General features: G+C 34.8%; 115 protein-coding genes, 4 pseudogenes, 1 riboswitch and 4 other annotated features (1 of these 124 only partly in view). Of the genes and pseudogenes, 82 read left to right on the forward strand and 37 right to left on the reverse strand.

Annotated elements, in window-relative coordinates; all coding sequences use genetic code 11:
* The first annotated feature begins 27 nt into the window (after positions 1 to 27).
* Positions 28 to 198: a DUF3951 domain-containing protein gene (locus ACUN26_RS05100; protein ID WP_000602233.1), complete on the forward strand. Its 171-nt coding sequence runs from the start codon at positions 28 to 30 to the stop codon at positions 196 to 198.
* Positions 199 to 222: 24 nt separating this feature from the next.
* Here the strand turns inward: ACUN26_RS05100 and ACUN26_RS05105 are convergent, their stop codons facing one another.
* From ACUN26_RS05105 to ACUN26_RS05125, 5 genes are all read right to left on the reverse strand, one after another.
* On the reverse strand, positions 223 to 582 hold the full coding sequence (locus ACUN26_RS05105) for a hypothetical protein (RefSeq protein ID WP_001131597.1): 360 nt from the start codon (positions 580 to 582) through the stop codon (positions 223 to 225).
* An 11-nt stretch (positions 583 to 593) separates the two neighbouring features.
* A complete protein-coding gene (locus ACUN26_RS05110) occupies positions 594 to 1,187 on the reverse strand; it encodes a dienelactone hydrolase family protein (protein WP_033657381.1) in 594 nt (197 codons plus the stop codon).
* A 2-nt stretch (positions 1,188 to 1,189) separates the two neighbouring features.
* Positions 1,190 to 1,525 (reverse strand): antibiotic biosynthesis monooxygenase family protein, encoded by a 336-nt coding sequence (locus ACUN26_RS05115; protein WP_000834000.1) that lies wholly within the window; start codon positions 1,523 to 1,525, stop codon positions 1,190 to 1,192.
* 186 nt (positions 1,526 to 1,711) lie between these two features.
* Positions 1,712 to 1,891: an H-type small acid-soluble spore protein gene (locus ACUN26_RS05120; RefSeq protein ID WP_001025738.1), complete on the reverse strand. Its 180-nt coding sequence runs from the start codon at positions 1,889 to 1,891 to the stop codon at positions 1,712 to 1,714.
* 66 nt (positions 1,892 to 1,957) lie between these two features.
* Positions 1,958 to 3,172 carry a helix-turn-helix domain-containing protein gene (locus tag ACUN26_RS05125; protein ID WP_000212333.1) on the reverse strand — a complete coding sequence of 405 codons (1,215 nt, stop codon included), beginning with the start codon at positions 3,170 to 3,172 and terminating at the stop codon, positions 1,958 to 1,960.
* Positions 3,173 to 3,289: 117 nt separating this feature from the next.
* Between ACUN26_RS05125 and ACUN26_RS05130 the strand changes: the two genes are divergently transcribed.
* Together ACUN26_RS05130 and ACUN26_RS05135 are read left to right on the forward strand one after the other, a co-directional pair.
* Complete coding sequence (locus ACUN26_RS05130) at positions 3,290 to 4,558, forward strand: MFS transporter (RefSeq protein ID WP_000503120.1); 1,269 nt, start codon at positions 3,290 to 3,292, stop codon at positions 4,556 to 4,558.
* Positions 4,559 to 4,670: 112 nt separating this feature from the next.
* Positions 4,671 to 5,195, forward strand: coding sequence for a DUF4398 domain-containing protein (locus tag ACUN26_RS05135; RefSeq protein ID WP_000723951.1), 525 nt, complete (start codon positions 4,671 to 4,673; stop codon positions 5,193 to 5,195).
* 40 nt (positions 5,196 to 5,235) lie between these two features.
* On the opposite strand, the gene ACUN26_RS05140 is transcribed toward ACUN26_RS05135, so the two are convergent.
* On the reverse strand, positions 5,236 to 6,129 hold the full coding sequence (locus ACUN26_RS05140; RefSeq protein WP_001023487.1) for a LysR family transcriptional regulator: 894 nt from the start codon (positions 6,127 to 6,129) through the stop codon (positions 5,236 to 5,238).
* 163 nt (positions 6,130 to 6,292) lie between these two features.
* Between ACUN26_RS05140 and ACUN26_RS05145 the strand changes: the two genes are divergently transcribed.
* Genes ACUN26_RS05145 through ACUN26_RS05165 form a run of 5 tightly spaced genes read left to right on the forward strand, consistent with a single transcriptional unit; the run spans position 6,293 to position 12,084 of the window.
* Entirely contained in the window at positions 6,293 to 7,285 is a 993-nt protein-coding gene (locus tag ACUN26_RS05145; protein WP_000351785.1) for an ABC transporter ATP-binding protein, read from the forward strand.
* Positions 7,263 to 8,288 carry an ABC transporter substrate-binding protein gene (locus ACUN26_RS05150; protein WP_000714709.1) on the forward strand — a complete coding sequence of 342 codons (1,026 nt, stop codon included), beginning with the start codon at positions 7,263 to 7,265 and terminating at the stop codon, positions 8,286 to 8,288. The genes ACUN26_RS05145 and ACUN26_RS05150 overlap by 23 nt, the downstream gene beginning before the upstream one ends.
* A 12-nt stretch (positions 8,289 to 8,300) precedes the next feature.
* A complete protein-coding gene (locus ACUN26_RS05155; RefSeq protein ID WP_000248157.1) occupies positions 8,301 to 9,971 on the forward strand; it encodes an ABC transporter permease in 1,671 nt (556 codons plus the stop codon).
* Positions 9,968 to 11,230 carry an MBL fold metallo-hydrolase gene (locus tag ACUN26_RS05160; RefSeq protein WP_033657314.1) on the forward strand — a complete coding sequence of 421 codons (1,263 nt, stop codon included), beginning with the start codon at positions 9,968 to 9,970 and terminating at the stop codon, positions 11,228 to 11,230. Before ACUN26_RS05155 ends, ACUN26_RS05160 begins: the two co-directional genes overlap by 4 nt.
* Positions 11,231 to 11,250: 20 nt before the next feature.
* Entirely contained in the window at positions 11,251 to 12,084 is an 834-nt protein-coding gene (locus ACUN26_RS05165) for a hypothetical protein (RefSeq protein WP_000755332.1), read from the forward strand.
* Positions 12,085 to 12,137: 53 nt separating this feature from the next.
* Here the strand turns inward: ACUN26_RS05165 and ACUN26_RS05170 are convergent, their stop codons facing one another.
* Positions 12,138 to 12,560, reverse strand: coding sequence for a YfmQ family protein (locus tag ACUN26_RS05170; protein ID WP_000214566.1), 423 nt, complete (start codon positions 12,558 to 12,560; stop codon positions 12,138 to 12,140).
* 41 nt (positions 12,561 to 12,601) lie between these two features.
* On the opposite strand from ACUN26_RS05170, the gene ACUN26_RS05175 reads away from it, so the two are divergent.
* The 6 genes from ACUN26_RS05175 (at position 12,602) to ACUN26_RS05200 (ending at position 16,243) form a co-directional block, all read left to right on the forward strand.
* A complete protein-coding gene (locus tag ACUN26_RS05175) occupies positions 12,602 to 12,718 on the forward strand; it encodes a hypothetical protein (RefSeq protein ID WP_002011946.1) in 117 nt (38 codons plus the stop codon).
* A 65-nt stretch (positions 12,719 to 12,783) separates the two neighbouring features.
* Positions 12,784 to 12,945, forward strand: a complete 162-nt coding sequence (locus ACUN26_RS05180; RefSeq protein WP_000108701.1) for a hypothetical protein — start codon at positions 12,784 to 12,786, stop codon at positions 12,943 to 12,945.
* Positions 12,946 to 13,107: 162 nt separating this feature from the next.
* Positions 13,108 to 13,743 (forward strand): cupin domain-containing protein, encoded by a 636-nt coding sequence (locus ACUN26_RS05185; protein ID WP_000107763.1) that lies wholly within the window; start codon positions 13,108 to 13,110, stop codon positions 13,741 to 13,743.
* A 248-nt stretch (positions 13,744 to 13,991) separates the two neighbouring features.
* Positions 13,992 to 15,083 (forward strand): serine hydrolase, encoded by a 1,092-nt coding sequence (locus ACUN26_RS05190; protein ID WP_001019994.1) that lies wholly within the window; start codon positions 13,992 to 13,994, stop codon positions 15,081 to 15,083.
* Positions 15,084 to 15,206: 123 nt separating this feature from the next.
* The gene (locus tag ACUN26_RS05195; protein WP_000208274.1) at positions 15,207 to 15,782 is read left to right on the forward strand and encodes a histidine phosphatase family protein; all 576 of its coding nucleotides are present in this window, start codon (positions 15,207 to 15,209) and stop codon (positions 15,780 to 15,782) included.
* A gap of 89 nt (positions 15,783 to 15,871) precedes the next feature.
* A complete protein-coding gene (locus tag ACUN26_RS05200; RefSeq protein WP_000461765.1) occupies positions 15,872 to 16,243 on the forward strand; it encodes a hypothetical protein in 372 nt (123 codons plus the stop codon).
* Positions 16,244 to 16,261: 18 nt separating this feature from the next.
* Here ACUN26_RS05200 and ACUN26_RS05205 read toward each other — a convergent pair whose 3' ends face one another.
* The 3 genes from ACUN26_RS05205 to ACUN26_RS05215 are packed head-to-tail and all read right to left on the reverse strand — an operon-like array spanning position 16,262 to position 17,878.
* Entirely contained in the window at positions 16,262 to 17,194 is a 933-nt protein-coding gene (locus tag ACUN26_RS05205) for an alpha/beta fold hydrolase (protein WP_002093795.1), read from the reverse strand.
* A complete protein-coding gene (locus tag ACUN26_RS05210; protein ID WP_000545614.1) occupies positions 17,155 to 17,484 on the reverse strand; it encodes a DUF3147 family protein in 330 nt (109 codons plus the stop codon). The genes ACUN26_RS05205 and ACUN26_RS05210 overlap by 40 nt, the downstream gene beginning before the upstream one ends.
* Complete coding sequence (locus ACUN26_RS05215; RefSeq protein ID WP_000651923.1) at positions 17,468 to 17,878, reverse strand: MarR family winged helix-turn-helix transcriptional regulator; 411 nt, start codon at positions 17,876 to 17,878, stop codon at positions 17,468 to 17,470. The genes ACUN26_RS05210 and ACUN26_RS05215 overlap by 17 nt, the downstream gene beginning before the upstream one ends.
* 124 nt (positions 17,879 to 18,002) lie before the next feature.
* Here ACUN26_RS05215 and ACUN26_RS05220 point away from each other — a divergent pair, with 124 nt between their 5' ends.
* The gene (locus tag ACUN26_RS05220; RefSeq protein WP_002043012.1) at positions 18,003 to 18,833 is read left to right on the forward strand and encodes a protein phosphatase 2C domain-containing protein; all 831 of its coding nucleotides are present in this window, start codon (positions 18,003 to 18,005) and stop codon (positions 18,831 to 18,833) included.
* Positions 18,834 to 18,875: 42 nt separating this feature from the next.
* On the opposite strand, the gene asnB is transcribed toward ACUN26_RS05220, so the two are convergent.
* The gene (asnB, locus tag ACUN26_RS05225; RefSeq protein WP_445540871.1) at positions 18,876 to 20,699 is read right to left on the reverse strand and encodes an asparagine synthase (glutamine-hydrolyzing); all 1,824 of its coding nucleotides are present in this window, start codon (positions 20,697 to 20,699) and stop codon (positions 18,876 to 18,878) included.
* Between the two features lie 271 nt (positions 20,700 to 20,970).
* On the opposite strand from asnB, the gene ACUN26_RS05230 reads away from it, so the two are divergent.
* A complete protein-coding gene (locus tag ACUN26_RS05230) occupies positions 20,971 to 21,537 on the forward strand; it encodes a sigma-70 family RNA polymerase sigma factor (protein WP_000840025.1) in 567 nt (188 codons plus the stop codon).
* Positions 21,534 to 22,679 (forward strand): DUF4179 domain-containing protein, encoded by a 1,146-nt coding sequence (locus ACUN26_RS05235; protein ID WP_000653164.1) that lies wholly within the window; start codon positions 21,534 to 21,536, stop codon positions 22,677 to 22,679. The genes ACUN26_RS05230 and ACUN26_RS05235 overlap by 4 nt, the downstream gene beginning before the upstream one ends.
* 40 nt (positions 22,680 to 22,719) lie before the next feature.
* Here the strand turns inward: ACUN26_RS05235 and ACUN26_RS05240 are convergent, their stop codons facing one another.
* Complete coding sequence (locus tag ACUN26_RS05240) at positions 22,720 to 23,793, reverse strand: WD40/YVTN/BNR-like repeat-containing protein (protein WP_000825308.1); 1,074 nt, start codon at positions 23,791 to 23,793, stop codon at positions 22,720 to 22,722.
* A 211-nt stretch (positions 23,794 to 24,004) separates the two neighbouring features.
* On the opposite strand from ACUN26_RS05240, the gene ACUN26_RS05245 reads away from it, so the two are divergent.
* On the forward strand, positions 24,005 to 24,904 hold the full coding sequence (locus tag ACUN26_RS05245; RefSeq protein ID WP_000510055.1) for a cation diffusion facilitator family transporter: 900 nt from the start codon (positions 24,005 to 24,007) through the stop codon (positions 24,902 to 24,904).
* 193 nt (positions 24,905 to 25,097) lie between these two features.
* Positions 25,098 to 25,268, forward strand: a complete 171-nt coding sequence (fbpA, locus tag ACUN26_RS05250) for a Fur-regulated basic protein FbpA (RefSeq protein ID WP_000098300.1) — start codon at positions 25,098 to 25,100, stop codon at positions 25,266 to 25,268.
* Between the two features lie 52 nt (positions 25,269 to 25,320).
* Here the strand turns inward: fbpA and ACUN26_RS05255 are convergent, their stop codons facing one another.
* Positions 25,321 to 25,995: a GntR family transcriptional regulator gene (locus ACUN26_RS05255; RefSeq protein ID WP_001145066.1), complete on the reverse strand. Its 675-nt coding sequence runs from the start codon at positions 25,993 to 25,995 to the stop codon at positions 25,321 to 25,323.
* A gap of 16 nt (positions 25,996 to 26,011) precedes the next feature.
* Positions 26,012 to 26,977 (reverse strand): DMT family transporter, encoded by a 966-nt coding sequence (locus ACUN26_RS05260; RefSeq protein WP_000371443.1) that lies wholly within the window; start codon positions 26,975 to 26,977, stop codon positions 26,012 to 26,014.
* Positions 26,978 to 27,144: 167 nt separating this feature from the next.
* Between ACUN26_RS05260 and ACUN26_RS05265 the strand changes: the two genes are divergently transcribed.
* A complete protein-coding gene (locus ACUN26_RS05265; RefSeq protein ID WP_000879378.1) occupies positions 27,145 to 27,456 on the forward strand; it encodes a DUF3784 domain-containing protein in 312 nt (103 codons plus the stop codon).
* Between the two features lie 38 nt (positions 27,457 to 27,494).
* Here the strand turns inward: ACUN26_RS05265 and ACUN26_RS05270 are convergent, their stop codons facing one another.
* A complete protein-coding gene (locus ACUN26_RS05270) occupies positions 27,495 to 28,682 on the reverse strand; it encodes a GTP-binding protein (protein ID WP_000757683.1) in 1,188 nt (395 codons plus the stop codon).
* Positions 28,683 to 28,987: 305 nt separating this feature from the next.
* Here ACUN26_RS05270 and ACUN26_RS05275 point away from each other — a divergent pair, with 305 nt between their 5' ends.
* Together ACUN26_RS05275 and nhaC are read left to right on the forward strand one after the other, a co-directional pair.
* Positions 28,988 to 29,647 (forward strand): class I SAM-dependent methyltransferase, encoded by a 660-nt coding sequence (locus ACUN26_RS05275; RefSeq protein ID WP_001104663.1) that lies wholly within the window; start codon positions 28,988 to 28,990, stop codon positions 29,645 to 29,647.
* A gap of 333 nt (positions 29,648 to 29,980) precedes the next feature.
* Positions 29,981 to 31,384 carry a Na+/H+ antiporter NhaC gene (gene nhaC / locus ACUN26_RS05280; RefSeq protein WP_000843971.1) on the forward strand — a complete coding sequence of 468 codons (1,404 nt, stop codon included), beginning with the start codon at positions 29,981 to 29,983 and terminating at the stop codon, positions 31,382 to 31,384.
* Positions 31,385 to 31,424: 40 nt separating this feature from the next.
* Here the strand turns inward: nhaC and ACUN26_RS05285 are convergent, their stop codons facing one another.
* Both ACUN26_RS05285 and ACUN26_RS05290 read right to left on the reverse strand, forming a co-directional pair.
* The gene (locus ACUN26_RS05285) at positions 31,425 to 31,805 is read right to left on the reverse strand and encodes a MerR family transcriptional regulator (RefSeq protein ID WP_000291852.1); all 381 of its coding nucleotides are present in this window, start codon (positions 31,803 to 31,805) and stop codon (positions 31,425 to 31,427) included.
* A gap of 16 nt (positions 31,806 to 31,821) precedes the next feature.
* Positions 31,822 to 32,532, reverse strand: coding sequence for an SDR family NAD(P)-dependent oxidoreductase (locus ACUN26_RS05290; RefSeq protein WP_000759569.1), 711 nt, complete (start codon positions 32,530 to 32,532; stop codon positions 31,822 to 31,824).
* A 191-nt stretch (positions 32,533 to 32,723) separates the two neighbouring features.
* Between ACUN26_RS05290 and fumC the strand changes: the two genes are divergently transcribed.
* Entirely contained in the window at positions 32,724 to 34,112 is a 1,389-nt protein-coding gene (gene fumC, locus ACUN26_RS05295) for a class II fumarate hydratase (protein WP_000456622.1), read from the forward strand.
* A gap of 107 nt (positions 34,113 to 34,219) precedes the next feature.
* Here fumC and ACUN26_RS05300 read toward each other — a convergent pair whose 3' ends face one another.
* Positions 34,220 to 34,642: a PH domain-containing protein gene (locus tag ACUN26_RS05300; RefSeq protein WP_000669052.1), complete on the reverse strand. Its 423-nt coding sequence runs from the start codon at positions 34,640 to 34,642 to the stop codon at positions 34,220 to 34,222.
* Between the two features lie 633 nt (positions 34,643 to 35,275).
* Here ACUN26_RS05300 and ACUN26_RS05305 point away from each other — a divergent pair.
* Together ACUN26_RS05305 and ACUN26_RS05310 are read left to right on the forward strand one after the other, a co-directional pair.
* Positions 35,276 to 36,040 carry a DUF2087 domain-containing protein gene (locus tag ACUN26_RS05305; RefSeq protein ID WP_000997951.1) on the forward strand — a complete coding sequence of 255 codons (765 nt, stop codon included), beginning with the start codon at positions 35,276 to 35,278 and terminating at the stop codon, positions 36,038 to 36,040.
* 97 nt (positions 36,041 to 36,137) lie between these two features.
* On the forward strand, positions 36,138 to 37,547 hold the full coding sequence (locus tag ACUN26_RS05310) for an MATE family efflux transporter (RefSeq protein WP_000804166.1): 1,410 nt from the start codon (positions 36,138 to 36,140) through the stop codon (positions 37,545 to 37,547).
* Positions 37,548 to 37,681: 134 nt separating this feature from the next.
* Here the strand turns inward: ACUN26_RS05310 and ACUN26_RS05315 are convergent, their stop codons facing one another.
* Entirely contained in the window at positions 37,682 to 38,380 is a 699-nt protein-coding gene (locus tag ACUN26_RS05315) for a peptidase E (protein ID WP_000762103.1), read from the reverse strand.
* Between the two features lie 392 nt (positions 38,381 to 38,772).
* Between ACUN26_RS05315 and ACUN26_RS05320 the strand changes: the two genes are divergently transcribed.
* The 6 genes from ACUN26_RS05320 to ACUN26_RS05345 all read left to right on the forward strand — a co-directional run bounded on the left by ACUN26_RS05320 (position 38,773) and on the right by ACUN26_RS05345 (position 42,539).
* Entirely contained in the window at positions 38,773 to 39,171 is a 399-nt protein-coding gene (locus tag ACUN26_RS05320) for a DUF3942 family protein (RefSeq protein WP_000347531.1), read from the forward strand.
* Between the two features lie 97 nt (positions 39,172 to 39,268).
* Complete coding sequence (locus tag ACUN26_RS05325; protein WP_000495072.1) at positions 39,269 to 39,685, forward strand: BlaI/MecI/CopY family transcriptional regulator; 417 nt, start codon at positions 39,269 to 39,271, stop codon at positions 39,683 to 39,685.
* A gap of 1 nt (position 39,686) precedes the next feature.
* Positions 39,687 to 40,499 (forward strand): M56 family metallopeptidase, encoded by an 813-nt coding sequence (locus ACUN26_RS05330; protein WP_000871944.1) that lies wholly within the window; start codon positions 39,687 to 39,689, stop codon positions 40,497 to 40,499.
* 54 nt (positions 40,500 to 40,553) lie between these two features.
* Positions 40,554 to 41,267 (forward strand): cytochrome c-type biogenesis protein CcdA, encoded by a 714-nt coding sequence (ccdA, locus tag ACUN26_RS05335; RefSeq protein ID WP_000990446.1) that lies wholly within the window; start codon positions 40,554 to 40,556, stop codon positions 41,265 to 41,267.
* Between the two features lie 19 nt (positions 41,268 to 41,286).
* Positions 41,287 to 41,841, forward strand: coding sequence for a TlpA family protein disulfide reductase (locus tag ACUN26_RS05340; RefSeq protein ID WP_000733179.1), 555 nt, complete (start codon positions 41,287 to 41,289; stop codon positions 41,839 to 41,841).
* Between the two features lie 17 nt (positions 41,842 to 41,858).
* Positions 41,859 to 42,539, forward strand: coding sequence for a prolipoprotein diacylglyceryl transferase family protein (locus ACUN26_RS05345; protein ID WP_000454793.1), 681 nt, complete (start codon positions 41,859 to 41,861; stop codon positions 42,537 to 42,539).
* Between the two features lie 51 nt (positions 42,540 to 42,590).
* Here the strand turns inward: ACUN26_RS05345 and ACUN26_RS05350 are convergent, their stop codons facing one another.
* Positions 42,591 to 43,136: a helix-turn-helix domain-containing protein gene (locus tag ACUN26_RS05350; protein ID WP_000427659.1), complete on the reverse strand. Its 546-nt coding sequence runs from the start codon at positions 43,134 to 43,136 to the stop codon at positions 42,591 to 42,593.
* 149 nt (positions 43,137 to 43,285) lie between these two features.
* On the opposite strand from ACUN26_RS05350, the gene ACUN26_RS05355 reads away from it, so the two are divergent.
* Both ACUN26_RS05355 and ACUN26_RS05360 read left to right on the forward strand, forming a co-directional pair.
* The gene (locus ACUN26_RS05355) at positions 43,286 to 44,620 is read left to right on the forward strand and encodes a D-serine ammonia-lyase (protein WP_000658443.1); all 1,335 of its coding nucleotides are present in this window, start codon (positions 43,286 to 43,288) and stop codon (positions 44,618 to 44,620) included.
* A 158-nt stretch (positions 44,621 to 44,778) separates the two neighbouring features.
* The gene (locus ACUN26_RS05360; protein ID WP_000058290.1) at positions 44,779 to 46,026 is read left to right on the forward strand and encodes a DUF445 domain-containing protein; all 1,248 of its coding nucleotides are present in this window, start codon (positions 44,779 to 44,781) and stop codon (positions 46,024 to 46,026) included.
* 32 nt (positions 46,027 to 46,058) lie between these two features.
* Here ACUN26_RS05360 and exsE read toward each other — a convergent pair whose 3' ends face one another.
* From exsE to ACUN26_RS05380, 4 genes are read right to left on the reverse strand one after another with little or no spacing between them, the layout of a single operon-like run.
* Positions 46,059 to 47,015, reverse strand: coding sequence for an exosporium protein ExsE (exsE, locus tag ACUN26_RS05365; protein ID WP_001261438.1), 957 nt, complete (start codon positions 47,013 to 47,015; stop codon positions 46,059 to 46,061).
* Positions 47,012 to 48,082: a hypothetical protein gene (locus ACUN26_RS05370; protein WP_001039103.1), complete on the reverse strand. Its 1,071-nt coding sequence runs from the start codon at positions 48,080 to 48,082 to the stop codon at positions 47,012 to 47,014. Before ACUN26_RS05370 ends, exsE begins: the two co-directional genes overlap by 4 nt.
* Positions 48,075 to 48,518: a hypothetical protein gene (locus tag ACUN26_RS05375; protein ID WP_000972343.1), complete on the reverse strand. Its 444-nt coding sequence runs from the start codon at positions 48,516 to 48,518 to the stop codon at positions 48,075 to 48,077. The genes ACUN26_RS05370 and ACUN26_RS05375 overlap by 8 nt, the downstream gene beginning before the upstream one ends.
* Positions 48,515 to 49,060 (reverse strand): RNA polymerase sigma factor, encoded by a 546-nt coding sequence (locus ACUN26_RS05380; protein WP_255258374.1) that lies wholly within the window; start codon positions 49,058 to 49,060, stop codon positions 48,515 to 48,517. Before ACUN26_RS05380 ends, ACUN26_RS05375 begins: the two co-directional genes overlap by 4 nt.
* 219 nt (positions 49,061 to 49,279) lie before the next feature.
* Between ACUN26_RS05380 and ACUN26_RS05385 the strand changes: the two genes are divergently transcribed.
* From ACUN26_RS05385 to ACUN26_RS05410, 6 genes are all read left to right on the forward strand, one after another.
* Positions 49,280 to 49,918: a response regulator transcription factor gene (locus ACUN26_RS05385; RefSeq protein WP_000694089.1), complete on the forward strand. Its 639-nt coding sequence runs from the start codon at positions 49,280 to 49,282 to the stop codon at positions 49,916 to 49,918.
* 4 nt (positions 49,919 to 49,922) lie between these two features.
* Complete coding sequence (locus ACUN26_RS05390; protein ID WP_000397635.1) at positions 49,923 to 51,023, forward strand: sensor histidine kinase; 1,101 nt, start codon at positions 49,923 to 49,925, stop codon at positions 51,021 to 51,023.
* 137 nt (positions 51,024 to 51,160) lie between these two features.
* Positions 51,161 to 52,099: an ABC transporter ATP-binding protein gene (locus ACUN26_RS05395; protein WP_001093803.1), complete on the forward strand. Its 939-nt coding sequence runs from the start codon at positions 51,161 to 51,163 to the stop codon at positions 52,097 to 52,099.
* 37 nt (positions 52,100 to 52,136) lie between these two features.
* Complete coding sequence (locus tag ACUN26_RS05400) at positions 52,137 to 53,246, forward strand: ABC transporter permease (RefSeq protein WP_001020185.1); 1,110 nt, start codon at positions 52,137 to 52,139, stop codon at positions 53,244 to 53,246.
* Between the two features lies 1 nt (position 53,247).
* Positions 53,248 to 54,393, forward strand: a complete 1,146-nt coding sequence (locus ACUN26_RS05405) for an ABC transporter permease (RefSeq protein ID WP_000651854.1) — start codon at positions 53,248 to 53,250, stop codon at positions 54,391 to 54,393.
* 110 nt (positions 54,394 to 54,503) lie between these two features.
* Positions 54,504 to 55,715, forward strand: coding sequence for a phospholipase D-like domain-containing protein (locus ACUN26_RS05410; protein WP_000591925.1), 1,212 nt, complete (start codon positions 54,504 to 54,506; stop codon positions 55,713 to 55,715).
* Positions 55,716 to 55,768: 53 nt separating this feature from the next.
* Here ACUN26_RS05410 and pyrH read toward each other — a convergent pair whose 3' ends face one another.
* Positions 55,769 to 56,509 (reverse strand): UMP kinase, encoded by a 741-nt coding sequence (pyrH, locus tag ACUN26_RS05415; protein WP_001248057.1) that lies wholly within the window; start codon positions 56,507 to 56,509, stop codon positions 55,769 to 55,771.
* Positions 56,510 to 56,885: 376 nt separating this feature from the next.
* Here pyrH and ACUN26_RS05420 point away from each other — a divergent pair, with 376 nt between their 5' ends.
* From ACUN26_RS05420 to ACUN26_RS05455, 8 genes are all read left to right on the forward strand, one after another.
* Entirely contained in the window at positions 56,886 to 58,157 is a 1,272-nt protein-coding gene (locus ACUN26_RS05420) for a cation:dicarboxylate symporter family transporter (protein ID WP_000713298.1), read from the forward strand.
* Positions 58,158 to 58,181: 24 nt separating this feature from the next.
* Positions 58,182 to 59,621: an aspartate ammonia-lyase gene (gene aspA / locus ACUN26_RS05425; protein WP_000224192.1), complete on the forward strand. Its 1,440-nt coding sequence runs from the start codon at positions 58,182 to 58,184 to the stop codon at positions 59,619 to 59,621.
* A gap of 74 nt (positions 59,622 to 59,695) precedes the next feature.
* Positions 59,696 to 61,408, forward strand: a complete 1,713-nt coding sequence (gene malS, locus ACUN26_RS05430) for an oxaloacetate-decarboxylating malate dehydrogenase (protein WP_002093791.1) — start codon at positions 59,696 to 59,698, stop codon at positions 61,406 to 61,408.
* 63 nt (positions 61,409 to 61,471) lie between these two features.
* Positions 61,472 to 62,770, forward strand: coding sequence for a sensor histidine kinase (locus tag ACUN26_RS05435; RefSeq protein WP_002038412.1), 1,299 nt, complete (start codon positions 61,472 to 61,474; stop codon positions 62,768 to 62,770).
* A 2-nt stretch (positions 62,771 to 62,772) separates the two neighbouring features.
* Positions 62,773 to 63,705 (forward strand): response regulator, encoded by a 933-nt coding sequence (locus tag ACUN26_RS05440; protein WP_033657313.1) that lies wholly within the window; start codon positions 62,773 to 62,775, stop codon positions 63,703 to 63,705.
* A 161-nt stretch (positions 63,706 to 63,866) separates the two neighbouring features.
* The gene (locus ACUN26_RS05445) at positions 63,867 to 64,337 is read left to right on the forward strand and encodes a MarR family transcriptional regulator (protein WP_001030884.1); all 471 of its coding nucleotides are present in this window, start codon (positions 63,867 to 63,869) and stop codon (positions 64,335 to 64,337) included.
* 146 nt (positions 64,338 to 64,483) lie between these two features.
* On the forward strand, positions 64,484 to 65,719 hold the full coding sequence (locus ACUN26_RS05450; RefSeq protein ID WP_000033171.1) for an MFS transporter: 1,236 nt from the start codon (positions 64,484 to 64,486) through the stop codon (positions 65,717 to 65,719).
* Positions 65,720 to 66,104: 385 nt separating this feature from the next.
* A complete protein-coding gene (locus ACUN26_RS05455) occupies positions 66,105 to 69,311 on the forward strand; it encodes a DEAD/DEAH box helicase (protein ID WP_000011061.1) in 3,207 nt (1,068 codons plus the stop codon).
* Between the two features lie 101 nt (positions 69,312 to 69,412).
* On the opposite strand, the gene ACUN26_RS05460 is transcribed toward ACUN26_RS05455, so the two are convergent.
* Complete coding sequence (locus ACUN26_RS05460; RefSeq protein ID WP_000047591.1) at positions 69,413 to 69,547, reverse strand: DUF3934 domain-containing protein; 135 nt, start codon at positions 69,545 to 69,547, stop codon at positions 69,413 to 69,415.
* A gap of 101 nt (positions 69,548 to 69,648) precedes the next feature.
* Here ACUN26_RS05460 and ACUN26_RS05465 point away from each other — a divergent pair, with 101 nt between their 5' ends.
* From ACUN26_RS05465 to ACUN26_RS05475, 3 genes are all read left to right on the forward strand, one after another.
* Entirely contained in the window at positions 69,649 to 69,822 is a 174-nt protein-coding gene (locus ACUN26_RS05465; RefSeq protein WP_002038409.1) for a hypothetical protein, read from the forward strand.
* 131 nt (positions 69,823 to 69,953) lie between these two features.
* Positions 69,954 to 70,211 (forward strand) — a binding site (T-box leader).
* 70 nt (positions 70,212 to 70,281) lie between these two features.
* Entirely contained in the window at positions 70,282 to 71,265 is a 984-nt protein-coding gene (gene asnA / locus ACUN26_RS05470) for an aspartate--ammonia ligase (protein WP_000284901.1), read from the forward strand.
* 149 nt (positions 71,266 to 71,414) lie between these two features.
* Positions 71,415 to 71,864 carry a helix-turn-helix domain-containing protein gene (locus tag ACUN26_RS05475; RefSeq protein WP_000021945.1) on the forward strand — a complete coding sequence of 150 codons (450 nt, stop codon included), beginning with the start codon at positions 71,415 to 71,417 and terminating at the stop codon, positions 71,862 to 71,864.
* Between the two features lie 190 nt (positions 71,865 to 72,054).
* On the opposite strand, the gene ACUN26_RS05480 is transcribed toward ACUN26_RS05475, so the two are convergent.
* Entirely contained in the window at positions 72,055 to 73,284 is a 1,230-nt protein-coding gene (locus ACUN26_RS05480; RefSeq protein WP_000448019.1) for an aspartate kinase, read from the reverse strand.
* Between the two features lie 201 nt (positions 73,285 to 73,485).
* A riboswitch (Lysine riboswitch) is annotated at positions 73,486 to 73,672 on the reverse strand.
* 192 nt (positions 73,673 to 73,864) lie between these two features.
* Between ACUN26_RS05480 and ACUN26_RS05485 the strand changes: the two genes are divergently transcribed.
* Genes ACUN26_RS05485 through ACUN26_RS05495 form a run of 3 tightly spaced genes read left to right on the forward strand, consistent with a single transcriptional unit; the run spans position 73,865 to position 77,017 of the window.
* A complete protein-coding gene (locus tag ACUN26_RS05485) occupies positions 73,865 to 74,770 on the forward strand; it encodes a DoxX-like family protein (RefSeq protein ID WP_000824130.1) in 906 nt (301 codons plus the stop codon).
* 4 nt (positions 74,771 to 74,774) lie between these two features.
* Positions 74,775 to 75,386, forward strand: coding sequence for a DUF4166 domain-containing protein (locus tag ACUN26_RS05490; protein WP_000182195.1), 612 nt, complete (start codon positions 74,775 to 74,777; stop codon positions 75,384 to 75,386).
* 5 nt (positions 75,387 to 75,391) lie between these two features.
* Positions 75,392 to 77,017, forward strand: a complete 1,626-nt coding sequence (locus ACUN26_RS05495; protein ID WP_000789377.1) for a YndJ family protein — start codon at positions 75,392 to 75,394, stop codon at positions 77,015 to 77,017.
* 28 nt (positions 77,018 to 77,045) lie between these two features.
* Here ACUN26_RS05495 and ACUN26_RS05500 read toward each other — a convergent pair whose 3' ends face one another.
* The gene (locus ACUN26_RS05500) at positions 77,046 to 77,531 is read right to left on the reverse strand and encodes an 8-oxo-dGTP diphosphatase (RefSeq protein WP_001139831.1); all 486 of its coding nucleotides are present in this window, start codon (positions 77,529 to 77,531) and stop codon (positions 77,046 to 77,048) included.
* A 140-nt stretch (positions 77,532 to 77,671) separates the two neighbouring features.
* On the opposite strand from ACUN26_RS05500, the gene ACUN26_RS05505 reads away from it, so the two are divergent.
* Positions 77,672 to 78,934, forward strand: coding sequence for an MFS transporter (locus ACUN26_RS05505; RefSeq protein ID WP_001161182.1), 1,263 nt, complete (start codon positions 77,672 to 77,674; stop codon positions 78,932 to 78,934).
* Between the two features lie 34 nt (positions 78,935 to 78,968).
* Positions 78,969 to 79,247, forward strand: a pseudogene (locus ACUN26_RS05510) (hypothetical protein).
* A gap of 19 nt (positions 79,248 to 79,266) precedes the next feature.
* Here ACUN26_RS05510 and ACUN26_RS05515 read toward each other — a convergent pair.
* A complete protein-coding gene (locus tag ACUN26_RS05515) occupies positions 79,267 to 79,731 on the reverse strand; it encodes a hypothetical protein (protein ID WP_000823176.1) in 465 nt (154 codons plus the stop codon).
* 192 nt (positions 79,732 to 79,923) lie between these two features.
* Between ACUN26_RS05515 and ACUN26_RS05520 the strand changes: the two genes are divergently transcribed.
* The 4 genes from ACUN26_RS05520 to ACUN26_RS05535 all read left to right on the forward strand — a co-directional run bounded on the left by ACUN26_RS05520 (position 79,924) and on the right by ACUN26_RS05535 (position 82,733).
* A complete protein-coding gene (locus ACUN26_RS05520; protein WP_229198734.1) occupies positions 79,924 to 80,133 on the forward strand; it encodes an alpha/beta hydrolase in 210 nt (69 codons plus the stop codon).
* Between the two features lie 83 nt (positions 80,134 to 80,216).
* The gene (locus ACUN26_RS05525) at positions 80,217 to 80,357 is read left to right on the forward strand and encodes a hypothetical protein (protein ID WP_000686451.1); all 141 of its coding nucleotides are present in this window, start codon (positions 80,217 to 80,219) and stop codon (positions 80,355 to 80,357) included.
* Between the two features lie 101 nt (positions 80,358 to 80,458).
* Positions 80,459 to 81,271: a polyphosphate kinase 2 family protein gene (locus ACUN26_RS05530; protein ID WP_000427321.1), complete on the forward strand. Its 813-nt coding sequence runs from the start codon at positions 80,459 to 80,461 to the stop codon at positions 81,269 to 81,271.
* 187 nt (positions 81,272 to 81,458) lie between these two features.
* Positions 81,459 to 82,733 (forward strand): MFS transporter, encoded by a 1,275-nt coding sequence (locus ACUN26_RS05535; RefSeq protein ID WP_000569593.1) that lies wholly within the window; start codon positions 81,459 to 81,461, stop codon positions 82,731 to 82,733.
* A 46-nt stretch (positions 82,734 to 82,779) separates the two neighbouring features.
* On the opposite strand, the gene ACUN26_RS05540 is transcribed toward ACUN26_RS05535, so the two are convergent.
* The gene (locus ACUN26_RS05540; RefSeq protein WP_001086330.1) at positions 82,780 to 83,763 is read right to left on the reverse strand and encodes a ketoacyl-ACP synthase III; all 984 of its coding nucleotides are present in this window, start codon (positions 83,761 to 83,763) and stop codon (positions 82,780 to 82,782) included.
* A 180-nt stretch (positions 83,764 to 83,943) separates the two neighbouring features.
* On the opposite strand from ACUN26_RS05540, the gene ACUN26_RS05545 reads away from it, so the two are divergent.
* From ACUN26_RS05545 to ACUN26_RS05570, 6 genes are all read left to right on the forward strand, one after another.
* Positions 83,944 to 84,498 carry a hypothetical protein gene (locus ACUN26_RS05545; RefSeq protein ID WP_000821918.1) on the forward strand — a complete coding sequence of 185 codons (555 nt, stop codon included), beginning with the start codon at positions 83,944 to 83,946 and terminating at the stop codon, positions 84,496 to 84,498.
* 483 nt (positions 84,499 to 84,981) lie between these two features.
* Complete coding sequence (gene hflX / locus ACUN26_RS05550) at positions 84,982 to 86,241, forward strand: GTPase HflX (RefSeq protein ID WP_000391889.1); 1,260 nt, start codon at positions 84,982 to 84,984, stop codon at positions 86,239 to 86,241.
* Between the two features lie 207 nt (positions 86,242 to 86,448).
* Positions 86,449 to 87,660 (forward strand): MFS transporter, encoded by a 1,212-nt coding sequence (locus tag ACUN26_RS05555; RefSeq protein ID WP_001149404.1) that lies wholly within the window; start codon positions 86,449 to 86,451, stop codon positions 87,658 to 87,660.
* 10 nt (positions 87,661 to 87,670) lie between these two features.
* The gene (cysK, locus tag ACUN26_RS05560; protein ID WP_000762271.1) at positions 87,671 to 88,588 is read left to right on the forward strand and encodes a cysteine synthase A; all 918 of its coding nucleotides are present in this window, start codon (positions 87,671 to 87,673) and stop codon (positions 88,586 to 88,588) included.
* A 77-nt stretch (positions 88,589 to 88,665) separates the two neighbouring features.
* The gene (locus ACUN26_RS05565) at positions 88,666 to 89,178 is read left to right on the forward strand and encodes a GNAT family N-acetyltransferase (protein WP_000771310.1); all 513 of its coding nucleotides are present in this window, start codon (positions 88,666 to 88,668) and stop codon (positions 89,176 to 89,178) included.
* 93 nt (positions 89,179 to 89,271) lie between these two features.
* A complete protein-coding gene (locus ACUN26_RS05570) occupies positions 89,272 to 90,096 on the forward strand; it encodes a DUF4037 domain-containing protein (RefSeq protein WP_000524270.1) in 825 nt (274 codons plus the stop codon).
* A gap of 39 nt (positions 90,097 to 90,135) precedes the next feature.
* On the opposite strand, the gene ACUN26_RS05575 is transcribed toward ACUN26_RS05570, so the two are convergent.
* Positions 90,136 to 91,770, reverse strand: coding sequence for a putative polysaccharide biosynthesis protein (locus tag ACUN26_RS05575; RefSeq protein ID WP_000107898.1), 1,635 nt, complete (start codon positions 91,768 to 91,770; stop codon positions 90,136 to 90,138).
* 366 nt (positions 91,771 to 92,136) lie between these two features.
* Positions 92,137 to 92,359 (forward strand) — a binding site (T-box leader).
* A gap of 298 nt (positions 92,360 to 92,657) precedes the next feature.
* Here ACUN26_RS05575 and ACUN26_RS05580 point away from each other — a divergent pair.
* Entirely contained in the window at positions 92,658 to 93,995 is a 1,338-nt protein-coding gene (locus ACUN26_RS05580) for a sodium-dependent transporter (protein ID WP_001088192.1), read from the forward strand.
* 143 nt (positions 93,996 to 94,138) lie between these two features.
* Here ACUN26_RS05580 and ACUN26_RS05585 read toward each other — a convergent pair whose 3' ends face one another.
* Positions 94,139 to 94,843, reverse strand: a complete 705-nt coding sequence (locus ACUN26_RS05585) for a polysaccharide deacetylase family protein (protein ID WP_000726868.1) — start codon at positions 94,841 to 94,843, stop codon at positions 94,139 to 94,141.
* Positions 94,844 to 95,169: 326 nt separating this feature from the next.
* Here ACUN26_RS05585 and ACUN26_RS05590 point away from each other — a divergent pair, with 326 nt between their 5' ends.
* The 5 genes and pseudogenes from ACUN26_RS05590 to ACUN26_RS05610 all read left to right on the forward strand — a co-directional run bounded on the left by ACUN26_RS05590 (position 95,170) and on the right by ACUN26_RS05610 (position 98,581).
* The gene (locus ACUN26_RS05590) at positions 95,170 to 95,433 is read left to right on the forward strand and encodes a CD3324 family protein (RefSeq protein ID WP_000878303.1); all 264 of its coding nucleotides are present in this window, start codon (positions 95,170 to 95,172) and stop codon (positions 95,431 to 95,433) included.
* A 161-nt stretch (positions 95,434 to 95,594) separates the two neighbouring features.
* Positions 95,595 to 96,281 (forward strand): DUF421 domain-containing protein, encoded by a 687-nt coding sequence (locus ACUN26_RS05595; RefSeq protein WP_001015539.1) that lies wholly within the window; start codon positions 95,595 to 95,597, stop codon positions 96,279 to 96,281.
* A gap of 110 nt (positions 96,282 to 96,391) precedes the next feature.
* The gene (locus ACUN26_RS05600; protein WP_000387067.1) at positions 96,392 to 97,033 is read left to right on the forward strand and encodes a FusB/FusC family EF-G-binding protein; all 642 of its coding nucleotides are present in this window, start codon (positions 96,392 to 96,394) and stop codon (positions 97,031 to 97,033) included.
* Between the two features lie 164 nt (positions 97,034 to 97,197).
* Positions 97,198 to 98,094, forward strand: coding sequence for an RCC1 domain-containing protein (locus ACUN26_RS05605; RefSeq protein WP_001106793.1), 897 nt, complete (start codon positions 97,198 to 97,200; stop codon positions 98,092 to 98,094).
* A 293-nt stretch (positions 98,095 to 98,387) separates the two neighbouring features.
* A pseudogene (locus tag ACUN26_RS05610) lies at positions 98,388 to 98,581 on the forward strand (hypothetical protein).
* 167 nt (positions 98,582 to 98,748) lie between these two features.
* Here the strand turns inward: ACUN26_RS05610 and msrA are convergent.
* Together msrA and ACUN26_RS05620 are read right to left on the reverse strand one after the other, a co-directional pair.
* The gene (gene msrA / locus ACUN26_RS05615) at positions 98,749 to 99,285 is read right to left on the reverse strand and encodes a peptide-methionine (S)-S-oxide reductase MsrA (protein ID WP_001291857.1); all 537 of its coding nucleotides are present in this window, start codon (positions 99,283 to 99,285) and stop codon (positions 98,749 to 98,751) included.
* Positions 99,286 to 99,375: 90 nt separating this feature from the next.
* On the reverse strand, positions 99,376 to 100,134 hold the full coding sequence (locus ACUN26_RS05620) for an SDR family oxidoreductase (RefSeq protein ID WP_000911813.1): 759 nt from the start codon (positions 100,132 to 100,134) through the stop codon (positions 99,376 to 99,378).
* Between the two features lie 258 nt (positions 100,135 to 100,392).
* Positions 100,393 to 100,638, forward strand: a binding site (T-box leader).
* Between the two features lie 68 nt (positions 100,639 to 100,706).
* Positions 100,707 to 100,946 (forward strand) — a binding site (T-box leader).
* 151 nt (positions 100,947 to 101,097) lie between these two features.
* On the opposite strand from ACUN26_RS05620, the gene ilvE reads away from it, so the two are divergent.
* From ilvE to ilvA, 6 genes are read left to right on the forward strand one after another with little or no spacing between them, the layout of a single operon-like run.
* Positions 101,098 to 101,997 carry a branched-chain-amino-acid transaminase gene (gene ilvE, locus ACUN26_RS05625; RefSeq protein WP_000528151.1) on the forward strand — a complete coding sequence of 300 codons (900 nt, stop codon included), beginning with the start codon at positions 101,098 to 101,100 and terminating at the stop codon, positions 101,995 to 101,997.
* A gap of 22 nt (positions 101,998 to 102,019) precedes the next feature.
* Positions 102,020 to 103,735 (forward strand): acetolactate synthase large subunit, encoded by a 1,716-nt coding sequence (gene ilvB, locus ACUN26_RS05630; RefSeq protein WP_000392600.1) that lies wholly within the window; start codon positions 102,020 to 102,022, stop codon positions 103,733 to 103,735.
* Entirely contained in the window at positions 103,732 to 103,944 is a 213-nt protein-coding gene (locus ACUN26_RS05635; RefSeq protein ID WP_000019908.1) for an ACT domain-containing protein, read from the forward strand. Before ilvB ends, ACUN26_RS05635 begins: the two co-directional genes overlap by 4 nt.
* 14 nt (positions 103,945 to 103,958) lie before the next feature.
* Positions 103,959 to 104,972, forward strand: coding sequence for a ketol-acid reductoisomerase (gene ilvC, locus ACUN26_RS05640; protein ID WP_000861153.1), 1,014 nt, complete (start codon positions 103,959 to 103,961; stop codon positions 104,970 to 104,972).
* Between the two features lie 46 nt (positions 104,973 to 105,018).
* Positions 105,019 to 106,692: a dihydroxy-acid dehydratase gene (gene ilvD / locus ACUN26_RS05645; protein ID WP_001255829.1), complete on the forward strand. Its 1,674-nt coding sequence runs from the start codon at positions 105,019 to 105,021 to the stop codon at positions 106,690 to 106,692.
* Positions 106,693 to 106,723: 31 nt separating this feature from the next.
* Complete coding sequence (ilvA, locus tag ACUN26_RS05650) at positions 106,724 to 107,986, forward strand: threonine ammonia-lyase IlvA (protein WP_000250553.1); 1,263 nt, start codon at positions 106,724 to 106,726, stop codon at positions 107,984 to 107,986.
* 63 nt (positions 107,987 to 108,049) lie between these two features.
* Here the strand turns inward: ilvA and ACUN26_RS05655 are convergent.
* Together ACUN26_RS05655 and ACUN26_RS05660 are read right to left on the reverse strand one after the other, a co-directional pair.
* Positions 108,050 to 108,257 (reverse strand): annotated as a pseudogene (locus ACUN26_RS05655) (hypothetical protein).
* A 52-nt stretch (positions 108,258 to 108,309) separates the two neighbouring features.
* Positions 108,310 to 109,413, reverse strand: coding sequence for a CapA family protein (locus ACUN26_RS05660; RefSeq protein WP_000854521.1), 1,104 nt, complete (start codon positions 109,411 to 109,413; stop codon positions 108,310 to 108,312).
* 228 nt (positions 109,414 to 109,641) lie between these two features.
* Here ACUN26_RS05660 and ACUN26_RS05665 point away from each other — a divergent pair, with 228 nt between their 5' ends.
* The 3 genes from ACUN26_RS05665 (at position 109,642) to ACUN26_RS05675 (ending at position 112,610) form a co-directional block, all read left to right on the forward strand.
* A complete protein-coding gene (locus ACUN26_RS05665) occupies positions 109,642 to 110,358 on the forward strand; it encodes a DUF554 domain-containing protein (RefSeq protein WP_000236016.1) in 717 nt (238 codons plus the stop codon).
* Between the two features lie 18 nt (positions 110,359 to 110,376).
* Positions 110,377 to 111,228 (forward strand): GNAT family N-acetyltransferase, encoded by an 852-nt coding sequence (locus ACUN26_RS05670; protein ID WP_000503621.1) that lies wholly within the window; start codon positions 110,377 to 110,379, stop codon positions 111,226 to 111,228.
* A 167-nt stretch (positions 111,229 to 111,395) separates the two neighbouring features.
* Positions 111,396 to 112,610, forward strand: a complete 1,215-nt coding sequence (locus ACUN26_RS05675) for a multidrug efflux MFS transporter (protein WP_000179320.1) — start codon at positions 111,396 to 111,398, stop codon at positions 112,608 to 112,610.
* Between the two features lie 55 nt (positions 112,611 to 112,665).
* Here ACUN26_RS05675 and ACUN26_RS05680 read toward each other — a convergent pair whose 3' ends face one another.
* Complete coding sequence (locus tag ACUN26_RS05680) at positions 112,666 to 113,427, reverse strand: DODA-type extradiol aromatic ring-opening family dioxygenase (RefSeq protein ID WP_000982911.1); 762 nt, start codon at positions 113,425 to 113,427, stop codon at positions 112,666 to 112,668.
* Positions 113,428 to 113,632: 205 nt separating this feature from the next.
* Here ACUN26_RS05680 and ACUN26_RS05685 point away from each other — a divergent pair, with 205 nt between their 5' ends.
* Positions 113,633 to 114,556, forward strand: coding sequence for an alpha/beta hydrolase (locus ACUN26_RS05685; protein ID WP_001102585.1), 924 nt, complete (start codon positions 113,633 to 113,635; stop codon positions 114,554 to 114,556).
* A gap of 157 nt (positions 114,557 to 114,713) precedes the next feature.
* Positions 114,714 to 115,343, forward strand: a pseudogene (locus ACUN26_RS05690) (5'-methylthioadenosine/adenosylhomocysteine nucleosidase) (it continues 55 nt past the right edge of the window).

The following is a 115,343-nucleotide window of genomic DNA, read 5'->3' on the forward strand; positions in this document are numbered from 1 at the left end:
TAATAAGAAATATATAGGGGTGGTGTTATGATACTTTTAACGATAGGAGCAATATTGTTAACGTTGTTTATTTTCTTTATTATCGGCTTTATTACGTTTATGATGTTTGTTGATAAGGCGACACCTCAAATTTATTATACACCTTGTGAATCAGTGACAGTGAAGTCTAAAGGTAAAGATAGAAGGAAGAAAAGTTGATGTCGTGCTTTTCTTCCTTTTCTTTTACATTCCTGAAAGAACTAACAACAACACTCCGAATAGAAAACTAATAAAAGAAAGAAAACCGATACATATCGAGAACACACGATTATTTCTCCATTCGCGCCAGAAGACGATAAATCCTAAAATGCAAAGGAAAAACCAAATGGGTAAAAATATGAACTCACTCATTTTCTTGGGGAGTAACGAATAAAAAGTTGTTACATATAGTACCAAATTTGTCAAAAATAAAATACAAACGATAATGGATTGTGAATAGGGACGTTTTAAAAATTTCTCATTTTTAACTGTTATAAAAATGAGAGTTAGCGCTGATATAAAGGCAATGATTATGAAAATAAGTAAGAGTAATGTAAGGGGCATTAGAACCTCCTTTATAAGAGTGCATTCATAAGAAATGAATCTATTAAATTGTATACTTGTTTTGTAGAGTGTTCGTTATATTTTTCAGTGTATGGATTTAAAAATCCATGCTCACCTTGTAGTTGTTTTATTTCTAATAAAGGATTATCTTGTTGCTGTAATGTTTTCGTTAAGGAGGATACTGAAAAACTAATTTCTTTTTCAGGAAAAATGAGTAATGTAGCGCATGCAGGCTTCATGTGAACATAATCACGTATACGAGAGCCGTAACATCCAATAATAAAATCTAGTTTTGGATTGTTACTACATAGCCATGAGATGGTAGCTCCAACGCTAAAGCCGATAAGTCCAATATGTGCGTAACGATTGGAAAGGCTATGAATGAGTTCCTCAATTTGCTTTTTTCCACCATCAAATCCAATGTGGTTCATAAAATATTGGTATGCTTTTTCTTCATTATTATAATGAAATGCCTGTTGTAATTTTAGAAGATTCGGGCAGAATACATCTATTTGAGATGAAGTGAAGTGGTCAATTACATGATGCATATGATCATTTACACCATATATTTCATGTGAAACAACGAGAGCTAATTTTTTCTTCATCATTACAAAATTTCTCTTTGAAACTTGTATTCTTTCTCTACAAGGCAAATACGCAAGTGGAAGTTTTCATACCATTGCTCACGGCCTCTTTTTTTCGCTTCTTTATGTAAGGCGTTCTTTTTCCAATTTTCAATTGCTTCAAGTGATTCCCAATAAGAGATTGTAATGCCGAGGCCCGAATTATCTCGTGCACTTTCTACACCTAAAAATCCAGGTTGCTGTTTCGCAAGTTCCTCCATTGTTTCGGCAACGGTACTATAATCTGTTGTATCATTTGATAAATTAGAAGTGAATATAACTGCATAATAAGGTTTGTTTTTTTCTAAATCAGATTTCATTGTCTTTCCTCCTTAATGTATAGTACGAATAATTCATCCATAGTTTGTATTTTAGCAGGTCACAAAAAGAAAAGAAGTAGAAAATTCTAATTTTTTCATCCCATGTAAAATAGAAGATAGAAGAAATTTATAATAAATAATCTAAAGAAAGAAAAACGCCACTTCAAAAAATTGAAGTGGCGTTTCTTATATTTCCTCTAAGCTATTAACTGGAACAGTTAATTCGCGACCTGGATTTTTTACTTCATATATGCGGGCGGTTTCGTTGCTTTCGTCGACGTGTTGAATCATAACAGGCATGCCTTGAAAACTGACATTGGCATGTTCCGCTGACACAGAAAGCTCTTTTGCACGTTGAATATTCATTTATATTCCTCCCATCATTATTATCTTTGCTAAAAAAGAGGAATAATATACCATTTCGAGACATTCTTAAAGTTTTTGTATTATTTGTAATGTTTCTTTAATAAATGAAGTGAAGATGGAATCAGGATAGGACTGTACGATTTCATATGCTTCTGTTACTTCTTCAAGAGCTCTTTTTTTATCATTAAGTTTGACATAACAAAGAGCACGATATGCCCCAGCTGTTGTAAGCCGTGCGTGATCAAGTGGATGGTTTATATAATCTGGTATGATAGCACGTTGTAATGTTTTTAAAGCTTCTTCGTATTGTTTTAAACCATACAAAGCTTTTCCTTTTTCAAGATAATACGATCCATCATCTTGAAAAATTCGCTCATCTTTTAGTTTTTCTCGAAATTGTTCTACATGTTCTAATGCAATAGTATATTCATGAGTAATTGTGTTGTAGTAGTAAGCTTTTAAAAGATTAATAACCGCTGCAGATAAAGTATCTTCTGTAAAAATGGCAAATTGCTCTGATTTTTTTATGTAATGTAAATATTGTTCTTTATCAGCCGTTAGGACTTTTTGGTAAGATAAAATACGGTAAAATTCATCTGTTTTATAATACACTTGATGTTTTTTTGAAAATGCAAGTGCATCTAAAATGACACTTTCACATTGTTCGTAATTACCATATGCAAGAAAAATAATCGCCTCATATAAATATAACTCGATATGTATAATGAGATCCATTTCTAAATGTTTCTCTTCATAGTCATTTCGGATGCTAGCAATGAGTTGTAAACATTCAGCATACTTTTTACGTGTGAATATCGTAAAGGATAATTTTAATTTTGTTTCCGTACTTTCCCGGTATAACGTATATTTTTCAAAAATAGAAGTAGCCTTTTCCACGTAATGTTCAATATTGTAATCTTTCATTTTAGCCGCAGCTGTTACAAATTGTTTATATAAACGAGCGGTATTCAAAGTAGGAGGTAGCTCTTTTTGAACGATAGGTAGTAAGATCTCATATACTTCATCGTACTTATTTGCTTTTATTAGTTGTTCCATTTGTTGAATGAGTTCTATCGTTTCCACATCATCATCTTCTAGTAAAAAACTCGTTTCGCATCCAAGTTTTTCAGCAATATATTGTAATGTTTTCATGGAAGGTGTAGCTTTTCCGTTTTCAATTTGGCTTAGCATACTTTTTGTCAGTTCTGAACCTGCTAAATCAGTTTGAGTAAGCTTTTTTTCTTTTCGTAACGTTTTAATTTTTGCACCGAGAGTAGCCATTATATGCTCCTTTATAATTTAAAAGTTAAACACAATTAAACTTTTTATTGTAAAAATTGGAAAGTTGATTATATAATAAGTTTAACACAATTTAACTTTTAAGGGGAGAGTGTCATAATGGGGGATGTAAGTATAGGTCAACATGATTGGAAAATGAAGATTGCAACGAGAAATATTATTTTAATGATGATTGGAAAAATGACGTCCTTGTTAGGGGCGGGTATTTATACGTTTGCAATGGGGTTATACGTATTAAAGACAACTGGTTCAGGAATGGGGTTTGCAACTACTCTTATTTGCGGATCAATACCAAGAATGATCTGTGGCCCAATTGCAGGTGCTGTAGCTGACCGCGTCAATCGAAAATGGCTTGTCATTGGCACAGATTTATTAAGTAGTTTAACGATGCTTATTATGTTTATTCTTGCAACTACTTTTGGGCCATCACTACTGTTTATTTATGTATCAGCGGCATTATTATCAATTTGTGCAAGTTTTTATTCTGTAGCATTAACTTCGTCTATTCCTAATTTAGTAGATGAGGAGCGTATTCAAAAAGCGAGTGCTTTGAACCAGACTGCAGCATCATTATCGAATATTTTAGCACCAATTATTGGCGGAGTTGTATTTGGTTTCTTTTCAATTAAGTCGTTCTTTCTGTTAAATAGTATTACATTCTTTTTAGCGGTAATTGTACAATTATTTATCGTATTTGATTTATATAAAAAAGAAATGGTTGAAAGTAAAGAGCATTTCTTGATGAGTATAAAAGAAGGTTTTTCATATATAAAAAGACAGCATGAAATATATGGTTTAATGAAAATAGGGCTATGGGTAAACTTTTTTGCAAGTGCACTGTTCGTTTCACTACCATTTATTATTATTCAAAACCTGCATTTATCCTCGAAGCAACTCGGTGTTGTAGAGGGAATGTTAGCAGTCGGGATGCTAATTGGTGCGATTGCATTATCAGTACGTAAAGAAGTGAATAATCCGTTTCGCTCTGTTTATATTGGGCTGTTTTTATTTGCGGGTTTAAGTTTATGTACAGTCTTCCCATTGTTAGTTACCATTCCGAAAGTAGTAAGTTTTATGTACTATATTGCTTTTATGATTTTAACGGGTATATCAATGATGGCTGTAAATATCCCGATGCAAGTACATTTGCAAAAGACGACAGATCCAAGTTATTTAGGCCGCGTTTTCGGTTTGCTTGAAACAATTGCTACTGCCATTGCACCGCTTGGTATGATTGTATATGGATTATTATTAGATATGTTACCGACTAGCATTGTTATGATGACAATAGGCGGAGGATTATTGTTAGTTGTTTTAGTTGGAGTGAAGAAGCATGTAGCAAAAAAGCAAGTGGATGTGTCAGCCTAAAAGAAAATTTGACTTAATGATAAAAAATGACCAAATTAGTATTTTAGTTTTTGAAACTCTTTTTCATGTATGTTACAGTAAAGTGAGCAGACAAAGAAAAGGAGAAAACATCATGAAAAAAATAAGTTTTGTTATGCTTTTTCTGTTAGTTGTAATGGCTGGATGTAGCAATTATGACACGTATATTGAAACAGGTATGCAATCATTGAAAGATGAAAAATATAGTGATGCAACAATGTGGTTCGAAAAAGCAGAAAAAGAGAAATCAGGAAATGAAGCGAAATCATATAAAGAAATTGCCGAGATAATGGATCACGGAGCAACAGCATTAAAAGACGGTAAGTATTTAGAAGCGAAAGATATTGCAAATGAAGTGTTACAAAAGAAAAAAGATGATGAACTTGAAAAATCTGTAAAATCAAATGCAGAGAATATGCTTCAAAAAGCAAAAGATGTGGAAGAGAAAGTAAATGAAAGAGTGGCAAAGCGGAGAAAAGTAGAAGAAGAAGGAATCGATAAACTTATTAAAGCTGTCGATAGTATAGATGAAGTGAAAGAAAAAGAGAAAAAAGTTTCAGAAGCATTAGATAAGGCTGAAGAGGCACAAGCAAAAATTGAGGCGAAGAAAAATAAATAGAGTTTTAGTTTAAGAGGCTGTCGTGTATAACGACAGCCTTTTAATTTTTGGCTGCGAAAGAAAGGATGCTATGTAGTAAAAAAGAAATGATTTTAGAATTCCATCTGTCCTCATGATGAATCGTATAAATGTTACGCTGAAATTCAAATCTTGGAATTGGTATATAGCATAGCTCATTTCGCTGTATTTCTTGTTCAATAGCAAGTTTAGAAATAAAAGCGACGCCATTCCCGTATTTTAAAATTTGTTTCATCGTTTCTAATGAATCTAGTTCAATTTCAGATTGGAATGTGATGTTATGTGCTAGTGTCCATTGTGTAAGTAAATCTCTCGTTGTAGATGGATTACGATGCAATAATATACGTTCTTTTTCGATATCTTGTAATGATACATTTGTCTTTTTAGCAAAATGATGTTCTTTGGAAAAAGCGAGAACAAGTGTATCAGGCATTACATTCGTTTGTTTTAAAAGTGGTTCATCAAATGGTGCAGCAGAAATTACTCCGAGATCAATTTCATGATTTTGTAGCATGATTCGAATTTCAGGAGCTGGTTTTACCATGAGTGTTATTTTTATATTAGGAAATTCGCATTGAAATTGGTGAACAACTTCTGGTAAAAGATAAGTCGCTGGTACATAACTAGCACCGATTGTTATAGCACCTTTATGAAAATCTTTAAACTCTTGTGTGACCCGCCTAGCTTCTTTCATAAGTGCATCTATTTTACAAGCATAATGATGCAATGCCTCGCCAGCCTCTGTTAAGAAATACCTTCCGGAACGTAATTCAAATAAAGACACACCGAGTTCCTCTTCTAAGCTTTTTATATGAAATGTAATAGTAGGTTGTTTCACGCCAAGTTTTTCTGCAACAATCGTAAGCTTTTTGTATTTCTTAATAAGCACTACAATTTCTAATTTTAAGATATTCATTATGAATTGCCCGCCTTTTTTATTTTAACTATAGAAAAAATCTATAGAAATAAATAGTTTATTAGAAGTTTTTTAATTTAATCTTTACAGTACATTAACATTCAGTATAAATCCTCCATATAGAATGAAAGCAGGTTAAGAATGAGGGGAGAGAGGTGAAACAATGGATATTAAAATTCACGGATTAGAAAAGACATTTGGACAAACACAGGCGTTAAAACCACTGCAAATTGTCATGAAACAAGGGGAATTTACCACACTTTTAGGACCTTCTGGATGCGGAAAAACGACTTTACTTAGAATGATTGCAGGGCTTGAAGAGCCGGATAAAGGTGAAATATATTTTGGAGATAAGTGTATGTATTCTGGTGCGAAAAAAATAAAAACATCTCCTCATGAACGGAATATCGGTATGGTATTTCAAGATTTTGCTTTATGGCCGCATATGACTGTGTTTGAAAATGTTGCATTTGGATTAAGGGCTACAAAGCAAACGAATCATTTACGAGAAAAGGTAGAAGATGCGATAAAACGAGTTCGTTTACAAGGTATGGAGAAAAGATATCCACACGAACTTTCTGGTGGACAGCAGCAACGTGTTGCATTTGCTAGAGCAATTGTAACAAAACCTCATTTTATTTTGTTTGATGAACCGCTTAGTGCACTCGATGCAATTTTGCGTGAAGAAATGCGCTTAGAGCTTATGGATATCGTTCATTCTATTGGCTTAACGGCATTGTATGTAACGCATGATCAAACGGAAGCTATGTCAATGTCAGATCAAATTATTGTCATGAAACAAGGAGAAGTATTACAAAAAGGAACGCCAGAAGATATTTATGTGAAGCCGTCTCATGAATTTGTTGCAAAGTTTGTTGGTAAGGCAAATTGGCTTGTAGAGAATAAACAAATGGTTCGTCCAGAGCACGTGAACTGGGCAAAAAATGAAGTGTGCGATACGTATACAGGTGAAATTCAGCACGTTACATATGTAGGAGAACGTTATGAAGTGAAAGTAAACATGGGGACACTCGGTGTATGGACAGCTTATCACAATAGTAAGCTAAGCGTCGGTAAACCGGTATCGTTATATGTACCAAAAAAATGTATTCATCATATAGGGGGAGAGTCGTATGAAGAAATTCAGTTCGCTTAAGTCTTTATTTGTATGTACTTTACTATTTTCAGCTGTAGTAACAGGTTGTAGTTCAAAGACAGGTAGTGCAGATGCAAAAAATAAAAATTCTAATGAAAAGAAAATTGTTGTATATAGTGCAGGACCGAAAGGATTAGCAGAAAAAATTCAAAAGGACTTTGAAAAGAAAACCGGTATAAAAGTGGAAATGTTTCAAGGAACAACAGGTAAGATTTTAGCGAGAATGGAAGCTGAAAAGAAAAATCCAGTCGTTGACGTTGTCGTACTCGCTTCTTTACCAGCGATGGAAGGACTAAAGAAAGATGGTCAAACGTTACCTTATAAAGAAGCGAAACAAGCTGATAAGCTACGTTCTGAATGGTCAGATGATAAAGGACATTATTTCGGATATAGTGCTTCCGCATTAGGAATTGTGTACAACACAAAAAATGTGAAAACAGCACCTGAAGATTGGAGCGATATAACGAAAGGAGAATGGAAAGGAAAAGTGAATCTTCCAGATCCAGCACTTTCAGGTTCAGCTTTAGACTTTGTAACAGGATATGTGAAAAAGAATGGACAAGATGGATGGAAATTATTTGAACAACTTAAGAAAAATGAAGGTACAGTAGCGGGGGCAAACCAAGAAGCGTTAGACCCAGTTGTAACAGGTGCGAAAGATATGGTAATTGCGGGTGTTGATTATATGACGTACAGTGCAAAAGCTAAGGGTGAACCGGTTGATATCGTATATCCAAAAAGCGGAACAGTTATTAGTCCACGTGCAGCAGGCATTATGAAGGGTAGTAAAAATGTAGAAGGTGCAAAAGAGTTTATTGATTATTTATTATCAGATGATGTACAAAAACAAGTTTCTAAAGCGTATTTATTGCCAGGTAGAAAAGATATAAAAGCTGAAAATAGACCGAATGTAGAAGAGATTCCAGTATTACATATTGACTGGAAAACAGTTGAGAAAGAACAAGATGCAATAGGAAAACAATTTAAGAAAGTATTTCAATAAGATGGTGATTACATGGTAAATCGATTCGTGTCAGTAAGACAAGTTGGAATGACAGTAGCGTTGTTACTTGTGGCGATGTTAATCGTCATTCCGCTTTTTCTCATTTTATTTTCTAGTGTATATGAAAATAGCAGTTGGAATTTTTTAAAGCCTTTTGAAGTCATGCAGAGTGGCGGATTAGCTGGGATTTTTCTGAATTCGATGCTGCTAGGTGTACTCGTTGTAATAGGAGCTACAATATTTGCATTTCCATTGGCGTTCATTATGAGTAAAACAGATGTAGGAAAGTATAGTAAGTTAGATATTGTTTTTATGATTCCATTTATGACCCCGCCTTATATCGGATCGATGGGATGGATTTTGTTCATGCAACCTAAGGGCTATTTTGAACAATTTTTTCCGATGCTAAAGACGATTTCATCATCGTTTTTTAGTTTAGGAGGTATGGTCTTAATTATGAGTCTGCATTTATTCCCATTCCTTTATTTCATGTTGAAAAACACGTTACTTCAGATTGGGAGTAGTAAAGAAGAAGCGGCAGCAGTTCATGGTGGGAGCTTTTTCTATCGTTTACGAAAAATAATATTGCCGTTATTAGTATCAAGCTATGTCATGGGTGCTTTACTCATTTTCGTAAAGACGATTGCTGAATTTGGAACACCAGCTACATTTGGGCGTAGAATAGGATTCCACGTGTTAACATCAGAAATCCATAAATTTATTTCGAGTTGGCCGATTGATTTTAGTAGTGCAACAGCATTATCTTCTTTATTACTTAGTGCATGTATGCTCATTTGGTATATGCAAAATGTATTGAATCGAAAGTATTCATATGCAATGGTTAGTGGAAAAGGTGTGAAATCTAAAAGGTATACTTTGTCTATATTTGCGCGCGTTGTAGCATGGGTTTATGTGATTAGTTTGCTAATCGTATCAATTGGTATCCCATACTTTTCTATACTAATTGCTTCATTGTCGAAATTAAGAGGCGGTGGATTACATGTAAATAACTTTACAATAAGTCATTATGAAGCATTGTTTACAATGGGTTCTCCAGGATTAGAAGCTTTATGGAACAGTTTTCTTTTTTCGCTCGTAACAGCGGTTGTTGCTGTAATGATTGGAGTCTTTTTAGCACTTATGATTCGAAAGGGGAAGAAGTCTTCTGAAAAATGGCTTGATATGTGCGGTATGTTACCGAATATGGTACCAGGAATAGTGATGGTTGTAGGTCTTATTTTATTTTGGAATTCACCATATATGCCTATGTCCATTTACAATACACCTGTTATGGTTATCGTAACGTATGTTGTTCTTTTTTTACCTTATACAGTGCAGTATGTAAAATCATCGCTCGGACAAATTGATGACTCTCTTGTGCAGGCAGGAAGTATTTTTTCCGGGAATTATATTTATATTTTTAGGAAAATAATATTGCCTCTTATTATTCCTGGTATTCTTGCTGGATGGGCGATGACATTTACGATTTCAATACGAGAGTTAGTAGCATCGCTTCTCGTATTACCTCCATCAGTAGAAACGTCAGCAACGTTTATTTTTGCTCAATTTGAACAGGGGGAAGTATCTATAGGAATGGCGATGGCAGTTGTTTCTGTTGGACTTACAACACTATGCTTATTACTTCTGCAACATATGGAGCAAAAAAGAAAAGGGGTCGCATGATGAGGGTAGAAGTATGGGGAGGAGCAGGAGAGTACGGTCGTTCCTGCTATTTTGTAAAAAATAAAGAGACAAAAATCGTATTTGATTGTGGCATTAATCGATCGTATGAAGATAGTTATCCAAAAATAGAAAGAGAAGTCGTTCCATTTTTAGAGGCGGTATTTTTATCGCATATTCATGAAGATCATACGATGGGTTTACCTTTATTAGCGAAGTATGGATATAAGAAAAAAATTTGGACAACTCGTTATACAAAGGAACAACTTCCGGCTTATTTTGAAAAATGGAGAAACTACAATCTTTCGCAAGGGTGGAATGTACCTTATAACGATCAAAATGTAAAAGATTTAAACTATGTATGTATTGATGAGATTAGTAATCCAAATGAATGGATACAGATTACTCCTACATTGCGGTTTCAATGGGGGTATAGTGGGCATGTATTAGGAGCGGTTTGGTTTTTAGTGGATATGTGTAATACATACGTATTTTATTCTGGTGATTATTCCGCAGAATCTAATATACTACGAGCTAATTTACCTGAGAAGTTGCGAAGCAATATAAAAATTGCAATTGTAGATGCCGCTTACCACACTGATGATGTTTCGCAAAATGAAAGATTAGACGATCTATGTGCAGAAATTGAACGAGTTATGAAAAATAAAGGAGTAGCATTACTACCGCTGCCGCAACTTGGTAGGGCGCAAGATATAGTATTGTATTTATATGAACGATATAAAGAATTTCCGCTTATAGTAGATAAAGAAATTTTGGCTGGATTTGAAGAGATGTTCCTATATAAAGATTGGATAAAAAATAATGAAGAACTTCGATGGGTTATGGAGAGTTTAAAAAGAAACATAATCGTTATGGATCATGACATTAGTATACAAAATAGTTACGGAATAGTTGTAATGAGTGATGCGAATATGCAAACGAAACGCGCACAGTTATACTATGAACAACTTCGGCATGAAGAACGGAATTCCATTATTTTTACAGGACATATTGCGAAAGAGAGTTTTGCAGAAAAAGTTATGAAAGAGCATGTAAGGAATACATGTAGGGTGAATCGAGTTCCGTATAAAGTTCATCAAAGTATGGGTGATGTTAAGGCAATGTTAAATATATTATTACCGGAACATACTTTGTTAGTGCACGCTCATAAAGAGGATACGGATCGATTACAACAAAAGCTAAGTACAGCAGGATATGAAAATATATATTCACTTGCAATGGAACGTATAGAAGTCATTTAAAATGTAAAGGGGATAGGTATATGAAAAAAGTATTTGTATTCGTAAGCATTTTCTTTTGTTGTTTCCTTTATAACGTGATGGAAGGGTTTGCTGCTAGTCCAATGAAACCTAGTTTTGAAGTGAAGTTATTATTAAAGCCAGAACAAGTATTAGGTTATAACAAAGAGATGAAGCAAGAGGTACTAGAACATTTCCAAGCTGGTACAAATGATGAAAGAATACAAGTGCAATTTTTAGATACGGCGAATAAAAGTTTAAGTAACGAAGGTTGGTTTGCGAGAATTCGAAAGAAAGAATTTAGTAAAGATTTTGAGCTAACATATAAAAAAAGATATCCTATTCAAAATGGTGTAATTCAAGATGCACTAGAAGTAGCTAAAAAAGAAGGATTTGATAGTAAAACTGATAGTTATGAGGCGGAAATAGATTGGGGATTTGGGAAGAAAACGTTAAGTATTTCAAATAAGAAAAGTTACAGTGCTAAAGGATATGGGGTACTTGATTTACCAAATGAACAAGCTTCTCAAAATATGTTAATAGAAAAGTTACCAGGGAAAATGAACAAATGGTTGTATACGAATTGGGGAGAAGAAATGTTAAGGGATTCTCACATTTACGGTCCTGTATTAATGAAACGATATACAGGTGAATTTGAAAATATAAAAACGAATATTGAAATTTGGCCATTAAGTAATACTGGGAAGATAGAAGATGACTTCGTAATAGAAGTGTCGTTTAAAACAAATGAGGAAAGTATTGCGACAAAACAAAGAGAATTATTAATGGCGAGTATAGAGAAAAAAGGATGGTTGTTACCGAAAGATAGTTTGAAGACAGAGCTTATTTTTCAGTAAATGAGAAAAAAGGAATCCATATTTCGTGGATTCCTTTTTCTAATATATGAGTATTAAGCTAAGTCAGCTGACACGAACATATCACTATTTTGAAGATTTTTAGAGCGTAAACTATAAGCAACTACCTTCTTTTTATGTTGTTTTACAACATCAACATGCTCCTCGTGACTATAAATATAAAATGTAAAATCCTTTTTGCCACGTTTTGCATTGATAATTAAAGGAGTGCCTTCATTGTGAGGCGGTGCATAATAGCGATCTAAAAATAAACCTTCATTAAAATCATGAATGATTTGAGACTTTTTTTCGTCTTCTACGCTCTTCCCATTAATAGTAACAGTCACATTCTCTTCTTCAAGTTGTGGATGTGTTTCGTACTTGCTAATAATGGATTCAATAACAGAGTTAGGAAGGCTAGAAACGATAATTTTAAATGCCCCAAATACAACTAACAGTACAATAAACCAAGTCGTCATAGTATATCATCCCCTTTATTCTATTTAATAATATAACTCATATGGTAATAGTACATATGGTGAAGTTTTGTATAATTTGTGAAAAATATGCCATTTTTACGAACGAAATATTAGAAAAATCAATTTTGTTACAAAAAGTTGAAATCGAAGTATTTTAAAAGAAAAAGGTTTATAATAAAAATATAACTAATAACCACATTACTAATTATAAGGAAGTGTAACTATGAGTACTGTAGCAATCGTGTATGGTATTATTCTTTCTACAATTATTGTTTTATTTTTCGTTGGAGTTTCACGTTATATTCATAAATGGAAAGAAGGCGTTGCGAAATTAAATCACATTGAAGAAGAACTTAGTGATTTAATGTTACATCATGGTAAGTAAAAGAGTTATTATTTAACTAAACAATGTGAAGGCTATCACAAAACATGTTTTCCTAATGAAAGCATGTTTTTTTATTATGTGCTGAATAGGCACATATCATCTATTTTTTCCATACGATACATCGTTAAGTACAAAATGTTAGGAGCGGAAAAGAGGGATGATATGAGTACGTCAGGTTATGTTCCAGATAATAAAAATTTAAAGAAAAGCTCAGGAACTCCAAACCTTTTCTTTGATTCAAGAAAAAATGTCTTTTTTAAAAGGGATGAGAAAAACGTTGCATATGAAGTTACTTCAACGCAGTTACCAGCAATGATTGGAGGAGCATTTGTTGATTTATTTATGACGAAGGGACATATGCGAGAACCGCATTGGCATCCGAATGCATGGGAATTAGATGTTGTTGTATCAGGAGAAGCAGTTACATCCATTTTAAATCCTGAAACGAATCAATTGCAAAATTATCATGTAAAAGCGGGGCAAACAGTCTTTATTCCAATGGGATGGTGGCATTGGATCACAGCCATAACAGAGGAAGTACAATTACATTTGTTCTTCAATAACGATCAGTTTGAAACAGCAGAAGGATCAGACATACTTAGATTAACACCACCAGAAGTATTTCAAGCTGCATACGGTGTAAGTGCAGAGAAATTAGAGAAGGACCTTTCGCCAATTAAGGAGTCGGTTGTAATTGGTCCACCTAACTCCAAACGGCTAAAAGAAGTTAAAGAAAGTGACGACTCAAATATAGTCGTTACGTTAAATGGACAAATAACTTCATGTGAAATAGAGTAACTCTTTCTTTTTTAGGAAGAGTTATTCTGTTTTGTATAATTTTGTAATTAAATTTGTTATAATAATTATATAGAAGGGAATGTATCTGGCATTAACGGGCAGTAAAACTCCCACCTTAAAATTCGGCTGGAGCGAAGATGTTAGGTGAGAGTCGGGCTGCCCGTAAACGCCGATTGGTTTAACTAATAATCAGTGGGGGATGAAGAACCCCACTGATTATAGTTTCACTTTATTAGAGGGGGTATATTGTGAACATATTTAAGATTATAGGAATTGTTGCAGGAGTGATTCTAGTAGCTGTTATAGCTTTCTTTGTCATTATGAAGTACTATTTGTCAAAAGAAGATCCTGATTACGTATTAAAGTACATAAAAGAACATAAAGACGATGAAACATGTTCATTATTTATTAAAAGAAATGGAGAAGTATTAACTTCTATAAATGCAAATAAAAAATTACCATTGGCGAGTACGGCGAAAATCGTAATAGCAGTTGAATTTGCTAAGCAAGTATCAGAAGGGAAAATAAGTCGAGATGAACAAATTTCATTGCAGGAGCTAGAAAAATATTACGTTAAAAACACTGATGGTGGAGCGCATCCTAACTGGTTAGAAGATGCTAAAGCGAGAGAGTTAGTGAAAAATGGACAAATCGCTTTGGAAGAAGTCGCTAAAGGGATGATTCATTATAGTTCGAATGCAAATACAACATATTTGTTAGAAAAGCTTGGAATAGAAAGAGTAAATGAAAGTATAAAAGAGTTAGAGCTTACTAGTCATGACAAGTTCTCTTCGTATACTGCTTCACTATATATGAGAGGGTATGTAGAAAAAGAGCTTCATGAGCCAGAAAATCAATCTTTAGAAACGATACGTAACATGTCAAAGGATGAGTATAATAAACATGTGTTACAAATACATGAATGGATGAAAGATGAAGAAGAATGGAAAAAACGGGATATCCCATTAAAGGTAGATATGGAATTTCAGCGAATTTGGTCAGATCGATTAGTGGGTGCAAACGCTAAAGATTATATGAGTATAATGGGGAAAATAAATAGTAGAAATTATTTTCCAAAATCAATGCAAGATGAAATTGAGAATGTTTTTAACGGAACAGTTAAAAATAGTAAGTTTGAATATGCTGGACAAAAGGGTGGTTCTACCGCATTCGTATTGACAAAAAGTTTGTATACTACGGATAAAAACGGCAATAAGGTGGAAGTTGTAATTATGTTTAACGATATAGATGATCAAGTTACATATCAAAAACTTAGAAATAACATAGATTATTTTATTCAAGATTTTATAACAAGTAAGGAATTTAGAAATAAATTATAATGAAATAATTTTATTATGTAAACAAAAGAGTGCTTTTTAAAAAGCACTCTTTTCTATAAATGATACAGGATTTTCTAATTATGCCATTGAATATAGATTGAAAATAAGAAAGGAAGTTGAAGAATGACGACAATATATTTCGTTCGCCATGCCCACTCAACATATACAAAAGAAGAACGTGAACGGCCTTTATCTGAAAAGGGACACTGTGATGCAGAAAATGTAACACGCTTATTAAAAGATGGACATATTGATGTTGTGATCTCTAGCCCGTACAAAAGAGCAATTCAAACTGTACAAGGAATTGCGAATACATATAATGTATCGATACAAATAGAAGAAGATTTACGGGAAAGGTTATTAAGTTCAGAGCCAGTAGAAGATTTTAATGATGCCATTGAGAATGTGTGGGAAGATTGGACTTTTGCATATGAAGGCGGAGAATCAAATGATGTAGCACAAAAGCGTGCTATATTATGCATGCAAAATATATTGGAAAAATATAAAGGGAAGAATATTGTAATAGGTACTCATGGGAATATTATGGTGTTACTTATGAATTATTTTGATTCGAAATATGATTTTCAGTTTTGGAAAACAATTCAAATGCCTGACGTGTACAAATTAACTTTTGATAATAATCGTTTCATTTCTGCTGAAAGAATAGAGGAAGCAGGTCATCGGATAAATATTTTGTAAAAGTTTATCAAAAAAAGAGGAAAGAGAGAAGTTATTGTAGAAGTATGACTTTGTAACATAAAAAATATATGTTAAAGGAGGCTGTTTACATGTTTGAGAAAGAGAAAGAAGGGCTTATTGAAGTTCACAACGTATATGAAATTGCACCAGCAGATGGAACAATTATTGGTATGGCAACGGAAGAAGAAATGGAAATTGCTGCTGAGCTAGAGTTACAGTACTGTGCCCATTCTCGTTTGTTAGAAGCAAATATTCAGTTAGACGGTTCCTCCTATAAAGAGTTACTTCAGGAGTTCCAGGAGTATGAAAGAAAATCGATGAACTTTTGGCGAGCATTACATAAACGTTTAGCTGTGCCATGGGCATGGGTACTACGTATTGATGTTGCGAATGGTCCTATATATGTAAGCAATGGGTATTCGTATTATGAAGAAATTGATGATGAAGAAGATTATGAATAGATAAGTAAGGAAGCAGCTTTAGTTGCTTCCTTTTTTTGTGTGTAATGAGTGAATAGCTTCAATGATAATATCTGGTCGATCATTTTCTATTCCGTGACTAGCATGTTCAGCTAGAATATATTGACTGTTTATAGAGAGGTGAAATTGTTCACGAATTAGTTTTTGCCACGTCGATTCAAGTTGTGTTGCTTCCTCTTTTGGCATGCCGCCCTCAATCATTTGAGTAATAGAATAATGAGGATCTCTACCGATAACGATTAATGGTATTTCTAATATTATATCTAGCTCTTTTATTGAACGAGCACAGTTTTTCCACTCGGATAGTTCAGAAACCGTCGCTTTATATAATGAGGGTGATGTAGAGAATTCTATATAATGTTTTGGTTTGTTGACGAGCATAGGTTTTTGTTCATTATAAAGTGTGTCGACATCCATTTTGGAGTACGTATTATATTTTTGAAGCCACATATCATCAGAATCAGTTTGATCAGAAATCGGTAAATGAAGTTCGTCTAATCGGTGTAAGTTCATGGAAGTAGAATCAACTAAAAGAATTGCTTGTAGCCTATCTTCATGTAACATCGCAAAATGTTGTGCACATAATCCTCCATAGGAATGACCGATTAGAATGATTGGCTCATGAATATATAGTTTGTCTAGTAACATATGTAGTTCTTTTGCTACTTGTATCGTAGTACGCGGATACATTCCCAACTCACTTTTTCCGTAACCTGGGCGATGGTATGAAACGACTGTAAAGTGCTCGGAAAGCTTTTTCATAATGGGAAGCCAATCATAAAAGGAGCAAGTCATTCCAGTTTGAATGACTATAGTTTGTTTACTACTTCCTTTTATATATACTTCTATATTTTGTCCCAATATCTCTACAAATTTATGAATAATAATTCCTCCTAAGTTTGAAATAATTTTTGGCAAGCAAAAACGATACACCAAGCACCTATACCGAGTAGGACAGATGTACTAAGTGCAAATGAATTTTTTAAACTAATATAGACGATAAATAGTAGTAGTGCTGATGCAGGAAATCCATATAATACACCTAAAGCAAATTGACTCAATTCTTGTTTGTTACCACCTTCGAAAGAAATCCAAAATAGACTAAGTAAACTGACAAGAGGAAGGGCAGCGATAAAGCCGTCTATCGTACTATAATGTTTAGCGACTTCAGTAATGATACCGATAATAAGTGCCGAAACGATAACTTTAACGAGGAAATGCATATTTTGCCTCCTTCGCTAATAAAGAAAAGGCTTTTTCAATTAATTGTTGTTCTTCTTTTGATAACTGTGATTCTAATATTTTTATCTTTTCTTTATCTAGTAAAGTATGCTTTTCTAATACTTCCATTCCTTCGGTTGTTAATGTAAGATTTACGACCCTTTCATCTTGTTTATTTCTCTCTTTAAGGAGGAAATCCTTTTGAATAAGGCGCTTTACGTGTTCAGATGCTGTGTTATGAGAGAGACTAAGCTCAGAAGCAACTTTTCCAATTGTTATATTTTTCTCACGGGAAACGATTTGTAAAATACGAATTGCTTGGTGGGAAAGGTTGTCCTCATATTCACATCGTAAGTGATAATAAATACTCTCCCAATGTTGATTGATGTCTTTCATAATAATAAATCCCCCTATTTTTATATCGTATAATAAGATATATTCGTTAATACAGAAATAAAATCCTTTTATTTGGATAAAAAATATTGAAAAAGTTTATTTTTATTGAAATATAAGGTAATCTATGTGTAAAGGTATACATTTAGCAAGAGAGAGGATGATAGCTGTGAATACATTTAAATGGATTAGTCATGAACAGATGTATGTAGATGAAATACATGTTGAAAAATGTGGTCCTCTTTCAGTCGGCGTATACGGTGGAAATCAAGAAAGTGATGCATATGAAAGAGGAGATGCGGTGCTTGCTTGGTGGGATCCTGAATTACAATTTGAATTTGTTATGATTTTTGATACACATCATAAAACGAAAAATATCAATTATATAATAGAAGCAATTTCAGAAAGAAAAGAGAAACTAAAAGAATTATTTTCATACCCAATACATTTAGCTTTTCATCATACACATATGTACTTATTAGCCTTATTCACAGATGAGTTATTTATTGAAAAATGTGATCAAAATGATGAAGAACTTGCATGTTTAATTTGTTTGCGAAAAGGCGAGTTCTTATATTGGCTATCAGTTGGTGATTGTTTCGCATACTTATTCCATTCTGAGCAAACGAAGAATGGAAAAGGACGATTAAATAAACGGAAGAATTACGAATATATTGGCAGGAAAAATATTTTCGCAGCAAATACACCTTGTTTTACTTCAGGTGTGAGGGGATTAGAAAAAGGTACGAATCACATTGTAATGGCAACGGACGGTATTTTAGAGTGTGATAAACGAAGGTTTGATGATGATCAATCTTTAGTAGAAATATTACACGACGGAAATAGCTTACAGATTGAGCCGGTATTAACAAATGTACTGCAGTGGAAAGGTAGAGATTGTGCCACCATTATCGGATGGTCTATCGATACTGAAAATAGACAATGCGCTAATTCATAATAAAAAGGAGTTCAAGGTTTGTTGTCCTTGAACTCCTTTTTGTTAAGCAATATGAATATGATACGTTTTCAACCATTCATTTACTTGTAGCATATACTCCATAGCACTCCTCGCTTCAAAAGTGTTAATCTCTTTATTACTTTGATCAGCAATTGAAAGTAGAATGGAATGGTTAATGAGTGAGAAAATAGGATTGTTTTTATTACTACACATATCAAGTGTTAAATTACGAATCGTTTGTAAGTAGTGTGGGTCTTGTGAAGTTGGATAAGCGCTTTTTCTTCTATTTCGTATATCGTCAGGTAAAGCTGGTTTTAGTGCTCTACGTAAAATGCCTTTTTCAATATTATCAATACTTTTTATGTTGAAAGGAACGTTCCATAAATATTCAACTAATCTATAATCGCAAAACGGTACACGAACTTCAAATCCTACAGCCATGCTCATACGGTCTTTACGATCAAGTAAGAACGGGAGAAATCTCGTTAAAAATAAATAAAACATTTGGCGTTGTTTCGCGGATTTTTTACTTTCCCCTTCAAGAGTAGGTACTTCAAGAACAGCTTCATGGAATCGTGTATGAATATAATGCTCAGGATTACATTGCTTTGATACGTCGTTTAATAATAGAGAAGATGTGTTTTTCCAGTTTGTTAACCATGGAAACTTATCTACATATAATAGTTCTTCTTGATGAAACCAAGGATACCCACCGAATACTTCATCGGCAGATTCCCCGGATAAAGCTACAGTTGCATCTTTTTTCATTTCGCAAAATAGTAAATATAGTGAAGTTTCCATTTCGCCTGCACTTGGTAAGTCTTTCGCATGAAGGGGAACGAATAAGTGATTTGCTAATTCTTCAGCATTCACAATAATGTCATGATGCGACGTCCCTACATGTTCAGAAACACGTTTTACCCAAGGAGCATCTAGACCAGTTCGAGCAAATGTCAGTTCGAAATCTTTCGCGCTATTTAAAAAGTCGATTGAATATGTGTGAAGTGTTTTGTGTTCCTCTGCAAATTCTTTCCCCGCAAGTGCAGTAATACCACTAGAATCTAATCCGCCTGATAACATACAAACGAGTGGAACATCGGCAATTAATTGTCTTTTTACTGTATCTTGTAAAATAGATAAAATATGAGAAGATGTATCTTCTATAGAGTCTGTATGGATCTTACTTTCTAAGTTCCAATACTTCGTAACTACTTTTTTATCACGTGTAAATGTTATAGAATGTCCAGCACGTACTTCTTGAATATGCTTAAACACACCACATCCTGGAGTTCGAAATAACCCTAATCCAAATATTTCATTTATTCCATCCGCATCAATTTCAGCAGGGACAGATGGATGCGCTAATAATGCTTTAATTTCAGAACCGAAAATAATACTGTCATTTCTTTCTGTATAAAAAAGTGGTTTTACACCTAAATGATCGCGTGCTAAAAATAATTGTTGTTTCTGATCATCCCATAAGGCGAAAGCGAAAATTCCATTTAAATGTTGTACGCAGTCTTCTTTCCATTCTAAATAAGCATGTAGTAACACTTCTGTATCTGAATGAGTTTCAAATGCATGTCCACATTTTTGAAGTTGCTCTCTCAGCTCACGGAAATTATAAATTTCTCCATTATAAGTAAGAGCATACGTATAATCACCAGCACGGAATGTTTTTGGTTGTGTCCCGCCTTCTGGATCAATTACAATTAATCGCGGGTGTGCAAAAGCCGCTCTAGGTGAAAACCAAAATCCTTCAGCATCCGGACCACGATGCTCAATACTATTCGCTATCTTTTCTAAAACAACATGTTCATTGGAAAGGTCCTTCTTCCAATCTACCCAGCCTGTAATTCCACACATACACATCTCATCTCCTAATTTAAAATAATTAAAAGTAGATTAACAAAATAAAATGTACACTAAGTTAAAGAATGACTACATAAATAGTGTACTACATGAATTAAACTGTAGACTTGAGAAAATTTTCTTCAAATGCAAAGTTATATGAGACAATGGCTGAGGAAAAGTATTCCATTACATAAAAAAATAATAAAAAAGATGAGAGAAAACATTTTTCAGGACGTTATATAGGGTGTAAAAGCTTTTACAAAAAAATAAGGGGAATCGCTACATGAAATCAAATGAGAAAAATTTTATAAAAAGATTACAGCGGCAAAAAGAAGATGCCTTAGAATTTGTTGTTGATACATACTTACCACTCATAAAGGGGATCACGCATAAAGTTCTTCTTCCAGTTCAAAATGATGGATTGATGGAGGAATGCATAAATGATATATTTCTTTCCATTTGGAATAACGCAAATAAATTTCATGGAGAGCCGAGTGACTTTAAAAAATGGATTGCGGCAATTGCAAAGTTTAAAGCAATTGATTATTACCGAAAAGCGAATAAAAAAGTAGAAATCATTTCAGATGAGTTTCATATTAGTACCAAAAAATCGGCAGAAGACGAATTAATCGTTATGGAAGATAGGGAAGAATTATTGAATCTTATTAATCAATTGGAACCGTTAGATCAAAAAGTATTCATTATGAAATATCTTCTCGGTATGAAGACAGAAGAAATAGGAGACAAGTTAGGGTTAACTCGGGCAGCGATCGATAATCGCGTGTACCGTGGGAAAAAGAAACTACAACAAAATGCTACGAATATTAGTTTTGGAGGTAGTGCAATATGAAAGATATTTATGAACTATTAAATGATATTGATATAGATGAAAAAGAACTTGAGGAAATTGGGACTTCTGAAATTGAAAAAGAAAAAGTGAAGCGTAACTTAAAACAGTCGATACGTACGAAGAAAAAGATGAAAAGTTGGAAAAAAGGTGTTGCTGCAGCATCTATTTTAGTCGGCGTATCGGTTGCCATGCTTGGCATCGGATTTCCTACATACGCTGGAGGACTACCAATAGTAGGGGACATATTCCGATTTTTAGATAATGGTAGAACAGGGTTATATGAAAATTATAAAGCTGACGTAGAGAAGACGGCGGAGCTTCATAATAATTATAAACAATACGCTATAGTACTAAATATGATAAAAGAAAGCAATGGAATTAAGATAACGGTAAATGATGCGATTTTCGATGGGAAGACAGTATCAATAAACTACTCTATAGAAAGTAACAGAGATTTAGGCAAAAATCCAAGTACATTGGATTTTTTAACTATTAAAGGAGCAGGTGCCCAATCAGGAAGCAATGAAATTACTAAAGTCGCTGATAGAAAATATACAGGTTTAATAAAAACAAGCAGCGATCTAGTTAGTAGTAAAGAAACTACAGTGAACATTGAATGGAGTATAAAAAGTATAGACATTTTAGAAACAGAAGAAACGATAAAAGGGGATTGGAATTTTAATATTAATCTAAGAGGAATAGAAAATAAAGAGCAATTGATTAGAGGTAGTACAGAAAAAGATGGTGTAAAAGTAAATATGGAGAGAATGGAAATAACACCAATGTCGTTTATTTTATACTACAATCAAGAAGTATCTCAAGAAATAAGGGGTGTATGGGATGGAGTGGATATCGATTTAGAAGTGAGGGATGATTTAGGTAATCAGTATTCTGGGGAAGGAAATGGAGGCTCAGGTGAGGATTCTTATAATTTTAATTGGAGTAAAACATTCCAACAACTCAATGAGAATGCAACCAAGCTAATAATAACGCCTCACGTTAATTTAAGAATTCACACTCCTGAAAATTATGGTTCGGTAACAATAGTTGGAGGACAAGTAAAGGAGAGTTTCGTGTCTCGAAAACTGGGAGGCAATAAGGGTATTGTGTTAGATGATATTGTAATTGATTTAAAGAAATAAAAGAGAGACTGCCTAAAAACATTAGGCAGTCTCTTTTTCGTTAAAAACTAGTTATGAGTAAAGCATGCGGATGCTGCGTTTTATACTCATCTTTCCACGGAATGTTTAGTTGTTCCCACGATTCGCCGCTATCATTGGATTGAAAGACGCCATTGTTATTTAAAGTGTAAAACGTATGTGGTTCTGCTGGATTTGTCGCAAACATCGAAATGACTGTACCGATTGCAGACGGTAGTCCTTGCTGTACTTGCTCAAAAGGAGTATCTTTCGTTTTTCGATATATATAAGATTCATAAGGAATACGGTGATGAGCGAGATCGGCACTTGGCGCAGCAGAAACGAGAACAGTATCGCAATCAGCTGGATCGATAGCCATGCTGTATAAATAATGATGCTCAAGTCCTTCACTACATGAGATCCAGCTGTTTCCACTGTTATAACTTTCAAGATAGGCACGATCAGGTCCGCCCATAAATCCGTCACCACATGATGCATAAAGGCGATTGGGGGCTTCGGGGTGCATGAGTAATTGATGGGCGTCGATAGGAGCACCGAATTTTTTATCAATCCATGTATGCCCTTTATCGTTACTTTGAATAACAGCACCAGCTTCGATTGAAACGTGAATTGTATTTGGATTGTTTGGATCAACTGTGATCCAGCGTACGTGATGGGTAAAAGGTCTAGGCGGGAAAGCCCACGTATAAGAAGATAATAATGATTTCATATTTTTAAGTTCCGTCCATGTTTCACCACCGTTTTCTGAACGGAATAAAGCGCTCGGTTCAGTCCCTACATAAACGACTCCATATTCGTTAACTTGTTCATTAGGGCTTATCGTTATAGAAGTGATAGAGGAGTGTAAAATACCATCTTCTTTAGGGAAATCAAAGTAGCGATAGGAATCCCCAATTGGTCTCCACGAATCTCCGCCATCGTCGCTTAACCATAAACCTCGTCCAAATGTTCCGCAATATATACGATTTTGTTGGAACGGATCAACGGCAATACAGGTAGGTTGCATATTTTGCAAGTGACAAGTCGTTTCGTAGTTACCATCTTGTTCTTTCACTACAACAAGTTCACGCTCCATACAGAGAAATAAACGTTTCATTTTCGTAACCTCCTTAAAATTTCTTTCAATAGTAAACAATATGAAAATAAAAAAGAAGTAGTCTTGTTTTTATTTGAGAAAAAGGGATTGTTTAAAAAGTAGCGAAGTGTGTATACAGAGGAAGCGGGGGTTACGGGCGGTCAATTCGGGATAAAGATGGGGAGTTTGTTTCATACTAACATACAGATATGGCACTTAAAGGAGTATAAGTATGGGACATTCACATGATCACGGGCATTCTAAAAATAAAAAGGCGTTACTACTTGCATTCTTACTAACAACAAGCTTTATGGTTGCTGAAGTTATTGGCGGATTTGTAACAAATAGTTTAGCACTATTATCTGACGCGGGGCATATGTTAAGTGATGCAGTATCCTTGGCTTTAAGTTTACTTGCGTTTAAGCTTGGAGAAAAAGCAGCGACGACTGCAAAAACATACGGGTATAAGCGCGTCGAAATGTTAGCGGCATTATGTAACGGTGTCGTTCTTATCGTCATTTCTATATACATTTTTATTGAAGCAATTCGTCGTTTTAAAGAACCAGTTGAGATTGCTAGTAATGGGATGCTCATTATTGCTGTACTTGGTTTGCTTATTAATATTTTATCAGCTTGGATATTAATGAGAGGCGGAGATGTGAAAGGTAATTTGAACTTAAGAAGTGCTTTCTTACACGTACTAGGTGATCTATTAGGGTCAGTTGGAGCGATTATTGCTGCGTTACTTATTAAATTTTTAGGATGGAATGTTGCAGACGCAATTGCTAGTATTCTTGTGTCTATTTTAGTCGTTATTAGTGGGTGGCGTGTAACACGTGATACAGTCCATATATTAATGGAAGGTGCACCGCAGCACATAGATATGGATGAGGTGAAAAATACATTATTAACGATTGCGATTGTAAAAGAAGTTCATGATTTGCACATATGGTCTGTCACATCGGATTTTCAAGTATTAACTTGCCACCTAATTATAAAAGGTAATGAAACGCAAAGTGTATTAAAAGAGGCTACGGATGTATTAAAGGAGAAGTTTCATGTAGAACATGTCACCATCCAAGTAGAAATGGAAGGTGAGTTTTATCATAGCGAGACAACTTGCAAAGTATGAAAGAAAAAGGATCAGAAAAAGTGTCATAACATTTTTCGCAGGGCATACATATATATAATGTGGCCACAAATACTTTGTAAGGTAAATATTTCATAAGATTACTTTACTTATTAAGAATCATCTTTTATAATCAAAAGTGGTAATTGATAAAGATTATCATTTTCAATGATCGTAGAAAGGAGTTTTTTAAAAGATGAGTAGTCAACTCCGTTTTGCTGTTGAAAATCGTAAGAGGCATTTAATTGATGAGTTAATTGGAGCAGGGGTGTTTAAGATTCGCGACAGACAATTATACGAGCTATCTTTAGAGGAATTGGAAAAAGAGTACGAAGATATTGAAGATTACGCGAATATTCAGGCATAGCATATAGATTAGTAAAGAGGGAGCTGGTTACATTTTTGTGTAACCAGCTTTCTTATTCTTTCATAGAAATCATTTTTTGTATTTCTTTCATGGGACGGAGCCAGTTTTGAGCCATCATTTGTTCCATTTGTTTTTCGTCCTGCTTTTGAAGTGCTTGAATGATAGAGTGATGTTCTTTAATAGATTGACTTGCAGGTACAAAGTTTTGGAAAAACAAATATTCAAGTCGTAAAACGTGAAGCTGCATATTTTCTAGAAAAGGTTCAATATATCGGTTTTTAGCAATAGAAGTAATTGTATTGTGAAATTGTATATCTAGTTTTAAAGCTTTTTTTGAATCTTTTTCATGTATAGATTGTTGAAAAGTATCATTTATCTCGGAAAGTAGTTTAATATCAGCATCTGTAACTTTTTGAAGTGCTTGTTTTCCTATAATTGAGTGAAGACCGGCCAGCGTCTCATAAATGATAGATACGTCTTCTAATTTAATAGGAGCAATTTTCGTTTTTTGACCGGGAATCATTTCTACTAGCCCAGAAAGCTCTAAAATTTGTAAAGCTTCTCTAACTGGTGTTCTGCTTACACCTAGTGCTTCCGCCAATTCCCCATCATTAATTTTTTCATCTGGTTGTAATACACCTTCTATAATCCAATCTTGTAGTTGGGTTAAAACGAGTGACTTTGCGGAAACTCTTCCAGGTTTTTTATAATTTTGAGGGACAGGCATAAATAATTCAATCCTTTCATTGTATGTTTTGTTTTTTTCTACTCATAAGTTTTAGCTTCGGTTTTCCTTCATCCGGCTTTTGGCTTAATATAAGCACCATTACAATGACACAAAAAGCACCTAATAACTGAAAAGATTGAAACGGTACGTGCAAAATAAGTACGGAAGAAATAATAGCTGCGAGCGGCTCTGTACAACCAAATAACGTTGTTTCTTTCGGCGTAAGGTATCTTATACTATCTAAGTACAAATAAAATGCTATGAGTGTCCCGAAAATGACTACAAATGTAATGAGCGGGAGGGTACTTAGTTTTACATACTTTATAGTGGATAATAAAATGAATTCGTTTGTGGAAACAAAGTGTAAAATCGTTACACCAATACCCCCAATAATCATACCCCAGCCAACGATAACAGATGAAGACCACTTTTCTAACAATTTTTTTGAATACAAACTATAAAATGCAAGAGATAGTCCAGATAAAATGCCCCAAATGATAGCTGGTGTAGATACAGCTAAGTTATACATAGACCCGTTTGTTAATAAGAGAAAAGTCCCTACTAATGAGAGTGTAATTGAAATATAATCAATTTTTGATGGACGAACGTTCCATTTGAAAAGTAAGTATACAGTGATAAATATAGGGGCTAAATATTGTAACAAAGTTGCAACAGCAGCGTTTCCTTCTTTAATAGAGGCGAAGTACGTATACTGTACAGCAAGCATGCCGAAAAGACCGAACAAAATCATTTTACTAGCGTCGGATTTTTGCTTCCAGATGGCAAAAATCTCTTTTTTTCTCGTTCCGAATGATGAAATAATGAGTAGAATAACCCCAGATATAAGCAAACGGATCGTAACTAACCATTCGGTTGAAACATTTTCATATTGAAAAAGTTGTTGCGCAGCTGTTCCGGACAAGCCCCATAAACAAGCACCGATTATGACCATTATAATTCCTTTTAATCGATTTGGATCCATAAGACATATAATCCTCCTTCCAAAAATATATATTGGATACAATATGCAATATATCACAAAAAAGAGCATCAATAAACTGAAACTTCTAATTAGATGAAAAGTTATTAATAATGGAGACGAAATTTTTTTTGTACGTGGTAAAATATTGTAGAGAGGGTGGTATTGAAATGCTAGCAGGATTTTTGGTTTGTTTATTTGTTGGATTACTTATCATTTTTTTAGGGTATCAAATACATGTGAAAAAGAGATTGTTTTTGTTGGCAGGATATCAAGAAGAAACGTTTGTTGGAGATAAAAATAAATTAGCGAAGCTTTCAGGAGTATTTTCCTATATAGTCGGAGTTGCTACTATACTATTACCGTTTGGCTTAGAAAAAATAGGTGATGTAGTTGGTGTCGGATATGCTACCTTAATTGTTTTCGGTACAATGGTGTTTCTTATGAAAGCAAATATGTTAAATAAGAGTACTACAAAGTGAAAAAAGGCTCCATGCTACGGAAGCCTTTTTTCACTTTGTTATGAAGTATAAGTAAAAGCTGGAATAGGATCAACAAAGTTATTCCAATCTTGTTTCATTTCTTTTTCTGTTAATAGACAACTATCTAATGATTGTTCAATTAAAGAACGATCCATGTCAATTCCGATAAATACGAGTTCAGTTATTCGATCTCCATATTGTTCATCCCAGTTTTTCAATACTTCTGGTTCTTCTGTAATGATTTGATTTTTTTCCGCCTCAGGTAATGCCGCTATCCATTCACCAGCACCTTGAATTGTAATAGAGGAACCAGCTTGTGATAGAAGCCCTATCATAGTATTACGAGAGGCGAGCCAGAAAAATCCTTTCGCTCTTACAACATCTAATGGCCATTTTTCTAGCCAATTCATAAAGCGTTCAGGATGAAAAGGATATTTACGACGGTACACAAAGGAATGAATACCGTATTCTTCCGTTTCAGGTGTATGATGGTCACTATTTAATTCTTGCATCCAGCCAGCCGATTGACTGGCCTCTTCATAATTAAATAAATTTGTGTTTAAAACTTCTTGCAATGGTACTTTGCTAAATGAAGATTCAATAACCTTGGCGCTAGGATTTAATTTCTTTAGTAAATGATGGAGTTCTATCACATCTTCTTTTTCTAGTAGGTCTATCTTATTAAGAATAATTACATTTGCAAACTCAATTTGATCTATTAATAAATCAATAACTTCCCGAGTATCAGTTTCATCGATTGCCTGTTTTCGGTCTAGCAAACTTTCTCCATCTGCAAAATCATCCCAAAATCTATGTGCATCTACAACTGTAACCATCGTATCGAGGTGACAATTTTTCGTTAAATCAATGTTAAGAACTTCATCTGTATAAGTAAAGGTTTGGGCAACTGGAATAGGCTCACTTATACCAGAAGATTCAATAACTATATAGTCAATATCACCATTTTCAACAAGACGATTCACTTCTATCATTAAATCTTCTCGTAGTGTACAACAAATACAACCATTTTGAATTTCTACTAGTTTTTCCTCTGTGCGTGAAAAACCACCTTTTTTTATAAGGGACGCATCAATGTTTACTTCGCTCATATCATTAACGATAACAGCTACTTTTAAGTTGTTCTTATTAGTCAAAATGTGATGTAGTAAGGTAGTTTTTCCAGATCCTAAAAAACCACTTAATACAGTGATAGGTACTTTTTTCATGAAATAATCTCTCCTTCAAATCGTAATAATTACGTTTTATAATAAATGATGGGAAAGGAAAAATCAATAATAAATCATAATGATTACGATTTAAGGTTGGAATATACCATAAAAATTTTGCTGTATTAGGAATCATTTTGACAATCATCCGGCTTAAAGTGAAGGCGAGACAATGAATCTTTAATTGAATTTCAAAAGAATAAATTCTGCATATTTTTATGAAATATAATCATAATCGCAATGAAAAAAAAATAAAGATAAGAGTAATTTGGTTTGTTAAAAATATGTGTATAAGGAGATATGCAATGAACTGGGTTACTCATAAACCATCGTTTGACTTTGAAAAATTTAGTCCTATTATTCGGTCACAATCTGCGTGGAGTGGGCATTTAAATTTCGCATATGACTTAGTACGATTTGAAAAACCAGCAACTTTAGTTGAGTTAGGTACACATCTAGGTGCTTCCTTCTTCAGTTTTTGTCAGGGAGTAAAAGATGGTGGGTTAACTACAAAATGTTTTGCTGTAGATACCTGGGCTGGAGATGGGCATACAGGTCCATATGGAGAAGGGGTTTTTCAAATAGTAGAAAAAGTTGTGAGCGCTAACTACCTTAATATAGGAAAATTAATTCGGTCTACTTTTGATGATGCTATAGATCAGTTTCAAGATGAAACGATAAATCTTTTGCATATTGATGGCTATCATACGTATGAAGCTGTTTCTCATGATTATAAAACGTGGTTACCTAAAGTTTCCAAAAACGGTATTGTATTATTTCATGATATTGAAGTGAGAAGTGGTGATTTTGGCGTGTATAAGTTTTGGGATGAGATCAAGGCGAAGCACCCTCATTTTCAGTTTGGACATTCATACGGACTCGGAGTATTATTTCCAAAAGGGTGTAGTGATAAGTTTTCGGAGATACTTAAAAATAAAGAAGAAATACAAAATTTGTATAAATAAAAGTGGAGCATGCATCATTTTAATGATGTGTGCTTTTTTTGGGGAGAAAAATGGTAGTCCTTAAAAGGTGAAGATAATAGTAAAAAATCTTATTGTGGCAAATATTAAAAAAGTTATTCTTAGATTATTCTATCTAAATAAAAATGTAACATTTTTTATATTTTCCATTGCGAAAAGTAACATCTACTTTTACAATAGAAAAGGTGTCCAATATATTATACTGGAAAAATAAATCGAAATAATATGAAAATTTTGTTTTGTCTTCGCTAATTGTATACTACATACATGTAAGACGACATACATCATGTTATCGACTTGTAAGGAGAGAAAAAAATGAAAAGTGTAAGATTACCATCGATACCAGAAATTATCGTTCTTTTAATGCTATTTCTTGCTGTCGTCTTTTCCTTCCAAACGATTTTTGATCTCCCAATTCAATTAGCGCTGTTTATTTCATGGTTTTTAGTTATTGCGCTTGGATTAAGGTTAGGATTTCGTTATCAAGAATTGCAAGATGCAATTACAAAAGGAATTTCTAATGGATTAGAAGCTATTCTTATTTTAGTTGCAGTAGGGGCTTTAATTGGAACATGGATTGCTGGTGGGGTTGTACCAACATTAATTTATTATGGATTAGAATTTATCCACCCAAGCATATTCTTACTGGCAACTTTAATTATTTGTTCTATAACTTCTATTGCGACCGGAACATCATGGGGAACAGTTGGAACAGCTGGTATAGCTATGATGGCGATTGGTGAAGGGCTTGGATTACCACTTCCGCTTGTTGCTGGTGCAGTTCTTTCGGGAGCTTATTTCGGAGATAAATTATCACCACTTTCTGATAGTACAGTTCTTGCAGCTTCTATGGCAAAAGTAGATGTTATTGCTCACGTTCGAGCTATGCTTGTATTAGACGTTCCAGCGTATATTATTACTAGTATTATGTTTACTGTAGCTGGCTGGATGTACGGCGGGGATAATGTAGATTTGAACCGAGTAGAGTTTTTAAAAGAAGCTTTATTAAAGCAATTTGATATTAAAATATGGATGCTTGTTCCAGCGGTCATTGTTATCGTTCTATTAGCAATGAAGAAACCGTCGATGCCAACAATTGCAATGGGAGCTTTAATCGGTGCAATTTGGGCAACTCTTTTCCAAGGGATGAACTTTGGGGAGGCAATTGGAACAGCTTATAATGGATTCTCAATTCAATCTGGTGTTGAGTTTGTCGATAAGTTATTAAACCGTGGTGGAATTAACGGTATGCTTGGCTCAGTAGCCGTTATTATATTTGGCTTAGGTTTTGGTGGATTACTTGAAAAGCTAGGTGTTCTTAAAGTAATCGTATCGAAATTTGAGAAGAAATTAAATTCTGCAGGTAATGTAACGTTGTCTACATTAATCGTTGCATTTTTAGCGAACGTATTTGGTTGTGCGATGTACGTATCACTTATTTTAACGCCGAAAATTATGGAAGATAGCTATGATAAACTAAAAATAGACCGTCGTGTATTAGCACGTAACTCAGAAGTAGGTGGAACGTTAACTTCAGGTATGGTTCCATGGTCGGATAATGGTATTTTTATGGCTGGTATTTTAGGGGTAGCAACGTTATCATATATTCCATTTATGTGGTTAAGTTTTGTATCGTTAATTTTAGCAGTTATTTACGGATATACAGGCAAGTTCATTTGGTATGTAGATGATGCGGATAAAGGAAAGCAAGCATCATAAATGAAAAATCACCTTCTACACATTGTAGAAGGTGATTTTTTTATTTTGTATTTTGAGCTATTGAGGTTATTTCATGCTCATATTTAGTGATTTTTTGTTGTATCTTTTTTAAGTTCTTTTCAGTATCTTGAATGTGCTGTAAAACATTTATCTTTTGTTGTTTCATTAATTCTAATCGTTGAAGGATAGTAGATTCTCCATCCATGGACCAGTCAATAAATTGTTTTATTTTTTGAATAGGCATACCAGTTTCTTTTAAACATAAAATCATCTCTAAATATTTGAGTGCTTCTTCGTTAAAAACTCGATCTCCTTTTTCATTTCTTTGAAGAAAAGGGAACAGTCCTTGTCGATCGTAATAATGTATTTGAGAAATAGTTAAGTGGTGCATTTTGGCGACTTGACCAATTGTATAATACATGCGATTCATCCTCTTGTTACCAGGGTATAATTCCGTTTTTATTTAATATTTTACCATTATAGTTTGTTGCACTTAATGCATATTTAATAATAATCTTAGCACTTTCATTGGTTGTATGGCCACCAGGTGCATTTCCATTAAGGTCGGTAGTTGTAAAACCAGGTGTTACCCCGAAAACTGCTGGACCGTTAGTACCAAATTCTTTGCTAAAAGCTAATGTTAAAGCGTTAATAGCTGTTGTTGAAGAATTATATCCTAAAGCATTAATTGGATGTGTTTCACCATTAGCGAACATTGTTTGTGAAGCCATGTCAGTTGTTACATTTATTATTTTGCTGTTGTTTGACTTCTTTAATGATGGTAAAAAGGCTTGCATCATTTGGAAAGTTCCAAAAAAGTTAATTTCAAATCCTTGACGTAAAGTTTCAATATTTAATTTGCTAGGTAGCGTATTGAAGTCTAGTGCTATACCTGCGTTATTGATTAGTAAATCTAAGTGATCAGTCGTTTCATACATTTTTTTCATTGCTTTTTGAATGGATTGTGAATTTGAAATATCTACTTGAACATAAGAAACGTTGGAAATATTTAAAGATTTCACAGCTTCTTGACCAAGTTGTTCATTGCGAGCACCTAAAAATACGTGATAGCCTTTCTCTGCTAATTGGCGAACGAGTTCATATCCAATTCCTTTATTTGCACCTGTTACAAAAGCGTATTTTTTCATATTGAATTCCTCCAGTATCTTTTTAGTAGGTCACAATGGAAAGGATACAGCCTAAACTTAAGTTTAGGTCAAGAGGAATTTTAAAAAATAAATATCAAATATTTATATATACGAGTGAGAATCCTTATCATTTGAAGGGAAGTCTGTTAATATAAGAAATGTAGGTATTAAATTTTCAAGGGGATGAAAAAATGGAGTACAGAATTGAAAGAGACACATTAGGAGAAATAAAAGTTCCGGCTGATAAATTATGGGCAGCGCAAACACAAAGAAGTAAAGAGAACTTCCCAATTGGAACAGAGCAAATGCCGCTTGAAATTGTAAAAGCATTTGCGATTTTAAAGAAAAGTGCGGCCCTTAGCAATCAAAAACTAGGGAAGTTATCAGAAGAGAAAGCAAAAGCAATTGTGGAAGCTGCTGATGAAGTGATTGAAGGGAAATGGAATGAGCATTTTCCACTTGTCGTATGGCAAACGGGTAGTGGTACACAATCTAACATGAATGTGAATGAAGTAATTGCAAACCGCGGGAATCAAATTTTGAAAGAAAAGGGATCTGACGTACATATTCATCCGAATGATGATGTGAACATGTCTCAAAGTTCAAACGATACATTTCCAACAGCGCTTCATGTAGCATGTGTAATTGCGGTAGAAAATCACGTATTACCAGCAATTACGAAGTTAAAAGAAACTTTAGCAGAGAAAGCAACTGCATTTGAACATATTATAAAAATCGGTCGTACACATTTACAAGATGCAACACCGTTAACTTTGGGACAAGAAATTAGTGGATGGCACCGTATGCTTGAAAAAACTGAGCGTATGATTGCTGAGAGCAATACATATATGAAAGAGTTAGCAATTGGTGGTACTGCAGTTGGAACGGGTATTAATGCTCATCCTAAATTTGGTGATATGGTATCTGAGGAAATTAGCCAATTTACAGGTAAGAACTTTATTTCTGCACCAAATAAGTTCCATGCATTAACGAGCCATGATGAAGTTGTATATACTCATGGTGCATTAAAGGCATTAGCGGCTGATTTAATGAAGATTGCTAACGATGTACGTTGGCTTGCAAGTGGTCCACGTAGTGGTCTTGGAGAAATTATTATTCCAGCAAATGAGCCAGGAAGCTCGATTATGCCAGGTAAAGTAAACCCAACACAAAGTGAGGCGTTAACAATGGTTGTGGCGCAAGTGATGGGAAATGATACAACAATCGGATTTGCTGCGAGCCAAGGGAATTTTGAGTTAAACGTATTTAAACCAGTTATTGCTTATAACTTCTTACAATCAGCGCACTTATTAGCGGATGCAATTGTTTCGTTTAATGATAATTGTGCAGTTGGTATTGAAGCGGATGAAGAAGTAATTAACGAAAACGTGAATCGTTCATTAATGCTTGTTACAGCATTAAACCCTCATATTGGGTATGAAAATGCAGCGAAAATTGCAAAACATGCTCATAAAGATGGTTTAACTTTAAAAGAGGCAGCATTGCAATCGGGATTATTAACAGAAGAGCAATTTGACGAAATTGTAGATCCGAAAAAAATGATCGCTCCAAAAGAATAATAGAAGAAGCCCAGATTCGAAATTTCGAATCTGGGCTTCTTTCTCACATATAAATTTTAATCCCTTTTTATGTTTTCTTCAACTGCACAACTGTAAGTTCTGAAATATTATTTGGTAGTGGTCGAATGGATTACTTTTATATGTGGGCAGTTCTCTTTTAAGAGTGAAATGAATTTTTCTTCGTCTTGTGGTACGAAAGTTTTCACGGCATCAAATAAATTGTAATCAATTTCTAATTGCTGTCGAGTCCATTTTTCTGAACGGAGTTTTTTGCCAGAGTATTTAATGTGACGAATGTCTTCAAATGGAATTTCAGTGCGCAGTATGAAACCGTGTTTTACAACAATTGATGATTTCGTTATATTATAGTGTGAAAAATAGAATGAAGAAAGATTCACGATATTTAACAGCATCATAAGAGTAAAAAAAATAGAATTTTCATTTTGGAAGAATAGTGAAATGAAAAAAATAATTATAAATAATATAATGAAAATGACGTGAAATGGATTTTTTTTTGCTTTAAATTTCAAGTAAGTCACCTCGATAAAAGTGTTCTTTAAATAAATTAAATCACAATATCTTAATGAAACGCGAAAATATGCAAGATTGCATATTTTTTGGGTTTGTTATTCGTGTAAAATTTTTTGATAGGATAAATGTAAATGAAGTTTTTTTATAGTGGAGTGGCATGAAGTGGCTTATAAGAATAGAAATGTAGCGCTAGTCATATTTAGTTGTATAATGATTATGAGTGGCTGTTCAAATAAAATGGTTGAGGATGGAAACCGAAAACATGTATTTATAGAGACAAGTAAAGTTTTAGTAGAGGTTGTTTACAAAAAATATAAAAGATGAAAGGGTGCTTCCATAAAAGGAAGCGCCTTTTTTGTAGTTAAAATGGAATATTTGATAGGGGGTAAATAGAGGGTTTGTTTCATTTCGGATATCACTTTAATTAAGTTATTACAGTTTCTCCATGGAATAATAATTTCATTATAGTTAGCGGTTATTTGAGAAATTTATAGATGATTTTATAAAAGTTTGCAAAATAGGTAAACGAAACATTGAAATGTCTGATTTCTGTATGTTAAGATGATGAAGTGATAATAAACGTAATTGTAATTTGTTTGTTTTTAAATAAACATTTTGAAGGAGTGTTTAGTGTGAACGATATTTCAGAGAAGTTTTGGGATGCGTCGGTAGAGGAATTGAAAAAAGGGTATGTGTTTGATGAGGAAGCAGAGGAGTATATTTGTTTAGCATGTGGAGAAGCGTTTATTAAAGGAGTTATTTATCAACATAATCAAGTTTTGTATGAAGCAGAGAAGTTTGTCCAATTGCATATGCATAGTGAGCATACGTCTATGTTTGATTATTTATTAAATCTTGATAAGAAGTTTACTGGTTTAACCGATTTACAAAAGAAGATGGTTCAGTTTTTCCATATGGGACTGAATGATAAAGAAATTGTAAAAGAGATGGACGGCGGTAGCACATCGACGATTCGTAATCATCGTTTTACATTGCGAGAGAAGATGAAGCAAGCAAAAGTATTTTTAGCGTTAATGGAATTATCAGAAGAAAAATCGAAGGTACAAACGAAATTTGTACCAATTCATAGAACAGCAACGATGGTGGATGATCGATATAATATTACGGAAGAAGAAAATGATGAAGTATTAAAAACTCATTTTATAGATGGATTAGATGGGCCGCTTTCTAAATTTCCGAAGAAGCAAAAGCGTAAATTAATTATATTACGTCACTTAGTGAAAAAGTTTGATAGTAATCAAAAGTATTCCGAAAAAGAAGTGAATACAATTTTAGAAAATGTATATCCAGATTTCGTGACTTTAAGAAGATATTTAATTGAATATGGATTTTTAGATAGAACAGTAGATGGAAGTCAATATTGGGTGAAGTTATAATAATGCGGAAAGAAAATGAATAGAAGCAAATCATTATAACAACTATACAAAGAGATAGAGATGGAAAAAAGATTTTTAATAAAAGGAGAAATGTAATTTGAAACCACCTACAGATAACAATAAAGAAGGTGTGGAGTCACATAAGTTAGAAAGTGAGAGTAAACCGATTTGGAAATCGATGTCTATGTTTTTAGTACCGTTATTATTAAGTAATGTACTTCAATCAGTTGGACAATTATTTGGTATGGTCGTAGTAGGGAGATGGCTTGGTGTCAATGATTTAGCAGCTATATCAGCATTCTTTCCGTTATTTTTCCTACTCGTTTCATTCGTAATTGGAATTGGGTCGGGTAGTTCTATTTTAATTGGTCAGGCGTTTGGCGCTAAAAATGAAGATCGTTTAAAAGCTATCGTTGGTACGACACTTACATTTACGTTTATTATCGGAGTTGCATTGGCGATAATAGGCAGTATTTTTGCAATGGATATTATGCGTCTAATGGGAACGCCAGAAAATATAATTGAAATAAGTGTACATTATGCAAGAATTTTATTTATATCGATGCCAGTATTATTTTTATATTTTGCATACACAACATTTATGAGAGGGACAGGAGATTCTAAAACGCCATTTTACTTTTTAATTGTAAGTACAGCGCTAAATATGATCTTATTACCAATTCTTATTTTTGGCTGGTTAGGAGCTCCGAAATTAGATGTGTATGGAGCAGCATATGCTTCTGTTATATCGACAGTTATTACGTTTATTGTCATGCTAGTGTATTTAAAGAAGAAAAATCATCCACTACAACTAGATGGAACGGTAAGGAAATACCTTCGAATGGATGGTGAGTTGTTAAAGCTATTGCTACGACTCGGTATTCCAGCGAGTATTAATATGATATTAGTTTCATTATCTGAAATTGCGGTAATCGCGTTTGTAAATCGTTATGGTTCGGATGCAACAGCTGCTTATGGCGTCGTGAATCAAGTTGCCAGTTATGTACAAATGCCAGCCGTTAGCCTTGGCATTACAGTCTCTATTTTTGCGGCACAATCAATTGGTGCAAATCAATTTGATCGATTGCAGAAAGTTGTAAAGGCTGGAATTATTATGAACTATGTTATCGGTGGTATGTTAATATCTCTTATTTACTTGTTCTCAAGAGACATTTTATCACTATTTTTAACGAGTCAAACTACAATTGATATTGCTCATAGTTTAGTTATGATTACATTATGGAGTTATTTAATTTTCGGTCATGCACAAATTATTAGTGCGACAATGCGAGCGAGTGGTACAGTATTATGGCCAACTGTTATTGGTGTTGTATCAATTTGGCTAGTTGAAGTACCAGTAGCATATTATCTTTCTTACCATACAAGCCTTGGAATTGAAGGGATATGGATTGGATACCCAGCAGCATTTATTGTTAGTCTCATATTACAGTATGCATATTATAAGCTTTCATGGCAGAAGAAACGAATTACACGATTAGTTAGTTAAATAGTGAAAATGTCCCTAAGTTATTATACTTAGGGACATTTTTTTGAAGCGTATGTTTATCTCGCAAAAGCCTGATTGATGAGGGCTAATAATTAGTGGGGATGAAGAAAACCCCCACTGATTAAAGTTTCACTTTATAAATAGCTTTTTAAAGTGATATCAAAATGTTGTCTAATAAGTTTTTTATCACTCATATAAAACTCCCACGCTTTTTCTGGTGCACCGATAATTTCAAAGGATTCTTCTGTAATATATAAAGCGCAATCATCTTCTAGTGCAATCCCCTCTATATTACCTTGGTGATTTTGTAAAAAGGAATGAAAAGCATTCATTCTATTTAATTGATTATAATGTGGGCAAAACCTTTTGTTAACAATCCCCCAGCCGTTACTTTCTACATAACCAGAACCTTCATAATCTGATCGGATACTAGATGTGAACCAACACATAGCACCAGCACTATACCCTGCAATGAGTGTTCCTTGCTCGAGAGCCAATAGTAATTTCTCATCTAGTTTATGTTCTTTCCATTGTGTAAGCATTTCAACATAGTTTCCACCACCAAGGTAAATGAAATCGGCTGAATGAATCATCTCATCTATTTCATATTTAGAAGGCATATCGGTTATTGTACGTAAAATTTGTACATCACAATGGAATTGGTTTTCAAACGTGTCTAAAAATAATTTTATATAGCTTTCATCATCATGACTAGCTGTTGGAATGAATAATATTTTTGGGTACTGTTTATTTGTTAATTCTATAAGTCGTTCATTAATATGAAAGTGATTTAAATCTTGTAAATCACCACCACCAATGACAGCTAATTTCATAGTAAAGCACCACCTAATCATTTTTGTTATGTAAAAATTCGATAGAAGAGAGTTACATTCCTTCTCTAATGTAATGAATAAAGAGAAAATACAGTTTAAATATATTGGAATAGTAAAGGGAATGATGATTATATAGAGTGATGAATTAGAAACAGTTTATTGATATATAATATTGCATACTATTGTTTCAAAATATGGAAACAATATGGTTAAATGGATATAACGACTCATTAATTAATATTGAATGAGTGTATATATTTTATAAAGGCGTCGGAAATACTAGGGATTTTACAAACGTATTTTTTACTTTTTATAGGAACTTGTATTACAATATGGTAAAATTATATTAATATATTTATTCGGTATAGAATGAAAAAAGGAGCGTGAAAAAAGTGGATTTTCGATTTGAATTTACAACGAAGTTGAAAGAATACTTAGATGATGAGAAGGATGAAAAAGTAATAAAAGATGGACATAGAGATATAATTTTTCATTATTTATATGCATTAGAGAGTGAAATTGGCGTCGTTAAAAATCCTAACTTTACTTTTTTTGCATCAGGAAGACGTTCACATATAGTATTGGAGAATGTTGAATTTAAAACGGAAGTCAATGTGAAAAGTAATATAATTGAAATTACAAAAATAGTGGATAATGTAGCTATTCCGTTAGACACTATCGTAGCGAAAAATCGGGAATTATTTGCACTTGGGCGTAATGAGAAGTTTAGTGTACAAATATTAGAGCAGTATCTATTTGATACATTTGGAGAGAAGTTAGGTTTACAATGAATGGATATTCATAATTAGTGGATAGCAGTTTATATCATTCGTGTTTGACCTTTCATTTAATTTGTACTACAATCTGTAGTGTGAAAGGAGCCATACTATGTTTACTCAAAATTATAAGTTAAATGAGCAAGGGTTAAATCACTTCTTTGGACCACTTGAAGCGAAAATAATGGAGATTGTTTGGTCCACTGAAGGTATTACCATTAAAGAAGTACAGCAGAAATTAAGTGAAGAATCACCGGTGAACTTTAATACTGTTATGACAGTTATGAACAGGTTAGTAGAGAAACTACACTTAGAAAAACAGACTGTGAGAAGAAGTGGCATATATCATGCTGTACAAACAAAAGAAGAATTCTTATCCAATCAAACGAAGAAAATGACGCAGGAATTAATGGGGGAATTTGGAGATTTAGTTGTAAATCATATGTTAGATGAGTTAGAGCAGGCTGATCCGACTTTACTAAAAAAATTAGAAGATAAATTGAGTCAGTTAAAAAAAGAGGATCGATAAAATGAAATGGCAAATGCGTAAAATCGTATTGTTAGCAGTAATTGTTAGTACTCTCTTTTTTTGTATGTTAACGTATTACGTTACATATCCATTTCTTTTTCAAAATAAGGCGTTCTTTCTTTCAAAGTTTTGCTTGTTTCAGTTAGAAAAACATATGAAAGAACTATCGTTGATTCGTATCATAATAGCTGGATTATTATTACTTACTGTACTGATAGTGTGCAAAAGAGTTTGGCGGCAATTTTTCTATAGTAAAAAATTACAAAAAATACTTGTACCTTTTATTAGAAAAGGAAAACAAATATATATATTACCGACCGAGGAAATTGCAGCATTTACAATTGGATTATTTCGTCCGAAAGTTGTCATGTCAGAAGGGATAATTCACACGTTTTCAGAGGAAGAAATTGATGCGATTGTTTTTCATGAAGAATATCATCAAAACAATCGGGATCCACTAAAATTATTTTGTTTTACGTTATTAGCAGAAGGAATGTTGTACATCCCGATATTAAAAGGGCTGCTACAGCGATACCATACGTATCAAGAGTTAGCAGCAGATAAATATGCGATGCAAAAAATGAAATCCTCATTCGAGTTAGGTAGCGCGTTATTAAAATTAATTAAAATAAAGACAATGGAAAATCGATGTGTGACAGCTTCATTTGCAAAAACAGCAATAAATTTACGAATTGAGCAAGTGTTAAATGAAAAAGTTGTGAAGCTTACTATCCCGTTACATACAAATTCGGTATATGTAACGCTAGGTTTATTCTGTATGTCGATTGTACTTATTGTCGGAGAGTGCATATAGCCTCTTTTTTTAACAATTAACACTACTAGGTGTAGTGTTTTTAGGGGGAATAAAATGAACGCAGCAGATTTAACAATTTGGCTTGTAGCTGGGGCGGGAGTATTGTCATTTATATCGCCATGCTCTTTACCTCTATATCCATCTTATTTATCTTATATTACAGGTGTTTCAATTCAAGATTTAAAAGAGAATCGTGGGATTATGCAAAAATCAGCGATTATACATACCGTATTTTTTATGATTGGATTTTCGGTTATATTTTATGCGTTAGGTTTGTCGGTAAGCTGGATTGGAATAACATTCTCATCTAACCAAAAATTGATTCAACAAATTGGTGGGGTTTTTATTGTTTTGATGGGGTTATTTATGACTGGATTGTTTCAGCCTAAGTGGCTTATGGCAGAGAAAAAGGTGCAGTATAGAAGTAAATCGACTGGATATATTCGTTCGATATTAGTCGGTATGACATATGCAGCGGGATGGACGCCATGTGTTGGGCCGATATTTTCAGCTGTACTCATGCTTGGCGCGACGAATCCTGAAGGGGCACTTCTTTATATTACAGCGTATACTCTTGGGTTTGCGGTTCCATTTTTCGTGATGGCATTCTTTATTGGGAAGGTAAAATGGATTGTTACATATGCCAATGTCATGATGAAAATTGGCGGCGTAATGATGATTGTAACAGGTGTTTTATTGTATACAAATCAAATGACGAAAATTACAGCGTTCTTTATTCGCCTATTTGGTGGATTTACAGGATTTTAAAAAATGAGGAGGAAGAAAAGTGAAGAAACTAATTGCTATTATATTAGTAGGAGCACTCGTTTGGGCGGGTGTTAACTTTTATAATTCAAAGAAAGAAGAAAAGGAAAGAAAAGCGAAACAAGCGGAGTTAAAAGAGAAAGAAGTATTACCACAAATAGGGTTTAAAGCACCAAATATAACATTAAAAGGATTAGATGGAAAGTTGTATTCGCTAAATGATGCGAAGGGAAAACCATATATTATTAATTTTTGGGCATCGTGGTGTGGACCATGTGAAATGGAGGCACCTGACTTAGTTCGTTTTTATGACAAATATAAAAAGGATATTGAAATCTTTGCAGTAAATGCAACTGTTAGTGACCCAGTACAAGAAGCAACTGCATTTGCGGATCGCTATGGATTTGAGTTTCCAGTTCTTCTAGATATGGATGGAGTAGCTGGATTAGATTATAAAGTATTTTCTTTACCAACGACATTTTTTGTTAATAAAGATGGAATTATAGTAGATCATGTACGAGGGGTATTACCTCCAGATCAATTAGAAAAGAAATTTCAAAAATTAATTGAGGGTTAAGAGGGGATTTTGCAGCGATGGAGTGGATCATGAGGTTACAACCCGTATCTCTTATAATTGGAAGTCTATTTGGATTTATGCTGATGAAACGAAAGATGAAGCATCAAAATGTACCGTATGAAAAAATGATGGATGCTGTAACAAATGCGTTTCTTATTATCGTATTTGTATGGAAATTTGCACCGGCAATTTTAAATCCAGTATGGGCTTTTAGGTCGCCATTGCAAGCATTACTAGCTGTAGGAAGCATGCAGCACATTTTAATAGGGGGCATAATTGCGAGTGCATACATTGTTTGGAAAAGTAAAAAGGAGCAATTTTTGCTTCATATTTTACTTGATGCATTGCCTTTTGCATTGTGCGTGAGCAGTATCTTTTATTTTCTATTCCATCGAGAAGTAGGTGTACAAACGACACTACCATGGGGAATGAAAATATATGAATCTAAATTTTTATATCATCCTATTTTCGCATACGAGATCATCCTCGCCCTTTGTGTAATTGGTTTGTTATGGATGAAAAATGAAAGATTAGGAACTGGAAAAAATATAAGTGTTTTTCTAATTTGTGAGGGGACTGCTCATATTGTTATTTCGCTTATTAGTGAACAAAACTCGGTTCTATTTGGCCTGTCAATACAGCAAATACTTAGTTTTTGTGTTATTAGTTTAGGCATTTTGTTCATGCCGAAAAAATAAAAATAGCCATGTACGGAGAGTATCCGTGCGTGGCTATTTTTATTTTATATATTAAAAAATCGGCGGGGTAACAGAAAATAAGACAATTGCATTTTTCTCGAATTGATTTACCCATTTATGCTTTAAATAAGCAGGTATTTTTACACTATCACCAGTTTCTAATGTGTACTCTTCTTCATTTAAATACAATGTAATTGTTCCGTCTAATACAAATGCTAATTCTTCACCTTTATGTTCTAGAATATTATCTGATGAAGAAGTATTTGGGGGAACAGTCATAATTGCTGTTGCTAAATTACCTGTGAAATCAGGCGATAGCATTTCATATGATAAATTATCGATAATCATTTTTTTTCGTTTATGAGAGCGCACGATTAAATCGTCTGTATTTGTTTCTTCAAGTAGAAAACTAAATGTTGGAACATCCAGTGCCTTTGCGAGTACCTTTAACGTTTGAATGGAAGGGTTAGCAGAACCACGCTCAATTTGACTTAACATAGATGGTGTAATTTCAGCCATATTTGCTAGTTGTTTACTAGTTAAACCTTTTTCTTTTCTTTGCTTTTCAATCTTTTTACCAATATCTATATTTTCCATAAAACATTCTCCTTAATGATTATTAAATTATATTTAAATAAATTAAATTAAAATTAACTAAAATGAATAATTTATGTTAAACTATATTAAAATTAATTTAATTATAATTTATTGTATAGCAAGCTACAAGGATATGAGGAGGAAACGGAATGAAGGAAATAGAGGTATTAAAAGCAGAGTATCCATTAGTTAACAAGCTTATTGCAACAGAAGAAATATTTTGGATAAACCCGAATATAGAAAAATATGAAACAGCAATAACAGCTTCACCACTTAATGAAGAAGATGTCAAAGACGCGGAAGAGAGATTAAAGCGTTTTGCACCATATATTGCGAAAGTTTTTCCTGAAACGAAAGAAACGAATGGTATTATAGAATCACCTTTAGTAAAAATACCTTCAATGAAACAGTCTTTAGAGAAAAATTACGGGCAACTTATACTAGGAAAATTACTATTAAAATGTGATAGTCATCTTCCGATATCAGGATCAATTAAAGCTAGGGGCGGGATTTATGAAGTGTTGAAACATGCTGAACAATTAGCTCTGCAGCATGGAATGTTAACAGAGGAAGATAATTATTCTATTTTAGATAGTGACACATGTAGAGAGTTTTTTGCAAAATACTCAATTGCGGTAGGTTCTACAGGTAATTTAGGGCTAAGTATTGGGATTATGAGTGCGAAACTAGGTTTTAACGTAACTGTCCATATGTCAGCAGACGCAAAAGAATGGAAAAAAGATTTATTAAGAAATAAAGGTGTAAATGTTATTGAATATGAAGCTGATTATAGTAAAGCAGTAGAAGAGGGGCGTCAGCAAGCAGATGCAGATCCTAGCTGTTATTTTGTAGATGATGAAAACTCACATGATTTATTTTTAGGATACGCAGTAGCAGCATCTCGTTTACAAAAGCAATTAGAAGAGTTAGAGATTATAGTAGATGAAGAACATCCTTTATTCGTTTATCTTCCGTGTGGAGTAGGTGGGGGACCTGGCGGGGTAGCATTTGGTTTAAAGTTATTGTATAAAAACAACGTCCATTGTTTCTTTGCAGAGCCAACACATTCTCCATGTATGTTACTCGGGTTAATGACAGGACTTCATGATAAAATCGCCGTTCAAGATATCGGGATTGATAATATAACAGACGCGGACGGACTGGCAGTAGGAAGACCGTCTGGATTTGTCGGTAAAACGATAGAACCATTTTTGAACGGAAATTACACAGTAAGTGATGAAGAGTTATATAGATTATTAAAAGAACTGGCTGATAAGGAAAATATTAATTTAGAGCCTTCTGCATTAGCTGGTATGGTTGGGCCAGTGAATGTATGTAAAAATGAAAACGAGTATTTACAAAAGCAACAGTTAACAGAGACGGTGAAAAAAGGTACTCATATTGTGTGGGGAACTGGTGGGAGCATGGTTCCAGAAGATGTGATGAATGGGTATTATAAGAAAGGTTTGGAATTAACAATATAAGAAAAATGAGGCTAGTTGTAGCCTCATTTTTTCATGTACATAAAAATCTTTGTTATTTTCACAATAGTTCTTTATAGTATAGATATGAAGGATTACTAATATCGAATAAATATAACAAAACAGCTTTATTTTACATAATAAGAGGATGTGTGTATACGATGTCATTACAGACTAAATATATAGCGGGTATTTCGCTTGGGGTTATGGGAGTAGGCTTTGCTGCTTCTATCCCTTTTCAAGGAACGATAGCTGGAGAGATTATACAAGGGGGATTTGAAGCTGGATTAGTTGGCGGACTTGCGGATTGGTTCGCGGTTACAGCATTATTTCGTCATCCGATGGGAATCCCAATTCCGCATACAGCTTTGTTACCTAAAAACCGTAAACGAGTAACGAAAGGGCTCATTCATACGTTAGAAAATGAGTGGCTGACGAAAGAAAGTATTACGAATAAAGTAAAAGAAATGCAGTTAGCGCAAATGGTGCTACAAATTGCTGAGAGAGAAATGCAGTCTGATGCTGTGAAAAAGGGAATTGTAACGATTGCTGAGAAAGCGATTGTTTCAATAGATACAGAAAAGTTAGCTGTTATTATTGAAAAAGAACTTAAAACATATTTGCATACAATTAATACGAGTAACATCTTACAAGTGCTTGTTGATCAATTAGTTGTGCAAGAATATGATGAAAAGACACTTGATTACATATTAGTAAAAGTGAAAGATTGGACAGCGCAAGATGAAGCTCGTTACCAGCTTGGAAGCTTAGGTATGAAGGCGATGGAAAACATAAAAGTAGATGGATTCTTACAGTTTACTTTGAAATCGTTTATGAATATTGTAGATGAAGATAAAATTGGCGGCATTTTGCAGAAATTTATTATTAGCAATATTAACAGCTTACAAGATGCAGATAATGGCACAAGACAACTTATCTTATCAAAAATTCGCCAAGAAATTATAAATGTAAAAGAAAATGAAGCTTTACTACAGGAATTAGAAAATTGGAAAGAAAAGTGGATTGCGAATTGGGATGCTACTGACAAAATAAAAGAGATGCTGGAGCAAGTACAACAAAGAGCAGTTACCTTTGTAAACAAAGAAGAATTTGCTGATACATATGTTATTCCATTTTTACAAACGCAAATGAATAAAATAAAAGAAGACGAAGTGACGGTTCAAAAAATAGAAGATTGGTTACAAAAGCAAGTTGTCACACTTGTTGAAAAGAATCATTCGAAAATTGGAAAACTTGTACAAGAAAACCTTGATAAACTAGACGATAAAACATTAATTGAAATGATCGAAAATAACGTCGGTAAAGATTTGCAGTGGATCCGAGTGAACGGGGCTGTTTGCGGATTTATGATTGGCTTAATTTTAGAAGGAATTAAAGCGATTATATGAGAAAAACCTTCCACATTTGTGGAAGGTTTTTCTTATTTTTCGATAACGTTCATATTCAAATTATAAGCTTTCTCAATATTTAATTTGTACGTTCCATTTCCAGTTTTAATCGAATTTTTATACCAATGTTCTCGGTCGATTAATTCTGGATTTTCTTCTGAAGTATTATTTTCTTTTTTCGTTAAATCTTCAACTTGTTCCCAAGGTGTGTTTCCATGTGTTTCTTTTTGATTTGTTACTGCTGTTAAAGATACATCACTCTCTTTTGCAAGATGGACAGACACTCTTGAGCTTTCTTGTACAAACCAATTATTTTGTAATTGACCTGGATAAAGAGATAGTTCGTTATTTGAAGCACGGATTTCCACATTTTTATTTTGCGGAAGAACAAGCGTTGGTTTCACCTGTGGTGCCGAGTTAAATAACGTATGCTGAACAGGTAATGATTTTAATGTGATATGCATCGTTTCTCCAGCCGTTTGAACGGAAAGGAAATCATCTCGTTTTAAATTGAGTTTTTCATTTGCTTTCGTCGTCATTTCATACGTTCCCAAAAGATGAATTTGATTTGTATTATTTCCCTCTATCGTTAGAGGCTGATGTCCTGCATCTACTACGATTTTTTTGATAGATTCAGGTATATCAAGTGGTCCGTCTGGAATATTACTCGTTTGCCTCGTTGTATTCATAGAATGACGAACTTCGTCTAGTAATCCAGTAGATAATAAACAGTAAAAAGCAATTCCAACACTTCCTAAAACGCCGATAAAGAAAATACTAAAAATATCATATTTAATAAATGATTGTTCCTTTTTAGAAAATAGAAGGTATAGTAAAATTTCAGCGCCAAGTATAATAAGTAAAACAGGCCACCATGCTGTTAATGTATCCAATACTTGGGTGCCTTTAATGACTGAAAATAGTAAGAAGCAACCTAATGTAATAATGGAAAGCCCCATTGAGAATGTTCCAACGCGCCATGTTCTCATTCGTTTGTACCACCTTTATTTTCTTTATTTCCAAGTAACAATTTAAAGCCGCCGCCAATTAAAAGGAGAGCAACGATAGACGTTTGGAAATAGCGATAATATAGTTCGCTAAGATGAATATTAAATATAGTTGCAAAATAGTCATTCAAAATAGGAAGGACTGTTTGATCTAATAAATAATAACCACCTAATACAATTAATCCGATACCGATCCATCTTTGATGATTTATAAAATAATCTATGATAGGTTCGTCATTAACACGTTCTTTTCCGTATTTTGCAGTTTGCTGTAACGCATCAAAAAAGCTATAGAACCAAATGATGGGTACTAAAAATAAAAACGCTGAAAGTCTTAATAAGTCGAGTAAATATATGGAAAGTAAAAAGGCTGCCATAAGCTGAAGACCACGGCGCTGTAAGCCTAAATACATATGTCCTGCTCCAGGAAACATTGCTAAAATGGAAGCGAATGTTTTATTTTTCTTTCCTTGTTCTCGATGCTCTTCAAACTCTTCGAAAATAGTACGGTCATCTAGTTGCTCTCCGCGTTCTTTTTTCTGGAGTTGCTGAACAACATCGAAGAAATTATAAATCCATAAAACAGGTAACGTTACGAGAAAGATAAGGAAACTTTCTTGAGATGTTAAAAGGGCAACGAAAATGATCATACTTCCAATTCCTGTACAAGCTACTAAAAATGTAAGTCCACGTTGCATAAGTCCTAATTGAAAATGACCAAGTCCAGGGATAATTGATAGAAGAATGATATAAAATCGTTCGCTCTCTTTAGAGGACTCTGTAAATTCTCCGGCCGCTTGTTTTTTCGATTGATTAATAATAGTGATAACTAAATCTAATAAATTGATCGCCCATAACACGACTAGTAAAAATAGAGAAAGAAAAGCAATATCACGCTCTCCTAATGCTATTGTGCAAAATGCTGCAAAGATAAATAGAAATACAGCCCCTCCGCTATATAAAATAAATCGTCCAAACTTCTTTAAATATAAATGTCCAAGCCCAGGAATTAGCCCTAATACAAGTGCTAAAAAGGGGTTTTTATTCATGCTTTGAACCTCCGTCCTTTGTTGATGTGTCTACCGATTTGTTTACAATTTGTTGTGAGATAGAAGACTCGTTATGTTTTGAAGATTTCTCGAAATTTGATGTCGCTGTAAAAATATATTGGAATAAACCACTTACCATAAAAATAATTGTAGCCGCAGTCGCAATTATGTAGTGAATAATTGTGCGTTTTAGTGAGTTTGTTTTTATATATTCATTAGACTGTAGTGTTTCAAAATTAATTTGCGTCATAACTTCGTTCGTAAATGAATCATCATTTATCATTGGAAGGTTTTCATGTTGTTCATCAATACTTTCCATATAAAGTGCTAAACAATAATCACATTCAAAAAGATGTTCTTCCATAGATTCACGTTCATTGCTTTCTATAAAATCTAATGTATAATTGCGCCAATCTTCTTTTGAATAATGCATCATAGAAACTCTTCCTCCTTCCAATGTTTTTTAATCCATTTTCTTGCCCGATACAGTTTCATTTCGACTGTTTTCACTTCGATGTTTTCCTGCAAAGCAATTTCTTGATAACTTTTTTCTTCTAAATAATGCGAGAGAACGACATCACGGTAATTTTCAGGAAGTTCTCTTAGTTTTTGAGCAATGAGTAATTTTTGCTCTTTCGTCAATAGTAAAGCTTCAATGTTATGAGAGGATTTTATATTTTCCTCAGTTTCTTTACATAAGGAGAGTTCTTCGTGTTCTCTAGCTTTCTTCCTTTTATAATCAATAGCGTGATTGGTGGCAATACGCGCCATCCACGTTTTTAATCCGCGAAATTGATAATTTGGGAGAGAGGCGTGAATTTTTACGAATACTTCTTGTGTAACATCTTTCGCATCTTCTTCATGTCTTAAAATAGAAAAGATAACTTGAAAAATATAATGACGATACGTTTGTACAAGGATACGAAAAGCATGTTCGCTTCCTTGCTGTGCTTTTTCAATTAATTGTTTTTCCTCAATGGGTCTCTCCCTCCTTTTTGACGCATTCTATTATATAGACGTAAGAAATGATAAGTCACCCTACACATGTTGTAAAAAAAGAATAATATATTTTTAGAAAGGAGGCTATATGAAAAAGGTGTGAAAAAATGGTAAAAAGGAGTATATAATGAGCAAAGAGGAAATGTTACGCGGAGAAAGGATGTGAATGTTAGTAGGAGGACGTCCATACTAACAAACATGAAAATTAAAATATTAATAGCAGATGATAATTCTTTTATTAGAGAAGGCATGAAAATTATTTTAAATACATACGAAGAGTTTGAAGTGTTAGATACTGTAAATGATGGAAAAGAAGCTGTAGCATATTGTAAGAAACATGAAGTCGATATTGTGCTTTTAGATGTCCGCATGCCAAACATGAACGGGGTAGAGGCGACAAAGTTAATTTGTGAAGAGACGAAAACGAAGCCGCTTATTTTAACGACGTTTGATGATGATGAATATATATTGGACGCAGTAAAAAACGGAGCAAAAGGTTATTTATTAAAAAATAATGATCCGGAACGTATTCGTGATGCGATAAAAGGAGTGTATAACGGTCAAACTGTTATGCAAGATGTAGTACTTGATAAAATTAAATCTAATTTAATGGAAAGTAAAGAGGAAGAATGTAAAATAGATAAGAGTCTTTTTACAGAAAGGGAGCTTAGTATTATCGCATTAATTGCGAAAGGTTTCTCGAATAAAGAAATTTCAAAGCAGCTTTTCATATCAGAGGGAACAATCGCAAATTATATTACATCGGTTTTAGGGAAAACTGGACTAGAACATCGCACACAAATTGCGATTTATTACTTAACAGGGAAAGTAGATTAATGATATGGAATTTTGGTTAATTGTAAGTAAATTAATTGTTTTTATATATATTGTGTTTAGTTACATTTATTTAAATGTCGCGAACTTACCATGGATTATATTTACTTTGCTTTTATATCTTTCTGTAAACGTACTGATTTCTATATTTAAAAAAGATACGTACAAAAACATATTAACTTCTGTGTCAATTGGCGTAGTTATGTTATTTACATGGAAGATTCATCCGCTTTTTATTTTGTTTTTACCATTGAATTTATATGAACTTGTATTTCGATATATAGAGAAGAAATGGCAGCTCTTTATCGTTATGATGATTCCTATTATCTTTACAGATGAAAGTATTCGAATGACATATGGATTAATTGTTGCATTTTCTTTCATTGTATTAACTATGGCAGAACGGTATATATCGCGTGTATTAAAGCTTGAATCACAAAATGATAAGATGCGAAAAGATATGCAGCGGCTGACGAAAAGCTTACATGAAAATAAAGAGTACATAAAGCAATCAGAATACACATTTAAGTTAGAAGAGAGAAACCGGCTATCACAAGAAATTCATGATAAAATTGGCCACTCGATGACGGGTGCACTAATTCAAATGGAAGCAGCAAAGAGGTTAATGGAAATAGATAAAGAAAAATCTGCCGAGTTATTACAAAATGCAATTCACATTTCAAAAGATGGAATTGAAAGTATTCGCATTACATTAAAAAATATGAAGCCACCAACTGAGCAAATTGGTATCCATCGTATGAAATTATTCATAGAGGAATTTGCCGGTAAGCATGATGTAAATATTCCTTTCGTATATAAAGGTAACTTAGATATGATTTCTCCTATTCAGTGGAAAATTATCGGTGAAAATGTTACAGAGGCACTTACAAACGCAATGAAATATGCTGATGCGACAGTCATTTCCATAGATATTCATGTACTTAACAAGATGGTGAAAGTACAAGTGAAGGATAACGGAAAAGGTGCAGCTCTCGTTAAGAAAGGTCTCGGAATTATGGGGATGGAGGAGCGAACGGCATCAGTAAACGGAAAAATTATTGTAGATGGGACAAGTGGTTTTTCAGTAACAATGTTGCTGCCGATATAAAAGAATGGGACGAAGATGAATCATCTCATATGAAAAAAGTGAATAATCTCATGTGAAAAGAATGAACTTCTGCACTGAGCAGGTTCATTTTTTTTGTTTATAATAAATAGCAGAGAAACCGAAATAGGGGTGAAATGATGAATACATTAGAAATTAAAAATTTAACGAAAAAATTTGGTGATTTCATCGCAGTTGATAATATGTCTTTATCTATTAAAGAAGGAGAGATATTTGGATTTTTAGGATCAAATGGTGCTGGTAAAAGTACAACGATAAATATGATTGCTGGGTTGTTAAGAAGTAATGAAGGTGAAATTAGCATATTAGGAAAAAATATAAAGAAGCATAATCGGTTTGCGAAGATGAATATTGGTATCGTTCCGCAAGATATTGCAATTTATGAAGAGTTAAATGCCTATGAAAATGTGAAATTCTTTGCTGGACTTTACGGGTTAAGAGGAGCTGAATTAAAAGCGAGAGTAGAGGAAGCACTTCAATTTGTGGGGCTTAGTGATAAACATAAAAATTACCCGAAAAACTTTTCTGGCGGGATGAAACGAAGACTGAATATCGCTTGTGCGATCGCTCATAGACCGAAGTTAATTATTATGGATGAGCCGACAGTTGGAATTGATCCACAGTCAAGAAACTATATTCTCCAGTCTGTTCGAAAATTAAATGAAATGGGAAGTACCATTATTTACACGAGCCACTACATGGAAGAAGTAGAAGAGATTTGTACGAAAATAGCAATTGTAGATCACGGTAAAGTGATTGCAGAAGGAACGAAAGAACAGTTAAAAGCAATTATTACCGACACGAAAGATATTTGGATTGAAGTAAAGTCGGTAGAAAAATTAGATGTAGAGCAGTTAAAAGAGATAAACGGTGTGAAAGCTGTTCAAATTGAAGAGAACGTAATTAAAGTAAACTCGGATGCAGGATTAAACAATTTAAATAAAATTATTCAGCATTTCATTAATCATGACATTGAAATCCGTTCGTTAGAGGAACAGGCTCCAAACTTAGAAACAGTATTCCTTACGTTGACTGGAAGAAACTTACGAGATAAATAAAAGGTAAATGAAGAAAAGGTAAAGGGAGGTTCATCAATTGAACATCTTCAATATTGCAGTTATGCATATTAAAAGAGATTTCAGGGACGTAAGAACTTTAGTTTTTATGTTAGCATTTCCTATTGTGCTTATGCTTGTGCTAGGGACAGCGTTAACGAATGCATTTAATAGTGATAGTCAATCGATTAAGGATATACAAGTGCTATATAAAGATGAAGCGAGTAGCACATTTTCTCAATCGTTTGAAGCATTTACGAAAGAAGTCGATAAATCGGGTATTCATTTTAAAAAAGCTTCTGAAGGTATAGATGGGAAAGAGGCAGTGAAGCAAAATAAATATGCTGCTTATGTAGAATTAAATAAAGATGGTGCAAAGTTTTACGGAAGTGACAAAAGTAGTATTGAGGGAAGTATTGTGGAAGGTATGCTTACAACATTTGTTGATAAGTACAATGTAGCAACCGAAGTGGCAAAAGTAGATCCTAGTAAGGTGAGCGCAGTTATTTCAAATGGGAATCATAATGATTATATAAAAGAAACATCTTTACAAGCTGCGAAAAAGCCAGGTTCTATGGATTACTATGCGGTTGTAATGACGACGATGATCGCACTATATGCTGGGATGGGAGCGAGTTCTTTAATTCGAGGAGAACGAATACGTAAAACAGGAGATCGTCTCATTGCTGCGCCTATAAGTAAGGCTGAAATATTCATTGGAAAAGTACTTGGTAGCCTAGTAGCAAACGCCCTTTGCGTATTACTTGTCATGTTATTTAGCAAATTTGTATTTCAAGCGAATTGGGGCGACCATCTTGGAATTATATTTATTATTTTGTTAACACAAGTCTTTCTAGCAATTAGCTTCGGTTTAGGGATCGGGTATATTACGAAAACAGCTGAATCATCGAGAGCAATTATTCTTGTTGTTATACAGTTAGCTTCTATTTTTGGTGGTGCATACTTCGTAGTAGAAGAAAATTTCGTTACGAACTTATCACCATTAACGTGGGCAAACACAGCTGTCATGAAAATTATTTATGCAAACGATGTAGGAGCGGCACTGCCGGTAATATGTTTAAATCTTGGGATTTCAGCACTCTTTTTATTAATTGCAATTATTGCATTACGTAGACGGGAGGGGCTATAGTATGAAAGATATTTTATGGCTCATACAAAAAACACTATCTGTCCTTTTGAAAAATAAAAAAGGATTATTCATTATTATTAGTTTGCCGATAATCGGAACGCTCATCTCTTTTTCGATATACGGAAATGCGGGGCAAGGTACGTTAAATATCGGGATTGTAAATAAAGAAAATGAGCCGATAGCAAATGATACGATAAAGTTTTTAGAAGGATTAAATCATGTGAAAGTGAGTAAGGTTAAGGAGTCGGAAGTAGAAGATAAACTCACTTCCAAAAAACTTGATGGAGTTATTACATTACATTCTGGTTTTTCAAAAAGTGTTCGAGAAGGGAAACCTAATCATATCGAGATTGCATCGATTAAAGGTGATCAAGTAACAGCATTTATAAAATCATATTTATATAACTATATTGATAATGTAGCAGCTATTAGTAAAGTAGCAGGAACAGATCAAAGTACATTTGATAGTATGTACGCAGGGTATCAAAAAAGTTCATTTAAAATGAAAACTGAGACGCTAGAAGATACTTCGAAAAATAAAGATATGACAAACCAAACGATGGGTTACCTTATTATGTTTATGCTGTTTTCAGCAGTGAACTTATCAGGATTTATTTTAAAAGAAAAAGAGAATAGAACGTATTTTAGATTATTATCAACACCAATTGATGGAAAGAAATTTATATTGTCCAACGTCGCGGTAAATATGATGATACTAACATTGCAAAGTGTCATTGCAGTATTATTTATGACGAATGTTTTTCATACAAATATTAATATGCCTTTCATAGTAATGATTGGTGTGCTTATGATATTCGCTTTAATTGCAATTGGTTTATCATTAGTCATTGTGTCTTTTTCAAAAAGTTCGGCTGCTTCAAATGCAATGCAAAATCTAGTGATAGTACCAACATGTTTGCTTGCTGGATGTTATTTTCCATATGACATTATGCCAAAAGCGGTACAAAAAGTAGCTGATTTCCTACCGCAGCGCTGGTTACTAGATACGATAGCAAAACTACAGCAAGGTATTCCATTCTCTGAGTTGTATTTGAATATTTTAATCTTATTCGCCTTCGCAATAGCATTTTTCTTAATTGCAATTTATAAGTTTGGAAGAAATAATGATGCGAGGAATTTTGTTTAATGTGAAATGGGTGTGACGTTAAGTCGCATCCTTTTTTGTATGAAGCATGAAATCTAAACTTGAATGACAAAATAGAAGGGTGGAAAGAAAATGATCGGAAGGAAATCAAAATGATTAAAAAAATATTACGAGTTACTTCTATTATTATTGCTATTTTCGTTTTTATTTTAATTTGGATGCATATCGATGTTACCCTAGGTAGGAAAATGGAAGCTGGGAAAAACATGCCGACAGAGTATACACCTCATTATAGTGACTTTCAATTATATGTAGAAGGGAAGTCATTATATGAGCAGCTATTTGAAGATATTAAAAAAGCGAAAAGCTCCATCTACACTTATTTTTTCATTTTGTCGGATGATAAAAGTAGTCATATTTTTTTAAACTTATTAAAAGAGAAGGCGAAAGAAGGAGTAAACGTCTATTTATCGGTTGATCGCATTAATGATTTATCATTTGAAAGAAAGATGAAAAATGAATTGCAGGAAAGTGGTGTGCATTTTACATATAGTAGAAAACCTGAATTACCATTCGGGTTTTATTCTCTTCATCATCGTAATCATCGCCGTATTACGACGATTGATGGGGAGATTGGCTATACAGGCGGATTTAATATAGGAGATGAGTACTTAGGGAAAGATAAGCGATTTGGATATTGGCGTGATTATCATGTACGGCTTAAAGGAGAAGGAGCAAAAGATTTAGAACAGCAATTCGCTTTAGATTGGAAACGAGATACGAAAGAAGATATAAAGAGGAGTACGAATAAAGCTAGTAAAGGGAATACATTACATACTATGACTAGTTACAATGGGCATTACGTTGCTGAAAAATATATAGAGCTCATAAAACAAGCTCAACACTCCATTGTAATTGCAACGCCGTATTTTATAGCAAAAAATAAAGAATCCATGAATGCTTTAATCGCAGCACAAAAGCGTGGTGTTACAGTAAAAATACTTTGGTCATATAAACCAGATCTACCTCTTATAAAAGAAGCGGCGTATCCATACATACGTCAAGCTGTTAATAATGGGATTACTGTATATGGGTATAAAAAAGGAATGTTTCATGGGAAGTTAATGTTAATTGATAATGAATTAACTGTTATCGGTACAACGAACTTTACTGCACGTAGCTTCTATATTAATGATGAGATGAATTTGTATATTCATGGTGGATCTATCGTCTCAGAAGTGAATGAGGCGTTAACGCAAGATTTTCATGATTCGAAAGAAATGACGAAAGAATTTTTTGAGAAGTTATCATTTTGGGAGCGTTGTAAGGAGAAGTTGGGGGGATTGGCTGATTTTTATTTATAAAGGTTAATGAAAAGGGTGTCTTTTATAGACACCCTTTTCATGAGAAATAACTATTATTCATGCACAAGCATCGAAACATCATCATTAATCAACGTCCCCACATGTTCCCCTAAACATATTTTCTTCATCACCCCAGGCTCATCGAAGTTAAAGACATGTGCTGGTAAATTGTAGTCCCGAGCAAGCAATAAAGCGGCTTGGTCCATGACTTGTATGTTTTGTCTAACAACATCGTTATAGTTCAGCTTTCGATACATTTTCGCTGATTTGTTATGTTTTGGGTCACTTGTAAAGACACCGTCTACTCCTTGTTTTGCGACTAATATGGCGTCACTATTCATTTCGATTGCTCTCTGTACACTTGGGTAATCTGTCGTAACGAAAGGTTGCCCGTTACCGCCTCCAAAAATAACGACATAACCGTTATCTAAATGATGGACTGCACGCAAGCGAATATATGGTTCAGCTACTGCGTTAAAAGGGATGGAAGTCATAACGCGTACTTCTTTATTTGTTTTACTAGTTAAAACACCGCGGAGCATTAAGCTATTAATGATCGTACCTAACGTACCGATATTATCAGCTTCTACACGATCAATTCCCCATTCTTCAGCTAGATGACCTCTGAAAATGTTACCGCCACCGATAACGATGGATACTTCGATACCTAAATCAACAATGGATAAAATTTCGTTTGCGATATGTTCTAATCGTTTGGAGTTAAAGCTATTTCCAGTTTGATCGGCAAGAGCGCCGCCGCTTAGTTTTATTAAAACTCTTTTATATGGCCTCATAACAATTCCCCCTATATAGATCGCAATAAAAAAGGAACAAAGGCGAATGCCTTTGTTCCTTTTTAAGAAAATGAAAAAGAAAAGAAGAAGATAGGACGAATTGCTTTGTGTAGTTTTTCATACTATCCACTCCTTTTCATTTCGATTTGTTTTAAGTATATATCTTTTTGATTATACGAAACAATCTGATTACTTATCAAGTATATTTTATCGTTTTTTAACAAAATGGTGTCAATGAAAAATAGAAGAAAAATATTTGAATTTTTTGTGACAAACTTGTAGGTTTTTGTATGATTTTGTAGGTTCGCTTATATGATGTGTGAGTAGCTTTTATAAATTCAAATTGAAAGCGTTCGCATGAAGGGGATGAACATAAATGAAAAAATTCGGATTGGCAACACAAATTTTTGTCGCGCTTGTTTTAGGGATTGTAGTAGGGGCAGTCTTTTATGGCAATAAAACGGCGATTTCTTATATCACACCAATTGGGGATATATTTATTCATTTAATTAAGATGATTGTAGTACCAATTGTTATTTCAGCATTAATTGTTGCGGTAGCTGGCGTGGGAGATATGAAAAAGCTTGGGAAACTGGGCGGTAAGACAATTCTTTATTTCGAAATTATTACGACGATTGCTATTTTAATGGGATTACTTGCAGCGAATATATTCCAACCAGGTACTGGCGTTGATATGAGCAATTTACAGCAAAGTGATATTTCTTCTTATAAACAAACTGCAGATGCAACAGAGAAGAAAGGATTTGCTGAAACGATTGTTCATATTGTACCGAAAAACGTATTTGAATCTATCTCACAAGGTGACTTATTACCGATTATATTCTTCTCCGTGTTATTTGGTTTAGGAGTTGCGGCAATTGGAGAAAAAGGAAAGCCTGTCTTTAACTTTTTTGAAGGTGTACTCGAAGCAATGTTTTGGGTTACAAATCAAGTTATGAAGTTTGCACCATTCGGTGTATTCGCATTAATTGCTGTTACGGTTGCAAAATTTGGTGTAGCAACACTACTTCCGTTAGGAAAACTAGTGCTAGCTGTATACGTAACTGTTATACTATTCGTTGTGATTGTATTAGGTATTAATGCACGAATGGTTGGCGTAAACATTTTTACATTAATAAAAATTTTAAAAGAAGAACTTATTCTTTCATTTACGACAGCAAGTTCAGAAGCTGTTTTACCTAATATAATGAGAAAAATGGAAGAGTTCGGTTGTCCAAAGGCAGTTGCCTCTTTCGTAATTCCGACAGGTTATACATTTAACTTGACTGGATCGGCTATTTATCAAGCGTTAGCGGCATTGTTTGTTGCACAAATGTATGGTGTACACATGTCACTGACGGAGCAAATAACGTTATTATTCGTTCTCATGTTAACATCCAAAGGTATGGCGGGAGTTCCAGGTGCATCGTTCGTTGTTGTATTAGCAACGTTAGGTTCAATGGGGTTACCACTAGAAGGTATCGCGTTAATTGCGGGAATTGACCGCATTTTAGATATGATTCGCTCATCTGTCAATGTATTAGGAAATGCATTAGCGGCCATTGTTATGTCGAAGTGGGAAGGCGAATTCGATAATGAGAAAGCAAAACAATATGTAGAAACAGTCAAAGAAACAAAAGCAGCATAAGAAATCGTTAAGGAGTGAATAATCATGGCAACATTAACTGAAGTTAAAAATGGTGTGCGAATTGAAAAAGATTTTTTAGGTGAAAAAGAAGTACCAAATTATGCATACTACGGCGTACAAACAATGCGTGCAGTAGAAAACTTCCCAATTACAGGTTACAAAATTCATGAAGGTTTAATTCAAGCATTCGCAGTTGTAAAAAAAGCAGCAGCACTTGCAAATACAGATGTAGGTAGATTGGAATTGAATAAAGGCGGCGCGATCGCAGAAGCTGCTCAAGAAATTCTAGATGGAAAATGGCACGATCATTTCATCGTCGACCCAATTCAGGGCGGTGCGGGTACTTCAATGAACATGAATGCAAATGAAGTCATTGCCAATCGTGCTCTTGAATTATTAGGAATGGAAAAGGGAGACTATCATTATATTAGTCCAAATAGCCATGTAAATATGGCACAATCAACAAACGATGCATTCCCAACGGCGATTCATATCGCGACATTAAATGCATTAGAAGGCTTATTACAAACGATGGGTTATATGCATGATGTATTTGAATTAAAAGCAGAACAATTCGACCATGTTATTAAAATGGGTCGTACGCATTTACAAGATGCTGTACCAATTCGTCTTGGACAAGAGTTTAAAGCGTATTCTCGCGTACTAGAACGTGATATGAAACGTATTAAGCAATCACGTCAACATTTATATGAAGTAAATATGGGAGCAACTGCAGTTGGTACAGGCTTAAATGCAGATCCAGAGTATATTGAAGCAGTTGTAAAACATCTTGCTACAATTAGTGAATTACCGCTTGTTGGTGCAGAAGATTTAGTGGACGCGACGCAAAATACTGATGCGTACACAGAAGTATCTGCAGCACTAAAAGTATGTATGATGAATATGTCTAAAATTGCGAATGACCTTCGCTTAATGGCATCAGGTCCACGTGTTGGTTTAGCAGAAATTATGTTACCAGCTCGTCAACCAGGTTCTTCTATTATGCCAGGGAAAGTAAACCCTGTTATGCCAGAAGTTATTAACCAAATTGCGTTCCAAGTTATTGGTAACGATCATACAATTTGTCTTGCTTCAGAAGCAGGACAATTAGAATTAAATGTTATGGAACCAGTACTTGTTTTCAACTTACTTCAATCTATTAGCATTATGAATAATGGTTTCCGTGCCTTTACAGATAATTGCTTAAAAGGAATTGAAGCGAATGAAGATCGTTTAAAAGAGTACGTTGAGAAAAGTGTAGGAATTATTACAGCCGTGAACCCTCATATCGGTTATGAAGCAGCAGCTCGTGTTGCGAAAGAAGCAATTGCAACAGGTCAATCCGTTCGTGAACTTTGTGTAAAAAATGGTGTATTGTCACAAGAAGATTTAGAGTTAATTCTAGATCCATTCGAAATGACACATCCAGGGATTGCAGGAGCAACTCTTTTAAAGAAAAATTAAAAGAAGAGGGGGACAATCCCCTCTTTTTTGTTTACAATATAGAAATGCTATATATGAATAGAGGTAGGGATGTTATGAGTAAGTTTACAGTGGCTTCTAATGGTGCATTAGAAACAACATTAAGAGGAGCAGAAGTATTATCAACACCACTTTTAAATAAAGGGGTAGCTTTCACACAAGAGGAAAGAGAAGAGTTAGGTTTAAAAGGTTTATTACCGCCAGCTGTTTTAACATTAGAAGAACAAGCACGCCGAGCATATGAACAATTTAGTTCTCAGCCGGATGATTTATTAAAAAATGTATACTTAACGGCGTTACATGATCGAAATGAAGTATTATTTTATCGTATATTAACAGATCATTTACGTGAAATGTTACCGATTGTATATACACCAACTGTAGGTGTAGCAATTCAAAGGTATAGTCATGAATACCGTAAACCACGTGGTATTTATTTATCAATTAACGATCCATCAGGTATTGAAGATGCATTTGCCAATATCGGTGCAACAGCTGAAAACATTGATTTAGTCGTTGTAACGGATGGAGAAGGTATATTAGGAATTGGTGATTGGGGTGTTGGTGGAATTAACATCGCAATCGGGAAATTAGCTGTATATACGGCCGCAGTTGGAATCGATCCTAGCCGTGTATTACCGGTAATTTTAGATGTAGGTACAAATCGTGAGGAATTATTAAACAATCCATTTTATATTGGAAATCGTCATCCTCGTATAACAGGTGAAGCGTACGATGAATTTATTGATACGTTTGTTCAAGCGGTAAATAAACAATTCCCGAAGGCGCTTCTACATTGGGAAGACTTCAGTTCTCGAAATGCACGAAAAATTTTAGATAAATATCGTCATGACGTTTGTACATTTAATGATGATATTCAAGGTACAGGGGCAGTTTCACTTGCTGCTGTATTATCGGCAGTAAAAGCTTCTGGTGTACCGCTAAGTGAGCACCGTGTTGTTGTGTTTGGTGCTGGTACGGCTGGAATCGGTATCGCAGATCAAGTAAGAGATGCAATGGTTCGCGTCGGCTTATCAGATGAAGAATCTCATAATCGTTTCTGGTGTATTGACCGTAACGGATTAGTTACAGATAATATGGAAGGTCTTCTTGATTTCCAAATTCCATATGCAAGAAAAGAAGCGGAAGTAAGTGATTGGAAACAAAATGATGTGATCGGGCTTGCTGAAGTTGTGAAACATGTAAAACCGACAATTTTAATTGGAACATCAACAGTTGCGGGCGCATTTAAAGAAGAGATTATTAAAGAAATGGCTTCTCACGTAGAAAGACCAATTATTTTACCAATGTCGAATCCAACACCACTTGCGGAAGCGAAACCAGCAGATTTAATCGAGTGGACAGAAGGAAGAGCGTTAGTTGCAACAGGAAGTCCGTTTGAACCAGTTACATATAACGGTGTAACGTATGTGATTGGACAGTCAAATAACGCACTTATTTTCCCGGGACTAGGTCTTGGTACAATTGTTGTTCGTGCAAGCGTCATGACGGATGGAATGTTCGCAGCAGCAGCTGAAGCAGTTGCAAGTATGGTAGATACAAGTCAGCCAGGAGCACCTATTTTGCCAGAAGTTGAAGAGTTACGTAATATCTCTGAACTAGTTGCAATTGAAGTAGCGAAAGTTGCAGTTGCAGAAGGTGTTGCTAGAGAAAACTTAAGTGATAACGATATTAAGATTGCAGTGAAAGAAGCAATGTGGAAGCCTGAGTATCGTCAAATAAAAGCGGTAGAAAAGGTTAGTATATAGAGAAAAAGCCCGTTTATAATAATAAACGGGCTTTACTTATACATTTTGAAAAATATATAGGAAGTGGCAGCTTTGAATTGGAATCAATTATGGAAGAAAGATATGTATCTTTTAATTATATTAATGGTAGTTGTCCCAATTGCTGGAGAGCTTAATTTTCATCCTTTTAATGATATGTTTCGTGTTAGCTTCGGGACACCGCTTTTCTTCTTTTTATTATTATTTTTAAGAAGAATACCAGCAGCAGCTGCAGGTGTTCTCGTCGGTATATCTGTAGTTTTATTCCGTGTAAGTCTTGACTGGGTATTGCAAGGTTCATTCCATATGACAGAATCATTTTATTTGCGCTATCCTGTGTTCTTTTATTATTTTATTTATGGAAGCCTCTTTTCGTTTTGTAGGGTAAATAAGTTTCATCAGAAGCCAATTGTTATTGGGTGCCTTGGAATTTCAATTGAAATTATTGCAAGTATGTCAGAACTTGCGTTTTATCATATGCTCGTACTAGGCACAACGATAACAGTTTCTGAAGTGAATAAACTAATCATTATAGCTATTTTCCGTAGTTTCTTTGCGCTCGGTTTTTTAAATATGATGAATTTATATGAAACGAAATTAAAAGAATCCCAAGTTCGAAAAGAAAATGAAAATATGTTAATGTATCTCTCTAATTTATATGTGGAATCTGTCCATTTGAAAAAAACGTTACAAAATGCTGAGTTAATTACACAGGAAGCATATCAACTATATCGAAACTTACAAGCGAACGATGACTTAAATAGCAAAACAGCTTTAAAAATAGCAGGAGAAGTGCATGAAATAAAAAAGGATAATCAAAGGATTTTTGCAGGGTTATCTAAACTGTTATTAGATAAAAATGTGGCTGAGTATGTAGAAGGACATGAATTAGCGGAAATAATTGTAAGAATAAATGAGAAGTATGCTGAAATGCTAGGAAAAGATATACGTTTTTCTAAACATATAGAAGGTGAGCACGCTGCATATCACGTGTATACAGTTCTATCAATTTTTAATAATTTAGTTGCAAATGCAGTGGAAGCAATTGAGGATAGAGGTCTCATTAGTATAAAGCTATATAAACGAGATAAACATATATTCTTTGAAGTAATTGACGATGGTCCTGGTATTGCACAGAAGTATAAGAAATTAGTATTTAAGCCAGGGTTTACTTCAAAGTATGATCAAACGGGAACACCGTCAACAGGTATTGGACTTTCTTACATAAACGAAATGGTAACAGAGCTAGGTGGAGAAGTGAGATTAGAAGAACGAGAAACTGGCGGCGGGTGTAAGTTTATCGTTTGTTTACCGGAGTGCAGTTTAAAGCGGGAAGGGGAATAATGTTGTTTTATTATATCGTAGATGATGATGAAGTTTTCCGTTCTATGCTTTCGCAAATTATTGAAGATGGAGATCTTGGGGAAGTAATTGGAGAGTCGGAAGACGGAGCTTTTATTGAAGCGGACCAACTGAATTTTAAAAAAGTAGATATTTTGTTTATTGATTTATTAATGCCAATGCGAGACGGAATTGAAACAGTTCGTCATATTGCGTCCGCTTTTACTGGGAAGATCATTATGATTTCTCAAGTTGAATCGAAGCAACTTATAGGTGAGGCGTATACACTTGGAGTAGAATATTATATTACAAAGCCACTGAATAAAATTGAAGTTGTATCTGTTGTACGAAAAGTAATGGAGCGTATTCGTTTGGAGCGTTCTATACATGATATTCAAAAATCATTGAATAACGTTTTTAAGTGGGAACAGCCGCAAGTTCGAAATGAGCCAATACAAGAAGGGAAGAAAATAGCGGATTCAGGGCGCTATTTATTATCAGAACTCGGTATTGCGGGAGAGAACGGAAGCAAAGACTTGCTTAGTATGTTGGAATATTTATATGGGCAGGAAAAGGCACAAACATTTGAATTTGGATTTCCTGCATTAAAAGATATTTTCCATCATATTACAATAAGGAAATTAGGGGATGTAGCTTTAGATACGGATATTGATAAAGAGAAGAAAGCATCTGAGCAAAGGGTAAGAAGGGCGATTTATCAATCGTTAAATCACTTAGCTTCCCTCGGGTTAACAGACTTTTCGAATCCGAAATTTGAAAGCTATGCTCCGAAATTTTTTGATTTTACTATAGTTAGAAAACGGATGACAGAAATGACGAAAGATGAAGTAGCGGCTTCTGGTCATATACGTATTAACACGAAGAAGTTTATTCAAGTGTTGTATTTTGAGGCAAAACGGTTGATGGAGATAGAATGAAAAGAGATAAGTGTTTCAGATTGTAGACAAAGTCTTGTTCAAATGACATTGAGTTTCTTGGTGCTCAACACGCTTTTGACTCTCTTTTTTCATTAGAGTTGGAATAGAAGCAAAAAATAAATATAATATGGTTAATGCACCAACGGGGAGGAGGACAGGGCATGAATAAAGAAGAAAAGATCATAGTGGGTTTCAGGGACTTATATAATAAGATTGTTTGGCTTAATAAGGATAAGATGGAAGACAGTCTTAAGGGGTATAATTCTTCTGAAGTACATTGTATCGAATACATTGAAAAAAATGTAGATTCTAACGTGACAAAACTTGCGGAGTCCTTTTATATGACTCGCGGTGCCATAAGTAGAATAACAAAAAAACTTATAAAAAAAGGCCTTATCGAAAGTTATCAGAAGTCGGATAATAAGAAAGAAATCTATTTTAGGCTTACTGAACAAGGGAAAGTAATTTATAAAATACATGAGGATCTGCACAAAGAGTTTGAAGAACGGGATAAAGTTGTGTTTGATCAAGTAACCGAGGAAGAATTTGATAGTATACTTAGCTTTGTGGAAAAGTATAGTAGACATTTAGATACAGAAATAAAGAAACAAGGTGTACATATTAAGTCGTAATCTATTTAAAAAATAAAAATGAAACGAAAGGCAGTCCAAGGATGGATTGCCTTTTTTATTGTTGTAATTTTGTTGACAGGGAAACAAAATGGAGTTATTGTTTTGTTGATAAGGAAACAAAAATAACTGTTGGGGTGAGAATGTAAATGTCCAAATTCAGATCACATAATGAACATAATACGGAAAGAGTCATAGATAAACACGCCTTACTATTCGGTCTTATCTCTGTGTTTCTTTGTGGAATAGGATTCAGCATTATAATACCTGTCGTTCCATTTTTAGTGCAGCCGTATACAAGTAATTCGGCAGAACAAGCGGTCTTCGTTACGCTATTAACTTCTGTTTATGCAGTCTGCGTATTTTTTGCGGCTCCCGCACTTGGAGCTTTGAGTGATAAATATGGTCGTCGTCCATTACTTTTAGTATGCCTTTTCGGTTCCGCAATCGGGTACTTAGTTTTTGGCATAGGAGGAGCTCTATGGATACTATTTGCTGGGCGCATAATAGAAGGTATAACAGGAGGGAGCATAAGCACTATCTTCGCATATTTTGCAGATATTATTCCTCCAGAACAAAGAACGAAATACTTCGGATGGGTAAGTGCGGTTGTAGGAGTAGGCACTGTTATTGGACCAACTATAGGTGGATATCTTGCCAAGTTTGGTTATTCTGTACCTATGTATTTTGGAGTAATCATAACTTTATTAAATGTTGTTTATGGAATCTTATATATGCCTGAGAGCCTTGACAAAAATAAAAGATTGAAAGAGATTACCTTTGTAAGATTGAATCCATTTACACAACTTGCAAATATACTTTCCATGAAAAATTTAAAATGGCTACTTGTCTCAGCATTCTTACTTTGGATACCAAATGGATCTTTACAGGCAATTTTTTCACAATTTACAATGGATACTTTTAGTTGGAAGCCTGCGTTAATCGGACTTATGTTTTCAATTATGGGATTCCAAGATATCATTTCACAAAGTTTTATAATGCCAAAACTTTTGACAAAACTTACTGATAAACAGATAGCAATTCTCGGAATGGTTTCGGAGATTATAGGTTATAGTCTTATTGCAGCATCAGCTTTGTTCTCATTTTATCCGTTTCTTATCGCTGGAATGTTTATATATGGTTTTGGTGATTCCATCTTTGGACCTTCATTCAATGGGATGCTCTCGAAGTCTGTCGATTCTAGTGAACAAGGAAGGATTCAAGGAGGTAGTCAATCTATTCAAGCTTTAGCAAGAATGATTGGGCCGATTATTGGAGGTCAAATTTATGTTTCACTTGGGCATGCCGCACCTGCTTGTATGGGGATCATCCTTATACTAGCCGCAATAACAGTCTTATATAAGGGCACGCATGAAAATATGTAAATTATCTACTTTATCCTCTTATTATAGACAGTAAGCCCCCTGCATCAAAATATGCACATCCATCTCTACGGTGTGTGTGTGAAAAACCTTTATCACTCTTCTTCATAAAATCATATCTTTTAAATTATTGATGCGATGGCCAGTAAAACTTTTACATGAAAAATGTAGAAAATATTTAAATACTATGCTGGAACCTTTCAGAACCGCCTGTATAATAGGCGGTTTTAAGAGTTTAGGGACAAGTGCTGAAACTCTATTTGCTTACAGTCTGAGGCGTTTATAAATAAGTATCTTTTTTGTTAAACCAACATTTTATATTTTCTCGTGAAGCATGTAAAATGTTAAGTAAGAGAAAATGGTTTTACAGTAAGGAAGTGTCAAAGCAATGAGTTTTACGTTAAATAAATCGATTATTAAAGAAGTGTGCGGAGAGACCTCATATAAAAGAGGCGAAGCTTATTATAAATCAAATAAAGTAATAATAAATCATTATGATGAAAATAAAGAAATTTGCGAGGCGACAGTAAAAGGAAACGAAGATTTTCATGTTACAGTCGAAAAAATTAAAAAGGGTGATGTTGTTGCGAAATGTAGTTGTCCGTCATTAGCGTCTTTTCAAACGTACTGTCAACATGTTGCAGCAGTATTGATACAAATAAATTATAATCAGCAAACGGGTGGAATGCGCCCAGCTAGTAGTGAACACATGAGCGGGAATGATCAATTAACAAGTGGGATGTTTCAGTTGTTTGCAGACAAGCCACTGAGACCGAAAAGTAAACAACATCGTTTTGATACACGTGAAATACTTCATGTTGAATTTATTTGTACACCAGTAGTTACGAAACAAGGTGGAGCGCTTCTAGGAATGCAGCTGAAACTTGCCAAAACGTATTTCGTAAATCAGATTAGAGAATTTCTTTTTAAGGTGGAGAGAAGAGAACTTTTTAATTGTTCCAATGAGTTTACATATACACCAGATGTACATAGCTTTAAACAAGATACAGATGCGATTATTCAGCAACTTATTAAAATTCATCATAATGAAAAAATGTATGAGGATACGCTAGAAGTACATGCAAAACAAGATGATAGCATGATTTTAATACCGCCAGCGTCTTGGGGGGATATGCTTTCTTTACTTTCTAAAGTTGAGTGTGTGAGACTGAATCAAAATGGACAATCTTTTCATGGTTTACAAATTTCAAAAGGACTCCTTCCATTACATTTTGAGTTTAATAAAGGGAGTAACAGTGGGTTTACGCTTTATATTGATGGCTTACAACGAGTTGAGGTAATGGATACGTATAGTTATGCTCTATTTGGAGGGAAACTGTATCAGTTGAACGCTGAGGATTGCAAGCGGCTTATCGAATTACAAAAAATGATGAATCGCTCTAGTAGTAACCAATTATACATTCCGGCAGATAAGATGGAATATTTTGTAGCAAAAGTTGTACCAGGTTTAATGAAGCTAGGAACTGTACGAATTGATGAGGTAGTATCAGATCGTGTTGAAACACCCGTATTAAAAGCGAAATTATATTTAGATAGAGTGAAAAATCGCTTGTTAGCAGGTCTTGAATTTCACTATGGAAACGTCATAATTAATCCGTTAGAAGAGGATGGACAGCCGTCTGTTTTTAATCGTGATGAGAAAAAGGAAAAAGAGATTTTAGATATTATGAGTGAAAGTGCCTTTGCGAAAACGGAAGGCGGTTACTTTATGCATAATGAAGAAGCTGAGTACAATTTTTTATATCACGTCGTTCCAACATTAAAAGGTTTACTTGATATTTATGCGACGACAGCAATCAAATTACGAATTCATAAAGGAGATACAGCTCCTCTTATTAGAGTTAGACGAAAAGAGAGGATAGACTGGTTGTCATTTCGTTTTGATATAAAAGGAATACCGGAGGCGGAAATTAAAGGAGTATTAGTAGCTCTTGAAGAGAAACGGAAATATTACCGATTAGCGAACGGTTCTTTATTATCACTGGAGAGTAAAGAGTTTAATGAAATTAATCAATTTGTAAAAGAAACGAGTATTCGGAAAGAATTTTTACATGGGGAAGAAGTGAATGTTCCGCTTATCCGGAGTGTAAAATGGATGAACGGACTTCACGAAGGTAATGTTTTAAGTTTGGATGATTCTGTTCAAGAGCTAGTAGAAAATATTCAAAACCCGAAAAAATTGAAATTTGCTGTGCCAAATACTTTACAGGCAGAAATGCGAGAGTATCAAGTGTATGGATTCGAGTGGATGAAAACACTCGCCTATTACCGTTTTGGAGGCATTTTAGCAGACGATATGGGACTCGGGAAAACACTGCAAAGCATTGCTTTTATAGACTCTGTTTTGCCTGAAATTCGAGAGAAAAACATGCCTATATTAGTAGTCTCTCCGTCGTCCCTCGTCTATAATTGGCTGAGTGAATTGAAAAAATTCGCCCCGCATATTAGAGCAGTTATTGCAGATGGAAATCAAATAGAGCGCCGGAAAATTTTAAAAGATATAGCAGAATTTGATGTCATAATTACGTCATATCCATTGCTGAGAAGAGATATAAGGTTGTATGAAAGGCCGTTTCATACACTATTTCTTGATGAAGCACAAGCGTTTAAAAACCCTACAACGCAAACTGCAAAAGCGGTGAAAACGATTCAAGCGGAGTATCGTTTCGGATTAACAGGAACACCTGTAGAAAATTCGTTAGAAGAGCTATGGTCTATCTTCCATGTCGTCTTCCCAGAATTATTACCAGGAAGAAAAGAGTTCGGTGATTTAAGGCGTGAGGATATAGCGAAGCGAGTGAAACCATTCGTATTAAGACGATTAAAAGAGGACGTATTAAATGAGTTGCCAGATAAAATAGAGCATTTACAGTCATCGGAGTTATTACCAGACCAAAAGAGATTGTATGCAGCTTATTTAGCGAAATTAAGGGAAGAAACGTTAAAACATTTAGACAAAGATACGTTACGTAAAAATAAAATTAGAATATTAGCTGGTTTAACGAGATTACGACAAATTTGTAATCATCCTGCTTTATTCGTTGATGATTACAAAGGCAGTTCAGCTAAATTTGAACAACTGTTAGAGATTTTAGAAGAATGTAGAAGTACTGGGAAGAGAATTTTGATCTTTTCTCAATTTACGAAGATGCTTTCCATTATTGGTCGTGAGTTAAATCGTCAAGCGATTCCATACTTTTATTTAGACGGGAGTACACCAGCGCAGGAACGTGTAGAGCTATGCAATCGGTTTAACGAAGGTGAAGGCGATTTGTTTCTTATTTCTTTAAAAGCTGGTGGTACGGGTCTTAACTTAACTGGTGCAGATACAGTGATATTATATGATTTATGGTGGAATCCAGCTGTTGAACAACAAGCAGCAGATAGAGCATATAGAATGGGACAAAAAAATACGGTGCAAGTTATTAAGTTAGTAGCCCACGGAACAATTGAAGAGAAAATGCATGAACTACAAGAAACGAAGAAAAATTTAATTGCTGAAGTAATTGAGCCAGGAGAAGGGAAATTATCCTCCATAACTGAGGAAGAAATTCGAGAAATTCTTATGATTTAAAATAAAAAAAGCTATGCTTTCAAATTTATGAGAGCATAGTTTTTTGTTTTAATAATTATATTTTGTTTTGAACAAAGTAAAGAAATCAAATGGTATTTAAATTACTTCTTTGTGCCTTTACTTTTATATGGCTTTGCTGCTTTCTTTTTCTTTGCACTTGATTGCCAACGGTTCCATCCTTTACTTCCTGTACCTTGTCCTACACCTTTTTTCGGTTTCGCTTTCGTTTTGCTCATATGATCACTCCGTTATATAAAAATCTTGTTTGATAATAGTCAATGAATTAGAAAATACTCTTGATAAATGACTATGTTTGCTTTAAGTAAAAACAAACTGCTTGAATGCTATAGTATATCATGAAATTGCAAGTAAACTGAAAGGAATTACAAAGAAAATGAAAATAATAAGAAATACTGCGGATTCTATATTTCGAACGATTACACTAATTGTTGTGTATACGTTAGTTTCGGTTAGTGAAACATTTTTTGGATTGACGAGGCAGAAGAAGTAAAGATGTTAAATTAACAACAATCAATAAAGCCGTAAAATATAGAATTGAAAAATATTTTAAAACTTTTTGTTGACTTTCTTTATTTTTTGTATAGAATAATCATTAATAAAATGTTTCAGAGATGTGACAACAAAACGACTATGAAAGGACGAGTAGTAGTAGGACGTAGTCTAAGCGAGTCAGGGGTGGTGTGAGCCTGATACGAAGCCTATTATGAAGAACCTCCTGGAGTTGCTAACCGAAACCCTTTATAGGAAAGTAGACTTAGCCGGGCACTTCGCCGTTACAAGAAGAACAGTATCGAGATCTTCATCTCCGTACTGTATAAGTGAGCAACCTCTGTTGCTAATTTGGGTGGTACCGCGGAACCAAAGCCTTTCGTCCCAGTTTTTTGGGGAAGAAGGGCTTTTTTTGTTGGCTTCTTTTCACAACATCCAAACATTTTAGGGGGAAACCACCATGTATCAATCATTAATGACAGTAAGAGAGACTCAAATCGCAATTAAGGAAGTTAAAACATTTTTCGAAGACCAATTAGCAAAACGTCTTGAACTATTCCGCGTATCTGCACCATTATTCGTAACAAAAAAATCAGGATTAAACGATCATCTAAACGGTGTAGAACGTCCAATTGAATTTGATATGTTACATTCAGGAGAAGAATTAGAAATTGTTCATTCACTAGCAAAGTGGAAACGATTTGCACTACATGAATATGGATATGAAGCTGGTGAAGGTTTATATACAAACATGAACGCGATTCGTCGTGATGAAGAACTTGATGCAACACATTCCATTTACGTCGACCAATGGGATTGGGAAAAAATCGTTCAAAAAGAATGGCGCACTGTAGATTACTTACAAGAAACAGTACGGACAATTTATGGAATATTCAAAGATTTGGAAGATCACTTATTTGAAAAATATCCGTTCCTTGGAAAGTATTTACCAGAAGAAGTTGTTTTCATTACTTCCCAAGAGCTAGAAGATAAATATCCAGAATTAACGCCGAAAGACCGTGAACATGCAATTGCAAAAGAACACGGTGCAGTCTTCATTATCGGAATTGGTGATGCACTTCGTTCAGGTGAAAAGCATGACGGACGCGCAGCCGATTATGATGATTGGAAATTAAACGGTGACATTTTATTCTGGCACCCAGTATTACAAGCTTCATTCGAATTATCATCAATGGGAATTCGTGTTGATAGTAAATCACTTGATGAACAGTTAACAAAAACGGGTGATGATTTCAAACGTGAGTATGATTTCCATAAAGGTATTTTAGAAGATGTACTACCATTAACAATTGGTGGTGGTATTGGACAATCAAGAATGTGCATGTACTTTTTACGCAAAGCACATATCGGTGAAGTTCAATCTTCTGTATGGCCTGACGATTTACGTGAAGCTTGTAAGAAAGAAAACATTCATCTGTTTTAATTAATATAAGTGAGAGGGAGAGTAGCTTGAAAATAGAGTTACTCTCCCTTTTTTTATTGTGTAAACTAGTGGTTTACAGTGCGTGTTACTAATAGTTTCTTTCTTTTTTATCTCCCTTTATGTAATAATTTGCTAAAGGAGGGGACGTTATGAGTATAGGAGAACAGCTAAAAAAACTAAGAGAATCAAAGGAGTTTTCGCAAGAGGATGTTGCTAAAAAAATTGGTGTGACGAGGCAAGCGGTTTATAAGTGGGAAAATGATAAAAGTTACCCTGACATTGATAATTTAATTTTACTGAGCGAAATGTACAACGTTACGCTAGATGAGTTAATAAAAGGGAATCAAAGCTTTAAAGAGAAAATACATATTGATGAAGAAGAGGCGGATTTTGAGAAAGAGAATGAGTTTGGTTTTTATATTGGATGTGGTTTGCTCATTATGAGTGCGTTCATTGAGTATGAAAAAATACAGGTGGTTGTATTAGGAATTGCACTATTCATGATGGTCTTTTACTCGGATGTGAAGAAAATTATTTTCAATGAATATAGATCATTTTTTCAAGGGAAAGAGAGAAACGATATGTGTGATAAGAAGTAAGAAGAGTCAACTATATTTCCTAGGAAAGAGTTTAAAGAATAATTTCATTGTTTTATAATGATTTTTGGATATCGATAATATATTAAAAAGCTGTTTGCGTAGAGTCTTGAAATCTATGCAAACAGCTTTTTATTTATATAGGAAAGAAATAGATTAATATGTTTTTGTAAGTTGCAATAAAAATATTAAATTAGCTCATTTGCACTAAAGGCTCAATTTTCGCCATAAATGATTGATGAAGTGCTTCCACACCTGTTACTAAATGAAGGCGGTCAATAACGACAGACACTTTAATTTCAGATGTACTTACCATTTTAATATGAATATCTTCTTCTTTTAAAGTAGTGAACATATTCGCAGCAACACCTGGATTAGATACCATACCAGATCCTACAATTGATACTTTTGCTAAATGATTTTCATGTTCTACAGACTCATAGTGAAGATCTTCTTGGTTCTGTTCCAATACTTCTAGTGTTTCTTGTAAGTCATTAGAATGGATAGAGAAGGAAAGATGAACAGTTCCTTCATTTGTAATACTTTGAATAATAATATCTACATTAATATGTGCGTTAGCTAACGTAGAGAAAATTATTGAAAGTGAACCTTGTTCCAATCCTTTCACTGTGACACGTGTAATATTATCTTCAAAAGCAATACCTTTAACGATTGATTGTTGTTCCATGTTACATTCTCCTTTTACAATTGTTCCGTTTTCTTGTTCCATACTTGAGCGAACTTCTAAAACGACATGATGATTTTTGGCAAATTCAACAGCACGTGGATGTAATACGCCGGCGCCGAGGTTTGCCAGTTCTAACATTTCATCATAAGAAATTTCATCTAATTTGTAAGCTGTCTTTACAACTCGTGGATCCGTCGTGTATACGCCTGTTACATCCGTATAAATATCACATTTTTTCGCTTTTAGTGCCGCTGCTAATGCAACAGCTGTCGTATCAGAGCCACCACGTCCAAGCGTTGTAATTTCATTTTTTTCACTGATTCCTTGGAAACCAGCTACGATAACAATCGTGCCTTCAGTAAGATAAGACTGAATACGCTCAACGTTAATGTCAGTAATCCGTGCACTACTGTGTACAGATTCTGTCGTAATACCAGCTTGCCATCCTGTTAATGAAATTGCGTTATAACCTTTTGCTTGTAGTACCATTGTTAATAATGAAATAGTTACTTGTTCTCCTGTAGATAGAAGCATATCCATTTCACGTTTACTCGGATTTTCCGCAATAGCGTTAGCAAGTGCTACAAGTTCATCTGTGCTTTTCCCCATTGCTGAAACGACAGAGACGATACTATGTCCTCGTTCATATTCTTCAATAATTAAATTTGCCACATGTTGAATGCGCTCAACACTTCCGACAGAAGTACCACCAAATTTTTGTACAATCGTTTCCATTACGAATTCCTTCTTTCGTCCATTTTTAAGAATAGATTAGGACATATATAAATCCCAATATTCCTGTAGTTACCAGAGAGAAAAACAAAAAACACCATCTCAAATAAGTGAGGATGGTGCTGTTACAGGAAAAGGGAAACAGAAAACGGAGCTAATAAAAAAACCGCCAAAAAAGGAATACCATGAAAATGATATCTCTTTTTTGTAGATAGCTCTTCATACGTACATGTCTGTACATATGACAGTTCTGTTTCTATTCGAAAACAGCCCCAATTGATAAATGCAGAGAAATTTATCAATTTCGGCAACACTTCCTTTCATCCAATTTCATAGACATCTCTGTGTCTCCATTAGAATACTCATAAGTATTGCAACCTCTATCTCACGTTTTAGGCGAGAGTGTTTGATTTATGAAGTTGTTGGTAACATTTGTTTTATAATAATTTAAATTATTCAGGGAATCAAGTGTTTTATATGTATTTTCAAAATTCTTTCTTTTTAGAGATAAAGTTTGTGAAAAATGTAGCAAAATACATATATTACATGTACATTAAAAATATAGAGTGTAGGAGGTCGGAGTATGAAAAGAAAAAGGCCTATTTATGTTGCAACAGAAATGAAAACGACAATAGAGAAATTATGGGAATATACGCAAGAACCAGACCTACATACAGAATGGGATGCTCGTTTTACTGAAATTTCGTATTTAGAGAAAAAAGAGGGAGAACCACAGAAGTTTTTATATAAAACAAAGATAGGATTTGGGCTTGAAATAGGCGGAGAAGGGGAATCGATAGGTGAAATAAGAAAAGAAACTGGTGAACGGATTTCTTCTTTGAAATTTTGGACAGACAATACATTATCACTTATACGAATAGGGCGTGGTTATTGGAAGTATACACCGCATAAAGAGTGTATTCATTTTGAAACGCAATATGATTATGATACGAGATATGGTCGTATAGGAAATGTGATTGATTCATATATGTTTCGTCCATTATTAGGTTGGGCGACTGCTTGGAGTTTTGATGCCTTAAAATTATGGTTAGAAAAGGGGCTTCATCCTAGGTTACTAATTAGAAGAACAATGACGTATTGGCTCGTATGTTTTTTATTTGCTTTTGTATGGATATATCAAGGAATTGTCCCGAAAATAATTTTTAGCCATCCAGAAGAAGTGAAGATGCTTTCACTCATTGGGTCGAATGAAAGCAGTGTATTTATACTTAAAATGATTGGGATATTAGAAATTATTTTTGGTGCCATATGGGTACTTCCACTTCCAAAACGAAAAATATTTATAATGCATATTGTTATGTTAATAGCTTTAACGATAGCAGCAGGATGGACGAATATCGCAAGCTTTACAGGGCCGTTTAATCCAATCACATTAAATCTTCTTCTAATCGGATTATCGATTGTCGGTTATTTGAATAGCTTTGATTTGCCAAGCGCAAACAATTGTAAGAGGACGAGAAAGGGATAAGTGTATGACTAATATTTATGAAAGACTATTAGGGGATTCTTATAAAAAACTTCATCCGAAATTACAGAAACGCTATGAGGTTACAGAAGAAAATAGCTTCGTCGGAGAAGGGAAGATGGATGAAATTTACGGAGGTTCTTTTTTCGTTAAAATGATATTAAAAATTGCAGCCAAGTTCCGAATGTTTTTTTCTGAGCGAGGGCAAGAAGTTCCGTTTACGATACATAATTACGCTGAGCGGGATGAACATGGAAATGAATCTGTACGGTGGAATCGTACTTTTTATTTTCATAATAAGAAAAGATATTTTAACGCCGTTATGCAGCTGGATGAGGAGAAACATGAAATCGTAGATTATTTTGGTGAGCCGCATATACTTGTTTCTACATTGAATTTTCATATTGACGAGGCAGGTGGAATGCATATTTCTTCAAAAAAACAATGGTTTTATATGTTAGGGAGAAAAATTCCGTTACCGAAATTTTTATACGGAGAAGCAAAAATTTTTGAAAGTTATGATGAAGCACTGAAATGTTTTCGAATTCATGTACAAGTACGAAACCCGTTAATTGGTTCGCTTTTTTCATACAAGGGAACATTTGTAGAAAGGGAATAAACGATATGAAAAATATAATATTTGGGCTTGCTTGTTATGTTGTTTTTCTAATATGTGAGTGGTCGAATATAAATCCTGTTGAAGCAATTATATTATTATCTGTTTTATTATTTATACCGATGTCTTTTTGTATTATTGATAAAAGAACAAGAAATGGATCGTATTTATTATTTTATAAATTCGTATCGTTTTTATATCCAATCGCAGCAATTTGCGCAATGCTAGCTTTCGTCACAAATCACTATTTATTTGCGCTAGTTTGGTTTGTATATACAGGAATTGTTGCGTTATTTGGTGTAAGTAGATTGCTAGAAAGAGGATGGAAGCCGTTAGAGGAGACCGTCATAGATAGTGCGTTTATTTATTTGTTTTTAGGTGGTTTTTGGTTTTTTGCTTCAGTAGCAAAACTTTCAATTATGCATTTTAGCTCTGACATTGTTTTACTCACAGCTGCACATTTTCATTATTCGGCGTTTTTATTGCCATTATCAGCTGGTTTAATAGGGAGAAAAAGAGAAAAGAGAAGTAAAGTGTATGATGCTATTATGTTTATCATCATGATTTCACCTATGACAGTTGCAATAGGAATTACATATTTGAGGATATTTGAATTTTTTGCAGTTGTGATATATTTATGTGCTATTTATGGATATGGTATTTACGTTTGGAAAGCGAAATTTAATGCTATTCGTGCAAAGGTTCTCTTAATCATTTCGTCTAGTACGCTCATGGTTACAATTATGTTCTCACTCATATATTCATACGGAAATTTAAAACAAGTACTGACGATTACAATTGCTCAAATGGTTTGGATTCACGGTGTGGTAAATGGTATTGGAGTAGCATTACCAGCATTTGTAGGTTGGATGATTGAAAAGAGTGCTCCAAATTATAAGTACTATGGGAAACCAATGAGTAGATTAAGAGGAAGCGTGAGAATTGGTGGGACATTTTTACAGAATGGAAATTTAGTAGATAGTAAGGAATACAACGGTTTAGTTGATAAAATAAATGATTTTCATAGTGAGTCATTTGACGTGACGAAGGTTCCTTTAAGTATAATTCGTTTTTATGAAAATACAGCAGCGTATGAGTTACAATCGAATATTAAATGGGCTCGTTGGTTCCGTCCATTTGCATTTTGTTATACGAAAATGAGTAAACGAGTAGGACAAATACATTTAGGGATGGGCGATAAGTGGGAAACAATGTATGGTTCTATCATAGGTGTAAATGATGAGAAAGATGGGAGAGAGAATGTAAGGGCTTGGCTAAGGGAAAATGAAGCAGGAGAGTCTATTTTTTTGGCTCTGTATTCAAAACATACGCATAAGAACGAGACATATATGAATATTGCATTGCCTTTACCTTATTCGAATATGACAGGTATTTTAAAAGTATGTAATGATAGCAATGATTTAATCATTACTAGTAAGTTGAGAGAAAATAGTAAGGGAGATGAGGGGATTTATTTACATACTGGTTTCTTTACAATCCGTTTACCGTTAACAGAGATTTTTATCATTAAAGAGGGAAAGGGTCACATGCTAACTGCTCACCATAAAATGTGGATATTCGGAGTTAAGTTTTTAGAAATTGATTATGAGATTAAGAAAATAGAGGTGAAGTAAGAAAAGCTTGGAAGGATTCCAAGCTTTTTTACGTATGGGTAATTGTCATAGCGACTTGTTTATCTAAGTCTCGGTCCCAAACACGTTGAATTTCAAACGTACCTTTTTCAAAAAATAATGGGAATCTTTCTTTAAACCAATCTTGCATAGGAAGATTGAGTGCTGTATCGATTGGCACCCATACTAATTCACCCTCAGGAGGATTAATAAGAAGCTCGCCTTCAAATGAGTCGGTCCAATAGTTGAATACCATATATCGAACATGCCCCTTAGGATTTACATATTCGTCTACCCCTTTAAAAGTTAAATTAGAAACGTGTAGTCCAGTTTCTTCTTTTACTTCTCGTATAGCAGCTTGGACGATACTTTCTGGAAAATCTACTTTTCCGCCAGGAGCTATATAGCCAGGAAAGCCTCGATGATTGGGACGTTTTAAAAGTAAAATTTCATTGTTACGCTGGATCATACACATTGTATAGATCTGGTGCTCGATGTTAGGTGAATTGGAAGGCATGACCATATTTTCTCCCTTGTATTTTTTTTGATAATTTTACCATATATATAGTAGTTTCATATTATAATTTAAAATAGAATATTAATATTTTTCAGATGTTTATTATAGAGTTTATAGTTAAGTGAAAAGAGGTGAGGAAAATGCAGGGAGAAATACAAACCAAAAAAGGTTTAGGATATGTCGGAAAATTACTGTTGCCAGTTAAAGTATCACGGCATTTTAAGTTTTTGTGGATTGGACAATTGCTTTCAACTTTAGGGAGTTCTATAACAATGGTTATTTTGCCAGTCGTTGTTTACTCACTAACTGGTTCAACAGTTGTAATGGGGATGACTATGGCAATGTATATGCTACCTAATATTCTTGCTTTACCGTTTGCAGGGTTAGTTGTAGATCGAATTGATCGAGTAAAATTAATGTTATTTACGGATATAATCCGCTGTATAGTAATGCTATTACTTGCATCACTTATATTTACGGATTTGTTAACGATTAGGCTGTTATATGTCCTCGTTGCCGTATATGGACTTATGGAAGGGATATTTCAGCCAGCATATTCTGCCGTGAGGGCGAAAGTATTCGTACCTGAAATTCGCAATGCAGCTAATGCATTAACGCAAATGAGTAATCAAGGCATACGGTTAATTGGACCAGCACTTGGTGGATTAATCGTTTCAGTTGCATCTGCTGGGATAGGATTTGGATTAGATGCAGCAACGTACTTATTATCATTTTTATGTTTATTATTTTTAAAAGAAATTAAGTTTAAAAAAATAAAATCGATTGAAAAGAGTAAGGTCGATTATAAAAAGGAGTTTATGGAGGGTGTTTTAGTTTTAAAAAGTCATCCGTGGCTTTGGATTACAATCTTCGTTTTTTCTTTCGTAAATATTTGTTATGCCGGCATTATCGTCGTATTAATTCCATGGTTATTTAATATTCATCATCATTTTGAAGCTTACGTTTACGGACTGGGAATGGCATCTTCTGGTGGCGGTGCTGTAATTGCCGCATTAATATTTGGTGGGAAAGAGCGGTGGCACAAGAGAGGGTTACTGGCCTATGGAGGTGTTTTAATTAGCGGCTTCGCTCTATTAGTTATGCCTTTTATTTCTTGGGCGCCTGCTTTAATATTCTTAATGGCAATTGAAGGATTCGGTATGATGATATTTGGACTCATTTGGGAAACGAGTTTACAAGAGCTCGTACCGGAAGAAGCTTTCGGAAGAGTAGCAAGCCTTGATATGTTAGGTTCTTTTGCTTTATTACCATTAGGATATGTAGTTGTTGGTTGGTTAGCGAATGTAATAGGCGGAGAGGTAACTATATTAATGCTAGCATTATTCGTAATCTTTACAATTGTAATAGCGCTATCTGTCCCAAGTATTCGTAAGTTTGATTAAAAATTTGGATGAATAATGAAAGGAGTTATCTTATATGGTTGTAGATTGCTTCAACGAATTTTTAGAATCGGAACTACAAGGCGAATATGTTGTAAAATAACAGGTATTTAATACGAAGAATTTTACTGTATATATTGTGACTCCTGTTGATAATAAAATAGAGTATGAACGGTTCATATTATTGAAGCATCTTTCTAATGAAGAGTCTTCTGTACATATATGGGAAACATGTATTTGCAAGAAAGCAACGAAAATGGCAATTGCAAAAGAAGTGACAGAAGCAATCCAATCGGATTTCATAAAAAAAGACTAAGCCATACTTAAAATAAGGCTTAATCTTCATTAAATACAAATGTTTGTTTCATTTTTTTACCCTCATTTACCGGATGACCATTGTAAGAGAAATTCTTTTCTTCCCAAGTAATAACGACTTTAAAATTATGGCTATTAAAATCTAATGGAAATACCATGTAGTCAAAGCTTGTATGACTTTTTGAAATGTTTTCATCAGATGTAGTAGGTGTAAAGGTAGCTTTAGATGTAGGCGTGTTATCAAGTATTTCTACAGATACATTTGAAACATCAGTACCGATATTTTTTACGAGTAAACTATACGTATCATATACACCTTGTTTTGACCGGATTATTTGTTCGTTTGAGTTATGAGATTTATCAATTTCGATATACCATTGTTTAGACTTTAACACAATTGGTAGCGATTGAAATGTGTAAGCGCTAGCTTGCATTGGTAGTACTACACAAATAAGCACAAAGAGAGAGAATATTTTTCGTTTCATTTTTGAGAACTCCCATTCTGTAACGGATTTATTTGTTATTATCTTCTCTTTATAAGAGGATATACCATTTAATATAAGGGTGATTGTTAAGAATTATTACATTTGATCCATATGCTAATACACATCAAATGTAATCGGAAAAAATGAAATAGCGAACATAAGGGGAAGTGTATGTTGAGAATATTAATAAGTATGGGGAGCAGTGTTTTTCTGCAACTATTATTTTTGTATATAGTTATTTCTGGACTCTTATTAGACTTTAATCCTTGGTATGCAGTAATTGTGTATATAAGTGTTGCGATACTTAGTCTTATTTTAGGTATATATTCAATTGTCAGTTCTGTAAGAGAAAGTTCAAATGTTACGCTGCTTATAATACCAATAGGAGTTGTAACTACATAATTTTCAGTAGTAATCATTGGCTTTACAGTATTTGCTTATTTTTCACTAGAAGGGGGATGCCCCCAATCATTCGATTGTAAAATGTGAAAATTGCTTATAACATTCCACTAAACATATCTCCTATTGCAGGCACGGTTATTACAGTTGTTTTAATTGCTATATTCTTTATGAAAGCTGTGAGCAATAGAAAAGGGAATATCGAGGTAGATGTAAAGTTAGAGTGAAAAACTGTGTAGAGATTTTCCTGCACAGTTTTTTGTAATATGAAAAATTTACCAAAAATATGTTAAAATAATATTATCATACAACAAGGGGGATTTGTTTTATGGAAAATGGGCATCTTGCTAAAGTAGATTTAACGAAAAAAATTGAATCAAAATCTAAGTACAATAAGAAACTCGAAAAATATCAAAGGCGCTTATTAGCATTACAGCAAATTTTAAAAGAAGAAAAAATTGCGGTTATGCTCGTTATGGAAGGTTGGGATGCGGCTGGTAAAGGTGGGGCAATTAAGCGGGTGACGGAACATCTTGACCCGCGTGGCTTCCAAGTAAATCCAATTGGAGCGCCTGCACCTCATGAAAAACGTTACCATTATTTGCAACGTTTCTGGCGCAAAATTCCACAGTACGGGCAAATTACTATTTTTGATCGCTCATGGTATGGTCGTGTGTTAGTTGAGCGTGTGGAAGGATTTGCTACAAAGGAAGAGTGGATGAGAGCATATGATGAGATTAATGATTTTGAAAAACTACTAACAGATGACCATTACATAATAGGGAAGTTCTTCTACCATATAAGTAAAGAGGAGCAGTTAAAGAGGTTTAAAGATAGAGAGAAAAATCCTTTGAAAAGATGGAAAATTACAGACGAAGATTGGCGTAATCGTGAAAAATGGGATGAGTATGTTGAAGCAATGGAAGACATGTTTGAAAAAACAAGTAAGCCAAATGCGAAGTGGCAAATTATCGCGAGTAATGATAAATTATATGCACGTTTGAAAACATTGAAAGTGATTATTTCATTAATTGAGGATTATTTCTTAGAGCATGGTATAGAATTACCTTCTTATTATTATGAAATGAAAGAAGGTAAGGCAGAGGGCTTTGAAAATAATCAAGATGTAGTTGTAAAATAGTCGAAAGTTTTAATGTAAAATATAGGAAGATCTACCCTGTGATTTTGGGAGCCCCTCGGTAATGAGCGAAACATAAACCGTGGGGTTCTTTACATTAATAAATAAACTGTAGCATTTTAAATTTTGGGATTTTGTTGTTCTATAGTACATTAACAAGAGGTATTAGTTTTATAGAGAGGGTGAGGAAATGATAGAGATAGCAGATGCTTCAATACGTAATCGTATGTACACAGAAGAAGAGCAACAAAAATTATATAAACGAACATTAATAATCGTAAGTATTTCACAAATGTTCGGTGGAGCGGGATTAGCTGCTGGAATTACAGTAGGTGCACTTCTTGCGCAGCAAATGCTTGGGACAGATGCATATGCAGGATTACCGGCTGCTATGTTTACAATGGGGTCTGCGGTAGCGGCTTTCTTTGTTGGGAAGTTATCGCAAAAATATGGTCGCCGAATAGGACTTGCAACAGGGTTTATAGTAGGGGGGCTAGGGGCTATTGGAGTTGTATTGGCTGCTTTAACAAATAGTATTATTTTATTACTAGTCTCTTTACTCATATATGGTGCAGGTACAGCGACGAATCTACAAGCTCGTTATGCTGGTACCGATTTAGCAGATAAGAGACAACGAGCAACTGCTATTAGTATTACGATGGTTATGACGACTTTCGGTGCAGTTGCAGGACCGAACTTAGTAGGCGTAATGGGAGATTTTGCCCATTCAATCGGAATTCCTAACCTTGCAGGTCCGTTTATATTATCAGCAGCGGCATTTATACTGGCGGGTCTTGTCCTTTTTATTATGCTTCGTCCAGATCCATTAATTATTGCTAACATAATAGAAACATATAAACGAGAACATACATATAAAGGGCAACCAGTAACAGAAGAAGTGAAAGAAAACAAACGAGGTATTACAGTTGGAGCAATCGTTATGATACTTACTCAAATAGTGATGGTTGCGATTATGACGATGACGCCAGTTCATATGGGGCATCATGGTCATGGTTTAAGTGCAGTAGGGCTTGTAATTGGTTTTCATGTAGGTGCAATGTATCTTCCGTCTCTCGTTACAGGAATGTTAATTGATAAAATCGGACGAACTACGATGAGTATAGCTGGTGGAATAATTTTATTAGCGGCGGGTGTCATAGCTGCGATGGCGCCGAGTGATTCTTTACTATTATTAATTGTTGCTCTGTCTTTACTTGGGTTAGGTTGGAACCTCGGTTTAATAAGTGGCACAGCTCAAATTGTTGATGCAACTATACCTTCTACACGTGCAAAAACACAAGGCAAAATAGATGTATTTGTTGCGTTAGCTGGGGCTTCTGGTGGAGCGATGTCAGGTATGATAGTAGCGAATTCCAGTTATGCCGCATTATCATTAGCGGGAGGAGTGCTAGCATTATTGCTTATTCCTATTGTGATATGGTCTCGAAAAGGGGCGAGAAATTAAATGAGAAAGAGGTTCTAGTTACTAATTAGAACCTCTTTTTCAATACTTAACTTAAATCCCACTCCACAATAAGCCCTAAATGCGTAAGTCCACCGCCAAATCCGTATAGCAAAAGTGTATCTCCGTTATTTAATCTTCCTTTTTTTCTAGCTAAATCTAAAGCGAGTGGAATAGAGACGGAAGATGTATTCCCCATATCTTCCACACTCGTTAATGTTTTTTGAATAGATATTTTTGATTTTTCGCAAATAGATTCAATCATTCTTAAGTTAGCACTATGTGGTATGAACCAGTCTATATCATCTATTTGCAAATTTGCAGTATGTAATAGTTCTTTTATGCCGTATGGTACTGTTCGTACAGCCCATTTATATACTTCTCTTCCGTTTTGAACGATTTTTTCATTTGTTTGTAGTGGTGTGCCATTCATAGTAGTAGATAAGTTTGTTCTGTATAGATGAATACCACCGTCACCGTTTGTTCCCATGTGAGCAGCAATAAAGCTTGGTTTGTTTTCATCTCTTTCTAATAAAATAGCTCCAGCGCCATCACCGAACAAAATACAGGTCGTTCTATCGGTGTAATCAGTAACTTTAGATAATGTCTCTGTCGCTATGACGAGTACTTTTTGATGTGATCCAGAAGTGATTAAGCTATTACCGACATGCAGTCCGTATGTGAAACCAGCGCAAGTCGCATTTAAATCAAAAGCTAGTGTATGAGGTATGTTGAAGTATTGTTGTATTTGGCAAGCGACACTAGGAAAAACATAGTCAGCAGTAGTTGTAGCAACGATGATACAGTCAATATCTTCTAAGTTTTTCTTATATGTTGTACACAAATTTTCGACTGCTTTAATGGCTAAGTGTGAGGAGTATTCGTCTTCGTTAGCAATTCTTCTTTCTTTCATGCCTGTTCTTTGCACAATCCATTCATCATTCGTATGGACCATTTTTTCTAAATCGTTATTAGACAATATTTGATTTGGAACATAAGTACCAATTGCGGTAATACGAGATTTAGAATTCATAGGGACATCTCCTAACTTATTTTTATAACCTGATACTAATATCAGGTTATAAAAATGTCAATAAAGACTTTTATTGTATGGAAACGATACCGTTTAATTTACTCTAGAGGAATTTGACGAGTAGCGTAAAAATAATATACGAGAAGCTATTGAAATTGATAATGAAGGGAGTGGGGCTCCTTGAAAAGAATTTTGCGCATGTTGCCTGTTGTCATTATTTGTAGCTTTATTCTTATTATTTTTCCAGAGAAATCTCATGCCTGTGATTGTATTAATGTAACAGCAGAAGATGCATTTCAAAAAAATGATGTAGTGTTTGAGGGGAAAGTAATTGAGATTGGAAGGAAAGAAGGGATTGGGATTGAAGTATTATTTGAAGTGAAGAAAATATGGAAAGGGACAACTTCTTCGCAAATTATCGTATATACAAATGGTGGTGATTGTGTGTTTCACTTTGTAGAGGGAGGAGAGTACTTAGTGTTTTCTTCTCAAAGGGGATCAGAAAAACAATTACACACACATAGTTGTAGTGGAACGAAGAGATTGGATGAGGCAGGGGTGGACAAAGCGGCTTTAAGTCATATTGCAAAAGAGTCTGTTCCGACGAAGAAAGTGAATTTAAAAGGTGGAATGGTGAGTGGTTTCAGTTGGTGGCAAGTTGCTATCATATCCATAGGTCTGCTATTGATCATTGCTGTTGTTAGTTTTTTTGTGAGAAGAACACGCAAAAAATGACGATTAAAGTAAAAATATAAAGATTTTCTTTCTGTTTCTATAGGGGGGTTAACCTTGTGAAAGCGAATTACTTATGCTACACTTTATATAACTTAAAATGAACGGAGGGGCTTCCTTTGATCTTAATCAGATTACGTCTCAATACTTTGTGCCGATAATTGAATAGCGCTCAAAGGCTCTGTCTGTGTACAGAGTGAACGGGATTGGTCTGCCTATTTTAAAGGAACCCTTTATTAAGCTTATATGTGAAAAAGAGGGAGGGACGAATACGCCCTCTTTTTGTTTTGCCTTTAAAATTAGATTGGGATCGTATAGGTGAACACTTGTTGTGGATTCGTATATGATCTTGAGACTTATTGACTATGAGATAGGATGAAAGTATAACTTTCTTCTATTTCTTTGGTGAACCCTTATCCGTTTACGAAAACACAGGCAGCGACCTGTGTTTTTTATTTTACGTAATCGAAATGGAGGAATAAATATATGGAAGAATTATTACAAAGAGCAGTTTTAGTTGGAGTGAATTTAGGAAATGAAGATGATTTTATATATTCTATGGAAGAGTTAACGAATCTTGCAGAAGCTTGTGATGTAGAGGTAATCGGGCAAGTGACGCAAAATTTACAACGAGTAAATCCATCACATTATATTGGAAAAGGAAAGATTGAAGAAGTAGCAGCCTATGTAAATGAAGTAGATGCGAATATGGTAATCTTTAATGACGAATTATCTCCTTCACAAATTCGAAATTTAGAGGAAGATTTAGACTGTAAAGTTATTGATCGTACCATTTTAATTTTAGATATTTTTGCGCAACGTGCGAAAACGAAAGAAGCGCAGCTGCAAGTAGAAGTAGCGCATCTTCAGTATATGATGCCTCGTTTAATCGGTCTTCGTGAATCATTAGGAAGACAGAGCGGCGGCGTTGGTACGAAAAATAAAGGTGTCGGTGAGAAGAAATTAGAGTTAGATCGTCGTAAAATTGAAGAGCAAATTTCAGTTTTAAATAAAGATTTAGAAGCGCTTGTTGCTCAGCGTCAAACGCAGCGAAAGCAACGTAAGAAAAATGAAGTACCAGTTGTAGCATTAGTAGGCTATACGAACGCAGGAAAATCAACGACGATGAATGCAATGCTGGAAATTTATAATGGTACGGAAGAAAAACAAGTATTTGAAAAAGATATGTTATTCGCGACATTAGAAACATCTGTACGAAATATTGATTTACCAGATAATAAATCATTTTTATTAACGGATACGGTTGGATTTGTAAGTAAATTACCACATCATCTTGTGAAAGCGTTCCGTTCAACGTTAGAAGAAGTAGCAGAAGCAGACTTACTTATTCACGTTGTAGATTACGCAAATCCAAATTATGAACAATTAATTGATATTACAAATGAAACGTTAAAGAAAATTGGAGTAGAAAATATTCCAACGATATATGCATATAACAAATCAGATATGATAGATGTTGAAATTCCAAAAGTACAAGAAGACCGCGTGTATTTATCTGCGAAGAAGCATGTTGGAATTGAAGAGCTTGTAGAAATGATTCGCTCGTATATTTATAAAGAGTATACGAAGTGTGAAATGTTAATTCCATATGACCAAGGACAGGTAGTTTCGTATTTCAACAATCATGCGCACGTTTTATCTACGAGTTATGAGAACGAAGGTACAAAAATTGAACTAGAATGTAAGACGAGTGATTACGAAAAGTATAAGCGTTTTGCGATTTAATTTGAGAGGCAACCCAGTATGTGATTGGGTTGCCTTTTTCTGTAATGTTTTACCGCTGAAAGTTACAAGGATGCAAGCCAATGACGGAAGTTAAGTTATATTTCTGGAAAAAGAAATGAAAGCAGTATAGAATGGAAATGTTTCAAAAGTCAGAATTTATTACACCTACTTTAATAAATATTTTGTACAGAAAGGGGAGATTCACATATGCAGGCAGTTTCACAAAAAAAAACTGTAGAAACACCGACAATATACCGAATATTATTTGCGATTAGCTTCGGACATTTTTTAAATGATTCGATGCAAGCAGTTGTGCCGGCGTTGTTTCCTATTTTGGAAAAAACGATGAATTTATCCTATATGCAAGTAGGGTGGATTGCGTTTGCGTTAAATATGACGTCATCGATTATGCAACCGGTGTTTGGTATGTATTCAGATAAGAAGCCGTCACCATTTTTATTACCACTCGGCATGTTTTCGAGTATGCTTGGAATGATTGGACTCGCGTTTGCACCAAACTTTATTATTGTTATTATTTCTGTTTTATTTATTGGCTTAGGTTCTGCAGTCTTTCATCCAGAAGGCGCTCGTGTTGCGTATATGGCGGCAGGTGCAAAACGAGGGTTAGCGCAAGCGATTTATCAAGTTGGGGGAAACACGGGGAATTCCTTAGCTCCCATTTTTACAGCGCTAATTTTCGTTCCGCTTGGTCAAATTGGTTCTTTAGGTTTTACAGCATTTGCAGCAGTAGGAATTATATTATTAATTTTCGTATCGAATTGGTACAAAAATGAATTAGCAACCGGCGCTGTAAGAAGGAAGAAGAGAGCTGCACTTGAGGCGGAAAATGCAATTGTAAGTACACACATTAAATTCGTTATTATACTTCTTGTTTTTCTTACTTTTGTGCGCTCTTGGTACGGTGCCGGTATCGGGAATTTCTATCAATTTTACTTAATTGAGCATTATGATTTATCTATAAAAAATGCCCAGTATTTCGTATTCGCATTTATGATTGCTGGTGTGTTAGGAACTTTCTTCGGAGGACCGTTAGCAGATCGATTTGGTAAGAAAAACATCATCGTATTTTCAATGTTAGGTTCAGCGCCACTTGCACTGTTATTACCACATGTCTCACTTGTGTGGGTCGTACCTTTATTTTTATGTATCGGTTTTATTAGTTCAAGTAGTTTTAGTGTAATTGTTGTATACGCGCAAGAGCTTGTTCCGGGAAAAGTAGGGATGGTATCAGGTCTAATTGTAGGTCTTGCGTTCGGCCTTGGTGCTCTAGGTGCTGTAGTACTAGGAAAGTTAGCTGATATATATAGCCTTCAGTTCATTATGATATTATGTAGTTGTTTACCGTTAATTGGACTTACTTCATGGTTATTACCAAGTGATAAGAAAACGATAGAATAGGGGATGTACTATGAAATTATGTGAAAACGTAACAGAATTAATAGGAGATACACCTGTCGTCCGATTATCTAAATTTATTCCGGAAGACGCAGCGGATGTGTATGTGAAACTAGAAATGTTTAACCCATCACGTAGTGTGAAAGACCGTGCTGCTTATAATTTACTTCATGTTGCAGAAGAAAATGGTCTCATTAAACCAGGGGATACAATTATTGAACCGACAAGTGGGAATACAGGAATTGGTTTAGCGATGAACGCAGCTGCTAAAGGGTATAAAGCGATTTTAATTATGCCAGACAATATGTCAAAAGAGCGTATTAATTTATTGAAAGCATACGGGGCAGAAGTAGTTTTAACACCAGCAGAACAAAGAATGCCAGGAGCAATTGCGAAGGCGTTAGAACTGCAAAAACAAATACCGAATAGTTTTATCCCGCAACAATTTGAAAATCCAGCTAATCCGAATATTCACCGTTATACGACTGCACTTGAAATTTACGAACAAATGGATGGAGAGCTTGATGCTTTTGTTGCAACGGCAGGAACAGGCGGAACGATTACAGGGACTGGTGAAACGTTAAAAGAGAAATTACCAAACTTATATATTGCAGTAGTGGAACCGAAAGGATCTCCCGTTTTATCAGGTGGTGTACCAGGTCCTCATAAACTAGTAGGAACAAGTCCAGGATTTATTCCGAAAAACTTAAATACAGAAGTGTATAACGAAATTATTCAAATTGCAGACGAAGAGGCTTTAACGACAATGAGAAACTTAGCTAGACAAGAAGGCTTATTAGTAGGGCCGTCTTCAGGAGCTTCTGTGTACGCAGCAATTATGATAGCGAAGCGCCTAGGCGCTGGTAAAAAAGTTTTATGTATTGCACCTGATACTGGTGAACGTTATTTGAGTATGGGGTTATTTGAATAAAAATGATAGAAACCCCTTAATGGTGAAATAGAGCTATTAAGGGGTTTGTTTTAGGGGATTAAGAGGGGGAAAGCACGATGAAACTATTAAAACCAACGCATAAATATAGTGAACAAATTATAGAGTATCGGGAGGCTTTTTTACATGCAGGAGAACAACCACACGGTAGTAGCTCTTTACAAAATTTTGATTCCCTAGCTGAATGGTTTGAAAAAGTGAGTATACAAGAAGTAGGAGAAAACTTACAAGCGAATCGAGTGCCATCTAGTCAGTTTTTAAGTTTTGAAAAAGGGGAACTTATAGGTTTTGTGAATATTAGACATAGATTAAATCCAGAATTATTACGGGAAAGCGGTCATATTGGATATAGTGTCCATCCGAATAAACGTCGCCACGGTTACGCTACGAAACAACTAAAGCTTGCATTAACTGAAGCGCAAAAATTAGGATTGCAGAAAGTATTAATAACTTGCGATAAATCCAATATCGGTTCTGCTAAAACGATTCAAAAGGTTGGCGGTGTGTTAGAAAATGAGGTAGTTTCTTCTCGTACTGGTAAAGTTGTTCAGCGTTATTGGGTAGAAATTTGATTAAGTGTGAATTTGAAAAGGTAATATAATATGCAATATCGAAATAGATAAATGAAGAGTAAGGGGAGTGCTGCAGTTTTAGGGGGGAATGAAATGGGATTAAGAGAGAAAGCGATAGAAATGTCGGAGATTTATAGAAAAAACCCGAAAATCGAAGCTATTATTTTAGCAGGTTCAGTAGCTAGAAAATTAGAGGATGAACATTCAGATATTGAATTACATATTTTATGGTCGGAACCACCAGAGGATGAGGATCGTAAAGAGCCTATTAATCATATTGGTGGAAAAATTTTATCATATTATCCTTACGAGGAAGAAGAATGGTCGGAGACGTATTTGACGAAAGAAGGAATTAAACTAGAGATTAGTAATTTTTTAACAGTGACCGTAGAAAAAATTATTTCAGAAGTTGTAGAGCGGTATGATATCAATTATGAGAAACAATGTATTGTATCATCCATTCATGATGGTGTGAGTTTGTATGGAGAAGTGAAAGTACATACTCTAAAAGATAGAGTTGAAGCGTATCCAGAAGAATTGGCGCAAAAAATGATTGCAGAAAACCTTTGGTTAAGCAATCGTTGGCATAATCGAGAGGCTCTTTTAAAACGAAAAGATTGGCTTATGCTATATGATGTTATTTGTGAAGTTCAAAGAAATATATTTGGAGTCTTATTTGGTCTGAACCGCATGTACGTGCATCATCCTGCATTTAAATGGATGCCATATAATGTGGAACGAATGGGGATTAAGCCTGAAAATTTATATGAGCGTATGGCGAATATTTTAATAGGACATCCAGAGAATAGTGTGAAAGAGTTAGAATTGTTAATGGGAGAGGTATTACATTTAGTAAAACAATATACTCCAGAATTAAATATTGCGGAGCAACAAAAACGCATTCAATATGCAAAGTAAAAACAAAAGATGTAACAACGAGTTACATCTTTTGTTTTTTTATTTTACTAATTTTCCTAGTACAGGTAAACGTTGAATACGATTACCAAGAATATGTGAAGCGAGTCCACTCGTTAATACGAATAAAAGGTAAACAAGCCCTCCTGCCGCACCACATATAAATACAATGAGCAGTGATTCGATATAAGATTGGCCAGGAATAATCCAGCTTATAATTGCTTTTAATGCAATTACAACAGCAGACATTGCTGCGGAGTATATCGTAATAAGAAATACTGTTTTCACCGTTTCACCAATTTTAAATTTCGCAAACTTAATGATGCAATACAACATAATAATATTCGAAACGAGGTATCCGAGAATTGTTCCAAGTACAGCACCGTGTCCACCGAATAAGTGTAAAAGTGGTATGTTTACTACAATCTTCACAAGAATACCGATTGAGAATGCAATCATTGTTTTTCTTTGATAATCAATGCCTTGTAATATAGCTGCAGAAACTGTGAAAATCGCACCTAATATAGCAGAAGGTGCAAATGAAATTAAATATTGTGATCCATCAAGTGCAATTTTAGGATCTACATAAATCATTCGAAATGCATCGTAAGCGATGCTAGCAAGACCAAATGCAGCTGGGATAGTGAAGAATAACAATACTTGGAATATCTTTGAAATTTGTTCTTGTAATTCTTCTAGTTTTCCGCTTGTAAATGATTTCGTTATAGCCGGAATAATTGTTAATGAGAATCCAGTTGCAAGTGAAGCCGGAATCATAATTAACTTTTGTGCATAGTTCGTTATATAAGCGAAAACTGCATTCGCGGTTTCTAAAGGCTCTCCCATCGCTCTAAGGACATCAGCTACGGTATATTGATCTACTAACGTATAGAGTGGAATTGCAATACCCACAAATACAATTGGGATTGCATATCGAAGTAATTCCATATAAATATTTCGTAATGGAATATCGGATGCCCTTGACTTTAATTCACCTTCAGGAGGCTTTAATCCGTTATACTTTTTCCAGTACAGCATTAAAATAGAGACGCTGGCAAGTGCCCCGATAACAGCACCGAATGTAGCAACAGCAACAGAAGAGGCTACGGAACCTCCTAATATTTTGGAAACGATGAAGCTACCAACTAAAATGAAAACAACGCGTGCGATTTGTTCTACGACTTGAGAAACAGCACTTGGTTTCATATGTTGAAAACCTTGGAAATAGCCGCGTGTAACACTCATAGCCGGTACGATAATAAGTGCGAAACTTAATGCCCGCATTGTAAGTGTTACGTCAGCGATAAATTGTGGATTTGGCGTTTTAGAGCGAATAATAAATTGTGATATGTAAGGCGCTCCAATAAATAAAATTAAAAATCCTAAAAAGCCCATAAATAGCATTAATTTTATGCTCGAGCTATACAATTTTTTACTTGTACTATAATCACCGAGTGCATTATGTTTTGCAACAAATTTGGAGACGGCAATAGGAATACCGGCAGTTGAAAAGCTTAATAAAATACCATACCAAGTATATGCATATCCGTATAAAGCGACCCCTTGTGTTCCAACTAATAATTGAAAAGGGAAGAAGTATATAAAACCTAAAATACGTGAAATCATTGTTGCACCGCTTAGTAAAGCAGTACCTTTTAAAACTTTTGAAGTAGACAAAATTTGTTCCTCCTACTCATGTTGCCTTGCATGTATCTCGCTCTTTGAGGGCAGTAAGACTCCTACCTCAAAATGAGGCTGGAGAAAGAAGTTAAGTGGAAGCCCTGCTACTACGAGTAAACGCAAAATTGGTGAAACTTTAATCAGTGGGGCATCCTCCGCTGATTAAAGTTTCACTTTACCGTATACTACTATAAACCTGTTAGAGAAGTTAATACAGTATAAACCATATAAGTTCAAATACTATTCATACAAAAGTCATATTTCAAATTTTTAAATAGAATATAAGACATAAAAACTTAAAATATAAGTTGACACTATTTTTAATGTGTGATAAAAATGATAGTAATCAATTCGGAAAATAATATTTGGGCAATGAAAGGGTATAGTAATGAAAATCTCCCTATTTCAGAGAGCTGATGGTTGGTGTGAATCAGTATATAGATTATTCATGAAGTTCGTCCTGGAGCATCTTTCATAAATCTCACATTATGAGGAAATGGAAGACGGTAGTTTATACCGTTATCAAATAAAGTGGTGAAGATTTTTTCACAACTAGGGTGGTACCGCGATATTTATCGTCCCTACGTATTTACGTAGGGACGTTTTTTATTTAGGTCCTAACTTTGCTGTGGCTTCATAACTAGGGTGGTACCGCGATATTTTATCGTCCCTACGTATTTACGTAGGGACGTTTTTATTTAGGTCTTACTTTTGTTGTATCTTCATAACTAGGGTGGTACCGCGATATTTTTGTCGTCCCTACGTATTTACGTAGGGACGTTTTTTTATTAGGGAGGAAGTGAACGTATTAGAAAAAAGTATTGATAGAACAATATAAACACCAAATTATAAAACAGAAAAAGATAAAGAGAGGAGATTAACAGATGAATTCACAGCAATGGACATCGAAATTAGGTTTCGTATTAGCTGCAGCAGGTTCAGCAATTGGTCTTGGGGCGATTTGGAAATTCCCATATATGGCCGGCATCGGAGGAGGCGGCGCATTCTTCCTTATTTTCATCGGTTTCACATTATTAATTGGTTTACCGCTATTATTAGCCGAATTCGTTATTGGGAGAAGTACACAAAAAGAGGCCGTTGATGCGTATAGAGAAATCGCACCGAAAACGTTATGGCCGTGGTTAGGTAAATTAGGAATTGTAACATGTTTCATATTACTTTCTTTCTACAGTGTTGTAGGAGGATGGATTTTATTATATTTATGGAATGCAATTACAGGTAGACTATGGGAAGGAAATGGGGCGTACGAAGCTACGTTCGGTGAAATCATTTCCAATCCGTATTTAGCAGTCGGATCACAACTATTATTCATCCTTATTACTATTTTCATCGTAAGTAAAGGTGTACAAAATGGTGTTGAAAAAGTAAATAAATATTTCATGCCAGCACTATTCGTTTTATTCTTTGTCTTAATTGTTCGTGCACTTACATTAGACGGTGCTGGTGAAGGAGTTCGCTTCTTCTTACAACCTGATTTCTCAAACGTAACGTCAGAAATTATTTTATATGCGATGGGGCAATCGTTCTTCTCATTATCTGTCGGTGTAGCCGTTATGGTAACGTATAGCTCATACTTACCGAAAGAAGAAAGTTTACCGCGTTCAGCATTTTCTATTGTAGCTTTAACGCTCGTTATTACATTACTTGCAGGACTTGCGATATTCCCGGTTGTATTCGCATTTGGAATGGAACCATCTCAAGGACCAGGATTATTGTTTATCGTATTGCCAGCTATTTTCAGTAAAATGGCGTTCGGAAAATTATTCTTCATCGTTTTCTTATTACTATTCTTCTTTGCTACTATTACATCAGCAATTTCGATGTTAGAAATTAGCGTTGCATCTTTAACTGCAAAAGGTAAAGGGAAACGTGAAAAAATGGCTTTAATCGTTGGATTATTAATCTTCGTTGTTGGAGTACCATCAGCATTATCATTTGGTATATTAAGTGATCTGAAGATTTTTGGAAAGACTATTTTTGATTTATCGGACTATGCAGTTAGTAACGTATTAATGCCGCTTGGTGTTCTATTAGTTTCTATCTTTGTTCCTTTAAAAATGAAGAAAGATGTATTAATGAAAGAGCTTGGTGTAAGTAAAAATAAAGGCTATAAACTATTCGTATTATGGTTATTCTTACTTCGCTATATCGCACCAATTGCGATTATTATCGTATTCCTAAATGTACTTGGAATTATTTAACAAAAAAGGTAGCGTATCGTTATATGATACGCTACCTTTTTTATCCTTTTATTTGCCGGGCAGTAAGACCCCCACCTCAAAACTCAGCGAAAGCGAAGAAGTTAAGTGGGGGATGGGCACCCCCCACTGATTAAAGTTTCACCTTATTTTGCTCTTTTTTGCAGTTCATTTACTGTGACGAATTGATATCCCTCTTTAGATAAAGAGTCTAAAATACCTTCAATGGTCTGTAAATTTTCATTAGATTTATCATACATAGGGTGTAATAAAATGATAGAACCTGGTTTTACATTTTTATTAACGTAGTCAATTTTATCAGCTGTAGATTTATAAAAAGTATCAGGCTCAAGATCCCACGTAATCGTTTCGATATTATTTTTATTTAAATAATAGGGTAGCCCAATTAATTTTTTTCCGTTAGGGGGTCTAAAATCAATTTCGTCTGTAAATCCTGTTTGCCGGATTAATGAATTCGTTTTTTCTATTTCATCTTTAATAAAAGAAGGTGTTTTGAAAACCATTCTATTATGAGAATATGTATGGTTTCCAAGTTGGTGCCCAGATTGCGTGATAGCTTCTCCTAATGATAGATTTTTCTCTAGTTCATTTCCAATTAAAAAGAAAGTAGCTTTAGCGTTGTATTTATCCAGTAAAGGTAATATTTGTTTTACATTGTTAGTAGGGCCATCATCAAAAGTTAAAGCGATTACTTTTTCATTTGTTTCTACGCGTTGTGTTAAATCTCCAAATAATTGAAAGTTTCTTGCGTTCATCAATTTGTATGTTCCGAATAATACTGTGATAATAAAGAATAGTGTAACGATTGTAATGATAATTTTTTTCTTCATAATGTAACCTCACAATGATTTTTGATTTGATTAAAAAGTATTATATCAAACTAAGTAATTTCGTGCTTTAAGAAGGGTGTGGATGCAAGGAGAGGAAATTTATCATATAATAAAATGCAAAAGGTATATTAGGAGGTGTTTATATGGCGATTATAATTCAATTGCCAGACACTGCAACGTCTCATGCAAAGCCAAGTATGGAAATGGCGATACTTTGCGTGAGGTAGACAAGTAATATACAATCGCCTAAATGAGCTCGTATCATTTTTTATATTTGGCTTTGCACCTTATTGAAATGAACCATAAAAAATAAGGGGCGAGCAGAAATGAAATACGTAAAGGCTGCGGCAGTTTTACCAGAAAGTTTAATTGCTGAAATTCAAAAGTATATACAAGGTGAAACAATTTACATTCCAAAACAAGAAACGAAACATTATAAATGGGGTACACGATCTGGAGGAAGAAAACAATTAGATGAAAGAAATAACGCGATTAAAGCAGCATTTAAAAGCGGAATTGCTATTCATCAACTTGCAGAAGAATATTTTCTTTCTGGGGAAACGATTAAAAAGATTGTGTATTCTAAATAAGAGGAAAAGAGTCTGATTCATATATTACTTTGAATCAGACTCTTTTTGTTTTATATGTATTGGATATATGAGGTGTGAACGGGCATGATAATAGAAAAAATGTGCCGTTTTTTTTATTAAATGGTATACAGAGCACTTGAAAAGTAGAAAGGTGAACATATATGAATCATATTGGACAAATAACGATAGAGCTTTTAGTTGGTTTTTTTGTTCTATTAATTGCTACAAAAATATTAGGGAAAACACAAATATCTCAGCTAACGCCCTTTGATTTTATTTCTGCAATCGTCCTAGGTGAGCTCGTTGGAAATTCAATATATGATCCTAAAATTAAAGTATGGTCTATTTTGTATTCAGTATTTGTTTGGGTAATTTTAATTTATACTATAGAAGTGATAACACAAAAAATAAGGGGAACAAGAAGGTTTTTTGAAGGATATCCTTCAATTATTATTCGTAATGGAAAGATTGATCGTGAACAATTAAGCGTAAATCATTTGGATATAAACCAATTACAACAAATGCTTAGGCAACAAAAAGATATATTTTCAATTCGAGAAGTTGAGTATATGATATTGGAACCTAACGGAAACATAAGTGTATTGAAAAAAAGTAAATATGAATCTCCTACTATAAATGATTTAAGTTTAAAACATAAGCCTGTATACTTACCGATTTCATTAATTAGTGATGGGAAAGTAGTTAAGGATAATTTGAGGGAAGCAGGTTTTGATGAAGGATGGCTTTATAAACAAATAAAGCAAAAAGGAATTACTAAATTTGAAGACGTATTATATGCAGAATGGAAAACAGACGATGGTTTCTTTTGTCAGGAAATGCAGCGATAGAGAATAGGCGATGTATGTAATGTTTGTTTCTAAGTTATCTTTTACATATCAAAAAACTGAATCATTGTATACAATAAGACTAGATCAACAATTTGTATGGAGTGATAAAGATGGAAGCTTTTATTAGAAGTGATCAATATAATTTTATAAAATCACAAGCTTATATTTTAGCAAATGGGCACGCAACGGCAAATGATAGAGGTGTAATTCAAGCATTAAAATCACTTGCGATTGAAAAAATAATACATGTATTTGAGAATTTAACGGATGAACAGAAAGAGTTAATCGATACGGTATTAACAGTTCAAAATAGAGAAGATGCAGAATCGTTTTTAATGAAAATAAATCCGTATGTCATTCCGTTTCAGGAAGTTACAGCGCAAACATTAAAAAAATTATTTCCTAAGGCGAAAAAGTTAAAACTTCCTGATATGGAAGAACTGGATATGAAAGAATTATCCTATTTAAGCTGGATTGATAAAGGATCCAGTAGGAAATTTATTATAGCGAAAAATGATAAAAATAAGTTTGTTGGTCTGCAAGGAACTTTTCAAAGTTTAAATAAAAAAAGCATTTGTTCATTATGTCATGGGCATGAAGAAGTAGGAATGTTTTTAGTGGAAATTAAAGGTGATGTACCAGGAACTTTCGTTAAAAAGGGAAACTATATTTGCAAAGACGGTGTAGCTTGTAATCAGAATATGAAGTCACTTGATAAATTGAATGATTTTATTGAACGATTGAAGAAATAAAGAAGGAACCTCTAGTATTTAAACTGGAGGTTTTTATTTTTTGAAGAAGTAATAATAGGCTTCTTTTGTAGCTGTAAATTTATAAAAAAAGTCGGGTCATTTATAATGAAATTAGATAAAAATATCTATTTGGATACAGTTGCTTATATGCAAGGAGGAAAAACATGAATTACATTTCACCGAAAGAAGAAATGTTAAAAGCGAAACGGTGGCCTAAAGATACGATAGCGGCAGGTCGTGGTCATACCGTTGCTCTTAAATTGGATGGCACGGTAGTAGCAGTGGGGCGAAATAAAGAAGGAGAATGCAATGTAAGCAGCTGGTGTGATATTGAAGCAGTCGCAGCGGGTAATGTTCATATGGCGACGAACACGGGTAATGCACATACAATCGGTCTTGCATGTGACAGTACTGTGGTAGCTGTGGGTTGGAATAAGCATGACCAATGTAATGTACACGATTGGCATAATATTGTCTCGGTTGCGGCGGGATGGCGTCGTACTATTGGCCTTAAATTGGATGGTACGGTAGTGGCGGTGGGCCGAAATAAAGAAGGAGAATGCAATGTAAGTGGCTGGCGAGATATTGTGGCGGTTGCGGCGGGTGACTGGCATACAGTCGGTCTTAAATTGGACGGTACAGTGACGGCAGTGGGGAATAATCGATATGGCCAATGCAATATAAGCAGCTGGCGAGGTATTGTATCGGTCACAGCGGGTTATCTTCATACTGTTGGTCTTAAACGAGACGGAACGGTGACGGCAGTGGGGAATGGTAAACATAACCAGTGTGACGTGAGTGGTTGGAGGGGTATTGTAGCAATAGCAGCTGGTACGAATCATACAATCGGTCTTAAATCAGACGGAACGGTGGCGGCAGTAGGTTGGAATGAGTATGGCCAATGTAATGTAAGTGATTGGCGAGATATTGTAGCAATAGCGGCTGGTTGTGCACATACGGTCGGACTTAAATCAGACGGAACGGTGGTAGCGGTAGGTAATAATGAATTTGGCCAATGCGATGTAGGTAGCTGGAGCGGTATTCTCCTGCCGGGTAATTAGTTTTTTACGACTGGATGATTCAACCGTTTTATTCGTCTTAATATTTGTAGGGCAATCAAAATATTAAAATGCTAATAAATATCCAGTAATATTATTCTATTTCGGGAGTAAGTATGGAATAAGATATGTGGAATATAATAAACCTTAATTTTGTTGAATAAGATAAGAATCCTTTTCAAAATGGATTCTTATTTTTTTTCGTTAAATGAGGGTTTATATGACATTTTTGAACAAGTTTTATTTCACAGTTACAGTAGGAGACGTAGTTTAAAAGCATAAGAAGAGGTGAAGAAATGCTTAAAAGATTTTTGCTTTTTTTACCAAATCTTCTACTTGTATGTATCGTACTCTATATAACATATACAACTTCTTTAGTTTTGGACAGATGTTAGTAATTTCAATTGCAATCATTGGTACTCTTGTTATAAGAATTTGTACGGATGTATTTAAGTTCATCAAGTGGACAATTAAACAAAGGAAATCTTGAATATGTTTAATAACTATTAGGAGGAGATGAAATGACAAATAAAAAGAATAGAGTGAAAAACGAAATAATACTTTGGACATTAACAGCGATTGGTTTTGTAATTGTATGGTACCTGTTTCAAAGATAAAAATGCATCGTACTTGTAAAGAAAGCACGATGCATTTTTATTATTTTTTTTGCCAATTTTCTTTTATAAAGTCTGCACGGCCAGATTCTTTTTGCTCAGTAGCATATTTCTCTGGGTTCTTTTTATAGAAATGTTGGTGGTATTCCTCTGCTTCAAAAAAAGGTGCAGCCGGGCGAATTTCAGTTACGATTGGATCTTTAAACATTCCGCTTTCAGTAAGAGCTTGTTTTGATTTTTCAGTAAGCGCTTTTTGTGTTTCGTTATGATAAAAAATAGCGGTACGATAAGATGGACCACGGTCAAAAAATTGTCCGCCATCATCAGTTGGATCGATTTGTGGCCAATATAAGTCTAGTAATTTCTGATAAGGAAAAATAGAAGGATCGAATGTAATTTGAACAACTTCTAAATGTCCAGATGTTCCAGCTTTTACTTGTTCATATGTTGGATTTTCTATATGACCTCCTGCATAGCCAGAAAGCACTTTATGAATACCTGGAAGTTCATCAAATGGTTTTACCATGCACCAAAAGCAACCGCCTGCGAAGGTTGCGAGTTCGTATGTTTTTTCGGACATTGCTGTAATCCTCCTAAATGTATATGTTTTATATAGTATTATATAAATTGTTTTATTGCGCAATAAAAAAGATTTGAAAATATATGTTTTTTATAAACAAGATCCTCCGCTCACATCAATTAATTGTCCAGTAACCCAGCGGCTGTCTGGAGAAGCGAGAAATGCAGCAGTATCGGCAATGTCTTCTACTTCACCTAAGCGATTGAAAGCGGAAATAGTAGTAGCGTACTGCTTCATCATCGGGTCGCTCAAGAGTTCTGCATTCATATCTGTTTTAATAAATCCTGGAAGTATTGCATTCACCGTTATTCCTCGTGCTCCAAGCTGTTTTGCTAGCGTAAAAGTCATTGTATTAATAGCGCCTTTCGTCATACTGTATGCAACGAAATCAGGTAAAGAAATGCGGGTCGCAGCGGATGAAATATTAATAATTCGGCTATTGTCACGTAAACGTGGCAGTGCTTGTTGAATGATAAAGAATGGTGCTTTTGCATTTACTGAAACAATTCTATCAAAAAATTGTTCAGTTGTTTCTTCAATAAAAGCACCAGGACCAATGCCGGCATTGTTTATTAAAATATCAAATTGTGTTTCACCAGTGCGCTTTTGTAATTCAGTATCTAAAGCGTTATAAAGGTTTTCTACACCGTGTAAGGATTCTAAATTTGCGCCGATAGAAAAAGCTTGGCCACCATTTGATCGAATTTCATGAACAGTTTCTTCAGCGTCATCTTTTCGATTACCGTAATGAACAGCAACCAATGCACCGTCATTTGCTAAACGTTTAGCAATAGCACGTCCAATTCCTCGGCTTGCTCCTGTAACTAACGCTACTTTTCCTTTTAACATATTATTCTCATCTCCCCATAAATTTTATATGTTTGTCAGTAGTTTTTCTTTATGTAGTAATGCGAACATACTTAAGTAATATATGAGTATGTGTAAGAAGTTCATTCCGATTTTGTTTTGAGAAAAAATAAATAGATTTCTAGTAAATAGAATGAATTTTATTTTTTTCTAAAAAACATGTTGACAATGAAAAGAACCGCGTCCTATAATACGTGTAACAAATAAAAGTTAATTAAGAATTTTCTAACTTTATATGTTGTATATGCAAAGAAGAGGAAAGTAGATGATTATGATCGTTTCAGAGAGCTACTCCTAGGCTGTGAGAGTAGTAGCAATCGAATCATTGAAGATCACCTCGGAGCATCGCTTGCGAAAGGGAAACTGAGTAGAGGGCGGCGGCATCGTCTCCGGTAAAAGGACGGGGGTCTGATTGGACCTACAGAGCTTATATTTCGCGAGAAGTATAAGGAAGCTGAGTGGTAACGCGAAACTCTCGCCTCAGCAATCAAAGCTACTAAGTTGTAGTAGTTGATTGCTGAGGCGAGAGTTTTTCTTTTATAAAAATAGAATAAAAGAATGCGTGGAAGAGGAGAGTAAATGATATAGATTGTTTCAGAGAGCTGCCCCAAGGCTGTGAGGGTAGTAACAATCGAATCATTGAAGATCACCTCGGAGCACTACTTTTGAAAACTAGTAAAAAGTAGCGGAATTGTTTCCGATAGAAAAACAAAAGTCTAATTGGACTTGCAAAGCTTATATTTCGTGAGAAGTGTAAGGAAGCTGAGTGGTACCACGATTCCCTCGTCTCAGCAATGGATTGCTACAAGTATGTACGTAATCGATTGTTGAGATGAGTATATTTTTAAGATTTATATACTGAATATTCTGTTAAAATACTTATCTCAGCAATCGATGTAGAAATAGATTGCAAAAATAGAGAGAAAAAAAGAGGAGCGATGTGAGATGGGTAACCAGTACATTTATATGAATGGGGAATTTGTAGAAAAAGAAAAGGCAGTTGTTTCAGTATATGATCACGGTTTTTTATATGGAGACGGTGTATTTGAAGGGATTCGTAGTTACGGAGGAAATGTATTTTGTCTAAAAGAACATGTGAAACGATTATATGAATCGGCGAAATCTATTTTACTGACGATTCCAATGCCGGTAGAAGAAATGGAAGAGGCCGTTTTACAGACACTTCAAAAAAATGAATACGCTGATGCCTACATTAGATTAATTGTTTCAAGAGGAAAAGGGGATTTAGGGCTTGACCCGAGGACTTGCGTGAAACCGAGCGTAATTATTATTGCAGAACAATTAAAGTTATTCCCTCAGGAATTTTATGATAATGGACTAAGCGTTGTATCTGTAGCATCAAGACGTAATACGCCAGATGCATTAGATCCACGTATTAAGTCAATGAACTATTTAAATAATGTACTTGTAAAAATTGAAGCAGCGCAAGCAGGCGTACTCGAGGCGCTTATGCTTAACCAACAAGGATATGTTTGTGAAGGGTCTGGAGATAATGTTTTCATTGTGAAAGATGGAAAAGTGCTAACACCTCCTTCGTATTTAGGGGCGCTAGAAGGTATTACGAGAAATAGTGTTATCGAGTTATGTGAGCGTCTTAATATCTCGTATGAGGAAAGGCCATTTACTCGCCATGACGTATATGTAGCAGATGAAGTGTTTTTAACAGGAACGGCAGCAGAGTTAATCCCAGTTGTAAAAGTTGATTCTAGAGAAATTGGAGATGGGAAACCAGGAAGTGTAACGAAACGATTAACTGAAGAGTTTAAAAAATTGACGAGAGAAAGAGGAGTACGTGTTCCAGGACTGGCGGAAAGTTTAGCGTAGAAAGGGAGAGGAGTTAATCGAAATGGAGGAACAGTATACAACATGTGAGAAATTACAGTGCGAAGAAGTGACAGGTGCCGGACACGTTATTCAATGCTTGAAAAAATTAGGTGTAACGACTGTTTTCGGTTATCCGGGCGGAGCGATTTTGCCAGTATACGATGCGTTATATGGAAGTGGATTGAAGCACGTTTTAACTCGTCATGAGCAAGCTGCCATTCATGCGGCTGAAGGGTATGCGAGAGCTTCTGGAAAGGTCGGGGTAGTCTTTGCTACCTCTGGCCCAGGAGCGACGAATTTAGTTACGGGCTTAGCAGATGCTTATATGGATTCGATTCCTTTAGTTGTTATTACAGGGCAAGTTGCAACGCCTTTAATTGGTAAAGATGGATTTCAAGAAGCTGATGTTGTCGGAATTACTGTATCTGTTACGAAGCATAATTACCAAGTTCGTGAAGTAAATCACTTATCACGTATCGTGCAAGAAGCTTTTTACATCGCTAATAGTGGGCGACCGGGACCGGTATTAATTGATATTCCAAAAGATATTCAAAATGCAAATGTGACAAGTTTCTTTAATGAAGAAGTTAACATTATAGGATATAAACCGGAAGTTGTACCAGACAGTATGAAACTGAGAAAGGTGGCTAAAGCAATTTCAAAAGCAAAGCGTCCCCTTCTATATATTGGAGGAGGTGTCATTCATTCAGGTGGATCTGAAGAACTCATCAAGTTTGCAAGAGAGAATCGTATTCCTGTCGTTTCAACTTTAATGGGACTAGGTGCATATCCGCCGGGAGATCCATTGTTTTTAGGAATGCTCGGTATGCATGGTACGTACGCTGCAAATATGGCAGTAACAGAATGTGACTTACTACTTGCTTTAGGTGTTCGCTTTGATGATCGTGTAACAGGAAAATTAGAACTCTTTTCTCCGCATTCGAAAAAGGTACATATTGATATAGATCCTTCGGAGTTCCATAAAAATGTAACTGTGGAATATCCGATTGTTGGAGATGTGAAAAAAGCGTTACAAATGTTGTTGCATATGCCAATTCGTACACAAACAAATGAATGGCTTACGAAAATAGAGGAATGGAAGGAGGAATATCCTCTTTCCTACAATCAAAAAGAAGGTGAGTTAAAACCACAGCATGTTATTAGTCTAGTAAGTGAATTAACGAACGGTGAAGCAATTGTCACGACAGAAGTAGGACAGCATCAAATGTGGGCTGCTCACTTCTATAAAGCGAGAAAACCTCGTACTTTTCTTACCTCAGGTGGATTAGGAACAATGGGATTTGGTTTCCCAGCAGCTATTGGTGCCCAGCTTGCTAAAGAAGAAGAACTTGTCATCTGTATTGCGGGCGATGCTTCTTTTCAAATGAATATTCAGGAACTGCAAACAATTGCAGAAAATAACATACCTGTAAAAGTATTTATAATAAACAACAAATTTTTAGGGATGGTAAGGCAATGGCAAGAAATGTTTTATGAGAATCGTTTATCAGAATCAAAAATTGGATCACCTGATTTTGTAAAAGTAGCAGAAGCATATGGAGTGAGGGGGCTAAGAGCAACAAATGCAACAGAGGCGAAAAAAGTGATGTTAGAAGCTTTTGCGCACGAAGGTCCTGTCGTAGTTGATTTTTGTGTAGAAGAAGGTGAAAACGTATTTCCGATGGTTCCGCCAAACAAAGGGAATAATGAAATGATGATGAAGAGGTGGGAAGAATGAGTCATACTTTTTCACTAGTTATCCATAACGACCCAAACGTCTTATTACGCATAAGTGGAATTTTTGCTCGGCGTGGTTATTATATTTCTTCATTAAATTTAAATGAAAATGAAATGGAGTTAACAACAGTTTGTACAGAACAAGAAGCAACATTACTCATCAGTCAGCTGAAAAAATTAATCAATGTACTACAAGTAAACAAATTATAAGGAGTGTATGGAATATGAAAACGTATTATGAGCAAGATGCAAAAGTAGAGTTATTACAAGGGAAGACAGTTGCGGTAGTCGGATATGGATCTCAAGGTCATGCCCAAGCACAAAATTTACGTGATTCTGGTGTGGAAGTTGTAGTTGGCATTCGTCCTGGTAAGTCATATGAAGTAGCGAAAGCTGATGGGTTTGAAGTAATGTCCGTTTCAGAAGCGGTTCGAACCGCACAAGTTGTACAAATGTTATTGCCGGATGAACAACAAGCACATGTTTATAAAACAGAAGTAGAAGAGAATCTTCGTGAAGGGCAAATGTTACTTTTCTCACATGGATTTAATATTCACTTCGGACAAATTAATCCGCCAAGTTACGTAGACGTAGCGATGGTCGCACCAAAAAGCCCAGGTCATCTCGTTCGCCGTGTATTCCAAGAAGGAAATGGTGTTCCGGCATTAGTTGCAGTGCATCAAGATGCAACCGGCACGGCATTACATGTAGCTCTTGCATATGCAAAAGGTGTAGGTTGTACACGTGCAGGTGTAATTGAAACGACATTCCAGGAAGAAACAGAGACAGACTTATTCGGTGAGCAAGCTGTGCTTTGCGGCGGAGTAACTGCACTTGTAAAAGCTGGTTTTGAAACGTTAACTGAAGGCGGATATCGTCCTGAAATTGCATACTTTGAATGTTTGCATGAATTAAAGTTAATTGTTGATTTAATGTACGAAGGTGGATTAACGAACATGCGCCATTCTATTTCAGATACGGCAGAGTTTGGAGATTATGTAACAGGATCAAGAATTGTTACAGATGAAACGAAGAAAGAGATGAAACGAGTACTTACAGAAATTCAGCAAGGTGAATTCGCGAAAAAATGGATTTTAGAAAACCAAGCAGGTCGTCCAACATACAACGCGATGAAAAAAGCAGAACAAAATCATCAGTTAGAAAAAGTAGGAACAGAGCTTCGTGAAATGATGAGCTGGATTAAGGAACCAGAAAAGAAAACGTTAGTAAAGAAATAGATTAAGAGAATATAAGTGAAAAATACGTAAGAGGGGATTTGACAAGATGAGAAGCGACATGATTAAAAAAGGTTTTGATAAAGCGCCACATCGAAGTTTATTAAAAGCAACTGGTTTGAAAGATGAGGATTTTGATAAGCCGTTTATTGCGATTTGTAATTCTTTTATTGAAATTATTCCAGGGCATAAGCACTTGAACGAGTTTGGGAAACTTGTAAAAGAAGCCGTTCGTGCAGCAGGTATGGTACCATTCGAATTCAATACAATTGGAGTAGACGATGGTATTGCGATGGGACATATCGGTATGCGTTATTCGCTACCGAGTCGTGAAATTATTGCAGATTCAGTAGAAACGGTTGTAAATGCACATTGGTTTGACGGCATGATTTGTATCCCAAACTGTGACAAAATTACGCCAGGTATGATGATGGCAGCTCTTCGTATTAACATTCCGACTGTGTTTGTTTCAGGTGGACCGATGGCAGCTGGGAAAACATCTAAGGGGGAAGTTGTTGACCTTAGTTCTGTTTTTGAAGGGGTAGGAGCTTATCAATCTGGGAAAATTTCAGAAGAAGAATTAAAAGATATTGAAGATCATGGCTGTCCATCTTGTGGCTCTTGTTCCGGCATGTTTACAGCGAACTCTATGAACTGTTTATGTGAAGTATTAGGTTTAGCCCTTCCTGGAAACGGTAGTATTTTAGCAATTGATCCAAGACGTGAAGAGTTAATTAAACAAGCAGCAGAGAAACTGAAAATTTTAATTGAAAGAGATATTAAACCGCGTGATATTGTAACAGAAGAAGCAATTGACGATGCTTTTGCACTTGATATGGCGATGGGTGGATCAACGAATACAGTATTACACACGCTAGCACTCGCACAAGAGGCAGGGCTAGATTATGATATGAGCCGTATTGATGCTGTTTCAAGACGTGTACCGCATTTATGTAAAGTAAGTCCAGCTTCTAACTGGCATATGGAAGATATTGATCGAGCGGGCGGAATTAGTGCAATCTTGAAAGAGATGAGCAGAAAAGAAGGGGTACTTCATTTAGACCGTATTACGGCTACTGGGCAAACATTAAGAGAAAACATTGCTCATGCAGAGATTAAAGATAAGGAAGTGATTCATTCTCTTGAAAACCCTCATAGTGAAGAGGGGGGCTTACGTATTTTAAAAGGAAATCTAGCGAAAGATGGAGCGGTTATTAAAAGCGGGGCAACCGAAGTAAAACGATTTGAAGGACCTTGCGTTATTTTTAATTCACAAGATGAGGCATTGGCTGGCATTATGCTTGGGAAAGTGAAAAAAGGAGATGTAGTTGTCATTCGTTATGAAGGGCCAAGAGGCGGACCGGGTATGCCTGAAATGTTAGCACCAACATCAGCAATCGCTGGAATGGGATTAGGTGCTGAGGTTGCATTATTAACGGACGGACGTTTCTCTGGAGCTTCACGTGGCATTTCGGTAGGGCATATTTCACCAGAAGCAGCTGCGGGTGGAACAATCGCACTACTTGAACAAGGGGATATTGTATGTATTGATGTTGAGGAACGCTTGCTAGAAGTAAGAGTGAGTGATGAGGAATTAGAAAAACGTAAAAAAGAATGGAAACGACCAGAACCGAAAGTGAAAACGGGCTGGCTTGGACGATATTCTCAGATGGTAACATCGGCGAATACAGGTGCAGTTCTAAAGGTGCCGAATTTTGATTGAGTCAAAATAAAAGAGATAAGGATGATAGAAAATGGTGCAAAATGTGAAGGAGAGAGTGAAGATTGAAGATATCCTTATGGCTCATAACTGTATGAAGGATATCGTCATGAAAACGCCCTTGCAACGTGATAAGGTTTTATCTGAAAAATACGAATGTGAGGTGTATATTAAACGAGAAGATTTGCAAGTAATTCGGTCTTTCAAAATTCGCGGTGCATACAATTTAATTCAAAGTTTGTCGAAAGAACAATTACAAAATGGTGTTGTTTGTGCAAGTGCTGGCAATCACGCACAAGGAGTTGCGTATACGTGTAATTTATTAAATATTCCATCGAAAATCTTTATGCCAACAACGACACCAAAACAGAAAGTATCACAAGTTCAATTTTTTGGTGGTAGCTTTGCAGAAATCATGTTAGTTGGCGATACATTTGATGGTGCTTTTCAAGAAGCGCAGCGCTATTGTGAGGAAAATAGGATGACATTTGTGCATCCGTTTGATGATCCGTATGTAATTGCAGGGCAAGGAACAGTAGCTGTTGAAATTATGCACGATATGGATAAGGCAGTTGATTATCTCTTTACAGCAATTGGCGGCGGTGGGTTAGCATCGGGTGTAGGTACATATGTGAAAGGTGTTAGTCCAGCTACAAAGGTAATTGGTGTAGAACCGATGGGGGCTGCATCTATGAAAGAGGCTTTCCTTCAAAACGAAAATGTAGCATTAGAGAAAATAGATAGTTTTGTTGATGGAGCAGCTGTCAAAAAAGTAGGGAAGTTAACATTTGAAACTTGTAAAGATGTCATTGATGACATTGTTTTAGTACCAGAGGGAAAGGTTTGTACGACGATTTTAGAACTGTATAAGAAAAATGCAATTGTAGCTGAACCGGCTGGTGCACTCTCTATTGCAGCACTTGATTTATACAGGGATGAAATAAAAGGTAAAACAGTTGTATGTACGCTAAGTGGTGGAAATAATGATATTGATAGAATGCAAGAAATGAAAGAACGTTCTCTCATTTACGAAGGGTTAAAGCATTATTTCATCATTGAATTTCCACAGCGTTCAGGTGCGCTAAGAGAATTTCTTGATAAAGGATTAGGACCAGAAGATGACATTACGCGCTTTGAGTATATTAAGAAACATAATAAAGAAAATGGTCCAGCGCTGGTCGGGGTAGAATTAAAACATAAAGAAGATTATGAGCAATTAATTACTCGTTTTAAAGAAAATAATATTCAATTTGTGGAGCTTAATAAAAATCCTGTTTTGTTTGATTTGCTTATTTAGTAGAAAAAATAAAAAAAGATAGATACAAGCAAGGAAAATGCTACTTGTTCTATCTTTTTATAGTTAAACGAAATACTCTCCAAATTCATGAAGGAGAAAGCTAGTTAACCAAAAATATATCGCGATACGAATGATTATGTACAATGAAAATTCAAAGGGAGAAAGTTTTCTTTCTCCCTTTATTTTTTTAGTAGTCTAACAGAAAAAAGGAGCATAAAAGCAGGATGGCTATAAATATTCTAAGAACGTTTTCTAACAAGTCTTTCAGTATGTCTATCGACTATTCTGTAGTATTTGTTACAGAGAAATAGATTTCGTGCTGTTTAGTTACGTGTGTTTATTATTTTTCCAGTACTATCAATTTCTACATCAGTTGAAACCGTTTGTAAATATTGTAGAGCTTTTTTCTTTTCTTCTTCATTTACTGGGGAAACTTGGTTATTACGAATGATGTAAGGGTTAAATGACATTTGGATATCCTTTCCTTTAAAAGCTAAAGTTAAGACGCCAGTTTCTGCACTTTTTCCATTCACATAACTCGGGAACAAAAAGTTACCTAATGAGTAAGCAATAGGAACTTTATTATAATACTCAAACCCTTGTAACCAATGCGGGTGACTTCCGACAATAGCGTCAGCACCTGCTTCAACCATTTTAGGTACATATTGTTTTTGGTATTCTACTGGACGATTTGATTTTTCAACGCCCCAATGCATATAGACGATTAAATAGTCTGCATCTTGTTTTTGCTCCTTAATTGTTTTAGTTACAAGATTTAAATCATATCCGTTCGCAACGCCAGGTTTATTGTCACCAGCTACCCAATTAGAATCAGGCATAAATCGAACGAAGGAAAGAAATTTGAACTTTTTCCCTTTTACGGTCATTTCTCGTGCAGTATATGCATCTTTTGCATTTTTTCCGGCCCCGATGTAAGGGAACTTTAATTTTTCTACGTGAGAGATAGTGTCTAATAATCCATCTTGCCCATAATCAAGTGTATGGTTATTCCCAATATTTACGATGTCATATCCAGTGTTTTTAATGGCTTGTAGTGTAGATGGATCACTTTTAATCCAAAACAATTGCCCAGGTGCTTTCTTTTCTCTCGTTGTAAAGGCCGACTCTAAATTAACAAAGGAAATATCTGCTTTTGTTATTTCTTCTTTTACATGTTGGAATGGATAATCAGCCCCGTTTTTTTCGATAATAGGACGTAATTGCCAATCGAACATTGTATCACCAGAGAAAGTGAGTGTAATTTCCGGGTCTTCTATTTTCTTTTTGCTTTTTGTAACTGTTTTACTAGATTTGCTTTGCAAATCGGGTTTGTCTTTCGCTTTTGAAATAAAAGAGTAGTTGATTAATACAACAATTGGTGTAATACAAAAGGCTATTAACAGAAATCGTTTTAGTAAAGTTTTCATATATACCTTCCTTTTGAGTTTATCCCGTTATTGAAAACTTCCGCATTTAGATTAAAATGAATCCACTAAAGGTAGTTATCGAAATATGTATAGTTACAAAAAAACGGGTTATAGTAGTGAAATTCATTTGTTAATATTCTCAATATTAAGTTAACATATAGATAACTTGTAAATCAATGTGTAAACCAAAATATAGAAATAAAGAATTCGAAAGGTGAAGAATGAGAAATGGTTATATTAGGGGCAGTTGTAAATGGCATTTGTATTATATTCGGTACTTTACTTGGTAAATTATTTAGTAAGATTCCAGAAAGTATGAAGGGAACAATTATGCATGCAATCGGTTTAGCGGTTACTGTACTTGGCCTTCAAATGGCATTAAAAAGTGAAAACTTTCTTGTTGTGATTCTAAGTTTAGTTATTGGTACTGTAATTGGGGAATGGTTACAATTAGAAGAAAAGTTAAAACTGTTAGGAGATTGGTTAGAAAATAAAGTTGGATCGAAGGGGAAAGGGAGTATATCAGAAGGGTTTGTAACAGCGACGCTTATTTTTGCAATTGGCGCGATGGGGATACTTGGTGCATTGGACAGTGGAATTCGCGGAAATCATAATATTTTATTCACAAAGGCGATTATCGATGGATTCATTTCGATTATATTAACGACAACTCTAGGAATCGGCGTAGTATTTTCAGCGATTCCAGTTATTTTATATGAAGGTGCTATTGCCATTTTTGCAACACAAATTAATAGTTTTGTCCCGAAAGAATTAATGAATCAATTTATAGTGGAAATGACAGCTACGGGCGGCATTATGATATTCGCCATTGGATTAAACTTACTTGGATTTATTAAAATTAAAGTAGCGAATTTACTTCCAGGTATATTGGTAGTTGGAGTAATTGTTTCAATTATTTATGGTTACGGTTTGTTAGTAAAGTAGTTGAGGATGGAGATACATATGGGGGAATTCCAATTTACAAAACGTGTTCATAAAATACTGGAGATTGCAGCAAAAGAGACTAAATATAATATAATTCAACCAGTTCATCTTTTTATCGGCATGTGTAAAGAAGGTACAGGAGTGTGCGCAGAGTTATATATGTATTTGTTTCGTAAAGTTGGCACGGATTTTTTAGAAGAACTTTCTTTACAAGAACAATATGAAATAGAGTACATAAAAATAGAACAATATAAATTAGCTAATAAAACGCTAGAAATTTTGCAAATAGCGAAGAAACGTATGGAACGTTTTCAGCAAGTATTAATAAATGAAGGACATGTAATATATGCATTATTTCGTTTAGGTATAGTGAGTGAAAAAGTTATAAACAAAGAAATACAAAAAGATGTGTTACGTATTATAGCTGAACCAAGAGATTTGGCGGTGGATTTAAAATGCTTTGATCCCATTTATAATAAATTATCTTGTAATGTTAGAAGAGCTAGCTCTGCTGATTTTGAAACATTAGTACGTTTTGTTACGTGGAAATTTGGTGAACGCTGGTTACAGTCGATAGATTATGGATTTCGGACATATAAAGAAAAGGTACCTATTTATATTGCAAAGCAGGGCGAAGCGATAGTAGGTTTCGCTTGTTATGATGTAGTCAGGGGAAAGAAAGGACTATTTGGTCCGATGGGGACAGCGAAACGAAATCGTGTGAAAGGTGTAGGGAAAGAATTGTTGCATCATTGTTTATATAATATGAAGCAAGACGGATATGAATATGCAATTATTGGACAAGCAGGTCCGATTGAGTTTTATGAGAGAAGTTGCAATGCTCGTTTAATACCGCTAGAAGATAATTGACCAACTCCATATAGGGGAGTTGGTTTTATTATGAGAAAAATGTGGAATTTACATGGTTTTTGCTAGGAAATAGCGGCTTTTGTAATGAATATTACGTCTAAATCAAATTACTAAACTTTTTACAAGAAAAGGTGTAGAATGGGTATCGAATGAAAGAAGGTGTGAAAATGGCCAGCTGGAAACGAAATTTAATGATTTGTTGGCTAGGTTGTTTTACCACTGCAGCCGGTATGAGTTTAGTAATTCCTTTTTTATCTTTTTATATTGAGGAGTTAGGAGTGACTGGCACTTCGAGTATTGCACAGTGGTCGGGACTTGCATTTGGTGTAACATTTTTAATGGGTGCGATTGTATCACCAATATGGGGAAAGCTTGGTGATATACATGGACGGAAATTGATGCTTATACGTGCTAGCCTTGGTATGGCGGTTATTATGACGCTTATGGGGTTTGTAACGGATGTGTATCAACTAGTCGCACTTAGATTTTTGATGGGAGCAGTATCTGGTTTCCTTTCAACCGCAATGACATTTATTGCAGCAGAAACTCCGGAAGAGCATTCAGGTTGGGCAATTTCCACAATTTCAACCGGGGGCGTGAGTGGCTCATTACTCGGACCATTACTAGGCGGTTATTTGTCTGAGTTAATTGGAATGCGTCATGTCTTTCTTGTTACAGGAGCTTTCTTATTCCTTTCCTTCCTCATCGTCTTTTTCTTCCTACATGAAGAAAATCACTCTGCTCAAGCAAAAAAGGTACAGCAAAAAAAAGTATGGACGATGGTCCCAGCAAAGCATGTAATTATTAGTTTATTTGTAACAACATTTATTATTCAACTTGCCAATATGTCAATTCAACCTATTATTACATTGTACGTAAAGAATTTGGAAGGACCAGGAACAGATCATATCGAAATGATTGCAGGGGCAGTTATGTCTGCGACAGGATTAGCAGTTATTTTGGCAGCGCCTAAATTAGGAAGATTATCAGATCATATCGGTCCTCAAAAAACATTAGTAGTAGCATTGTTTGCTGCAGGGATTATCTTTATCCCGCAAGCATTTGTAACCTCAGCTTGGCAACTATTAATTCTTCGATTTTTATTAGGTATCGCACAAGCAGGATTATTACCTTCCGTACAAACTCTACTAAAACAACATACGCCAACCCATGTAACGGGACGAATATTTGGATATAATCAGTCGTTTCAGTTTTTAGGAAATATGATTGGTCCAGTGCTTGGGGGGCAAATTGCAGCTCATGCAGGCTTCCAATATGTTTTCTTCTCTACATCATCACTATTATTTATTGCATGCATTTGGGTTTATTTTCATAATAAGAACGAAGAGGTATCAGAGAAACAACATTTGGAAGTTAGTTAACTAAGTGAATGAAATAGAAAAAAGGATGAAGCAATGAATGCTTCATCCTTTTTCTTTAAAATTGAAGGCAAAGATAACTTAATGTACCAAGCTCGTAACTACGGTGAATGACTTTTCCGTCACTTTCACCACTGCCCATAGCGATAAATAAAGGAACAAAATGTTCTGCTCTTGGTACTGCTAATTGTGCATGAGGCGCATTTTTCTCCCAATTAAACAATGCATCTTTATCGTTATTCTGCATATGTTTCATAATCCAATCATCAAATTCAATTGCCCATTTTTCAGGTGTAGTTTGATTCCATTTCAGTGCTCGTAAATTATGAACGGTAACGCCACTCCCGATTACTAAAATATCTTCTTGTCCAAGTCCTTTAAGTGCTTCTCCAATTTCAAATTGTTCTTTTGCAGAAAGGAATGGATTTACTGATATTTGCACGACAGGAATATTTGCTTCTGGATACATGCGGTGCAGGAGTGTCCATGAACCATGATCTAAACCTCTCGTCATATTATGATGGACTGAAATACCTTTGTTCTTAAATTTTGTTTCTAACATAGATGCAATGCTAGAAGAGCCTTTCGCACGATATTTGATTTCGTATAACTCAGGGGGAAAACCTCCAAAATCATAAATTGTTTCGTACTCGTTATCTGATGAGGAAATCGTTAATACTTCACTTTCCCAGTGAGCAGTGAAAATAACAATTGCTTTCGGTTTATATGTTTCTCCAAGTGTTTTTAAAAATCGTGTATAGTCTGTATCTTGAATAGCAAGCATTGGTGAACCATGTGCTAAAAATAGTGATGGCATCATAATAGAAACCTCCTAAAAATATAATAATTACTTTATGTAAGTAACTATATAATTTTATTGGTTATTCGTCAACATAATAGTTTGATAGCTAATCGGAAAAGTACAGTATTTGTCATAATGAAAGCAATTGCATATAATACATAATAAGAATAATGAACGGATATTCATTATTTTGAGATACATAATAGAGTTGGGGGCTGACGAAATGAACGTACAGGAAAGTTTCGTTACGGCATTGGATGGATCGGAAATTTATTTGCGTAAGTGGTTACCAGAAGGAGATCCGAGAGGAATTATTCAAATTGCACATGGCATGACAGAGCATGCAGGGGTGTATACAGAATTTGTAGATGCTTTATTGGAAGCAGGGTATGGTGTTTATGCGCATGATCATAAAGGACATGGGAAAACAGTAAAAAAAGAAGAAGATTATGGTCATTTTGAACCAAATATAGGGTGGAATCAAGTTGTATCGGATGTTATCTTTGTTTCAGAAAGGATAAAAGAAGAGCAGTCAAGTCCTTTGTTTTTACTAGGACATAGTATGGGTTCTTTTTTATCAAGACGTGCTGTACAACTTAGGGGTGAACTATATGATGGATTTCTGATTTCAGGAACAGGTGGAAATCCAGGGCTTTTAGGGGCTATTGGTCATAAAGTAGCAACAATCGAAATGAAATTGCGTGGGGCAAAAACGAAAAGTCCAGTGCTAAACTTTTTATCTTTCGGAAACTTCAATTCGAACTTTAAGCCAAATCGTACGAAATTTGATTGGTTATCTTCAGATATAAATCAAGTTGATAAATATATCGCGGATCCGTTATGTGGATTCATTTGTACGACGAGTTTTTATAGAGAACTGTTTTCTGGTGTATTAGAAGTAAATAAACTAGAAGAATACAAGAAGACGCCAAAACATCTTCCAATACATATATTCTCTGGTGATCGTGATCCTGTTGGAGATATGGGAAAAGGTGTAAAAGAAGTTTATGAAAACTATAAAAAATGTGGTGTGAAAGATGTTACACTACGTTTATATGAAAATGGAAGACATGAAATGTTCCATGAAGTGAATAGAGATGAAGTGTTTAAAGATTTAATTTCTTGGTTAGATGCGCATAATAAATGAGAATGAAAGCTAAGCCCAAACTGTTTGTAGTTCGGGCTTATATTTATAGATAGTACGGATAGTCGCTAATGGAGTTTGCGTAGCGGCTATATATATTTGAAGATCGATTGAATGCCTATATAAGTTTTATATATAAATTTAGTGAGGAGACGAGTGTATGAAATTTGGAATTATTGGGCCATCAGAAGATGAAATTATGCCTTTTATTGAAGATATGTCTAATAAAAAAATAACGAATCTTGCGATGTTAACGTTTCATAGTGGGACATATGAAAATGTAGAAGTTGTTGCATTATATTGTGGTGTATGTAAAGTTAATGCAGCTATTGCAGCTCAAATATTAATAGATAAGTTTAATGTGACGCATATTATTGTAACAGGTGTTGCAGGAGCAATCGATAAAGTATTAAAAATTGGAGATACAGTCATTTCAACAGAAATTGCGTATCACGACGTGGATGAAGGAATATTAACTGAATATCATCCATGGATGGAAAGTGTATATTTTAAAACGGATAGTAAACTTCTTGAATTAAGCCGAGCAGTAATCGAGAACAATCAATTTACCCAAAATGATTATTTCGGAAAGATAGTTACTGGAGAGGCTTTTATAAGTGAGAGTGGCCGTACAGAAATAATTTCTACATACAACCCACTTTGTGTAGATATGGAAACAGCAAGTATAGCTCACGTTTGTTATGCCAATACGATTCCATTTATAGCAGTTTAGATCTATAACAGATACAGAAGAAGCGTCTGGTATTGAAGTATTTGAAGATAATTGTGT

The sequence above is a fragment of the Bacillus sp. WC2503 genome (genome assembly GCF_052682895.1).

What these genes read in the sequence shown, in the direction of transcription:
- fbpA (WP_000098300.1), top strand. Translation starts at nt 25,098, where the DNA reads ATGAGTAGTCAACTCCGTTTTGCTGTTGAAAATCGTAAGAGGCATTTA.
- ACUN26_RS05520 (WP_229198734.1), top strand. Translation starts at nt 79,924, where the DNA reads ATGGGGAGCAGTGTTTTTCTGCAACTATTATTTTTGTATATAGTTATT.
- ccdA (WP_000990446.1), top strand. Translation starts at nt 40,554, where the DNA reads ATGAACGCAGCAGATTTAACAATTTGGCTTGTAGCTGGGGCGGGAGTA.
- ACUN26_RS05395 (WP_001093803.1), top strand. Translation starts at nt 51,161, where the DNA reads ATGAATACATTAGAAATTAAAAATTTAACGAAAAAATTTGGTGATTTC.
- ACUN26_RS05110 (WP_033657381.1), bottom strand. Translation starts at nt 1,187, where the DNA reads ATGAAGAAAAAATTAGCTCTCGTTGTTTCACATGAAATATATGGTGTA.
- ACUN26_RS05620 (WP_000911813.1), bottom strand. Translation starts at nt 100,134, where the DNA reads ATGTTAAAAGGAAAAGTAGCGTTAGTTACAGGAGCAAGCCGAGGAATT.
- ACUN26_RS05165 (WP_000755332.1), top strand. Translation starts at nt 11,251, where the DNA reads ATGAAAAAAGTATTTGTATTCGTAAGCATTTTCTTTTGTTGTTTCCTT.
- ACUN26_RS05135 (WP_000723951.1), top strand. Translation starts at nt 4,671, where the DNA reads ATGAAAAAAATAAGTTTTGTTATGCTTTTTCTGTTAGTTGTAATGGCT.
- ACUN26_RS05245 (WP_000510055.1), top strand. Translation starts at nt 24,005, where the DNA reads ATGGGACATTCACATGATCACGGGCATTCTAAAAATAAAAAGGCGTTA.
- exsE (WP_001261438.1), bottom strand. Translation starts at nt 47,015, where the DNA reads ATGAGAACATGGCGCGTTGGAACATTCTCAATGGGGCTTTCCATTATT.
- ACUN26_RS05275 (WP_001104663.1), top strand. Translation starts at nt 28,988, where the DNA reads ATGAACTGGGTTACTCATAAACCATCGTTTGACTTTGAAAAATTTAGT.
- ACUN26_RS05500 (WP_001139831.1), bottom strand. Translation starts at nt 77,531, where the DNA reads ATGCCTTCCAATTCACCTAACATCGAGCACCAGATCTATACAATGTGT.
- ACUN26_RS05330 (WP_000871944.1), top strand. Translation starts at nt 39,687, where the DNA reads ATGAAATGGCAAATGCGTAAAATCGTATTGTTAGCAGTAATTGTTAGT.
- aspA (WP_000224192.1), top strand. Translation starts at nt 58,182, where the DNA reads ATGGCAACATTAACTGAAGTTAAAAATGGTGTGCGAATTGAAAAAGAT.
- ACUN26_RS05265 (WP_000879378.1), top strand. Translation starts at nt 27,145, where the DNA reads ATGCTAGCAGGATTTTTGGTTTGTTTATTTGTTGGATTACTTATCATT.
- ACUN26_RS05200 (WP_000461765.1), top strand. Translation starts at nt 15,872, where the DNA reads ATGTTTGAGAAAGAGAAAGAAGGGCTTATTGAAGTTCACAACGTATAT.
- ACUN26_RS05375 (WP_000972343.1), bottom strand. Translation starts at nt 48,518, where the DNA reads ATGATGCATTATTCAAAAGAAGATTGGCGCAATTATACATTAGATTTT.
- ACUN26_RS05535 (WP_000569593.1), top strand. Translation starts at nt 81,459, where the DNA reads ATGATAGAGATAGCAGATGCTTCAATACGTAATCGTATGTACACAGAA.
- ACUN26_RS05140 (WP_001023487.1), bottom strand. Translation starts at nt 6,129, where the DNA reads ATGAATATCTTAAAATTAGAAATTGTAGTGCTTATTAAGAAATACAAA.
- ACUN26_RS05355 (WP_000658443.1), top strand. Translation starts at nt 43,286, where the DNA reads ATGAAGGAAATAGAGGTATTAAAAGCAGAGTATCCATTAGTTAACAAG.
- ACUN26_RS05210 (WP_000545614.1), bottom strand. Translation starts at nt 17,484, where the DNA reads ATGCATTTCCTCGTTAAAGTTATCGTTTCGGCACTTATTATCGGTATC.
- ACUN26_RS05605 (WP_001106793.1), top strand. Translation starts at nt 97,198, where the DNA reads ATGAATTACATTTCACCGAAAGAAGAAATGTTAAAAGCGAAACGGTGG.
- ilvC (WP_000861153.1), top strand. Translation starts at nt 103,959, where the DNA reads ATGAAAACGTATTATGAGCAAGATGCAAAAGTAGAGTTATTACAAGGG.
- ACUN26_RS05685 (WP_001102585.1), top strand. Translation starts at nt 113,633, where the DNA reads ATGAACGTACAGGAAAGTTTCGTTACGGCATTGGATGGATCGGAAATT.
- ACUN26_RS05235 (WP_000653164.1), top strand. Translation starts at nt 21,534, where the DNA reads ATGAAAGATATTTATGAACTATTAAATGATATTGATATAGATGAAAAA.
- ilvB (WP_000392600.1), top strand. Translation starts at nt 102,020, where the DNA reads ATGGAGGAACAGTATACAACATGTGAGAAATTACAGTGCGAAGAAGTG.
- ACUN26_RS05195 (WP_000208274.1), top strand. Translation starts at nt 15,207, where the DNA reads ATGACGACAATATATTTCGTTCGCCATGCCCACTCAACATATACAAAA.
- ACUN26_RS05490 (WP_000182195.1), top strand. Translation starts at nt 74,775, where the DNA reads ATGACTAATATTTATGAAAGACTATTAGGGGATTCTTATAAAAAACTT.
- ACUN26_RS05125 (WP_000212333.1), bottom strand. Translation starts at nt 3,172, where the DNA reads ATGGCTACTCTCGGTGCAAAAATTAAAACGTTACGAAAAGAAAAAAAG.
- ACUN26_RS05635 (WP_000019908.1), top strand. Translation starts at nt 103,732, where the DNA reads ATGAGTCATACTTTTTCACTAGTTATCCATAACGACCCAAACGTCTTA.
- ACUN26_RS05160 (WP_033657314.1), top strand. Translation starts at nt 9,968, where the DNA reads ATGATGAGGGTAGAAGTATGGGGAGGAGCAGGAGAGTACGGTCGTTCC.
- ACUN26_RS05480 (WP_000448019.1), bottom strand. Translation starts at nt 73,284, where the DNA reads ATGGAAACGATTGTACAAAAATTTGGTGGTACTTCTGTCGGAAGTGTT.
- ACUN26_RS05555 (WP_001149404.1), top strand. Translation starts at nt 86,449, where the DNA reads ATGCAGGCAGTTTCACAAAAAAAAACTGTAGAAACACCGACAATATAC.
- ACUN26_RS05150 (WP_000714709.1), top strand. Translation starts at nt 7,263, where the DNA reads ATGAAGAAATTCAGTTCGCTTAAGTCTTTATTTGTATGTACTTTACTA.
- ACUN26_RS05270 (WP_000757683.1), bottom strand. Translation starts at nt 28,682, where the DNA reads ATGAAAAAAGTACCTATCACTGTATTAAGTGGTTTTTTAGGATCTGGA.
- ACUN26_RS05665 (WP_000236016.1), top strand. Translation starts at nt 109,642, where the DNA reads ATGGTTATATTAGGGGCAGTTGTAAATGGCATTTGTATTATATTCGGT.
- msrA (WP_001291857.1), bottom strand. Translation starts at nt 99,285, where the DNA reads ATGTCCGAAAAAACATACGAACTCGCAACCTTCGCAGGCGGTTGCTTT.
- malS (WP_002093791.1), top strand. Translation starts at nt 59,696, where the DNA reads ATGAGTAAGTTTACAGTGGCTTCTAATGGTGCATTAGAAACAACATTA.
- ACUN26_RS05600 (WP_000387067.1), top strand. Translation starts at nt 96,392, where the DNA reads ATGGAAGCTTTTATTAGAAGTGATCAATATAATTTTATAAAATCACAA.
- ACUN26_RS05590 (WP_000878303.1), top strand. Translation starts at nt 95,170, where the DNA reads ATGAAATACGTAAAGGCTGCGGCAGTTTTACCAGAAAGTTTAATTGCT.
- ACUN26_RS05420 (WP_000713298.1), top strand. Translation starts at nt 56,886, where the DNA reads ATGAAAAAATTCGGATTGGCAACACAAATTTTTGTCGCGCTTGTTTTA.
- ACUN26_RS05390 (WP_000397635.1), top strand. Translation starts at nt 49,923, where the DNA reads ATGGAATTTTGGTTAATTGTAAGTAAATTAATTGTTTTTATATATATT.
- ACUN26_RS05460 (WP_000047591.1), bottom strand. Translation starts at nt 69,547, where the DNA reads ATGAGCAAAACGAAAGCGAAACCGAAAAAAGGTGTAGGACAAGGTACA.
- asnB (WP_445540871.1), bottom strand. Translation starts at nt 20,699, where the DNA reads ATGTGTGGAATTACAGGCTGGGTAGATTGGAAGAAGGACCTTTCCAAT.
- ACUN26_RS05130 (WP_000503120.1), top strand. Translation starts at nt 3,290, where the DNA reads ATGGGGGATGTAAGTATAGGTCAACATGATTGGAAAATGAAGATTGCA.
- ACUN26_RS05580 (WP_001088192.1), top strand. Translation starts at nt 92,658, where the DNA reads ATGAATTCACAGCAATGGACATCGAAATTAGGTTTCGTATTAGCTGCA.
- ACUN26_RS05170 (WP_000214566.1), bottom strand. Translation starts at nt 12,560, where the DNA reads ATGACGACTTGGTTTATTGTACTGTTAGTTGTATTTGGGGCATTTAAA.
- ACUN26_RS05585 (WP_000726868.1), bottom strand. Translation starts at nt 94,843, where the DNA reads ATGAAGAAAAAAATTATCATTACAATCGTTACACTATTCTTTATTATC.
- ACUN26_RS05120 (WP_001025738.1), bottom strand. Translation starts at nt 1,891, where the DNA reads ATGAATATTCAACGTGCAAAAGAGCTTTCTGTGTCAGCGGAACATGCC.
- ACUN26_RS05360 (WP_000058290.1), top strand. Translation starts at nt 44,779, where the DNA reads ATGTCATTACAGACTAAATATATAGCGGGTATTTCGCTTGGGGTTATG.
- ACUN26_RS05230 (WP_000840025.1), top strand. Translation starts at nt 20,971, where the DNA reads ATGAAATCAAATGAGAAAAATTTTATAAAAAGATTACAGCGGCAAAAA.
- ACUN26_RS05145 (WP_000351785.1), top strand. Translation starts at nt 6,293, where the DNA reads ATGGATATTAAAATTCACGGATTAGAAAAGACATTTGGACAAACACAG.
- ACUN26_RS05565 (WP_000771310.1), top strand. Translation starts at nt 88,666, where the DNA reads ATGAAACTATTAAAACCAACGCATAAATATAGTGAACAAATTATAGAG.
- ACUN26_RS05495 (WP_000789377.1), top strand. Translation starts at nt 75,392, where the DNA reads ATGAAAAATATAATATTTGGGCTTGCTTGTTATGTTGTTTTTCTAATA.
- ACUN26_RS05455 (WP_000011061.1), top strand. Translation starts at nt 66,105, where the DNA reads ATGAGTTTTACGTTAAATAAATCGATTATTAAAGAAGTGTGCGGAGAG.
- nhaC (WP_000843971.1), top strand. Translation starts at nt 29,981, where the DNA reads ATGAAAAGTGTAAGATTACCATCGATACCAGAAATTATCGTTCTTTTA.
- ACUN26_RS05220 (WP_002043012.1), top strand. Translation starts at nt 18,003, where the DNA reads ATGTGTAAAGGTATACATTTAGCAAGAGAGAGGATGATAGCTGTGAAT.
- hflX (WP_000391889.1), top strand. Translation starts at nt 84,982, where the DNA reads ATGGAAGAATTATTACAAAGAGCAGTTTTAGTTGGAGTGAATTTAGGA.
- ACUN26_RS05290 (WP_000759569.1), bottom strand. Translation starts at nt 32,532, where the DNA reads ATGAAAAAATACGCTTTTGTAACAGGTGCAAATAAAGGAATTGGATAT.
- ACUN26_RS05185 (WP_000107763.1), top strand. Translation starts at nt 13,108, where the DNA reads ATGAGTACGTCAGGTTATGTTCCAGATAATAAAAATTTAAAGAAAAGC.
- ACUN26_RS05450 (WP_000033171.1), top strand. Translation starts at nt 64,484, where the DNA reads ATGTCCAAATTCAGATCACATAATGAACATAATACGGAAAGAGTCATA.
- ACUN26_RS05315 (WP_000762103.1), bottom strand. Translation starts at nt 38,380, where the DNA reads ATGAAATTAGCTGTCATTGGTGGTGGTGATTTACAAGATTTAAATCAC.
- ACUN26_RS05370 (WP_001039103.1), bottom strand. Translation starts at nt 48,082, where the DNA reads ATGAATAAAAACCCCTTTTTAGCACTTGTATTAGGGCTAATTCCTGGG.
- ACUN26_RS05530 (WP_000427321.1), top strand. Translation starts at nt 80,459, where the DNA reads ATGGAAAATGGGCATCTTGCTAAAGTAGATTTAACGAAAAAAATTGAA.
- ACUN26_RS05255 (WP_001145066.1), bottom strand. Translation starts at nt 25,995, where the DNA reads ATGCCTGTCCCTCAAAATTATAAAAAACCTGGAAGAGTTTCCGCAAAG.
- cysK (WP_000762271.1), top strand. Translation starts at nt 87,671, where the DNA reads ATGAAATTATGTGAAAACGTAACAGAATTAATAGGAGATACACCTGTC.
- ACUN26_RS05100 (WP_000602233.1), top strand. Translation starts at nt 28, where the DNA reads ATGATACTTTTAACGATAGGAGCAATATTGTTAACGTTGTTTATTTTC.
- ACUN26_RS05180 (WP_000108701.1), top strand. Translation starts at nt 12,784, where the DNA reads ATGAGTACTGTAGCAATCGTGTATGGTATTATTCTTTCTACAATTATT.
- ACUN26_RS05175 (WP_002011946.1), top strand. Translation starts at nt 12,602, where the DNA reads ATGGTAATAGTACATATGGTGAAGTTTTGTATAATTTGTGAAAAATAT.
- ACUN26_RS05215 (WP_000651923.1), bottom strand. Translation starts at nt 17,878, where the DNA reads ATGAAAGACATCAATCAACATTGGGAGAGTATTTATTATCACTTACGA.
- fumC (WP_000456622.1), top strand. Translation starts at nt 32,724, where the DNA reads ATGGAGTACAGAATTGAAAGAGACACATTAGGAGAAATAAAAGTTCCG.
- ACUN26_RS05515 (WP_000823176.1), bottom strand. Translation starts at nt 79,731, where the DNA reads ATGAAACGAAAAATATTCTCTCTCTTTGTGCTTATTTGTGTAGTACTA.
- ACUN26_RS05385 (WP_000694089.1), top strand. Translation starts at nt 49,280, where the DNA reads ATGAAAATTAAAATATTAATAGCAGATGATAATTCTTTTATTAGAGAA.
- ACUN26_RS05240 (WP_000825308.1), bottom strand. Translation starts at nt 23,793, where the DNA reads ATGAAACGTTTATTTCTCTGTATGGAGCGTGAACTTGTTGTAGTGAAA.
- ACUN26_RS05410 (WP_000591925.1), top strand. Translation starts at nt 54,504, where the DNA reads ATGATTAAAAAAATATTACGAGTTACTTCTATTATTATTGCTATTTTC.
- ilvD (WP_001255829.1), top strand. Translation starts at nt 105,019, where the DNA reads ATGAGAAGCGACATGATTAAAAAAGGTTTTGATAAAGCGCCACATCGA.
- ACUN26_RS05675 (WP_000179320.1), top strand. Translation starts at nt 111,396, where the DNA reads ATGGCCAGCTGGAAACGAAATTTAATGATTTGTTGGCTAGGTTGTTTT.
- ACUN26_RS05595 (WP_001015539.1), top strand. Translation starts at nt 95,595, where the DNA reads ATGAATCATATTGGACAAATAACGATAGAGCTTTTAGTTGGTTTTTTT.
- ACUN26_RS05505 (WP_001161182.1), top strand. Translation starts at nt 77,672, where the DNA reads ATGCAGGGAGAAATACAAACCAAAAAAGGTTTAGGATATGTCGGAAAA.
- ACUN26_RS05405 (WP_000651854.1), top strand. Translation starts at nt 53,248, where the DNA reads ATGAAAGATATTTTATGGCTCATACAAAAAACACTATCTGTCCTTTTG.
- asnA (WP_000284901.1), top strand. Translation starts at nt 70,282, where the DNA reads ATGTATCAATCATTAATGACAGTAAGAGAGACTCAAATCGCAATTAAG.
- ACUN26_RS05105 (WP_001131597.1), bottom strand. Translation starts at nt 582, where the DNA reads ATGCCCCTTACATTACTCTTACTTATTTTCATAATCATTGCCTTTATA.
- ACUN26_RS05670 (WP_000503621.1), top strand. Translation starts at nt 110,377, where the DNA reads ATGGGGGAATTCCAATTTACAAAACGTGTTCATAAAATACTGGAGATT.
- ACUN26_RS05540 (WP_001086330.1), bottom strand. Translation starts at nt 83,763, where the DNA reads ATGAATTCTAAATCTCGTATTACCGCAATTGGTACTTATGTTCCAAAT.
- ACUN26_RS05345 (WP_000454793.1), top strand. Translation starts at nt 41,859, where the DNA reads ATGGAGTGGATCATGAGGTTACAACCCGTATCTCTTATAATTGGAAGT.
- ACUN26_RS05325 (WP_000495072.1), top strand. Translation starts at nt 39,269, where the DNA reads ATGTTTACTCAAAATTATAAGTTAAATGAGCAAGGGTTAAATCACTTC.
- ACUN26_RS05445 (WP_001030884.1), top strand. Translation starts at nt 63,867, where the DNA reads ATGAATAAAGAAGAAAAGATCATAGTGGGTTTCAGGGACTTATATAAT.
- ilvE (WP_000528151.1), top strand. Translation starts at nt 101,098, where the DNA reads ATGGGTAACCAGTACATTTATATGAATGGGGAATTTGTAGAAAAAGAA.
- ACUN26_RS05155 (WP_000248157.1), top strand. Translation starts at nt 8,301, where the DNA reads ATGGTAAATCGATTCGTGTCAGTAAGACAAGTTGGAATGACAGTAGCG.
- ACUN26_RS05570 (WP_000524270.1), top strand. Translation starts at nt 89,272, where the DNA reads ATGGGATTAAGAGAGAAAGCGATAGAAATGTCGGAGATTTATAGAAAA.
- ACUN26_RS05660 (WP_000854521.1), bottom strand. Translation starts at nt 109,413, where the DNA reads ATGAAAACTTTACTAAAACGATTTCTGTTAATAGCCTTTTGTATTACA.
- pyrH (WP_001248057.1), bottom strand. Translation starts at nt 56,509, where the DNA reads ATGAGGCCATATAAAAGAGTTTTAATAAAACTAAGCGGCGGCGCTCTT.
- ACUN26_RS05680 (WP_000982911.1), bottom strand. Translation starts at nt 113,427, where the DNA reads ATGATGCCATCACTATTTTTAGCACATGGTTCACCAATGCTTGCTATT.
- ACUN26_RS05115 (WP_000834000.1), bottom strand. Translation starts at nt 1,525, where the DNA reads ATGAAATCTGATTTAGAAAAAAACAAACCTTATTATGCAGTTATATTC.
- ACUN26_RS05350 (WP_000427659.1), bottom strand. Translation starts at nt 43,136, where the DNA reads ATGGAAAATATAGATATTGGTAAAAAGATTGAAAAGCAAAGAAAAGAA.
- ilvA (WP_000250553.1), top strand. Translation starts at nt 106,724, where the DNA reads ATGGTGCAAAATGTGAAGGAGAGAGTGAAGATTGAAGATATCCTTATG.
- ACUN26_RS05260 (WP_000371443.1), bottom strand. Translation starts at nt 26,977, where the DNA reads ATGGATCCAAATCGATTAAAAGGAATTATAATGGTCATAATCGGTGCT.
- ACUN26_RS05485 (WP_000824130.1), top strand. Translation starts at nt 73,865, where the DNA reads ATGAAAAGAAAAAGGCCTATTTATGTTGCAACAGAAATGAAAACGACA.
- ACUN26_RS05475 (WP_000021945.1), top strand. Translation starts at nt 71,415, where the DNA reads ATGAGTATAGGAGAACAGCTAAAAAAACTAAGAGAATCAAAGGAGTTT.
- ACUN26_RS05285 (WP_000291852.1), bottom strand. Translation starts at nt 31,805, where the DNA reads ATGTATTATACAATTGGTCAAGTCGCCAAAATGCACCACTTAACTATT.